The organism is Variovorax sp. KBS0712, assembly GCF_006323185.2.
GTDB classification, from domain to species: Bacteria; Pseudomonadota; Gammaproteobacteria; order Burkholderiales; family Burkholderiaceae_C; genus Variovorax; species Variovorax boronicumulans.
This window is the reverse complement of record NZ_VCCD02000001.1, coordinates 2,927,186-3,038,948: the sequence shown is the minus strand read 5'-3', so window position 1 is coordinate 3,038,948 and position 111,763 is coordinate 2,927,186. Positions and strand designations below refer to the sequence as shown.

At 68.7% G+C, this 111,763-nt stretch carries 105 protein-coding genes (2 of these 105 cut by a window edge); 44 read left to right on the top strand and 61 right to left on the bottom strand.

From position 1 onward, the window contains the following. Together FFI97_RS14050 and FFI97_RS14045 are read right to left on the bottom strand one after the other, a co-directional pair. Positions 1-420, bottom strand: partial view of a homoserine kinase gene (locus FFI97_RS14050; protein ID WP_139701911.1) — the start only. The gene continues 630 nt to the left of window position 1, outside the view; 420 of the gene's 1,050 nt are visible here — the first part of the coding sequence; it begins with the start codon at positions 418-420; its stop codon lies beyond the left edge, outside the window. Positions 421-493: 73 nt separating this feature from the next. Next, positions 494-868, bottom strand: coding sequence for a hypothetical protein (locus FFI97_RS14045; RefSeq protein ID WP_062468938.1), 375 nt, complete (start codon positions 866-868; stop codon positions 494-496). Between the two features lie 97 nt (positions 869-965). Here FFI97_RS14045 and polA point away from each other — a divergent pair, with 97 nt between their 5' ends. From polA to FFI97_RS14015, 6 genes are all read left to right on the top strand, one after another. After that, positions 966-3,782 (top strand): DNA polymerase I, encoded by a 2,817-nt coding sequence (gene polA, locus FFI97_RS14040; RefSeq protein ID WP_139701910.1) that lies wholly within the window; start codon positions 966-968, stop codon positions 3,780-3,782. 62 nt (positions 3,783-3,844) lie between these two features. After that, entirely contained in the window at positions 3,845-5,131 is a 1,287-nt protein-coding gene (locus tag FFI97_RS14035; protein ID WP_139701909.1) for a M20/M25/M40 family metallo-hydrolase, read from the top strand. Between the two features lie 22 nt (positions 5,132-5,153). Then, positions 5,154-6,056: a LysR family transcriptional regulator gene (locus tag FFI97_RS14030; RefSeq protein WP_062468929.1), complete on the top strand. Its 903-nt coding sequence runs from the start codon at positions 5,154-5,156 to the stop codon at positions 6,054-6,056. Positions 6,057-6,097: 41 nt separating this feature from the next. Then, entirely contained in the window at positions 6,098-6,457 is a 360-nt protein-coding gene (locus FFI97_RS14025; protein ID WP_119555953.1) for a hypothetical protein, read from the top strand. 117 nt (positions 6,458-6,574) lie between these two features. Continuing rightward, the gene (locus FFI97_RS14020; RefSeq protein ID WP_139701908.1) at positions 6,575-8,740 is read left to right on the top strand and encodes a TonB-dependent receptor; all 2,166 of its coding nucleotides are present in this window, start codon (positions 6,575-6,577) and stop codon (positions 8,738-8,740) included. 1 nt (position 8,741) lies between these two features. Further along, positions 8,742-10,316 carry a PepSY domain-containing protein gene (locus tag FFI97_RS14015; RefSeq protein WP_139701907.1) on the top strand — a complete coding sequence of 525 codons (1,575 nt, stop codon included), beginning with the start codon at positions 8,742-8,744 and terminating at the stop codon, positions 10,314-10,316. Here the strand turns inward: FFI97_RS14015 and FFI97_RS14010 are convergent. Further along, on the bottom strand, positions 10,249-11,475 hold the full coding sequence (locus tag FFI97_RS14010; RefSeq protein WP_139701906.1) for a D-amino acid dehydrogenase: 1,227 nt from the start codon (positions 11,473-11,475) through the stop codon (positions 10,249-10,251). The two genes, FFI97_RS14015 and FFI97_RS14010, sit on opposite strands and share 68 nt — an antisense overlap. A 201-nt stretch (positions 11,476-11,676) precedes the next feature. On the opposite strand from FFI97_RS14010, the gene FFI97_RS14005 reads away from it, so the two are divergent. The 5 genes from FFI97_RS14005 (at position 11,677) to FFI97_RS13985 (ending at position 15,812) form a co-directional block, all read left to right on the top strand. Then, on the top strand, positions 11,677-12,567 hold the full coding sequence (locus tag FFI97_RS14005; RefSeq protein WP_062468917.1) for a transporter substrate-binding domain-containing protein: 891 nt from the start codon (positions 11,677-11,679) through the stop codon (positions 12,565-12,567). A 112-nt stretch (positions 12,568-12,679) separates the two neighbouring features. Next, positions 12,680-13,417 carry an aspartate/glutamate racemase family protein gene (locus FFI97_RS14000; protein ID WP_139701905.1) on the top strand — a complete coding sequence of 246 codons (738 nt, stop codon included), beginning with the start codon at positions 12,680-12,682 and terminating at the stop codon, positions 13,415-13,417. A gap of 127 nt (positions 13,418-13,544) precedes the next feature. Further along, positions 13,545-14,444 carry a dienelactone hydrolase family protein gene (locus FFI97_RS13995; RefSeq protein WP_139701904.1) on the top strand — a complete coding sequence of 300 codons (900 nt, stop codon included), beginning with the start codon at positions 13,545-13,547 and terminating at the stop codon, positions 14,442-14,444. Between the two features lie 112 nt (positions 14,445-14,556). Next, entirely contained in the window at positions 14,557-15,462 is a 906-nt protein-coding gene (locus FFI97_RS13990) for a ZIP family metal transporter (RefSeq protein ID WP_139701903.1), read from the top strand. A 131-nt stretch (positions 15,463-15,593) separates the two neighbouring features. After that, a complete protein-coding gene (locus FFI97_RS13985) occupies positions 15,594-15,812 on the top strand; it encodes a hypothetical protein (protein WP_062468907.1) in 219 nt (72 codons plus the stop codon). Between the two features lie 19 nt (positions 15,813-15,831). Here FFI97_RS13985 and FFI97_RS13980 read toward each other — a convergent pair whose 3' ends face one another. The 14 genes from FFI97_RS13980 to FFI97_RS13915 form a co-directional block, all read right to left on the bottom strand. Continuing rightward, on the bottom strand, positions 15,832-17,217 hold the full coding sequence (locus FFI97_RS13980) for an amidase (protein WP_139701902.1): 1,386 nt from the start codon (positions 17,215-17,217) through the stop codon (positions 15,832-15,834). Between the two features lie 63 nt (positions 17,218-17,280). Then, entirely contained in the window at positions 17,281-18,912 is a 1,632-nt protein-coding gene (locus tag FFI97_RS13975) for a dipeptide ABC transporter ATP-binding protein (RefSeq protein ID WP_139701901.1), read from the bottom strand. A 2-nt stretch (positions 18,913-18,914) separates the two neighbouring features. Further along, a complete protein-coding gene (locus FFI97_RS13970) occupies positions 18,915-19,865 on the bottom strand; it encodes an ABC transporter permease (protein WP_139701900.1) in 951 nt (316 codons plus the stop codon). Between the two features lie 21 nt (positions 19,866-19,886). After that, positions 19,887-20,828 carry an ABC transporter permease gene (locus tag FFI97_RS13965; protein WP_139701899.1) on the bottom strand — a complete coding sequence of 314 codons (942 nt, stop codon included), beginning with the start codon at positions 20,826-20,828 and terminating at the stop codon, positions 19,887-19,889. Positions 20,829-20,969: 141 nt separating this feature from the next. Further along, a complete protein-coding gene (locus FFI97_RS13960; RefSeq protein WP_139701898.1) occupies positions 20,970-22,568 on the bottom strand; it encodes an ABC transporter substrate-binding protein in 1,599 nt (532 codons plus the stop codon). Positions 22,569-22,574: 6 nt separating this feature from the next. Further along, a complete protein-coding gene (locus FFI97_RS13955; protein ID WP_139701897.1) occupies positions 22,575-23,111 on the bottom strand; it encodes a MarR family winged helix-turn-helix transcriptional regulator in 537 nt (178 codons plus the stop codon). A 234-nt stretch (positions 23,112-23,345) separates the two neighbouring features. Next, positions 23,346-24,803, bottom strand: a complete 1,458-nt coding sequence (locus FFI97_RS13950; RefSeq protein WP_139701896.1) for an N-acyl-D-amino-acid deacylase family protein — start codon at positions 24,801-24,803, stop codon at positions 23,346-23,348. A gap of 13 nt (positions 24,804-24,816) precedes the next feature. Further along, positions 24,817-25,818: an ABC transporter ATP-binding protein gene (locus FFI97_RS13945; RefSeq protein WP_095744278.1), complete on the bottom strand. Its 1,002-nt coding sequence runs from the start codon at positions 25,816-25,818 to the stop codon at positions 24,817-24,819. After that, positions 25,815-26,849, bottom strand: a complete 1,035-nt coding sequence (locus FFI97_RS13940) for an ABC transporter ATP-binding protein (RefSeq protein ID WP_139701895.1) — start codon at positions 26,847-26,849, stop codon at positions 25,815-25,817. Before FFI97_RS13940 ends, FFI97_RS13945 begins: the two co-directional genes overlap by 4 nt. A gap of 13 nt (positions 26,850-26,862) precedes the next feature. Further along, the gene (locus tag FFI97_RS13935) at positions 26,863-27,780 is read right to left on the bottom strand and encodes an ABC transporter permease (RefSeq protein ID WP_235944270.1); all 918 of its coding nucleotides are present in this window, start codon (positions 27,778-27,780) and stop codon (positions 26,863-26,865) included. A 25-nt stretch (positions 27,781-27,805) separates the two neighbouring features. Beyond that, on the bottom strand, positions 27,806-28,741 hold the full coding sequence (locus tag FFI97_RS13930; protein ID WP_056574393.1) for an ABC transporter permease: 936 nt from the start codon (positions 28,739-28,741) through the stop codon (positions 27,806-27,808). 15 nt (positions 28,742-28,756) lie between these two features. Further along, entirely contained in the window at positions 28,757-30,334 is a 1,578-nt protein-coding gene (locus FFI97_RS13925) for an ABC transporter substrate-binding protein (protein ID WP_139701894.1), read from the bottom strand. A 49-nt stretch (positions 30,335-30,383) separates the two neighbouring features. Then, a complete protein-coding gene (locus tag FFI97_RS13920; RefSeq protein WP_139701893.1) occupies positions 30,384-31,835 on the bottom strand; it encodes a M81 family metallopeptidase in 1,452 nt (483 codons plus the stop codon). Positions 31,836-31,879: 44 nt separating this feature from the next. Next, the gene (locus tag FFI97_RS13915) at positions 31,880-33,034 is read right to left on the bottom strand and encodes an NAD(P)/FAD-dependent oxidoreductase (protein WP_139701892.1); all 1,155 of its coding nucleotides are present in this window, start codon (positions 33,032-33,034) and stop codon (positions 31,880-31,882) included. A 204-nt stretch (positions 33,035-33,238) separates the two neighbouring features. Between FFI97_RS13915 and FFI97_RS13910 the strand changes: the two genes are divergently transcribed. Both FFI97_RS13910 and FFI97_RS13905 read left to right on the top strand, forming a co-directional pair. Next, on the top strand, positions 33,239-33,952 hold the full coding sequence (locus tag FFI97_RS13910) for a helix-turn-helix domain-containing protein (protein WP_139701891.1): 714 nt from the start codon (positions 33,239-33,241) through the stop codon (positions 33,950-33,952). Positions 33,953-33,995: 43 nt separating this feature from the next. Further along, positions 33,996-34,346: a DUF2200 domain-containing protein gene (locus tag FFI97_RS13905; RefSeq protein ID WP_139701890.1), complete on the top strand. Its 351-nt coding sequence runs from the start codon at positions 33,996-33,998 to the stop codon at positions 34,344-34,346. 7 nt (positions 34,347-34,353) lie between these two features. Here the strand turns inward: FFI97_RS13905 and FFI97_RS13900 are convergent, their stop codons facing one another. The 8 genes from FFI97_RS13900 to FFI97_RS13865 all read right to left on the bottom strand — a co-directional run bounded on the left by FFI97_RS13900 (position 34,354) and on the right by FFI97_RS13865 (position 40,429). Then, positions 34,354-35,169 (bottom strand): class I SAM-dependent methyltransferase, encoded by an 816-nt coding sequence (locus FFI97_RS13900; RefSeq protein WP_139701889.1) that lies wholly within the window; start codon positions 35,167-35,169, stop codon positions 34,354-34,356. A 205-nt stretch (positions 35,170-35,374) separates the two neighbouring features. Beyond that, positions 35,375-35,740, bottom strand: a complete 366-nt coding sequence (locus FFI97_RS13895; RefSeq protein ID WP_139701888.1) for a DUF2845 domain-containing protein — start codon at positions 35,738-35,740, stop codon at positions 35,375-35,377. Between the two features lie 44 nt (positions 35,741-35,784). Continuing rightward, entirely contained in the window at positions 35,785-36,081 is a 297-nt protein-coding gene (locus FFI97_RS13890) for a hypothetical protein (protein WP_139701887.1), read from the bottom strand. A 132-nt stretch (positions 36,082-36,213) separates the two neighbouring features. After that, positions 36,214-36,672: a chromate resistance protein ChrB domain-containing protein gene (locus tag FFI97_RS13885; RefSeq protein ID WP_139701886.1), complete on the bottom strand. Its 459-nt coding sequence runs from the start codon at positions 36,670-36,672 to the stop codon at positions 36,214-36,216. Continuing rightward, positions 36,669-37,595 (bottom strand): Fe-Mn family superoxide dismutase, encoded by a 927-nt coding sequence (locus FFI97_RS13880; protein WP_139701885.1) that lies wholly within the window; start codon positions 37,593-37,595, stop codon positions 36,669-36,671. Before FFI97_RS13880 ends, FFI97_RS13885 begins: the two co-directional genes overlap by 4 nt. 10 nt (positions 37,596-37,605) lie before the next feature. Next, a complete protein-coding gene (chrA, locus tag FFI97_RS13875) occupies positions 37,606-38,979 on the bottom strand; it encodes a chromate efflux transporter (protein WP_139701884.1) in 1,374 nt (457 codons plus the stop codon). Positions 38,980-39,149: 170 nt separating this feature from the next. Next, a complete protein-coding gene (locus FFI97_RS13870; protein ID WP_139701883.1) occupies positions 39,150-39,590 on the bottom strand; it encodes a surface-adhesin E family protein in 441 nt (146 codons plus the stop codon). Between the two features lie 74 nt (positions 39,591-39,664). Continuing rightward, complete coding sequence (locus FFI97_RS13865; RefSeq protein ID WP_139701882.1) at positions 39,665-40,429, bottom strand: AraC family transcriptional regulator; 765 nt, start codon at positions 40,427-40,429, stop codon at positions 39,665-39,667. 129 nt (positions 40,430-40,558) lie between these two features. Between FFI97_RS13865 and FFI97_RS13860 the strand changes: the two genes are divergently transcribed. Next, entirely contained in the window at positions 40,559-41,359 is an 801-nt protein-coding gene (locus tag FFI97_RS13860; RefSeq protein WP_409574631.1) for a sulfite exporter TauE/SafE family protein, read from the top strand. Positions 41,360-41,379: 20 nt separating this feature from the next. On the opposite strand, the gene FFI97_RS13855 is transcribed toward FFI97_RS13860, so the two are convergent. After that, positions 41,380-43,032 (bottom strand): ankyrin repeat domain-containing protein, encoded by a 1,653-nt coding sequence (locus FFI97_RS13855; RefSeq protein ID WP_139701881.1) that lies wholly within the window; start codon positions 43,030-43,032, stop codon positions 41,380-41,382. A 176-nt stretch (positions 43,033-43,208) separates the two neighbouring features. Beyond that, on the bottom strand, positions 43,209-43,847 hold the full coding sequence (locus FFI97_RS13850; protein WP_139701880.1) for a class I SAM-dependent methyltransferase: 639 nt from the start codon (positions 43,845-43,847) through the stop codon (positions 43,209-43,211). A 136-nt stretch (positions 43,848-43,983) separates the two neighbouring features. Between FFI97_RS13850 and FFI97_RS13845 the strand changes: the two genes are divergently transcribed. Further along, on the top strand, positions 43,984-45,255 hold the full coding sequence (locus FFI97_RS13845) for a M20/M25/M40 family metallo-hydrolase (RefSeq protein ID WP_062468836.1): 1,272 nt from the start codon (positions 43,984-43,986) through the stop codon (positions 45,253-45,255). Positions 45,256-45,295: 40 nt separating this feature from the next. Here FFI97_RS13845 and FFI97_RS13840 read toward each other — a convergent pair whose 3' ends face one another. The 8 genes from FFI97_RS13840 to FFI97_RS13805 all read right to left on the bottom strand — a co-directional run bounded on the left by FFI97_RS13840 (position 45,296) and on the right by FFI97_RS13805 (position 54,073). Then, on the bottom strand, positions 45,296-47,563 hold the full coding sequence (locus FFI97_RS13840) for a DUF3300 domain-containing protein (protein ID WP_139701879.1): 2,268 nt from the start codon (positions 47,561-47,563) through the stop codon (positions 45,296-45,298). 186 nt (positions 47,564-47,749) lie between these two features. Beyond that, positions 47,750-48,376, bottom strand: a complete 627-nt coding sequence (locus FFI97_RS13835) for a DUF3299 domain-containing protein (RefSeq protein ID WP_095946848.1) — start codon at positions 48,374-48,376, stop codon at positions 47,750-47,752. Positions 48,377-48,378: 2 nt separating this feature from the next. Next, positions 48,379-49,641 (bottom strand): ABC transporter permease, encoded by a 1,263-nt coding sequence (locus tag FFI97_RS13830; RefSeq protein WP_139701878.1) that lies wholly within the window; start codon positions 49,639-49,641, stop codon positions 48,379-48,381. Then, positions 49,638-50,384, bottom strand: a complete 747-nt coding sequence (locus FFI97_RS13825; RefSeq protein ID WP_144004452.1) for an ABC transporter ATP-binding protein — start codon at positions 50,382-50,384, stop codon at positions 49,638-49,640. Before FFI97_RS13825 ends, FFI97_RS13830 begins: the two co-directional genes overlap by 4 nt. Before the next feature lie 4 nt (positions 50,385-50,388). Further along, positions 50,389-50,979 carry a DUF2796 domain-containing protein gene (locus FFI97_RS13820; protein ID WP_260684992.1) on the bottom strand — a complete coding sequence of 197 codons (591 nt, stop codon included), beginning with the start codon at positions 50,977-50,979 and terminating at the stop codon, positions 50,389-50,391. Next, positions 50,976-51,884 carry a sulfurtransferase gene (locus FFI97_RS13815; RefSeq protein WP_139701877.1) on the bottom strand — a complete coding sequence of 303 codons (909 nt, stop codon included), beginning with the start codon at positions 51,882-51,884 and terminating at the stop codon, positions 50,976-50,978. The genes FFI97_RS13820 and FFI97_RS13815 overlap by 4 nt, the downstream gene beginning before the upstream one ends. A gap of 53 nt (positions 51,885-51,937) precedes the next feature. Then, entirely contained in the window at positions 51,938-52,870 is a 933-nt protein-coding gene (locus FFI97_RS13810; RefSeq protein WP_070061818.1) for a DMT family transporter, read from the bottom strand. A gap of 57 nt (positions 52,871-52,927) precedes the next feature. Further along, on the bottom strand, positions 52,928-54,073 hold the full coding sequence (locus tag FFI97_RS13805; protein ID WP_139701876.1) for an aromatic ring-hydroxylating oxygenase subunit alpha: 1,146 nt from the start codon (positions 54,071-54,073) through the stop codon (positions 52,928-52,930). 272 nt (positions 54,074-54,345) lie between these two features. On the opposite strand from FFI97_RS13805, the gene xseB reads away from it, so the two are divergent. From xseB to FFI97_RS13785, 4 genes are all read left to right on the top strand, one after another. Then, the gene (xseB, locus tag FFI97_RS13800; protein WP_062468817.1) at positions 54,346-54,612 is read left to right on the top strand and encodes an exodeoxyribonuclease VII small subunit; all 267 of its coding nucleotides are present in this window, start codon (positions 54,346-54,348) and stop codon (positions 54,610-54,612) included. Positions 54,613-54,623: 11 nt separating this feature from the next. Beyond that, positions 54,624-55,538, top strand: a complete 915-nt coding sequence (locus FFI97_RS13795) for a polyprenyl synthetase family protein (protein WP_139701875.1) — start codon at positions 54,624-54,626, stop codon at positions 55,536-55,538. A 22-nt stretch (positions 55,539-55,560) separates the two neighbouring features. Further along, positions 55,561-57,405 (top strand): 1-deoxy-D-xylulose-5-phosphate synthase, encoded by a 1,845-nt coding sequence (dxs, locus tag FFI97_RS13790; RefSeq protein ID WP_139701874.1) that lies wholly within the window; start codon positions 55,561-55,563, stop codon positions 57,403-57,405. Positions 57,406-57,535: 130 nt separating this feature from the next. Then, on the top strand, positions 57,536-58,615 hold the full coding sequence (locus tag FFI97_RS13785) for a TRAP transporter substrate-binding protein (protein WP_062468808.1): 1,080 nt from the start codon (positions 57,536-57,538) through the stop codon (positions 58,613-58,615). A 73-nt stretch (positions 58,616-58,688) separates the two neighbouring features. On the opposite strand, the gene FFI97_RS13780 is transcribed toward FFI97_RS13785, so the two are convergent. From FFI97_RS13780 to FFI97_RS13770, 3 genes are all read right to left on the bottom strand, one after another. Next, complete coding sequence (locus FFI97_RS13780; RefSeq protein ID WP_139701873.1) at positions 58,689-59,210, bottom strand: hypothetical protein; 522 nt, start codon at positions 59,208-59,210, stop codon at positions 58,689-58,691. Further along, positions 59,207-60,745: a TRAP transporter large permease subunit gene (locus FFI97_RS13775; RefSeq protein WP_062468805.1), complete on the bottom strand. Its 1,539-nt coding sequence runs from the start codon at positions 60,743-60,745 to the stop codon at positions 59,207-59,209. Before FFI97_RS13775 ends, FFI97_RS13780 begins: the two co-directional genes overlap by 4 nt. A 64-nt stretch (positions 60,746-60,809) precedes the next feature. Then, entirely contained in the window at positions 60,810-61,349 is a 540-nt protein-coding gene (locus tag FFI97_RS13770) for a TRAP transporter small permease subunit (RefSeq protein WP_070061823.1), read from the bottom strand. Positions 61,350-61,516: 167 nt separating this feature from the next. Between FFI97_RS13770 and FFI97_RS13765 the strand changes: the two genes are divergently transcribed. Further along, positions 61,517-62,809, top strand: a complete 1,293-nt coding sequence (locus tag FFI97_RS13765) for an SUMF1/EgtB/PvdO family nonheme iron enzyme (protein WP_139701872.1) — start codon at positions 61,517-61,519, stop codon at positions 62,807-62,809. Between the two features lie 6 nt (positions 62,810-62,815). Here the strand turns inward: FFI97_RS13765 and FFI97_RS13760 are convergent, their stop codons facing one another. The 5 genes from FFI97_RS13760 to FFI97_RS13740 form a co-directional block, all read right to left on the bottom strand. After that, on the bottom strand, positions 62,816-64,258 hold the full coding sequence (locus FFI97_RS13760; RefSeq protein WP_139701871.1) for an MFS transporter: 1,443 nt from the start codon (positions 64,256-64,258) through the stop codon (positions 62,816-62,818). A 77-nt stretch (positions 64,259-64,335) separates the two neighbouring features. Then, complete coding sequence (locus FFI97_RS13755) at positions 64,336-65,466, bottom strand: 2-aminoethylphosphonate--pyruvate transaminase (protein ID WP_070061826.1); 1,131 nt, start codon at positions 65,464-65,466, stop codon at positions 64,336-64,338. Positions 65,467-65,517: 51 nt separating this feature from the next. Beyond that, the gene (locus FFI97_RS13750; RefSeq protein ID WP_139701870.1) at positions 65,518-67,242 is read right to left on the bottom strand and encodes a putative 2-aminoethylphosphonate ABC transporter permease subunit; all 1,725 of its coding nucleotides are present in this window, start codon (positions 67,240-67,242) and stop codon (positions 65,518-65,520) included. Then, positions 67,239-68,381, bottom strand: a complete 1,143-nt coding sequence (locus FFI97_RS13745; RefSeq protein WP_070061828.1) for a putative 2-aminoethylphosphonate ABC transporter ATP-binding protein — start codon at positions 68,379-68,381, stop codon at positions 67,239-67,241. The genes FFI97_RS13750 and FFI97_RS13745 overlap by 4 nt, the downstream gene beginning before the upstream one ends. Before the next feature lie 76 nt (positions 68,382-68,457). Continuing rightward, positions 68,458-69,495, bottom strand: a complete 1,038-nt coding sequence (locus FFI97_RS13740) for a putative 2-aminoethylphosphonate ABC transporter substrate-binding protein (protein ID WP_139701869.1) — start codon at positions 69,493-69,495, stop codon at positions 68,458-68,460. 160 nt (positions 69,496-69,655) lie between these two features. Here FFI97_RS13740 and FFI97_RS13735 point away from each other — a divergent pair, with 160 nt between their 5' ends. From FFI97_RS13735 to FFI97_RS13715, 5 genes are read left to right on the top strand one after another with little or no spacing between them, the layout of a single operon-like run. Next, positions 69,656-70,402, top strand: a complete 747-nt coding sequence (locus FFI97_RS13735) for a phosphonate utilization associated transcriptional regulator (protein WP_070061830.1) — start codon at positions 69,656-69,658, stop codon at positions 70,400-70,402. Between the two features lies 1 nt (position 70,403). Beyond that, on the top strand, positions 70,404-71,630 hold the full coding sequence (gene phnA, locus FFI97_RS13730; RefSeq protein WP_139701868.1) for a phosphonoacetate hydrolase: 1,227 nt from the start codon (positions 70,404-70,406) through the stop codon (positions 71,628-71,630). A 17-nt stretch (positions 71,631-71,647) separates the two neighbouring features. Then, complete coding sequence (gene phnY / locus FFI97_RS13725) at positions 71,648-73,096, top strand: phosphonoacetaldehyde dehydrogenase (protein ID WP_139701867.1); 1,449 nt, start codon at positions 71,648-71,650, stop codon at positions 73,094-73,096. 2 nt (positions 73,097-73,098) lie between these two features. Beyond that, complete coding sequence (locus FFI97_RS13720) at positions 73,099-73,671, top strand: phosphonate degradation HD-domain oxygenase (RefSeq protein WP_139701866.1); 573 nt, start codon at positions 73,099-73,101, stop codon at positions 73,669-73,671. A gap of 9 nt (positions 73,672-73,680) precedes the next feature. Next, a complete protein-coding gene (locus tag FFI97_RS13715) occupies positions 73,681-75,069 on the top strand; it encodes an FAD-dependent oxidoreductase (protein WP_139701865.1) in 1,389 nt (462 codons plus the stop codon). Between the two features lie 15 nt (positions 75,070-75,084). Here the strand turns inward: FFI97_RS13715 and FFI97_RS13710 are convergent, their stop codons facing one another. Next, positions 75,085-76,602, bottom strand: a complete 1,518-nt coding sequence (locus tag FFI97_RS13710) for a CoA-acylating methylmalonate-semialdehyde dehydrogenase (RefSeq protein WP_139701864.1) — start codon at positions 76,600-76,602, stop codon at positions 75,085-75,087. 22 nt (positions 76,603-76,624) lie between these two features. Further along, a complete protein-coding gene (locus FFI97_RS13705) occupies positions 76,625-77,980 on the bottom strand; it encodes an aspartate aminotransferase family protein (RefSeq protein ID WP_139701863.1) in 1,356 nt (451 codons plus the stop codon). A gap of 106 nt (positions 77,981-78,086) precedes the next feature. Here FFI97_RS13705 and FFI97_RS13700 point away from each other — a divergent pair, with 106 nt between their 5' ends. Next, positions 78,087-79,067: a LysR family transcriptional regulator gene (locus FFI97_RS13700; RefSeq protein ID WP_062468761.1), complete on the top strand. Its 981-nt coding sequence runs from the start codon at positions 78,087-78,089 to the stop codon at positions 79,065-79,067. 20 nt (positions 79,068-79,087) lie between these two features. After that, complete coding sequence (locus FFI97_RS13695) at positions 79,088-79,546, top strand: GNAT family N-acetyltransferase (RefSeq protein WP_139701862.1); 459 nt, start codon at positions 79,088-79,090, stop codon at positions 79,544-79,546. A 12-nt stretch (positions 79,547-79,558) separates the two neighbouring features. Here FFI97_RS13695 and FFI97_RS13690 read toward each other — a convergent pair whose 3' ends face one another. Beyond that, complete coding sequence (locus FFI97_RS13690) at positions 79,559-80,323, bottom strand: FadR/GntR family transcriptional regulator (protein ID WP_139701861.1); 765 nt, start codon at positions 80,321-80,323, stop codon at positions 79,559-79,561. 214 nt (positions 80,324-80,537) lie between these two features. On the opposite strand from FFI97_RS13690, the gene FFI97_RS13685 reads away from it, so the two are divergent. From FFI97_RS13685 to FFI97_RS13645, 9 genes are all read left to right on the top strand, one after another. Next, positions 80,538-81,743: an ABC transporter substrate-binding protein gene (locus tag FFI97_RS13685; RefSeq protein ID WP_139701860.1), complete on the top strand. Its 1,206-nt coding sequence runs from the start codon at positions 80,538-80,540 to the stop codon at positions 81,741-81,743. An 88-nt stretch (positions 81,744-81,831) separates the two neighbouring features. After that, positions 81,832-82,692, top strand: a complete 861-nt coding sequence (locus FFI97_RS13680) for a branched-chain amino acid ABC transporter permease (protein ID WP_095744319.1) — start codon at positions 81,832-81,834, stop codon at positions 82,690-82,692. 7 nt (positions 82,693-82,699) lie between these two features. Then, complete coding sequence (locus tag FFI97_RS13675; protein ID WP_139701859.1) at positions 82,700-83,659, top strand: branched-chain amino acid ABC transporter permease; 960 nt, start codon at positions 82,700-82,702, stop codon at positions 83,657-83,659. Beyond that, positions 83,656-84,423 carry an ABC transporter ATP-binding protein gene (locus FFI97_RS13670; RefSeq protein ID WP_139701858.1) on the top strand — a complete coding sequence of 256 codons (768 nt, stop codon included), beginning with the start codon at positions 83,656-83,658 and terminating at the stop codon, positions 84,421-84,423. The genes FFI97_RS13675 and FFI97_RS13670 overlap by 4 nt, the downstream gene beginning before the upstream one ends. Next, positions 84,420-85,127 (top strand): ABC transporter ATP-binding protein, encoded by a 708-nt coding sequence (locus FFI97_RS13665; RefSeq protein WP_070063982.1) that lies wholly within the window; start codon positions 84,420-84,422, stop codon positions 85,125-85,127. Before FFI97_RS13670 ends, FFI97_RS13665 begins: the two co-directional genes overlap by 4 nt. A gap of 28 nt (positions 85,128-85,155) precedes the next feature. Continuing rightward, complete coding sequence (locus FFI97_RS13660) at positions 85,156-86,436, top strand: Zn-dependent hydrolase (protein ID WP_139701857.1); 1,281 nt, start codon at positions 85,156-85,158, stop codon at positions 86,434-86,436. Beyond that, positions 86,433-87,569 (top strand): ABC transporter substrate-binding protein, encoded by a 1,137-nt coding sequence (locus tag FFI97_RS13655; protein WP_139701856.1) that lies wholly within the window; start codon positions 86,433-86,435, stop codon positions 87,567-87,569. Before FFI97_RS13660 ends, FFI97_RS13655 begins: the two co-directional genes overlap by 4 nt. Next, positions 87,566-89,059 carry a M81 family metallopeptidase gene (locus FFI97_RS13650; protein ID WP_139701855.1) on the top strand — a complete coding sequence of 498 codons (1,494 nt, stop codon included), beginning with the start codon at positions 87,566-87,568 and terminating at the stop codon, positions 89,057-89,059. Before FFI97_RS13655 ends, FFI97_RS13650 begins: the two co-directional genes overlap by 4 nt. A gap of 91 nt (positions 89,060-89,150) precedes the next feature. Further along, positions 89,151-89,528, top strand: coding sequence for a nuclear transport factor 2 family protein (locus FFI97_RS13645; protein ID WP_139701854.1), 378 nt, complete (start codon positions 89,151-89,153; stop codon positions 89,526-89,528). A 13-nt stretch (positions 89,529-89,541) separates the two neighbouring features. Here the strand turns inward: FFI97_RS13645 and FFI97_RS13640 are convergent, their stop codons facing one another. Continuing rightward, positions 89,542-90,681, bottom strand: coding sequence for a helix-turn-helix domain-containing protein (locus tag FFI97_RS13640; protein ID WP_139701974.1), 1,140 nt, complete (start codon positions 90,679-90,681; stop codon positions 89,542-89,544). A 187-nt stretch (positions 90,682-90,868) separates the two neighbouring features. On the opposite strand from FFI97_RS13640, the gene FFI97_RS13635 reads away from it, so the two are divergent. From FFI97_RS13635 to FFI97_RS13605, 7 genes are all read left to right on the top strand, one after another. After that, positions 90,869-91,375 (top strand): (2Fe-2S)-binding protein, encoded by a 507-nt coding sequence (locus FFI97_RS13635; protein ID WP_062468730.1) that lies wholly within the window; start codon positions 90,869-90,871, stop codon positions 91,373-91,375. Positions 91,376-91,385: 10 nt separating this feature from the next. Next, the gene (locus FFI97_RS13630) at positions 91,386-93,770 is read left to right on the top strand and encodes a xanthine dehydrogenase family protein molybdopterin-binding subunit (RefSeq protein ID WP_139701853.1); all 2,385 of its coding nucleotides are present in this window, start codon (positions 91,386-91,388) and stop codon (positions 93,768-93,770) included. 34 nt (positions 93,771-93,804) lie between these two features. Next, the gene (locus FFI97_RS13625; RefSeq protein ID WP_139701852.1) at positions 93,805-94,596 is read left to right on the top strand and encodes an FAD binding domain-containing protein; all 792 of its coding nucleotides are present in this window, start codon (positions 93,805-93,807) and stop codon (positions 94,594-94,596) included. Positions 94,597-94,660: 64 nt separating this feature from the next. Continuing rightward, positions 94,661-95,563, top strand: a complete 903-nt coding sequence (locus FFI97_RS13620; RefSeq protein WP_139701851.1) for an AAA family ATPase — start codon at positions 94,661-94,663, stop codon at positions 95,561-95,563. Positions 95,564-95,582: 19 nt separating this feature from the next. Further along, a complete protein-coding gene (locus FFI97_RS13615; RefSeq protein ID WP_139701850.1) occupies positions 95,583-96,797 on the top strand; it encodes a vWA domain-containing protein in 1,215 nt (404 codons plus the stop codon). Positions 96,798-96,831: 34 nt separating this feature from the next. Continuing rightward, complete coding sequence (locus tag FFI97_RS13610; protein WP_144004451.1) at positions 96,832-97,485, top strand: CoxG family protein; 654 nt, start codon at positions 96,832-96,834, stop codon at positions 97,483-97,485. Positions 97,486-97,501: 16 nt separating this feature from the next. Next, complete coding sequence (locus tag FFI97_RS13605) at positions 97,502-98,524, top strand: XdhC family protein (RefSeq protein WP_062468715.1); 1,023 nt, start codon at positions 97,502-97,504, stop codon at positions 98,522-98,524. 20 nt (positions 98,525-98,544) lie between these two features. On the opposite strand, the gene FFI97_RS13600 is transcribed toward FFI97_RS13605, so the two are convergent. From FFI97_RS13600 to FFI97_RS13575, 6 genes are all read right to left on the bottom strand, one after another. Further along, a complete protein-coding gene (locus FFI97_RS13600) occupies positions 98,545-99,336 on the bottom strand; it encodes an ABC transporter ATP-binding protein (protein ID WP_139701848.1) in 792 nt (263 codons plus the stop codon). Continuing rightward, positions 99,333-100,400 (bottom strand): dihydrodipicolinate synthase family protein, encoded by a 1,068-nt coding sequence (locus FFI97_RS13595; RefSeq protein ID WP_139701847.1) that lies wholly within the window; start codon positions 100,398-100,400, stop codon positions 99,333-99,335. The genes FFI97_RS13600 and FFI97_RS13595 overlap by 4 nt, the downstream gene beginning before the upstream one ends. Before the next feature lie 12 nt (positions 100,401-100,412). Further along, the gene (locus tag FFI97_RS13590) at positions 100,413-101,252 is read right to left on the bottom strand and encodes a GNAT family N-acetyltransferase (protein WP_139701846.1); all 840 of its coding nucleotides are present in this window, start codon (positions 101,250-101,252) and stop codon (positions 100,413-100,415) included. A 10-nt stretch (positions 101,253-101,262) separates the two neighbouring features. Beyond that, positions 101,263-102,312, bottom strand: coding sequence for an NAD-dependent epimerase/dehydratase family protein (locus tag FFI97_RS13585; protein ID WP_139701845.1), 1,050 nt, complete (start codon positions 102,310-102,312; stop codon positions 101,263-101,265). After that, positions 102,309-103,121, bottom strand: a complete 813-nt coding sequence (locus tag FFI97_RS13580) for an ABC transporter permease (protein WP_139701844.1) — start codon at positions 103,119-103,121, stop codon at positions 102,309-102,311. The genes FFI97_RS13585 and FFI97_RS13580 overlap by 4 nt, the downstream gene beginning before the upstream one ends. Before the next feature lie 80 nt (positions 103,122-103,201). Beyond that, on the bottom strand, positions 103,202-103,882 hold the full coding sequence (locus FFI97_RS13575; RefSeq protein WP_139701843.1) for a TetR family transcriptional regulator: 681 nt from the start codon (positions 103,880-103,882) through the stop codon (positions 103,202-103,204). Positions 103,883-104,002: 120 nt separating this feature from the next. Here FFI97_RS13575 and FFI97_RS13570 point away from each other — a divergent pair, with 120 nt between their 5' ends. Continuing rightward, positions 104,003-104,998: an ABC transporter substrate-binding protein gene (locus tag FFI97_RS13570; RefSeq protein WP_185993611.1), complete on the top strand. Its 996-nt coding sequence runs from the start codon at positions 104,003-104,005 to the stop codon at positions 104,996-104,998. Between the two features lie 15 nt (positions 104,999-105,013). Here FFI97_RS13570 and mnhG read toward each other — a convergent pair whose 3' ends face one another. The 8 genes from mnhG to FFI97_RS13530 form a co-directional block, all read right to left on the bottom strand. Further along, positions 105,014-105,364: a monovalent cation/H(+) antiporter subunit G gene (gene mnhG / locus FFI97_RS13565; RefSeq protein WP_139701842.1), complete on the bottom strand. Its 351-nt coding sequence runs from the start codon at positions 105,362-105,364 to the stop codon at positions 105,014-105,016. Further along, entirely contained in the window at positions 105,361-105,639 is a 279-nt protein-coding gene (locus tag FFI97_RS13560) for a K+/H+ antiporter subunit F (RefSeq protein WP_062468691.1), read from the bottom strand. The genes mnhG and FFI97_RS13560 overlap by 4 nt, the downstream gene beginning before the upstream one ends. After that, positions 105,636-106,127: a Na+/H+ antiporter subunit E gene (locus FFI97_RS13555; protein ID WP_139701841.1), complete on the bottom strand. Its 492-nt coding sequence runs from the start codon at positions 106,125-106,127 to the stop codon at positions 105,636-105,638. The genes FFI97_RS13560 and FFI97_RS13555 overlap by 4 nt, the downstream gene beginning before the upstream one ends. Then, positions 106,124-107,830 carry a monovalent cation/H+ antiporter subunit D gene (locus tag FFI97_RS13550; RefSeq protein ID WP_139701840.1) on the bottom strand — a complete coding sequence of 569 codons (1,707 nt, stop codon included), beginning with the start codon at positions 107,828-107,830 and terminating at the stop codon, positions 106,124-106,126. The genes FFI97_RS13555 and FFI97_RS13550 overlap by 4 nt, the downstream gene beginning before the upstream one ends. Further along, a complete protein-coding gene (locus FFI97_RS13545; protein WP_139701839.1) occupies positions 107,827-108,177 on the bottom strand; it encodes a Na+/H+ antiporter subunit C in 351 nt (116 codons plus the stop codon). Before FFI97_RS13545 ends, FFI97_RS13550 begins: the two co-directional genes overlap by 4 nt. Further along, positions 108,177-111,143 (bottom strand): monovalent cation/H+ antiporter subunit A, encoded by a 2,967-nt coding sequence (locus tag FFI97_RS13540; RefSeq protein WP_139701838.1) that lies wholly within the window; start codon positions 111,141-111,143, stop codon positions 108,177-108,179. Before FFI97_RS13540 ends, FFI97_RS13545 begins: the two co-directional genes overlap by 1 nt. Before the next feature lie 77 nt (positions 111,144-111,220). Next, positions 111,221-111,607: a fluoride efflux transporter CrcB gene (crcB, locus tag FFI97_RS13535; RefSeq protein WP_070063999.1), complete on the bottom strand. Its 387-nt coding sequence runs from the start codon at positions 111,605-111,607 to the stop codon at positions 111,221-111,223. Positions 111,608-111,632: 25 nt separating this feature from the next. Next, a protein-coding gene (locus tag FFI97_RS13530; RefSeq protein ID WP_175497132.1) for a TRAP transporter large permease crosses the window boundary here: on the bottom strand, positions 111,633-111,763 show its final stretch. The gene runs 1,183 nt beyond the window's last position; 131 of the gene's 1,314 nt are visible here — the last part of the coding sequence; its start codon lies beyond the right edge, outside the window; it ends in the stop codon at positions 111,633-111,635.

The window sequence follows — 111,763 nt, the reverse complement described above, 5'->3', positions numbered from 1 at the left end:
CAGCATGGCGCCCAGTTCGGCGCAGTGAGCGGCCGTGGGGGCCAGCTCGCTGCGGCCCGAGAGCTTCTGCACCAGCGCCGCCGGCTTGCCGGCCACGCGGTGCAGCAGCTCGCAGGGCGCCTGCGCGGGGATCGACAGCGCATGGCCGGTCGGCGGCGCCACGGCCGGGTCGGCCACGGGCGCGGGCACAGGCAGGCCGGCACCGGCCAGGTGCTTCATGAGGCAAAGGTAGTACGGCAGCTGCTCGGCGCTCAGGCGCTCGAACAGCGTCAGCACGAACTCGCCCGACTCGGTGGTGGCGAAGTAGTTGGTGTTCTCGATGCCGCCCTCGATGCCGCGCAGCTCGCGCAGGGCGCCCATGCCAAGACGCTGGACGAGCGCGTCTGCCTCGCCGAACTGGACTTCGGTAAAAACTGCCATGGCGATGCTCAGCGCCGGACGGCGGCTGCGGGAGAAAAGAGGGAGGGCGGGAAGGAGAACGACGACGTCACGGTCAGAACTTCAGCACGTTCCAGACACGCGGGCCGTTGCCGCCGCTGTTCGCGTCGCCGGTCGTGCCGGGGCGGGCGCTGCCGCCGTCGTTGGGCAGCACTTCGTAACCGGGCATGTTCGACTTGGGCTTGACGTTGATGCTCTGCGTGCGGCCGCCGTAGCGCACCTCGTCGACCGAGGCGCCGCTGTCTTCCGTGTGGATGTGCTCGACCTTCTGGTTGCGCCGGCCGTCGGCCTGCTCCTGATTTTGTAGCGGTTCCGCCGGGGCCGGCTTGGCGGCAGGCGCGGCCGGCGCCTGCGCGAGGGCGGCAACGGGGGTGGCGAAAGCCAGCGCCAGCAGGATGCGGCGGGCGACCAGGAGTGGGGAGCTAGGCATGCACGGATTGTAGGCGTGCACCCGCTGGCGGCGTGTCGGCCGCCAGCCGACCCTGGTGTCGTTCCGGACGCCGGTCCGGGCACGGCAAAATGCCCCGATGACCGACAAGAAAACGCTGCTGCTCGTCGATGGCTCGAGCTACCTGTACCGGGCCTTCCACGCGATGCCCGATCTGCGCGCCGTGCCCGGCGACCCGAAGAGCCCGGCCACCGGGGCGATCCGGGGCATGATCAACATGATGACCGCGCTGCGCCGCGAGGTGCGCGCCGACTACGCGGCCTGCATCTTCGACGCCCCCGGCAAGACCTTCCGCGACGACTGGTACCCCGAGTACAAGGCCAACCGCTCGCCGATGCCCGACGACCTGCGCAGCCAGATCGACCCCATCCACGAAGTGGTCAAGCTGCTCGGTTGGCCGGTGATTACCGTGCCCGAGGTCGAGGCTGACGACGTGATCGGCACGCTCGCCAAGGTGGCGGCCGCGCAAGGCGTCGAAGTGATCGTCTCCAGCGGCGACAAGGACCTGAGTCAGCTGGTCGACGAGCACATCACCATCATCGACACGATGAACGGCAAGAAGCGCGACATCGCCGGCGTGACGGCCGAGTTCGGCGTGCCGCCCAGCCTCATGGTCGACTACCAGACGCTCATCGGCGACACGGTCGACAACGTGCCCGGCGTGCCGAAGGTCGGTCCGAAGACCGCCGCCAAGTGGCTGCTCGAATACGGCTCGCTCGATGCACTGGTCGAACGCGCCGCCGAAGTGAAGGGCGCCGCCGGCGAGAACCTGCGCCAGGCGCTCGACAAGCTGCCGCTGAGCAAGCGCCTCGTCACCATCCGCACCGATTGCGACCTGAACGGCTTTGTCGAAGGCCTGCCCTCGCTCGAAGGCCTGCCCGTCGGCGCGCCGCAGGCGGCCGAGCTGAAGCCCTTCTACGAGAAGTTCGGTTTCAAGAGCCTCGTCAAGTCGCTCGAAGCGCAGGAAGTGCCGCCCGAGCTGATCGAAGAGAACGCCAAGAAGAAGGCCGCTTCCAAGGTAGACCGCGACCAGGGCGGCTTGTTCGACGAGCCTTCCGAGCTGGACGCCCAAGAGGCCGCCGCGCCCGCGAGCAACCTCAAGTACGACACCATCATGGAATGGGCGCAGTTCGACGCCTGGCTCGCGAAGCTCGAGGCCGCCGAACTCACGGCCATCGACACCGAGACCACCTCGCTCGACGAAATGGTCGCGCAGATCGTGGGCATCAGCTTCAGCGTCACGCCGGGCGAAGCGGCCTACATTCCGCTCACGCACAACTACCCCGACGCGCCCGCGCAGCTGCCCATCGACGAGGTGCTCGCCAGGCTCAAGCCCTGGCTCGAGAACGCCGACAAGAAAAAGCTCGGCCAGCACATCAAGTACGACCGCCACGTGTTCGCCAACCACGGCATCGAGGTGCAGGGCTACGCGCACGACACCATGCTGCAAAGCTACGTGCTCGAAGTGAACAAGCCGCACGGCCTGTCGTCCCTGGCCGAGCGCCACCTGGGGCGCAGCGGCATCTCCTACGAAGACCTGTGCGGCAAGGGCGCGCACCAGATCCCGTTCAGCCAGGTCGACATCGCCAAGGCCGCCGAATACTCGTGCGAAGACAGCGACCAGACGCTCGACGTGCACCGCACGCTCTGGCCCCTGCTGCAGAAGGAAGAAAAGCTGGCTTACATCTACCAGCTCGAAATGGATTCGAGCGAGGCGCTGTACCGCATCGAGCGCAACGGCGTGCTGATCGATGCGCCCACGCTGGCCGCGCAGAGCCACGACCTGGGCACGCGCATCATGGCGCTGGAGCAGGAGGCCTACGACATCGCGGGCCAGCCCTTCAACCTGGGTTCGCCCAAGCAGATCGGCGAGATCTTCTTCACCAAGCTGGGCCTGCCCGTGGTCAAGAAGACGCCGAGCGGCGCGCCCAGCACCGACGAAGAAGTGCTCGAGAAGCTGGCCGAAGACTACCCGCTGCCCGCCAAGATCCTCGAGCACCGCGGCCTGTCGAAGCTCAAGGGCACCTACACCGACAAGCTCGGCCAGCTGGCCAACCCGCGCACCGGCCGCGTGCACACGCACTATGCGCAGGCCGTGGCCGTCACGGGCCGCCTGAGCAGCAACGACCCCAACCTGCAGAACATCCCGATCCGCACGCCCGAAGGCCGCCGCGTGCGCGAGGCCTTCGTGGCACCGGCGGGCAGCGTGATCGCCAGCGCCGACTACTCGCAGATCGAGCTGCGCATCATGGCCCACATCAGCGGTGACGAGTCGCTGCTGCGCGCCTTCACCGACGGCGTCGACGTGCACCGCGCCACGGCCGCCGAGGTGTTCGGCACCACGCCCGACCAGGTGTCCAGTGAGCAGCGCCGCTATGCCAAGGTCATTAACTTCGGCCTCATCTACGGCATGAGCAGCTTCGGCCTGGCGAAGAACCTGGGCATCGAGACCAAGGCCGCGGCCTCGTACATCGATCGCTACTTTGCGCGCTACCCGGGCGTGAAGACCTACATGGACCAGATCGTGGAGTTCGCGCGCGACAAGGGCTATGTCGAGACCGTGTTCGGCCGGCGCCTCTACCTGAGCGAGATCAACGGCGGCAACGGCCCCCGCAAGAAGGCGGCCGAGCGCCAGGCCATCAACGCGCCGATGCAGGGCACGGCGGCCGACCTCATCAAGCTCAGCATGGTCAAGGTACAGAACGTGCTTGACGAAGAAAAGCGCGCCACCAGGATGATCATGCAGGTGCACGACGAACTGGTGTTCGAAGTGCCCGAGGCCGAGGTCGAATGGGTGCGCACCGAAATCCCGCGCCTGATGGCCGGCGTGGCGGCGCTCAAGGTGCCGCTGCTCGCCGAGATCGGCGTCGGTCCCAACTGGGACAAGGCCCACTGATCCCCACTGATCCACGTTCGCACGCCCCAACGAGACATCTCGAAGAAAGAAGAAGCACCTCCATGACACTCCAGCCCCGCACCTTCCTGCTCGCCGCCGTCTGCGCGGCCTTCCTCGGCACCGCTTCCGCTGCCCCTGATGCCCGCATCGCCGCGCTGGCCGCCAAGGAAAAGCCCGCCCTGCTCGAGACGCTGAAGGAGCTGGTCTCCATCGAGTCGGGCAGCCGCGACATCGAAGGCCTCGAGAAAATCTCCGACCTCATCGCCGCCAAGTTCAAGGCGCTGGGCGGCGAGGTCGAGCTCATCGACCCGAGCGCCGACGCCTACCGCATGGAAGACACGCCCGAGAAAATCGGCCGCGTGGTGCGCGCCACCTTCAAGGGCACGGGCACCAAGAAGATCATGCTCATCGCGCACATGGACACGGTCTACACCGTGGGCATGCTCAACAAGCAGCCGTTCCGCGTCGACGGCGACAAGGCCTACGGCCTGGGCATTGCCGACGACAAGCAGGGCGTGGCCGTCATCACGCACCTGGTGTCGATGCTGCAGGCGCTGAAGTTCAAGGACTACGGCACGCTCACCGTGCTGATCAACGGCGACGAGGAAATCAGCTCGCCGGGTTCGCGCGCCTTGCTCACCAAGCTGGGCGGCGAGCACGACGCCGTGCTGTCGTTCGAGGGCGCCTCCATCAAGGACGACAAGCTCTCGCTGGCCACCGCGGGCATCGCCTCGGTCACGCTGAACGTGGCGGGCAAGGCCTCGCACGCGGGCTCTGCGCCCGAGCTCGGCGTGAACGCGCTGTACGAGCTGTCGCACCAGATCCTGCAGATGCGCGACCTGTCCGACCCGTCCACGGGCCTGAAGATGAACTGGACCATCTCCAAGTCGGGCACCAACCGCAACGTGATTCCGGCCAGCGCCACCGCGGGCGCCGACGTGCGCGTGCTCAAGGTGGCCGACTACGACCGCATCGAGCAGCAGGTGAACGAGCGCGTGAAGAAGCAGCTGGTGCCTGACGCCAAGGTCGAGCTGAAGTTCGAACGCCGCCGTCCGCCGCTCGAGGCCACCGACGCGTCGCGCGCGCTGGCCAAGCACGCGCAGGCCATCTACAAGGACGAGCTGGGCCGCCCGCTGGGCGCCGACGACAAGGCCGCCGGTGGCGGCACCGACGCGGCGTTCGCTTCGCTCAAGACCAAGGCGCCGGTCATCGAGCGCTTCGGCCTGCAGGGCTTCGGCGCGCACACGGCCGACGCGGAGTACGTGCTGATCGATTCGATCGAGCCGCGCCTGTACCTCGGCGTGCGCATGGTGATGGACATCGCGACGGGCAAGACCACCGTCCGCTGACCGCCCCCGACCGCTGTCGGCCATGCGGCTGCGCCACATCGAGGTCTTCAACGCGATCATGCTCGCGGGCAGCGTGAGCGCGGCCGCGCGGCTCATCAACATCACGCAGCCGGCCGTGAGCCGCACGCTGCAGCACGCCGAGCTGCAGCTGGGCTTTCCGCTGTTCCAGCGCGCCAAGGGGCGGCTCACGCCGACCACCGAGGCGCTCACGCTGTACCCGCACATCGAGCGGCTGTTTGCGCAGCTCGACGAGGTGCAGCGGCTGGCGGCGAACCTGCGCGCGGGCAATGACACGGGCGAGCTGCGCATCCTCAGCGTGCTTGCGCTGAGCTACGAAATCCTGCCGCGCGCGCTCAAGGCCTTTCGCGAGATGCATCCGGGCTACGCGATCACGGTCGAGTCGCTGCACTCGCCGCAGATCATGTCGGCGCTGCTGCTGCAGGAGGCCGATGTTGGCTTTGCCTTCAGCCCCGCGGTGCACCCCTCGCTCACGCAGGAGACGCTGGCCGACAGCCGCATGGTGTGCGTCGCGCCCAAGGGCATGCTGCCGCGCGCGCTGGTGCGCAACGGCTCGGTGGCGCTGCACGACCTCATCGACCGCCCGGTGATCGGCCTGGACGGCCGCGACCCGGTCGGCACCAGCCTGAGCCAGGCCTGCCGGCAGGCGGGCGTGGGCTTCCAGCAGGCCGTGGTCACGGTGCAGACCTACCACGCGGCGCTGGCCATGGCGCACCACGGGCTGGGCGTGGCGCTGGTCGACGGCTGCACGGCGCGCTCGGCCGACCGCGCCAAGGTCGACGTGCTGACGCTGGAGCCGCACATTCCGGTGCCGGTGCGCGCGCTGCGCTTCGCGGGCCGGCCCGATTCGGTGGCGGTGCGCGGCATCACGCGCTGCATGCGCGAGGCCATCGAGCAGACCGCCTGAGAAAGATGCGGGGCATTCTCCCCGCGCCATAATCCGCGCCCATGCACGCCCTTCGAACCTTCTGCGCAATGCACCGCCTGGTGCTGGCGTGGTTCATGGCGTCGCTGCTGGTCGCGGGCGCATCGCCGCTCGTGAACCCGCAGGCGATGGAACTCGTGTGTTCCGCCGCGGGCACCGTCAAGCTCATCGTGCAGGGCGACGACGGCGCCACCGAAGTCGGCATGGCGGCGATGGACTGCCCGCTGTGCATGGTCTCCGGTCCGCCGCCCGCCGCCGTGCAGGTGACGCTGCCCACGCCGCTGCCGCTGGGCCGCGCGCTGCAATCGATTCCCGCTGCCCGCCTCGCGGCAGCCACGGCCTCGCCGCTGCCGGCGCGCGGGCCGCCCACGCATCTCTCCTGAGCTTCGTCGTTCCTGCACCTGACGCCGCCTGAACGGGCCGCGCGGTGCGTTCCCGGTCGTTGTGCGGCCGGCGCTGCGCTTCATTGTTTTCGCCAGCGCCGTCGCAAGAGAGATGCCATGCCCACCCTTTCCCGTGCCCCCGCTTTGGGGCTGCTTGCCTTGTTCGGCGCCGTCAGTTCGCCTGTCCAAGCCCAGACCACCGTGTCTTCGCTGCCTTTGATCGAAGTGGCCGACGACGCCCCGCGCCCCAACGGCCGGCTCGACCTCGACACGCCCGCCGACACCGCGAGCCGCCTGGGCCTCACGCCGCGCGAGACGCCCGCTTCCGTCACGGTGGTGAACCGCGCGGTGCTCGATGCGCGCGGCGCGCAGAACACGCAGGAGGCGCTGCGCGCCGTGCCCGGCGTGACCGCGCACGACGCGCCCGGCAACGTCGGCGTGAGCTACCGGGGCTTCGGCAGTGGCTCGATCGCGCAGCTGTTCAACGGCATCAACCTGCAGTACTCGATCGCGGCCCGCCCGGTCGACAGCTGGATCTACGACCGCGTCGAGGCCATCGGCGGCCCGTCAAGCTTCCTGTTCGGCTCGGGTGCGCTGGGCGGTTCGATCAACTACATCACCAAGGCGCCGGAACGCAGCGACTTCGCCGAGGCGCAACTGCGCCTGGGCACGCAGAACCTGAAAGAGGCCTCCTTCGGCCTGAACCGCCGCATCGCCGGCGACGGCGGCGCGGGCAGCCACTACGCGCGCATCGACGTGAACCACCGCGACGCCCACGGCTGGACCGACGGCACCAAGAGCAAGTCGACGCAGCTCGCGGCCTCGCTGCTGTCGGACTTCGGCGGCGGCCTGAAGCACACGCTGGCCTACGAGTACCAGGACGAAGACGTCACGCGGCCCTACTGGGGCACGCCGGTGCTGAACCCCGCGGGCGGCGAGATGCGCATCGACCGTGGCACGCGCTTCAAGAACTACAACAGCGCCGACGGCCTCTACGCGCAGCGCGTGCAGTGGCTGCGCTCGGTCACCGAATGGCAGGCCAGCGACGCGCTGCAGTTCAAGAACACCTTCTATGCCTACGACGCGCTGCGCGACTACCGCAACGTCGAGAACTACCGCTACAACGCGCGCAACACGGCCGTCATCCGCTCGGGCGCCTTGCTGCAGCGGCACGACCAGGACGTGTGGGGCAACCGCGTCGAAGGCCTCCACAAGGGGCAGCTCGGTGGGCTGAAGAGCGACTGGTCCTTCGGGCTCGACTTCAGCGTGAACCGGCAGACGCGCTTTCCCAACAGCCTGCCCGGCACCGTGAGCACGGTGAACCCGTACGTCTTCGCCACCGAGCGCTTCTTCGACGTGCCGGGCATGACGCCGGGCTTCCGGCCCGACCGCGACAACAAGGTGCGAACCACCGCGCTGTACCTGGAGAACCGCACCGCGCTGCAGCCGTCATTGCACCTCGTGACGGCGCTGCGCCACGAACGCATCGACCTCGACCTGGTCAACCGCCGCACGGTGGACGCGGCGAACCCGGCCACCTTCCATCGCGGCTACAAGCCCACCACCGGCCGCATCGGCCTGGTGTGGGACTTCGCGCCCGGTGCCAACCTGTACGCGCAGTACGCGACGGCGGCCGATCCGCCGTCGGGCGTGCTCTCGACCGCGTCGTTCGCCGACGTGCGCAACAACAGCGAGCTCACCACGGGCCGGCAGGTCGAGGTCGGCACCAAGCTCGATTTCTGGCAGGGCAAGGGCACGGCCACGCTCGCGGCCTACAGCATCCGCCGCACCAACATCGCGACGCAGGACCCGGCCAACAGCGCGCTCACGGTGCTGGTCGGCGAGCAGTCGTCCAAGGGCGTGGAGCTGGCGCTCGGGCTGCAGCCCACGCCGCAGTGGTCGCTGCAGGGCAACCTCACGTACGTCGATGCGCGCTACGAACAGTTCCGCCAGGGCGGCGTGTCGCTCGCGGGCCGCACGCCGACCAACACGCCGGCCGTGGTCGCGAACCTCTGGGTGTCGCACGCCATCACGCCGCGCCTGCAGGCCACGGCGGGCGTGCGGCATGTGGGCAAGGTGTACGCCGATGCGGCCAACACGATGCACTGGCCCGGCTACACGCTGCTCGACCTCGGGCTGAGCTGGCAGGTGAACCGCAACGTCACGGTGGTGGGCCGCATCCGCAATGCGACCGACCGTGTGTATGCCGCGAATGTCGGCGCAGGATTCGCCTACCTCGGCGCGCCGCGCACGGCGGATGTCTCGCTGCGCGTGAGCTTCTGACATGCATGCCAAACGCTGGTTGTTTCTGATCCACCGCTGGCTCGGCGTGGTCGTCTGCGCCTTCTTCGCGATGTGGTTCGTCTCGGGCGTGGTGATGATGTACGTGGGCTACCCCAAGCTCACCGAGGCCGAGCGTCTGCAGCACCTGCCGCCGCTCGATGCGGCCACGCCCTTGCTGGGGCCACGGCAGGCGCTCGATGCGGCCGGTATCGCGGGGCCGTTGCAGGACCTGCGGCTGGCCGTGGCCAGCGGCGGGCAGGCGGTGTACCTCGCGGTGCCGGCGAGCGCGGCAGAACCCGGCGCGCGCCGATCACCGCCGGGGCGCGGCGTGGTGGTCGTCGATGCGCAGAGCGGCGCCGTGCTGCGCCAGGTCGACGGCGCCCGCGCGCTCGTGAGTGCGCAGGCCTATGGGGGCGAGGCCGTGGTGCTCAGGTACCGGGGCACCATCGACGAAGACGCCTTCACCCATTCGCGCGGGCTCGATGCGCACCGCCCGCTGCATGTGGTCGACCTGGCCGATGCGCAGGCCACGCGGCTGTACATCTCGGGCCGCACCGGCGAGGTGGTGCGCGATGCACCGCGCGCCGAACGGCTGTGGAACTACGCCGGCGCATGGATCCACTGGCTGTACCCGCTGCGCGGCACGGGCCTGGACCGCTACTGGGCCGACATCGTCAACTGGCTGTCGATCGTCGGCATCGCCGTCACGCTCACGGGCACGGTGGTGGGCGTGATGCGCTGGCGCTTCCGGCGCACCTACAAGAGCGGCTCGCACTCGCCGTACCAGGGCTTCATGATGCGCTGGCATCACATCAGCGGGCTGCTGTTCGCGCTCGTCACGCTGACGTGGATCTTCAGCGGGCTGATGTCGATGAACCCCTGGCGCGTGTTCGACAGCGGTGCGCCGGCATTGCGCATGGCGGCGATGCAGGGCGGGCCGCTCGTCGTAGAAGCTGGCGATGCGGCGCCCGCTGCGCTGCTGGCTTCCACGCGTGGCGATGTCCGCGAACTGCGCTGGTTGCGCGCGGCAGGGCAGACGCTGGTGCTGGCCAGCACCGCGAGCGGCCGGCCGCTGGTGCGCGACGCGGCCAGCGCGCAGCCTCGGCAGATCGACCCTGCGGCGCTGCGCACCGCCGTCGCGCAACTGCTGCCCGACCCGGTCGCACGCATCGACGTGCTCACCGCCTACGACAGCCACTACTACACGCGCGACGCGCACACCATGACCGGCGGCAGCGAGAAGCCGCTGCCCGTCTGGCGCGTCGTGTTCACCGACGCGCACGCCACCTGGGTCCACGTCGATCCGCAGACCGGCGCCGTGCTCGGTCGCAGCGACAGCACGCGCCGGTGGAGCCGCTGGCTGTTCGCGATGCTGCACAGCTGGGACTGGCTGCCGCTGCTCGCGCACCGTCCGTTGTGGGACGTGCTGCTGGTCGCACTGAGCGCGGGCGGTGCGCTGCTGAGCCTGACCGGCGTGGTGATCGGCTGGCGGCGCCTGGGCCGCAAGCTCAGAAGCGCGACGGGGCCGCGTCCAGCGCCTGCGCGATCCGCTGCGCCGAGCCGAAGGCCAGCGTGAACCCCAGCGCGCCGTGGCCGGTGTTGAACAGCATGTTCGACGGCGCATGCGGCAGCCGCCCGATGATCGGCAGGCCCTTCGGCGTGGCCGGGCGCATGCCGGTCCAGGGGTGCAGTTCGGCCAGCCGGCTGGCGCGCGGGAACACGGCGCGCGTGGCGTCGGCCAGCGTCTCGATGCGCGTGGCCGGAATGCTCGCGTCGTGCCCCACGAGCTCGGCCATGCCGGCCACGCGCAGGCGCGAGCCGATGCGCGCGAAGACGACCTTGCGCGCGCTGTCGGTCACGTTCACGCGGGGTGCCGCGCCGGGGGCGGGGTCGACGTCGACCGTGATGCTGTAGCCCTTGAGCGGATACACCGGCAGGTAGGCGCCGAGCGCGCGACCCAGCTTGTGCGAGGCCGAGCCGAGTGCCATCACGAAGGCATCGGCTTCGATGTTGCCTTCACTGGTCTGCACGGCGGCGACACGGCCCTCGCTGCGCGCAAAGCCGTGCACGTCGGCACCGAGCAGGAACCGCACGCCGCGCGCGCTCAGTGCGCGCATCAGCTCGGCGCACACCTTGAGGCAGTCGGCCGCGCACTCGCTCGGCGTGTGGACCGCGCCCGCCATCTGGCCGCGGTAGTCCGCGAGCGCGGGCTCGATGGCCACGCACTCGTCGGGCGTGACGATGCGCTGCTCGCTGCCCAGGGTGCGCTGCAGTTCGACTTGTGCGCGCGCGCCGGCCAGCGAGGCGGCGCTCGCATAGAGCACGAGCTTGCCGGTGGCGGAGAAGTCGCAGTCGGGTGCGATGTCGGCCTGCATGGCCTCGAAGCCGGTGCGGCTCGCGGCCGCCAGCGCGAGCAGCTGCGCGGTGGTGTCGCGCGAGGTCGCGGCGTTGCACGCGGCCAGGAAGGCCAGGCCCCAGCGCCACTGCAGTGGATCGAGCTGCGGGCGCAGCTTCAGCGGCGAGGTGGGGGAGAACAGCAGCTTGGGCAGCTGCGTCCAGATCGACGGATCGGCCAGCGGCTGCACGTACGAGTAGCTCAGCTGCGCGCCGTTGCCGCCGCTGGCGCCCGCGCCGGGCGCCGCGCGGTCGATCACCGTGACCTGGTGGCCCTGGCGCTCGAGTTGCCAGGCGGTCGCCAGGCCCACGATGCCGGCGCCGAGCACGCACACATGCATGGAGGCAACTTTCCGGAAGTGAAGAAGAAAGGGAACAGAAGAGACAGCGTGCGACTGTAGAGGCCCCTCGCTGTGTCCGGAAATGCCAAAAGAACCCAGCCCATAACCTTTGGGCATGACCCCGGGGTTAATTGGAATTGTCCCGATGTGTCACTCCTTCTTACACTGGCTGTCTGTTCAATCCAACCGATGAAGGCTCGAATGAAACTCTCCGTTTTGATGGCGTCCCTGGCTGCCGCGGTCCTCTTCACTGCACCGGCCGCGCAAGCTGCCGACACGCTCGCCAAGATCGCCGAGTCCGGCAAGATCTCGCTCGCCTACCGCGAGTCGTCGGTGCCCTTCAGCTACCTGGACGGCCCCAACAAGCCGATCGGGTTCTCGGTGGAACTCTCCAACGCCGTGGTCGAGGCGGTGAAGAAGAAGTTGAACAAGCCCAACCTGCAGGTCTCGCTGATGGCGGTCACCTCGCAGAACCGCATCCCGCTGATCACCAACGGCACCATCGACCTGGAGTGCGGCTCCACCACCAACAACACCGCGCGCGGCAAGGACGTGGCCTTTGCGGTCAACCACTTCTACACGGGCACGCGCCTGCTGACGAAGAAGTCCTCCAAGATCAAGGACTACGCCGACCTCGCGAAGAAGACCGTGGCCAGCACCACCGGCACGACCAACGCGCTGGTCATGCGCAAGTACAACACCGAGAAGAACCTCGACATGAACATCGTGCTCGGCAAGGACCACGCCGACGCGTTCCTGCTGGTCGAGAGCGACCGCGCCGTGGCCTTCGCCATGGACGACATCCTGCTGTTCGGCCTCATCGCCAACTCGAAGAACCCGGCCGACTACGAAGTGGTGGGCGAGTCGCTGCAGGTCGAGCCCTACGCCTGCATGCTGCCCAAGGACGACCCGGCCTTCAAGAAGCTGGTGGACGACACCTTCACCGCGATGATGAAGAGCGGCGAGTTCGAGAAGCTCTACACCAAGTGGTTCATGCAGCCGATCCCGCCGAAGAACGTGCCGCTGAATCTGCCGATGAGCGACCAGCTGAAAGAAAACCTGAAGGCCTTCAGCGACAAGCCAGCAACTTGAGTTCGCCCCCAGGCTGCGCGCACTTCGTGTCGCTTCGCCAACCCCCTACCGGGGGCAATACCAGCGGCCCGGCAAAGCCGGTTCCGCGGTATTCCTGAAACAGAGAAAGACCATGGCTTCGACGAACGTAGTTGGCATTTTGGGGGGCATGGGCCCCGCGGCGGGCGCCGACTTCGTCCGGCTCTTCGTGCAGGCCTGCGCGCAGCAGATGCGTGCGCGTGGCGAGCCGGTGCGCGACCAGTCCTTTCCCGAGCACTGGCTGGCGCAGGTGCCGGTGCCCGACCGCACCGGCGCGCTGGCCTCCGACGCGCAGGGCGCGCACCAGCCGCTCGAACCGATGCTGCAGGCGCTGGGCCGGCTGGCCGCGCTGGGCAGCCGCGCCGTGGCCATCGCCTGCAACACCGCGCATGCGTGGCATGCCAGCCTGCAGGAACGCTTTCCGCAGGTCGAGCTGCTGCACATGGCGCGCGAAACCGCGCAGCACCTGGCCGCGCAGGGCGCGACCGAGGTGGCGCTGATGGCCACCGAAGGCACCTACCGCGTGCGGCTGTATGAAGAGGCGCTGGCCGAGGCCGGCCTGGGCTGCCATGTGCCGTCGGCCGACGAGCGCCAGACCATCATGCGCGGCATCTTCGACGGCGTGAAGGCCGGCAACCTGCCGCTGGCCGAACGCTGCTTCTCCGAGGTCGCGCTGCGGCTGGCCGAACGGCACGGCCCGGTCACGATCATCATGGGCTGCACCGAGGTGCCGCTGGGCCTGCAGGGCTCGGCCGCGGTGGCGGGGCTGCGCCTCGTCGATCCGGCGCAGGTGCTGGCCGAGGCGCTGGCACGGCGGGCTTACGGCACGTAGCCGCAGCCCGAAGCGGCCCGGCTGCTTTACGGTCCGGTCATACGGCCCGGCCCGATTTCGCCTACATTGCGGCGTGCGTTTTTCTACGCCACACCCCCTTGTCAGACGATTCAACCGGAGCCCTTGCATGACCTCCTTCGACGACAACCGTTCCGAATTCGATTCGCTGCGCCCCGGCGACAGCACCGAGCAGGGGGCCACGCGCCGCACCGCGCTCAAGGCCGCCCTCGGTGTCGGCTACGCCGCCGCCGTGCTGCCAGTGGCCGCGCAGACGACCATCTCGACCCCGGCCGAAGGCCTGAAGGCCGGCCCGATCAAGTACACCGTGAACGGCTTCGAGGTGCCCGCCTATGCCGCGGCGCCGGCCGGCAAGACCGGGCTGCCGGTGGTGCTGGTGATCCAGGAAATCTTCGGCGTGCACGAGTACATCGCCGACACCTGCCGCCGCTTCGCCGAACTGGGCTACCTGGCCATCGCGCCCGAGCTGTACGCGCGCCAGGGCGATCCGCGCGGCTACACCGACATTCCCAAGCTGCAGGCCGACATCGTCACCAAGGTGCCCGACGCGCAGGTCATGGCCGACCTCGACGGCGCCCTGGCCTGGGCCAAGGCCAACGGCGGCGACACCGCCAAGGCCGGCATCACCGGCTTCTGCTGGGGCGGGCGCATCGTGTGGCTCTATGCGGCCACCGGCAAGGTCAAGGCCGGCGTGGCCTGGTACGGCCGACTGGTCGGGCAGGCCAGCGAATTGCAGCCGAAACACCCCGTCGACATCGCCGCCAACCTGCAGGCGCCGGTGCTCGGCCTGTACGGCGGAAAAGACCAGGGCATCCCCCTTGACACGGTTGATAAGATGAAAGCTGCTCTGGCCGGTGGGACTCCGGCGGCCAAGGCATCGAGCTTCGTCGTGTACCCCGAAGCAGGCCACGCGTTCCACGCCGACTACCGCCCCAGCTACCTCAAGAGCGCCGCGGAAGACGGCTGGCAGCGTGCCACGGCCTGGTTCAAAGCCAATGGTGTCGCCTGACCGAAGACGGCGCCCGTAGCCACCTGCCGCCGAAGGCCGTCCGAAGTGACGGCCTTTCTCTTTTTATGAACGGAACAAGGCCGTACCGGCCGTCCCTCTTGCGCAAGCAGCTATGAATTTGATAGTAATTCTCGTGGCGACCCTGGTCGCCGGCATCGGAAGCGTCTGGCTCGCGGCCCTGCTGCTGCGCGTGGGCGTGCGCAGCGGCGGTGGCGGCGTGAACCCGCAGCACCTGCTGAGCCTGGCGGCCGGCGCGCTGCTGGCCACTGCCTTCATGCACCTGCTGCCCGAGGCCTTCGAAAGCCGCATCGAGCCCGCGCTGCTGTTCGCGGTGCTGCTGTTCGGGCTGGTGTTCTTCTTCCTGCTCGACAAGGCCGAGCTGTGGCACCACGGGCATGAGCACCATCACGGCGATGCCGCACCGGCGAAAGAGGGCGCGCATGACCACCACGGCCATGATCATCACGACCATTCGCACGCTCATCACCACCACGCACCGCCCACGGGCGGCGGCGGCTGGGCCGTGCTCACCGGCGACAGCGTGCACTGCTTCGGCGACGGCATCCTGATCGCCTCGGCCTTCGTGGCCGACATCCGCCTGGGCCTCGTGGCCGCGCTGGCCGTGCTCGCGCACGAGGTGCCGCACCACATCGGCGACCTTGTCGTGCTGCGCCAGAGCTCGGCCAATTCACGCGCGGCGCTGGTGAAGGTGTCGCTCGCGGGCACCATGACCATGCTCGGCGGCATCGCGGGCTGGTGGCTGGTCGACCAGCTGCATGGCTGGCTGCCGTACTTCCTGGTGCTGGCGGGCAGCAGCTTCGTCTACGTGGCGCTGGCCGACCTGATTCCGCAGCTGCAGAAGCGCCTGCCCGCGCGCCAGACCGCGGCGCAGATCGCGTGGCTCGCCGCGGGCATCCTGCTGGTCACGCTCGTGAGCCGGCTCGCGCACGGCGAGCATGGCCACGAGCATGGCCATGACGAAGGACACGGCGAGCACGGCCACGTCCACAAGGACTGACGACAACGCGTATGGGTGGCCTCCGGTGACGGGAAACTTTCCGACACCGACGTCAGCCCGTCGATCCACCGCAAGGGGCAAAACAGGCGCACCATAGAGGGCCGTTTACTCATCTGCCGAGGAATTCGATCATGACGCCCCAAGCCGATGCCACCGCGCGCTCCGCCTCGTCGTCCGAAGACGACGATGACGACAGCACGCCTGCCGACGACTTCGACGAACTCGAAGCCGATGCGTCCGACGACCTGTCGGACGAAACGGGCATCGACCTCACCGATGCCAGCGAGCTCGATGCCGACAACGTGCCGGCCGACGAAGAGTTCGACCGCGTGATGAACGCGCCGGACTGATTCGCCTGACCCAGCCCGGTCAGGCCGGCTCGGGCCAGCGCGCCTGTGCCGGACGCACCGATTCGTAGAAGCGCGCCATCTGCAGCACGCCCAGGTCGTCGAAGCGACGCCCCGCGATCTGCAGGCCGATCGGCAGGCCATTTTTCGCATGGCCGCAGTTGATCGAGGCGGCCGGTTGTTCCGACTGGTTGAACACCGACGTGAAGTGCGAGTCTTTCAGCAGGTTTTCCGAGCCGCTGTTGATGGCGTCCGCCGCGAAGGGCAGCACCGGCGACACCGGCGACAGCACGTAGTCGAAGGGCTGCGTGGCCGCCACGGTGGCCGCGCGCAGCGCCTGCATGCGCGTGAAGGCGCGGAAGGTGTCTTCGGGCGTGAGCGAGGCGGCGAACTCGGCCGCCTGATGGATGTAGCCGGCCGCGAGCTTCGCGCGCTCCGGTGGCATCGCAGCCAGGTCGACGCGGCAGCGCATCGTGAAGAAGTGGGCCATGCCCATGCGCATGTCCAGCGTGCTCCAGTCGGCCAGCGGCTCGACGATGGCTCCGGCCTGCTCGAACAGGCGGGCCGCGGCCAGCACGGCCTCTTTCACTTCCGCATCGATGGGCCAGCCGCCCATGGTCTCGGTCCACAAGCCGATGCGCAGGCCCTTCACGTTGCGCTCGAGCCGCTGCCACGCGAAGTCGTTCGGCGGCAGGCTCATGTAGTCGCGCGCGTCGGGGCGCGTCACCACCTGCATCAGCAATGCGGCGTCGGCCACGGTGCGCGTCATCGGGCCGATCACGCGCGCCGCGGCGGGCGGGTCGACGGGAATGCGGCCCTGGCTGGGCTTGAGGCCGAACACGCCGCAGAAGCTGGCCGGAATGCGCACCGAGCCGCCGATGTCGGTGCCCAGGTGCAGCGGGCCGTAGCCCGCGGCGGCAGCGGCGCCGGCGCCCGAGCTCGAACCGCCGGTGTTGCGGCCCAGGTCCCACGGGTTGCGCGTGAGCGCGTGGAAGCTCGAGGGCGCCGCGCCGAGAAAGCCGAAGTCGGGCATCGTCGTCTTGGTCACGATCACCGCGCCGGCTTCGCGCAGGCGCGCGGCGGCGGGGGCGTCGGCCGCGGCGGGCGCCAGCACGGTGGCGGCGCTGCCGATCGGCGTGGGCGTGCCGCGCGTGGCGATGTTCTCTTTCAGCGTGACCGGCACGCCGTCGAGATCGCCCTGCGGCTTACCCTGGGCCCAGCGTGCCTCGGAGGCGCGCGCCGAGGCCAGCGCGGCTTCGGCGTCCAGCCCGTAGGTGGCGTGGATGTGCGGCTCCCAGCGCTCGATGCGCGCAAGCACGGCCTGCGTCACCTCGACCGGCGACAAGGCGCGGTCACGGTAGCGTTCGAGCAACTGGAGGGCACTGAGTTCGTACAGGGGTGTGGTCATGTCTTCGTTTCTTCTTGGGGTGGAGGGATGAAGGTGGGTTGAAAGAGAGGAGGGCGACGGCGCTCAGCCGCCCCCGAACGCATAGCCCTGGCCCGGCGCCGCGGCCAGCAGCGTGCGCGTGTAGGCCTCGCGCGGCGACAGCAGCACGTCGTGCGCGCTGCCTTGCTCGACGATGCGGCCCTTGTGCATCACGATCAGGCGGTCGCAGATCTGGCTGGCCACGCGCAGGTCGTGGGTGATGAACAGGATGCCGATCGACAACCGCTGCTGGATCTCCGCGAGCAGCTTCAATATCTGGTCCTGCACCGACACGTCGAGCGCCGACACGGCCTCGTCGGCGATCAGCACGCGCGGCTCGCAGGCCAGCGCGCGCGCAATGCACAGGCGCTGGCGTTGGCCGCCCGAGAACTCGCTCGGGTAGCGGTGCAGCACCTCGGGCTGCAGCCGCACCAGCGCCATCAGCTCCTCGGCGCGCTGCCAGGCCTTGGCGTGCGGCACGCCGAAATTCACCGGCCCCTCGACGATCGACTGGCCCACCGTGCGGCGCGGGTTGAGCGAGCGGTTCGGGTCCTGGAACACGACCTGCACCATGCGCCGGAACGCCGAGCGCTGCGCGCCGCGCGAGCCCTCGATGCCCGGCACGCGGATGTCGCCGTCGGTCGGCTCGATCAGCCGCGCGATGCAGCGCGCCACGGTCGACTTGCCCGAGCCCGATTCGCCCACGATGCCGACCGTCTCGCCCGCATGCAGCTTCAGCGACACGTCGGCCGCCGCATGCACCGTGCGGCGCTTGCCGGGCCAGCTGCCCGTGCGGTAGACCTTGCCCACGCCGCGCGCATCGAGCAGCGGCGCCTGGGCGTCGATGGGTGCGCGCAGCACGGGCGCCAGCCGCGGCACGGCGTCTAGCAGCATGCGCGTGTAGGCCTCCTTCGGTCGGCGCAGCACCTCGTCTTTCGGGCCGCTCTCGACCTGCCGGCCCAGCTGCAGCACCACCACCTGGTCGGCGATGTCGGCCACCACGCCGAAGTCGTGCGTGATGAATAGCACGGCGGTGCCGTTCTCCTGCTGCATCTCGCGGATGAGCGCGAGGATCTCGGCCTGCGTGGTCACGTCGAGCGCGGTGGTGGGCTCGTCGCAGATCAGCAGGGCCGGGCGCAGGATCAGCGCGATGGCGATCACGATGCGCTGGCGCTGGCCGCCCGAGAGCTGGTGCGGGTAGGCGTCGTAGATGCGCTGGGGCTCGGGCAGTCGCACGCGCTCGAAGATGGCCAGCACGCGCGCGCGGCGCGCCGCGGCGCCCAGCGTCGTGTGCTCGGCCAGGATCTCGTCGACCTGCGCGCCGCAGCGCATCACCGGGTTGAGCGCGGTCATCGGCTCCTGGAACACCATCGCCATGCGCGCGCCGCGCAGGGCGCGCAGCCGCGCCGGGCTGGCCGCGAGCACGTCCTCGCCCTGCACCTCGATGCGCCCGGCCGAGGGCCGCAGCGACGCGGGCAGCAGGCCCATCGCGGCCTGCGCGATGACCGACTTGCCGGAGCCCGATTCGCCCAGCAGGCACACGACCTGGCCGGGCATCACGTCGAACGAGATGCCGTGCACCGCGTGCGCGCGGTCGGCGCCGGCGGGCAGGTCGATGGCGAGGTCGCGCACCACGAGGCAGGGTGCGGCGGAGGTTGTGGAAGTGGGGGATGTCATGCTCAGCCTCCGCGTGCCTTGAACTTGGGATCGAGTGCGTCGCGCAGGCCGTCGCCGAGCATGTTCACGGCCAGCACCGTGAGCGCGAGGAACAGGCCGGGCAGCAGCACGGTCGAGGGGTGCGAGGTGAAGTGCGTGCGGCCTTCGGACATGATGTTCCCCCAGGTCGGCACCTCGGACGGCAGGCCGATGCCCAGGAAGGACATCACGGCCTCCACCAGCATCGCCGCCGCGCAGATGAAGGTGCCCTGCACGATCAGCGGCGCCACCGTGTTGGGCAGGATGTGGCGCAGCATCAGCTTCCAGGTCGGCGTGTCGAGCGCGACGGCCGCTTCCACGTACGGCTCCTCGCGCACCGACAGCACCACCGAGCGCACCAGCCGCGCCACGCGCGGCGTCTCGGGCACCACGATGGCCAGGATCACCGTGAGCAGGCTGGGCCGCCACACGGCCACCAGCACGATCGCGAACAGGATGCCGGGGATGGCCATCATCCCGTCCATCACCCGCATGATCACGCCGTCGAGCCGCCGGAAGTAGCCCGCCACCATGCCCACCACGAGGCCGAACGCGACCGAGCCCAGCGCCACCGCCACGCCCACCGACAGCGAGATGCGCGCGCCGTAGGCCGTGCGGCTCCACAGGTCGCGGCCCATGCTGTCGGTGCCCAGCGGGAAGAAGCGATCGAAGCTGTCGCCCGCCAGCGTGGTGAACTCGGCGCGCGAGCCGGGCGGCAGGTGCGAGTTCGCGGGGTCCATCGCGTTCGGGTCGATGGTGCCGAGCCAGGGCGCGGCCACCGCCAGCAGCAGCATCGCGGCCAGCAGGACGCCGCCGATGCGCACGCCGCCGTTGGCGAGCAGGCGGCGCAGCAGCGAGCGGGCCGGGGCCCGGGGTGCGGCGGGAGGAACCGCGGCAGAGGCAGGCGCATCGTCGCGCAGGGAGATCGAAGTCATGGCGGGGCTTTCGAAGGAAGGTCAGTACCGGATGCGCGGATCGAGCAGCAGGTAGCTCAGGTCCACCAGCAGGTTGACCACCACGTACACGAGCGAGAAGAAGAGGGTGATCGCCTGGATCAGCGGGTAGTCGCGTGAGAGCACGGCGTCCACCGTGAGTTGGCCCAGGCCGGGGATCGCGTAGATCGTCTCGGTGACCACCACGCCGCCGATCAGGCCCGCCACGCTCAGGCCGATGACGGTGGCGATCGGCACGGCCGCGTTGGCCAGCGCGTGGCGCAGCAGCATGCGCCACTCGGCGATGCCCTTGGCGCGCGCGGTGCGCACGTAGTCTTCGGTGAGCGCCTCCGACACTGCCGCGCGCGTGACCCGCGCGATGAGCGCCGCGTACATCACGGCCAGCGTGACGCAGGGCAGCACCAGGTGGCGCAGCCACGGGCCCACGCCGTCGCCGATGCGCTGGTAGCCCTGCGAAGGCAGCCAGCCGAGCTGCATCGAGAACAGCCAGATCATCACGTAGCCGGCCACGAACACCGGCACCGAGAAGCCGAGCACCGAGGCGCCCATGATGAAGCGGTCGAGCCGGCCGCCGCGCCGCGAGGCCGCGAGCACGCCCAGCGGCACGGCGATCAGCACCGTGAGCACCACCGTCACCGCCGCCACCGAGAGCGTGGGCTCCAGGCGCTGGCCGATCAGGTCGGTCACGCGCATCCGGTAGAAGAACGAGTAGCCGAGGTCGCCGCGCAGCACCTGGCCGAGCCAGTGCACGAACTGCGTCACGATCGATGCGTCCAGGCCCAGCTGGGCGCGGATGCGCGCGATGTCCTGCGCGCTGGCCGCGTCGCCGGCGATGGCCGCCGCGGGGTCGCCGGGCGTCATGCGCAGCAGCAGGAAGACGATGACGGCCACGATCAGGAGCACGGGCGCGGTGGCCAGTCCGCGGCGCAACAGGAAGTGGAGCATGTGAATCAGGTCCTTGACGAGGGGCCGGGCGTGTGGCGCGGGCAAAGGAAGTCCCGCCCGGCTGCCGCGCAAGGCGCAGCCGGTCAGGGGTGGCGATCAGAAAGGGAGAGGGGCGGGCGCGCGGGCCGGCCTATGTCGCGGTCATGGCGATGGCGCGGACGTCTTGCGCACGTTCCAGTACAGCACCGCCGGCGAGGGCAGCAGGCCGGTGATGGTGCCGCGGCGCACGGCCGTGGGCGCCTTGCCTTCGCCGAGCGGGGCCAGCACGCCGTGCTCGAGCACGACCTGCTGGATCTGCGTGGCGATCTCCTTGCGCTGCGCGAGGTCGGCGGTGGCGATGAACTTGGTCTTCAGCGCCTCGAGCTCGGGCACCACGGGCCAGCCGAAGTAACCCTGGTCGCCGTTGCCGGTCAGCGGGCTGTAGCCGATGGGGCTGCTCGCGTCCACGCCGCCCCAGAAGGTGATGAAGGCGTTCCAGCCGCCGTTCTCGGGCAGGTCCTTCTTCGCGCGCCGGGTCACGAGCGTGGCCCAGTCGGTGGTCTGCACGTCGACGTTGAAGCCCACCTGCTTGAGCAGCTGGCCGTACACCGCGGGCAGCTTGTTCAGCGCAGGCGCGTCGCCCGGCAGCAGGATCACCACGGGCTTGCCGTCGTAGCCCGATTCCTTGAGCAGCTTGCGCGCCTCTTCGAACTGCGGCTTGCCGGTGTAGAAACCGGTCTTGTCGCTCGCGTAGAGCGAGCCGCACAGGTAGATCGAGGCGCAGGGCTTGTAGAAGTCGCGGAAGGTGACCTGCGCGCGCAGCATCGCTTCCTGGTTGATGGCCAGCATCGCGGCCTTCAGCGCCTTTGGGTTGTTGAAAGGCGGCACCTTGTGGTTGTAGAGCACCGTGAAGGGGCCCGCCGGCATCACGTCGACCAGCTCGATCTTGTCGTTGGTGCGCATGCCGGTGTAGCCCGACGAGGGCACGGTTTCGAGCATGTCGACCTCGCCGTTGAGCAGCGCATTGGTCTGCGTCTGCGGGTCGCGCAGCATCACCCACTCGACGCGGTCCACATGCACCACCTTGCCGCCGGCCAGACCCGAAGCGGGCTCCTTGCGCGGCACGTAGGCGGTGTTCTTGCGGTAGATGACGCGGTCGCCCGGGCGGAAGTCTTCCTTGGCGAGCGTGAAGGGGCCGGAGCCCACCAGCTCGTCGATCTGCTTGTCGGCGGGCGTGTCGGCCACGCGCTTGGGCATGATGAACGGCACCAGCGGGTTGGGCTTGCCGAGCGCGTCGAGCACCACGCCGAAGGGCTGCTTGAACGTCATGCGAAAGCCGTTGGGGCCGTCGGCGGCGATGCTGTCCATCGCCTCGTACATCTTCTGGCCCAGCGTGTCGCGCTTGGCCCAGCGTGCCAGCGAGGCGATCACGTCCTGCGAGGTGACCGGGGCGCCGTCGTGGAACTTCAGGCCCGGACGCAGCGTGAAGCTCCACACCTTGTTGTCGGCGCTCGCGCTGTACTTGTCGACCATCTGTGGCTTGATGACGCCCTTCTCGTCCATCGCGAAGAGGGTGTCGTAGATCATCAGGCCGTGGTTGCGCGTGATGTTGGCGGTGGTCCAGATCGGGTCGACGATCTTCAAATCCGACGAGGGCACGGTGCGAAGCACGGTCTGGGCGGACACGGTGGCGGCGAAGCACAAAGCGAGCGCCGACAGGGAAGCCGCCGCGACGCGGCGCGGTGAAAGGTGGATTGCCATGGAGCCTTACTTCTTTCGGGAGGGAGCGGAAGAACCGGGGGAGGAAGGGGGCGATTCCTTGCTTTCGCGCAGCTGCACCAGCAGGAATTCGAAGATGTCGCGCGAGCCTTCTTCCGCGTCGATGAGCTTGTGCATGATGCGGCGCAGGTTCTCGATGTCGGCGACGCTCAGGCAGTCGAGAAAGCGCGCTTCCATCTCATGCCCGATGGGCTCGGCGCGCAGCACCATGTCGATGCCGGCGGGGCTCAGGCACAGGCGGATCTGCCGCGCGTCCTCGGCGCCGATCTGGCGCTCGACCAGATCGCGCTGCACCAACGAACTCACCAGCTTGGAGACCAGCGTCTTCTCGATGGCGCAGGTCTGCACCAGCTGGCCCATGGTGATGCCGGGCGCGGCGCCGATCATCCGCAAGAGGCGCACGTCGCGGATCGACAGGCCGAGCTCGATCTCGTAGATGCGCGAGCCGCGGTCGCGCGTGCGCTGCGACGCCAGGTCGAGCAGGACGTTGAGGTAGTCGTCTTTCAGGCGAAGCGGGGCGTGCATGGCGGGTTGGTAGAAGTCTTCAATAGTTGAAATGTTCAACTATGTGGGCAAACTACGCAAGCTCCGGGCCAGCTGTCGAGGGAAATCCCCTAGGGGTGCGCCGCCAGAGGGGAAAGACGCCAGGGAGAAAGAAAAACCGGGCCCGCGAGGCCCGGCGTGTTCACCGATCCGGTGCTGCGCATGCACCAGGATGCGAAGGCGGGCACCGTGCAGGCGCCGCCGAGGTGCGCGCTGTCAGGCCGCGTCCTGGCGCACGATCACCTGCCCGTTGCGCGCCCCACTGTGCACGCCGTGCCGCCACGTCACGGCGCCGTTCACGATCACCGCGTCGATGCCTTCGGCCGGCTCGGTCGGCGTTTCGTAGTTCGCGGTGTCGCGCACGGTGGCGGCATTGAAGACCACCACGTCGGCGTGGTGCCCGACCTTGAGCGCGCCGCGTTCGTGCAGGCCGAAGTTGCGTGCCGTGAGCCCCGTCATCTTCCACACCGCCGTCTCCAGCGGGAACAGCCCCACGTCGCGGCTGTAGTGCCCCAGCACGCGCGGGAAGGTGCCCCACAGGCGCGGGTGTGGCTTGTCGCCCAGCGGAATGCCGTCGGAGCCGATCATGGTTTCGTCGAAGGCGAGCACGCGCTGCACGTCGTCCTCGTCCATCATGAAATAGATGGCGCTGCCGGGCGACAGGCGCAGCGCGGCCTCTTCGCCCGACACGCCCCATTCGGCGGCGATGTCTTTCAGGTCGCGGCCCGCGCATTCGGGGTGCGGCACGCTGGAGGCGATGAGCACGCGCCCGTCCATCATCCCGCGGTCGGTGCGGATCATGGTGGAGCCTGCGGTGTACGGATAGCAGTCGAGGCCGATGCACTGGTGCTTCATCGTTTCCTGGATGAAGGGCAGCGTGACCTTGGTCTTGCCGAAGTTCTGCGTGTTCTGCACCTTGTGGTGCGACACCACCACGGGGATGTCGAGCGCGCGGCCGATGTGGAAGGTTTCTTCGAGCGACTCCATCACGTGGTCGCTCTCGTCGCGCATGTGCGTCACGTACAGCGCCTTGCGTGCCGTGAGCGGGCGGCCGACCTCGATGATCTCCTCGGTCGTGGCCTTCACGGCCGGCGGGTAGAAGGTGCCGGTCGACAGGCCGATGGCGCCGGCCTGCATCGCTTCTTCGACCAGCGCCTGCATGGCGGCGATCTCCTTGTCGGTCGCGGGCCGGTCGAGGTCGGACATGGTGACGGCGCGCAGGGTCGAGTGGCCGACCATCGCCGCCACGTTGACGGACGAGGGCGTGGCGCGCAGCGCGTCGAGGTAGGCCGCGAAGGTCGTGAAGCGGTCTTCCGGCGGCGTCTCGAGCAGGCTCAGCGGCATCGGCAGGTCCATGTCGGCGCGCAGCGGCGCGGCGCTGATGCCGCAGTTGCCCGCCACCACGGTGGTCACGCCCTGCGACACCTTGAACGGCATCTGCGCGTGCGACAGCACGGCCTGGTCGTCGTGCGTGTGCGAGTCGATGAAGCCCGGTGCGACGATGCGGCCGGTGGCGTCGAGCGTCTGGTCGGCCGTGTGGCCCGCGAGCTTGCCGATGGCGGCGATGCGGCCATTGATGATGCCCACGTCGGCGTCGAAGCGCGGGGCCTTGGTGCCGTCGATCACGGTGCCGCCGTGGATCAAGAGGTCGTAGTGGGGTGTCTTGTCGGTCATGAGGGCAATGCTTTCAACGGAAGTGGCAGGCGACCCAGTGGCCGCCCTGGGAAGTCGAGGGGCGCTCGCTCAGTTCGGGCGTCTTCTCCTTGCACACGGCCTGCGCCATCGGGCAGCGCGTGTGAAAGCGGCAGCCCGAGGGCGGGTTGGCCGGGCTCGGCGGATCGCCCTGCAGCAGCAGGCGGCGTGCGGGCGTGCGCGGGTTGGGCACGGGCACGGCCGACAGCAGGATCTCGGTGTATGGATGGCGCGGGGCCGAGAACAGCGTGTCGCGGTCGGCGATCTCCACGATGTGGCCGAGGTACATCACGGCCACGCGGTGGCTGATGTGGCGCACCACGGCGAGGTCGTGCGCCACGAACAGGTAGGCGATGCCGAACTCGGCCTGCAGGTCCATCAGCAGGTTGACCACCTGGGCCTGCACCGACACGTCGAGCGCCGACACGGGCTCGTCGCAGACGATCAGCTTGGGGTTCAGCGCCAGCGCGCGCGCAATGCCAAGGCGCTGGCGCTGGCCGCCCGAGAACTCGTGCGGAAACTTCTTCGCCGCCTCGGGCCGCAGGCCCACGCGCGAGAACAGCCACTGCACGCGCTCGCGCCGCTCGGCCACCGACACGTCGCCGAAGTTGCGCAGCGGCTCGGCCACGATGTCGCCGGCCGTGAGGCGCGGGTTCAGCGAGGCGTAGGGGTCCTGGAAGATGATCTGCAGGTCGCGCCGGCGCTGGCGCATCGCGTTCGCGGGCAGGGTCAGCAGCTCTTCGCCATCGAGCCGCACCGAGCCCGAGGTGGGCTCGACCAGCCGCATCACCGATTTGGCCGTGGTGGTCTTGCCGCAGCCCGACTCGCCGACCAGCGACAGCGTCTCGCCGTGCCCGACGTTGAACGACACGCCGTCGACCGCCTGGATGGCCGGCTTGGCCGGGCGCAGCCAGCGCCGCGGCGAGGTGTAGTGCTTGCGCAGCTCGCGCACCTGCAGCAGCGGCGCCTTGGTGGATGGGGTCGTCGTTGTCGTCATGCGCTCACCTCGGCAGCCTCGTCGGCCCATTGTTCCTGCACCGCGAAGCAGGCGACCACGTGCCCGTCGCCCTGCGTCGAGAGCGGCGGTGTCTCGCGGCGGCAGCGTTCGCGTGCCTGCGCGCAGCGCGCGGCAAAGGCGCAGCCGCGCCCCAGCTCGTGCGCGGCGGGCACCATGCCCGGAATCTCGTGCAGCCGCGCGCTCGAGGTGCTCATGGCGGGCATCGAGGCCATCAGCGCGCGGGTGTAGGGGTGCAGCGGGCGGTCGAACAGGTCGACCACGTCGGCTTCTTCCACCTTCTTGCCGGCGTACATGACGACCACGCGGTCGCAGCTCTCGGCCACCACGCCCAGGTCGTGCGTGATCATCACCACGCCCATGCCCAGCTCCTTCTGCAGCCGCTTGATGAGGTCGAGGATCTGCGCCTGGATGGTCACGTCGAGCGCAGTGGTGGGCTCGTCGGCGATCAGCACCTCGGGGTTGCAGGCCAGGGCCAGCGCGATCATCACGCGCTGGCGCATGCCGCCCGAGAGCTGGTGCGGGTATTCGTTCACGCGCCGCTCGGGCTCGGGAATCTGCACCAGGCGCAGCATCTCGACCGCGCGCTGCAGCGCCTCGGCGCGGCTGGCCTTCTGGTGCAGCTGCACCGTCTCGGCGATCTGCCGGCCCACGGTGAGCACCGGGTTCAGCGAGGTCATCGGCTCCTGGAAGATCATCGAGATGCGGTTGCCGCGGATCTGGCGCATCTCGCGTTCGCTCAGCTGCATCAGGTCGGTGCCGCGCAGGCGCACGGCGCCCATGTGGCGACCGGGCGGCGTGGGCACCAGCCGCAGGATCGAGAGCGCCGTCACGCTCTTGCCGCAGCCCGATTCGCCGACCACGCCGAGCGTGCGGCCCGCGCGCACGGTGTACGACACGCCGTCGACCGAGCGCACCGTGCCCGCGAGCGTGCTGAAGTAGGTGCGCAGGTTGTCGACCTCGAGCAAGGGCTCGCCGGGGGCGAGGGTGGCCTGGGACATGGGGATCGTCATGGCGCGTTCCTCTTCACAGCTGCCGCGCCAGGCGCGGGTCGAGCGCATCGCGCAGGCCGTCGCCGAGCAGGTTGATGGCCAGCACCGTGGCCGCCAGCAGCAGGCCCGGGTACAGGATGATGTGGAACGCCACGGTCACGAAGTTGCGGCCCTCGGCCATCATGTTGCCCCAGCTCGGCGTCTGCGAGGGCACGCCCACGCCGAGGAAGGACAGCGCAGCCTCGGTGAGCACGGCGGCGGCGGCCACGAAGGTGGCCTGCACCACCAGCGGTGCCACGATGTTCGGCAGCACGTGCCGCACGAGGATCACCGGCAGCCGCGTGCCGACCGCATGCGCGGCCTCCACGAACAGCTGCTCGCGCAGCGTGAGCGCCAGCGAGCGCACCAGCCGCACCACGCGCGGAATCTCGGGCACCGTGATGGCGATGATCACCGTCGTGAGGCTGGCGCGCGTCACGGCCATGAGCGCAATGGCCAGCAGGATGCCGGGGATGGCCATGAGCCCGTCCATCACCCGCATGATCGGGCCGTCGGCCCAGCGCACGAAGCCCGACACCAGGCCCAGCGCGATGCCGAAGAAGGTGGCGAGCACGGCCACCGAGGCGCCGACGATCATCGACACGCGACCGCCCCACACGGCGCGGCTGAACACGTCGCGGCCCAGCGCGTCGGTGCCGAACCAGTGCTCGGCCGAGGCCGGCTGCATGCGCGCCAGCGGATCGATGTCCTGCGGGTCGTGGGTGGCGATCCAGGGCGCGGCGATGGACAGCGCGGCCACCGCGAGGAGCAGCAGCGCGCCGACGATCAGCGTCGGGTGCTTGCGCACCCAGCGCCAGCGCGGCGGTACGAAAGGAGGGTCTTCGGCGGCGTCGGCGACGGCGGTGCTGGGCACCGGCGCATCGACCTCGCGCAAGGGCAGGGCAGTGGACATGGCGTCGTGGGGCTCGTTCTTTGTTCTAGTACTGGATGCGCGGATCGAACAGGCGGTAGCTCAGATCGATCAGGAGGTTGATCAGCACGTACACGCCCGCCGACAGCAGCAGCACGCTCTGGATCACCGGGTAGTCGTGGCGCTGCACCGAATCGATCACCAGCCGGCCCACGCCTGGAATGGCGAACACCGTCTCGGTGACCACCACGCCGCCGATGAGCAGCGCAATGCCCGCGCCGATGGTGGTGGCGATGGGAATGGCCGCGTTGCGCAGCGCATGGCCCAGCACCGGCAGCACGCCCAGGCCCTTGGCGCGCGCGGTGCGGATGTAGTCCTCGTGCAGCACCTCGAGCACGGTGGCGCGCGTCATGCGCGTCACCAGCGCGATGTACACCAGCGCCAGGTTCACGCAGGGCAGCACCAGCGCGCGCAGCCAGGCGCCGGGGCCTTCGGAGAAGTTCACGTAGCCCTGCACCGGAAACCACGGCAGCTGCACCGCGAAGGTGTAGACCAGCAGGTAGCCCACGAGGAACACCGGCACCGAGAAGGCCAGCACCGCGAACAGCATCACGAGGCGGTCGATCCAGGTGCCCGCGCAGTAGGCCGCGAGCGTGCCCAGCGGCACGGCCGTCACCAGCGTGATGAGCATGGTCAGCGCCGCGATCGACACCGTGGGCTCCAGCCGCTGGCCGAGCAGCTGCGTCACCGGCACCTGCGTGAAGATCGAGGTGCCCAGGTCGCCGGTGAAGATCTTGCCGATCCACAGCCCGAACTGCTGCCACAGCGGCAGGTTCAGGCCGAGCGCGGCGCGCAGCTTGTCGATGTCCTCGGTGGTGGCGAGGTCGCCCGCGATGAGCGCGGCCGGATCGCCCGGCGACAGGTGGATCAGCAGGAAGACCACCACGGCCACCACCGCCATCACCGGCAGCGTGGAAAGAAAGCGTCGAACGATGTAGCCCATGGCGGTGCGCGTGGCTTACTTGTCGAGCATCCAGACGGTCGGCAGGCCGGCCCACATCTTGTCCAGCCCCTTGATGCTGGCGCGCGCCGCGAACGCGGCCGAGTACTGGCCCGCGTTGATGTACGGCACGGCCTCGTAGGCGCGCGACTGGAAGGCGTCGAGCAGTTCCTTGCGCTTGGCCGGCACGGTTTCCTTCAGCCAGGCGGTGCGCAGCTCGTCGAGTTTCTTGTCGCAGGGCCAGCCGGGCAGCGTGTTGCCGCAGGCCGCGCCCAGGTAGGCGTTGCTGATGGGTGAGTTCACGTCGAACTCGCCGGCCACCGTGACGTACATGTTCCAGCCGCCGGCGTCGGCCGCATCGCGCTTGGCGCGGCGCGCACCGATGGAGGCCCAGTCCATGGTCTGCGCATCGACGTTCAGGCCGATGCTCTTCATGGTCTGCGCGGCCATCAGCGCCTCGGCGTTGAGGTAGGGCACGTCGCTGGGCACCATCAGCACCACCTTCTCGCCCTTGTAGCCGGCGTCGGCGAGCATCTTCTTCGCCTTGGCGACGTCGGCCTTGCGGAAAGGCTCCGCGCCGGCCGAGGTGTCGTTGGGGCTGCCGCAGATGAACCAGGTGGCGCAGTAGGCCATGCGCATGTCCAGCGGGAAGCCCATGGCCGCGACGAAGCGTTCCTGGTTCACGGCCTGCAGCAGCGCCTGGCGCACCTTCGGGTTGTCGAAGGGCGGGTGCAGCTGGTTCATCACCAGGAAGCCCTGGTAGGCGCCGCCGGAGCCGATCTTGATGTTGCTGTCGGTGCGCAGCGGCGCGATGTAGTCGGGCGCCAGCTGCTCGATGTAGTCGACCTCGCCGCGCTTGAGCGCCGAGATCGCGCTGTTGGCGTCGGGCAGGTAGAGCCATTCGACGCGGTCGAGGCTGGTCTTCTTGCTGCCGGCCAGGCCGCTGGGCGGCTCGCTGCGCGCCACGTAGTTCGGGTTGCGCACGAACACCGTCTTGTTGCCCGGCACCCATTCGTCACGCTTGAAGATGAAGGGCCCCGAGCCGACGACCTCGGTGAGGGGGGCGGTGGCCGGCAGCTTGGCGATGCGCTCGGGCAGGATCACCGGCGGAAAGCCCGAGGGCTTGGCGAGCGCGTCGAGCACCATGCCGAAGGGCTCGTTGAGCGTGAGCGTGAAGTTGCGTGCGTCGGTGGCCTTCCATTCGGCGCCGACGGCCGTCATGGCGCGGCCCAGGCTGTCGCGCGCCGCCCAGCGCTGCAGCGAGGCCACGGCGTCGGCCGAGGTCACGGCGGCGCCGTCGGAGAACTTCAGGCCGGGGCGCAGCGTGAAGCTCCACTGCTTGCCGTCCTTGGAGGTCGTGTACTTCTCGACCATCTGCGGCTGCGGCTTGCCGGTGGCGTCCTGCGCGAACAGCGTGTCGTACACCATGTGGCCGAAGTTGCGCGAGATGTAGGCCGTGGTGAAGGTCGGGTCGAGGATCTTCAGGTCGGCATGCGCCACCACCTTGAGTGTCTTGGGCGGCGTCTGGGCGAGCGCGGGAAGGCTGGCGGCCGAAAGGGCCAGGGCAGCGAGGGCAGCAAGCGTTCGTCGGGTCATCGTCGGTTCTCCGGTCGGTGGGGCGAAACAAAAAAGAAGAAAAGGGAGTTCAGGCGGCGACGCCGATGGGCCACTTCGGCAGGCGAGCCTTGCGGTACGGCAGGGTGGTGAGGTCGAGCGTCACGGCGCCCGGCGCGCCGGCGTAGATCACGTGTTTCGCAACCTGCGAGTACGACGCGTAGAAGTGCTGCGACGACTTGACGACCACGATCTTCTTGGCCGCCAGGTCGCAGCCCAGCTGCGTGAACAGGTCGGTGCCCATGGCCTGGTTGCGCCGCGTGATCAGCACGATGTCGATGCCGTTGACCTCGACCAGCGCGCAGTCGCCCATGGCTGTGGGCATGTTCGACAGGCCCGTCATCACCAGGTCTTCCTGCAGCGCCTTCACGGTGCATTCGAGGTCCAGCGGATCGCCCGACAGCGGGCTGATCTTGCCGCCGATGCGCATCTGCAGCCTGGCGCCCACGCCGGCGTCGAAGGCGATGCGCACGGCGATCGGGTCCCACATCGGGCCCAGCGCGGCGTTGGTGATGCCGCGCTCCAGCATGCGGCGCAGGATGAAGGTGGAGTCGCTCGCCGCGCCGCCGCCGGGGTTGTCGGCGCCGTCGGCCAGCACCACGGGGCCGCCGTCGAAGGCGAGCGCTTCGTCGAGCGAGTCGTCGATGCTGGGGTAGTTGACCGTGAGGCCATCGCGCATGCCGATGACTTCGTCGGCCAGCTGGCGCGCCAGCGCATTCGCCTTGGCCTGGTCGCCGTCGGTGTAGACCAGCACCTTGGTGCCCATCTCGGGCACGTCGCCCCACGAGAAGCCGTGCGTGAGCGAGACCGAGAGCACGCCGTCCTTGCCTTCGAGCGCCTGCATGCGCTGCACGAAGCTGCGCGCCGGCTCGCGCGAGGTGTGGACGGTGACGATGATGTCGCAGTCGACCATCGCGACCACCGGCTTGACTTTTCCTTCCACGGCCGCGGCGCAGATGTCGACCAGCTCCAACCCGCGTTCGAGCACGTCGGTGTGCGGGTACTCCTTGAAGGAGACCATCACGTTGGCGTTGTCCACCATGGCGGGCGTGAGGTGGTTGTGCGGGTCGAGCTCGGCGCCGATCACCACATCAGGGCCGACGATCTGGCGCACGCGCGCCAGCATGTCGCCTTCGCAGTCGTCGTAGCCGTCGGCCACCATCGCGCCGTGCAGGCCGAGCAGCACCATGTCCACCGGCAGCGCGGCGCGCAGGTCGTTCAGCATTTCGTCGCGCAGGGTTTCGTAGGCATGGCGCGTGGTGATGCCGCTGGGCTGCGCGCCCGCCACCATGCCTTCGAGCAGCGTCCAGCCCTTTTCCTTGCCACGGATGCGCGCGGCCCACAGCGGGCCCGAGTAGATCGTCAGCGCATCGGGATGCTGGCCGGCGGGAAAGTAGCCGCGGTCCTTGAAGGAGGCGATGCCGGTCGGCATCGGGCCGAAGGTGTTGGTTTCGGTGGCGAGGGAGGCACTGAAGACACGCATGGTGATTTCTCGTGGGGAGGATTTGTTGTGGGGGAAGGAACGGATCAGCCGGCCGTGCGCAGCCGCTGCGGGCCGAGCATCTCGGCCGTGAGTCCGAAGCCCGCGATGCGCTCGGGCAGCGGCAGGCCGCGTGCCAGCGCGGCGCAGGCCTCGCCCATGGCGGCCGAGGTCTGGATGCCGTAGCCGCCTTGCGCCGCGACCCAGAAGAAGCCGGGCGCGTCGGGCGCGAAGCCGCCCACCAGGTCGCCGTCGGCCACGAAGGAGCGCAGGCCGGCCCAGGTGCGCGTGGGGCGGCGGATGGCGAGCGTGGTCGCTTCTTCGATGCGGTGCATGGCGATGGCGATGTCCATCTCTTCGGGCTGCACGTCCTGCGGCTCGACCGGGTCGGCGTTGGCCGGCGAGCCCAGCAGCATGCCGGCGTCGGGCTTGATGTACCAGCCCTCGTCGGCGGCGAACACCATCGGCCAGTGCGCCACGCTCTGGCCCTCCGGCGGCGAGAAGATGAAGGCCGAGCGGCGGCGCGGCTCGATGCCCAGCGGGCGAACGCCCGCCAGCTGCGCGATCGTGTCGACCCAGGCGCCGGCAGCGTTGAGCACCACGGGCGCCTCGTACACCGTGCCACCCGCCGTCACGCGCCAGCGTTCGCCCACGCGTTCCATGGCCGTGACCTCGGCGTCGCACACCAGCTTGCCGCCGGCCTGGCGCATGCCGCGCAGGTAGCCCTGGTGGATGGCGTGCACGTCCATGTCGGAGGCGTCGGGTTCGTACACCGCGCCGGCCACCTGTTCGGGGCGCAGCGCCGGCACCATCTCGCGCGCCTGCTCGCCATCGAGGCGCTGGGCGCCGACGTTCATGGCGCGCAGCAGCTCCCAGTGCGCTTCGAGTTCGTGCAGGTGCTCGGTGCCCGCGACCATCATCGCGCCGCGCGGCGTGAGCAGCGGGTGCTCGGCGAAGCCTTCGGGCGGGTGTTCGAGGAAGGCGCGGCTGGCCATGGTGAGGGCGCGCACCTGCGGCGTGCCGTAGCTCTCCATGAAGAGCGCGGCCGAACGGCCGGTGGAGTGGTAGCCCGGCTGGGCTTCGCGTTCGAGCAGGATCACGCGGGCATGCGGGGCGAGCCAGTGGGCCACCGAGGCCCCGGCGATGCCGCCGCCGATCACGAGGTAGTCGGCCACGACGGGAGTGGTTGTGCTTGTTGTCATCGCCGAAAAGTGTAGGTAGAAATTTGCGGATACGCAAATTGATTTGCGCCAACCAAGGGGAAACCATGGGTGCACCACCGAGGTGAAATTTGCGTACACGCAATTTGCGCATACGCAAAACGCATGCCGGGGCTGTCGCGCCGTGCGTGGCCGGCCGGGCGCGGGGCTGGCAGAATCACCCGGCATACCTAGAGAAAGCCAAGCGTGACTCCACACACAGGGAACCGGGGCGGGGCGAAGCCGAAGGAAGAGCCGCCCACGCTGGACCGCACCACTTTCGGCCATCGCCTGCGCACCGCGCGCAAGCGTTTCGGCTGGACGCTGGCGCAACTGGCCGAGCGCTCCGGCGTGTCGATCACCACCATCTCCCGCGCCGAGCGCGGCCAGCTCGCGCTCGGCTACGAGAACTTCACCGCGCTGGGCCGCGCGCTCGAGATGGACATGAACGCCATGTTCGCGGGCGCCGGCGTCAAGCCCGAGCAGCTCGACGGCCCGGTCGTCACGCGCGCGGGCAAGGGCGTGGTCTACAAGGGGCTGGCCATCGCCTACGAGTTCCTGGGCACCACCGCCGCCGGCAAGCAGATGAGCCCCATCGTCGGCACCGTGCACGCGCGCCGCATCAACGGCCCCGAGGACTTCGTGCGGCACACGGGCGAAGAGTTCGCCTACGTGCTGTCGGGCGAGATCGACGTGTACTTCGACAACGGTGAGGTGGTGCGCCTGGCGCGCGGCGACTCGCTGTACTTCGACAGCCGCCTCGGGCACGCCTACGTGAGCGTGAGCCGCCAGCTCGCGAAGATCGTGGGCATGACCTCGGGGGAGAGCGGGCACATGAAGTCGGCGCGCGAGGCGCCTGCGATGAAGCCGGCGCGCAAGACTGTGGTGGTGAAGAAGACCGCGGGTGGCCGCAAGGGCTGAGCTCCCACGTCAGCCTGCGGCCCGGCATGAAGGAGACATGACGATGTCAGAGCACCGGATCTTCGCGATGCCGTTCGCCAAGGTGTACCCCATGTACGTCCAGAAAGCGGAACGCAAGCAGCGCACGAAGGAAGAGGTCGACGAGGTCATCTGCTGGCTAACCGGCTACGACGCGGCGGGGCTGCAGCAGCAGATCGACCAGCAGAACGATTTCAGGACCTTCTTCGCGCAGGCCCCGGCGCTGCACCCGAACCGCGCGCTGATCAAGGGCGTGGTGTGCGGCGTGCGCGTCGAGGAAGTCGAAGACCCGCTGATGCAGAAGATCCGCTACATGGACAAGCTGGTCGACGAGCTGGCCAAGGGCAAGGCGATCGAGAAGATCCTGCGAACGTAGTGCCTGTCTACCCCGTCGCCACGATGACGTGCGCCTGGATCTTGCCCGCCACCGGGCCGGTGCCATGGCGGCTGGCAATCGCCTCCTCCGCGCGGTCGGTCGCAAGCTGGAGCAGGCTCGCGTCGCGCGCCTCGATCTCGTTGCGCAGCGGCGTGCCCTGGCAGTAGGCCACCGCCACCTCGCGTGGCGAGGGCGAGCGGCTCAGTTTCTCGTGCGTCTGGACCTCGATGTCGGTGAACCCCGCGCGGCGCAGGTCGTCGCGGATCTGTGCGACGTCGTGGTAGCCGTGCGGCGTGCGCGCGAGAAAGCGCGGCGGGTCGTCCGGGAACACGGTGGCGACGGCGCGGGTGACGTCGTCGGCGAAGGCGTTGTCTTCGATGCGGTCCCAGACGCTGAACACGAAGCGCCCGCCGGGTTTCAGCACGCGACGCGCCTCGCTGTAGCCGGCAACTCTGTCAGGGAAGAACATGGCGCCGAACTGGCACAGGACCACATCGAAGGATGCGTTCTCGAACGGCAGGGCGAGCGCATCGGCCTGCCGCCATTCGATGCGGTTGTCCCTCGCCTGCCGCGTGACGGCGTAGTCGAGCATGGCGGGGTTGAGGTCGGTCACCACGTAGCGCGCACCGGCGCCGAGCTGGGGTGCCAGCATCCGCGTGACCGCGCCGCTGCCGGCCGCCGTTTCCAGCACCGCGCCGGGCGAGAACGCAGCGACCAGGGCGGCCGCGTCGACGGCGTAGCCCTCGAAGATCAGGGGGACCATCAGCGTGTCGTAGAACTTCGGGATCGAGCCCGCGAACACCTTGTCGCTTTCGTCGGCCATGGGAACTCCTTGAAAGCTCTGAACAGAGCGGGCCTGCTCCCTTGCTCCAACGAGTCCGTTGCCTGTTCGGGCATGCGTGACGGGGACGATGGGCCATGGTGGCCCTGCCAGGCATCGTCGTCAACGCCGTTGCGCGGGCGTCCTCCCCTGTAGTGGGTACCGGAGATGTTGCCGGGCGTTTCGGGCGCGCCGATCGGTCGACCCCCTAACGGCCGCGGTCCCCGTCGCGCACCGATTCGATGGTGCCGTTGTAGATGCGCACGATGCCGAAGAAGGTGCCCGGCCCGCGGTCGTAGGTCCACTCTTCCATCGGCACGCACTGGGTGGCCAGCACGGCCTCGGGGCTGCCCGGCCGATAGGGCGTGAGGACCCAGCCGAGCTGCACCATCGGCTCGCAGACCATCTGCCGGTAGACCGGTTCGCCGCAGGTCTGGAGCAAGGTCGCGGGCGACGCTCCTTTTCCGACGAGGTAGCCGTTGCAGGCAAGGGACTGTGCTGACGCGGAACTGGCGATCAGCAAGGCGGCCGCTGCGATCGAAACCCCGGTGGCCAGGTGTGTGAGACGAGTCATGCTCGGCATCGTTGACCCTCTTGAATGCTTCATGCGTTCATCACTCACTCACGAACCAGCTGGACATACCGCCAGAGGCCCCAGATTGCGCCGAAGGTGATGCCGATGCCCATGCTCCAGCCCGCCGGCACATCGAATCCGAGCGCCAGGATCAACATCAAGCCGACGCTGACCAGCGCGATGAAAGTCAACGTGACGAAGTCGAAGCGCGCGACCTCGACGGTGTCTTCCGCCACGCTGCGGTTGCGCTGGCCGTGCTTGCGGCGCAGGCCGCGGAACAGCAGGACATCGAGAGCGAAATCGAAGATGCCGACGACAAGGTCGGCCAGGATGCTCCACATCGGGACGCTCCATTTGCGGTGACACCCTGGGTTGTCGCTGTGCGCTCAAGGGTCCGACCCGGGTGGTGCGGCGGAGCCGGGCGAAATGTTAGCGTGCTTCCGGCAAGGCAGGCCATCGTCCTCCGACCCGCTTCACCCCGGCATCTTCGGCGGCCAGTGGTGCGTCTCGCCACGGCCCTCGCTGCACCAGGCATAGAGCGCGTCGTACATCACGAGCCCGTGCCGCAGCATCGCGTGGTCGTCGGCAAACACGCGCGACAGGCCCAGCGAGATCGCGTAGAGCCCCGCCGACTGCGGCGTGAGGTCGAGCCGCGCGGTGTCCGCACCGCGCACGATGTCGGCCAGCTGGTGCAGCGCAGGCTCGGTGAGCCGGTACTTCGCGAGGAAGGCGTCGAAGCTGCAGCGCTCGCCGACGTGGCTCATCTCCACGCCCGGAATGTCGTAGGGCGTGGCGCCGGTGCTTTGCGCCATCGTCAGCACGTCGGCCGACGGCACGTAGAGAAACTCGGCCTCGCGGTCGATGAAGCGCAGGATCAGCCACGGGCAGGCGATGCGGTCGATCTTCGGGTGTTCGCGGGTGATCCATTTCATGGCGTGGCTCCTGGGTCGGCAGGCTTGGGCTGGAGCGGCCGGCCGGCGGCCTGCCAGCCGTCGATGCCGCCGCGCAGATAACGGGCATCCAGGCCCGCGGCGCGCAGCCGCAGGGCCGTGCTGCGTCCGACCTCGTGGCCGTACACGCAGTAGACGACCAGCGCGCGGTCGGCCGGGAGCTCGACGGCCCAGTGCTCGACCGCCGCCGGGTCGCGCCAGCGGGCACCGGGGAGCATCGACGCGGCCTGTGCGAACACGCCGGCACGGCGCACGTCGAGCAGCATCGAGCCGGCCACGTCGTCAGCTGTCGCGCCGAAGGGCTCACTGGCGGCGTGCACAGCCTGCTGGTAGCGCGCGTACACCGGGGCCCAGTCGATGTTGGCCATGAAGGCTTCGACATACGCGCCGGCGGCGGCGCCGTGGTCCAGGTGGTAGGCGTGCTCGTACATGTCCAGCGCCAGCAGGGGCGTGCCGCCCGCCAGCGCGTGGGTGTGGTCAGCAGCCCATTGGTTGACCAGCGTGCCCTCGCGCGGCTGGAAGGTGAGCAGCACCCAGCCCGAACCGCCGCCGAGCGCCTTGCCCATCGCTGCGAATTCCTCGCGCCATCGGTCGACGCTGCCGAAATTTGCAGCCAATGCGAGTGCCATGGCGGGCTCCATCGTCTGGCCGTCGCCGCCGAGCGAGGCGAAGTACAGCTCGTGCAGCAGCATCGAGTTGCTGGCGATGAGCTCTTCGCGCTTGAGGCCGTTGAGCGCGAAGCCGGGCATGGCGGTGAACGATGCCGTGGCGAGCTGCGCGCGGATGGCGTTGAGGCGCCTGACGGCACCGCCATAGTTGTTCTGGTGGTGGCTGTTCAGAAGTTGCGCCGACAGGCCGCGCAGCGCGGCGGGATCGAAGGGCAAGGCTTGAGTTCGGGCGTCCATGACGACTCCTTCAGCGCAGCAGCGGAAGCAACAGGGTGACTGCCAGCCCGATGGCCGCGCAGGCACCGAGCAGTGGCATCACGCCGACCTTGAAGCGGAACAGGGCGAGCGTCGCGGCCACGGCAATCACCGCCGACACCGCATCGAAGCGGCCTGCGAAGCCATGCGGCCAGAGCACGTGGTACGCGAAGAACAGCGCCAGGTTCAGGATCACGCCCACTACCGCCGCGGTGATCGCCGACAGCGGCGCCGTGAAGCCCAGCCGGCCGTGCGTGGCCTCGATGGCGGGCCCGCCGGCCAGGATGAAGATGAACGAGGGCAGGAAGGTAAAGAAGGTGACGACCGTCGCGGCCAGCGCGCCGCCGAGGAACAGCGAGTCGGGCCCCAGCACCTGCGTCAGCCAGCCGCCGACGAAGCCGACGAAGGCCACGACCATGATGAGCGGCCCCGGCGTGGTTTCTCCCAGCGCCAGCCCGTCGATCATCTGCGCGCCGGAGAGCCAGTGGTATTGCTCGACGGCCCCCTGGTACACGTAGGGCAGCACGGCATAGGCGCCGCCGAAGGTCAAGAGCGCGGCCTTGGTGAAGAACCCGCCCATCTGCGTGAGCGTGCCGTGCAGGCCCTGGGTCGCGGCGAGCACGCCCATGGCCAGCAGCCACAGGCCCAGGCCGATGCCCAGGATCTTCAGCAGGTGCGCGCGGGAAAAGCGCGCGTGCGCCGGCGTGGGCGTGTCGTCGTCGATCAACGCCGGGCCGTAGTGTTGTTGCGCGCTGCCATGGCCGCCGCCGAGTGCGAACACCTCGGGCGCCCGTCGCGCGCCGACGTGGCCGATGAGGCCGGCGGCCAGCACGATCGCCGGAAACGGCGCGTCGAACGCAAAGATGGCGACGAAGGCCGCGGCGGCGATGCCCCACATCCACCGGTTCTTCAGCGCGCGGCTGCCGATGCGGTGCGCCGCATGCAGCACCAGCGCGGTGACCGCCGGCTTGATGCCGTAGAAGACGCCGGCCACCACCGGCACGTTGCCGAAGCGCAGGTAGACCCACGACAGCGCGATGAGGATGAACAGCGAGGGCAGCACGAACAGGGCGCCGGCCACGAGGCCGCCGCAGGTGCGGTGCATGAGCCAGCCGATGTAGGTGGCCAGCTGCTGCGCCTCGGGGCCGGGCAGCAGCATGCAGAAGTTCAGCGCATGCAGGAAGCGCTTCTCGCTGATCCAGCGCCGTCGCTCGACCAGCTCCGCATGCATGATCGCGATTTGCCCGGCGGGCCCGCCGAAACTGATGAAGCCGAGCTTGAGCCAGAAGCGAAGCGCTTCGGCAAAGGAAATGGGGGCAGGGGGCGCAGGAAGCGCAGAGGGGGCGTCAGGCAAGGCGGTGTCCACGGAAAACTCCGTTGAGGGTCACCAGCGCTTGGACGGGACACCGTCTTGCTTTGCAGCGCGGGAGGCTGTTTTCCCGCGGAGGGGCATCGTAGCAGTGGCCGTTCCTGCTGGCAACGCAGGGCCCTCAGGCCCTCTTCACGTTGCTGGAACTCACCCGTGCGTCTTTTGGGTCAGCGCACCTTCGCGCACACGTGCTTGAACACGATCCCGCTCACCGTGGTCGGGCCGCCCACGGCTTTCCACTCGCTGCGCCGGGCGAGGTCGATGTCGTGCACTTCCAGCGGCCCGTTGTGGCTCACGACGCGGCGCATCTTCTCGCGCCGGCCCTTGCAGTCGTAGTCGTAGAGATAGCGCGAGGTGCGAAACGGGGTCTTGCCCACGTCGGTCTGCAGCTCGTCGTAGCGGTAGAGCGTCCACGCCTCCACGGCATCGCCATGCGGCTTGACCGAATCGCGTTGCAGCAGCACCTGCTTGCGCGGGGTGGTGGCGATCTCGGTCCAGGTGTCGGCGGCGTGTGTGGCAACTGCAGTCAGCAAGGTCGCTGCAGCGCAGGCGGATGCAACGAGATGGCATGCCAGCACGGCGCGGTGCTTGGGCAGACGAGGCTTCATTGGTTTCACTCCCTGTGAATCGGTGGCAAGCAGGCGAAGAATGCCATGCATCGCCTCGGGCGAGAAACTGCGCCTCAGGCCGCGATGAACGCCGAAGGCTTCTGCCCGAGCCGCTTGCGGAACATGGTGGAGAAGGCGCCCGGGCTGTCGTAGCCCAGCTGAAGCGCCACCGCGGTCACCGGCCGGCCCATTGCCAGCTGGGCCATGGCCGAGAGCAGGCAGGCCTGGCTGCGCCATTCGGCGAACGCCATCCCGGTGTGCAGGCGGAAGAACCGGCTGAAGGTGCGTTCGCTCTGGTGCAGCTGCCGTGCCCAGGCCAGGGGCGACGTGCGCACGTCGGGCGCGTGCAGGAAGGCGATGCACAGCGCCGCCAGCCGCGGCTCGCCCGGCAGCGGCGCAAAGAAGGGCAGGGCCGCCGCGCGGCCGACTTCTTTCAGCACCAGCGACATCAACAGGCCGTCGCGGCCGCGTTCGTCGTACAGCGCCGGCACGTCGATGGCCTCGATCAACAGCTGCCGCAGCAGCGGCGACACGGCCAGCACTTCGCACTGCGGACCACCGCGCGGCACAGCCGCCGGCTCGATGTAGAGGCTTCGGGTGCTGACGCCCACCATCCGCACCCGGTGCGGCTTGCCGGCCGGAATCCAGACACCGCTGTGGGGCGGCACGACCCAGGCGCCGTCGTCCGTGCCCACCTCCATCAGCCCGGTCGCGCCGTAGAGAAACTGGGCACGGCGGTGGCTGTGCATTTCGAGCAGGGTGCCGGGCGCGTAGTCGGTGCCGATGGCCAGCACGGCGCGGGGCGTGGGGTCGAGGGTGTCGAGAGGCTGGTTGCGCACGGCAGCGGATTCAGGGGTTGGCCGGAACGCAAATATTGTTGACCGAACATCGCAAGCGCGCCAGTCCCTCGGACTCTAGCCTCGAGGCTTCTTTCCGTGTCGATGGAGTGCCTTGTGTCGTTGTATGTGATGTTGGTGGTGTGCGGAGGTCTGACGGGCGTCACCACCGTGCTGTTCGGTTTCGGCGGCGGATTCGTCGTGGTCCCGTTGCTCTACCAGCTGCTGTCCCAGCTGAATGCGGCCGACAGCGCCGTCGGGCAGTCGGCCATGCAGATCGCGGTGGCCACGTCCACCTGCGTGATGGTCTTCGGCGCGTTGCTGGCCACGTGGCGGCATCAGCGTGCAGGAACGCTGGACTGGTCGCACATCAGGCCGCTGCTGGGCGTCATCGGAGCCGGTGCGGTGCTGGGGGCGCTGGCCGCCACTGCTGTTCACGGGGAATGGCTGCGCTGGGCGTTTGCGGCGTACCTCGCGTTGACCATCGTGGACTGCTGGCTGCGCCCCGGCTTTCTTTCGCCGATCATGGCGAGCAAGGCGGCGCCCTCTCTCGCGGCCACGACGCTGTCGGGCCTGGCGATCGGCTGGATTGCCGCGTTCCTCGGGGTCGGCGGCAGCGTGATGACGGTGCCGCTCATGCGCCGTCGCGGCATCGAGATGAGCCGCGCGACGGCCATGGCCAATCCGCTGTCCCTGCCGGTCGCGCTGGCGGGCACGGCCACCTACGTGGCCCTGTCCGCCACCTCGACGCCGACGTTCGGGCCGTGGCACGTCGGGTATGTCGACGTGCGCGCGGCGGCGGCGCTCGTGGTGGGTTCGTGGATCGGCATCCGCTTCGCCGCGCTGTGGATCGGGCGCATTCCGGACCGCGTCCACGCCAAGGTCTACCTGGCCTTGTTGATCGTGGTGTTCGGGGCGATGGTGGTGCGCTGAGCGCGCGGCCCCGTCCCGCTTCACGCCATCGACGCGCCCAGCAGGAAGTCCGTGACCTCGTCCGAGAACACGCTGCGCCGCGCACCGAGGAGCACGCCGTTCGCGTCCTGCGGGTCGGGCCGCGCGGGAGGCATGCCGTGCGCCACCAGGGCCTGGGCACAGCCCACCCAGTCGCCGCCTTCGACGGGCTCGTTGAGCGAGGCCCACGACAAGGAGCCGCAGGCGTTGTCGCCGAAGCCGTGCAGCGCCTGCCAGTCGGCGCCGTGTGCGAGCAGGAACCGGGTGAGCGCCGCATCGCCGCAGAACACGGCGTGGTTGAGCGCCGAGGCGTCCCAGTCGCCGCCACGGACTTCGAGCGGCCAGCCGAGCGTGACCATCGCCTTCACCGCATCGCTGCAGCCCTGCGCTGCGAGCTCGGGCAGCAGGCGAAGCTGCGTGGTGTCGAGCGAGCCGATGAGGCCAGGGTGCCGCGCCTGCAGTTCGCGCGCCGTGGCTTCGTCGCCGCGCGCGCATGCAGCGATGAAGGCTTCGCTGGTGGAGAGCGGCGTCTGCTCACCGCTCGCCGCCTGCAGCAGCTGCGCGACCTCGGTCAGCCCGAAGCGCAGGGCGACCGTGTGGGCGGGTGTGCCGTCATGCGTGAACACGTTGGGGTGCGCGCCAGCGGCCAGCAAGGCCTGGATGTGCGCCGGTGAACGGCGGCGGCGAAGGGCCCACAGCAGCGGCGAACCCCAGTCCGAGATGGGTGGGCCCTGCGGCGGTTCGTTCGCGTCGCCGCCGTGCGCGAGCAGGAGGCGCAGCGTCCCGACGTCGTCCAGGTCGAGTACCCGGTACAGCGCGTTCGAGCCCGTCACGTGCGCGCCGGCTTCCAGCAGCAGCTTCGTGCAGGCGGGCTGGTCCAGCGAGTGGTACAGCGATTCGCCGTCGTTCGGGTCGGCCCCGGCGTCGAGCAGCAGCTTCGTCAGTTCGGGGTCGTGGTTTTGGCCGGCCGCGCCGTACAGCGCGGAAAGCCGCTCGGTGTCGGCCGGCGCTTCGAGCGATGCGGGAGGCCAGCGGTTGCCGGCCGATTGATCGGGGGACGCGCCGGCGTCGAGCAGGAACTTCGCACACGCATGCAGGCGTTCGCGATGGCCCGGCAGTCGCATCAGGCCGGAATGGGTGACGGCGACGAGCGGCGGCAGCTGCAGCGGGCCGCCCGCGCGATGGACCCATGCGGGGTCTTGCGCGGTGGCGTGGCGCAGCGCGGCTTCATCGCCGATGGCGCAGGCCACCCAAGGGTCGCCAGCCGCCGCCAGGGCGGGGTTCTCGTCGCGCATGCGCAAGGCCGCCGCGGGCCGTGCGCGGTTCGTGCTACCAGCGATGTCGCCCGCATACACGAGGCGCAGCCAATGAAGCACTGCCTTGGCCGGGTCATCGGCCTGCGCCCTGCGGGTGAGAACAAAGCCCTGCAGGTCGGCCCACGAGGCGAAGCCGTACTCGCGCGCCACGCACGACTGCGCATCGTGCAGACGCAAGCCCTGGCCTGCGAGGGCGCCATCGGACTTGCCCGACGCGGCGGGCAAGGCACTGCGAAATCGGTGAAAGGCCGTGGGGTCGTTGCTGCGGTAGAGCGCCAGCAGTTCCTTGGCTTGCTTCTTCAGGTGGCCGATGTCGGGCCGGGCGGGAATGCGCTTCATGGAAACCTCCGTGCATCAGGCGCCGATGACCCGCAAATCCGGCTGCACAAAAGGCTGTGGATCGTCATGAAGAAGGCAAGTGGGTTCAACCCTTCCCGCGGGCCCGGGCGCGGCTTGCACCGCGGCTCGGATGGTAGCGGATCGGGGCAGGGCGGCGCCCTGCGCCGAAGTGCAGGTCACCGCTTGCGCGCCACGATGAAGGGGCGGTTCTCGCCACCCTTCGTCGCGTGGTTCTCGCTCGCAAGGACCTCGAAGCCGGCGGCCTGCAGATGCGCCCCGAGCTCTTCCGCCCGGAACACGCCGGCATGCGGCGCCAGCCCGATCGCGCGCATCGCGGGCAGCAAGGCCAGCCGCAGCAGCGGGGTCATGTCGCCGAGGCAGGGCGTCTTGGAGATGAACAGGCCCTGCGGTGCGAGCAGGGCGTGGATGCGGCGCAGCGTGCCGGGCAGGTCGCGCACCAGGTGGAGGTAGTTGAACCCCAGCACGGCGTCGAAGGGGCCTTCGTTCGGTGCCAGCGTCTCGGCGGTCGCCACGCGGAACGACAGGCCGGGGACCGGGGCGGCGGCGTGCTTCTCTTCGGCGATGGCGATCATGCCTTCGGCGATGTCCGTCGCCAGGTACGCGCGGGCGTGGCTCGCGAGGCGCAGGGCCGTCGTGCCGGTGCCGCAGCCCAGCTCGAGCACGCGCGCGTCCGGCTTGAAGAGAGCGCGGGTCCGCTCGAGCGTGCGCGCGTAGCCGGCCTCGTCCGCGATGGCGCTCTTCGCGTAGCGGCGCGAGCTGCGGTCCCAGAATCTGGCGTCGTTCGCGAGGCTCATGGTCTTGGACAGGCGGCGTGTGGAAGGATGCGGCGCACTGTAAACCGCCGCCCGGGCGCTGTCGCCGATTTGCGCCGCTTCGCCCGCCATGTCGCTATGCTGGCGCCCGCCAATCACTCCAGGAAAAGAGACTCTCATGACCATGCGTACCTCGTCTTTCTTCTCCCTGCGTTCCGTCGCCCTGGCCTGCGGCCTGGCGCTCGGCGCCGTGGCCACCGCGCAGGCGGCGCCCGATGCGAAGCTGCTCGCCGCTGCCGAGAAGGCGCAGCCCGCCGTTATCGACAACCTGAAGGAGATGGTGTCCATCGAGTCGGGCAGCCTGAACGTCGAGGGCCTGATGAAGATGGCCGACGTGATCGAAGGGCGCCTGAAGGCGGCCGGCTTCAAGACGGAACGCCGCAAGGCTTCGGCCGGCGCGGGCGCCGACATCGTCATCGGCACGATCAAGGGCACGGGCAAGCGCAAGATCATGCTGCAGGGCCACATGGACACGGTGTACGCGCCGGGCATCCTGAACAGCCAGCCCTACAAGGTGGACGGCAACCGCATCTACGGCCCAGGCATTGCCGACGACAAGGGCGGCCTCGCGGTGATGATGGCGTCGCTGAAGATCCTGGCCGACGCGGGCTGGCGCGACTACGACACGCTCACCGTGCTCGTGAACCCCGACGAAGAGGTGGGCTCGGTGGGCTCGGGCGAACTCATCGCCACCACGGCCGACCTGCACGACACGGTGTTGTCCTTCGAGCCGACGGCCGCCAAGGCCGTGGCCAAGGGCGAGTCGCTGCTGCTCGGCGCGGCCGGCATCGCGCAGGCCACGCTCGAGGTGAAGGGCCGCGCGGCGCACGCCGGCGCCGCGCCCGAGCTGGGCCGCAACGCGCTGTACGAGCTGTCGTACCAGATGCTGCAGACCAAGGACCTCGCCAAGGACATCCCCGGCGTGACGCTGAACTGGACCGTGGCGCGCGCCACCGGCCCGATCAACCAGATCACCGAGAAGGCGCAGGCGCTGGGCGACATCCGCATCACGCAGCCCGGTGCCGAGAAGAAACTCACCGAGGCGCTGCAGGCCAAGATCGCCAGCGGCAAGCTGATTCCCGACACCGAGACCACGGTGAAGGTCGAGGTGGGCCGTCCGGCCTTCGTCGCGGGCGCCAAGGGCCGCGCGCTGGCCGAGAAGGCACAGGCGATCTACAAGGAGCTCGACCGCGAACTGGCGCTGACGCCGATGACCGGCGGCGGCACCGACGCGGGCTTCGCGGGCCGCTCGGGCAAGGCTACGGTGGTCGAGAGCTTCGGCCTCGCGGGCTTCGGCTACCACGCGCGCGACGAGTACATCGAGGTCGACTCGATCGTGCCGCGCCTGTACCTCGTGACGCGGCTGCTGACCGAGATCGGCAAGAACTGAGTTCGTAGCGCGCAGTGCGCCCGCGGCAGGGGCCGCGGGTTCACTGCGGTGGGTTGGGATCGCCCGGACGGCGGCGATGGGCGGCAGCCGCCGCCGCTGCGGCCTGAGCCTGGGCCTGCTGCTGTTGCGCCTGCTGGCGTTGCATCTGTTCCTGCTGGTGCTGCTGCTGGCGGGCCTGGTTCTGCGCGGCCTGCTGTTGTTGCTGCATCTGCTGGCGCTGCATCTGCTCCTGTTGCTGGCGTTGCTGGGCCTGGGCGGCCTGCTGCTGTTGCATCTGCATCTGGCGCGCCTGTTCCATCTGGGCCTGGCGTTGCTGCTGCGCGGCCTGGGCCTGCGCCTGTTGTTGCTGTTGCAACTGCTGCTGACGACGGGCCTGCTCCTGTTGAGCCTGTTGCTGCATCTGCTGCGCTCGCTGGGCCTGTTCCTGTTGAGCCTGCTGCTGCATCTGTTGCGCGCGCCGGGCCTGTTCCTGCTGCGCCTGCCGTTGCTGTTGCTGGGCGGCCTGGGCCTGCTGCTGTTCCTGCTGGCGACGTAGCTGTTCCTGTTGCGCCTGTTGCTGCTGCATCTGTTGGCGGCGGCCCTGCTCCTGCTGGTCCTGGCGTTGCTGGCGCAACGCCTGTTCCTGTTGCTGCGCCTGCTGCTGGCGACGCGCTTGGTCCTGCGGGTCCTGGCGTTGACGCAGTGCCTGCTCCTGTTGCGCTTGCTGCTGGCGCCGTGTCTGTTCCTGCTGCGCCTGTTGTTGACGTTGCTGGTCTTGCGCGGCCTGCTGTTGCTGCATCTGTTGGCGACGGGCCTGGTCCTGCGGGTCTTGCCGCTGACGCAGTGCTTGTTCCTGTTGCGCTTGCTGTTGACGTCGTGCCTGCTCCTGCTGGGCTTGCTGCTGACGCTGCGGGTCCTGCGTGGCCTGCTGTTGCTGCATCTGCTGGCGACGGGCTTGTTCCTGCTGATCCTGGCGTTGGCGCAGGGCCCGGTCCTGTTGCATCTGCTGCTGGCGGCGCGCCTGTTCCTGCTGCGCCTGCTGCTGACGCTGCTGGTTCTGCGCCGCTTGTTGCTGCTGCATCTGCTGTCGACGGGCCTGCTCCTGCTGGTCCTGGCGCTGGCGCAAGGCCTGTTCCTGTTGGGCCTGCTGTTGCTCGCGCAACTGGTTCTGGGCCGCCTGCTGCTGCATCAGCGCTTGTTGCTGTTGCTGCTGGGCACGCGCCTGTTGTTGCAGCTGCTCTTGCTGCTGCGCCGCTTGCCATGCCGCCGCACCGGTCGGCGGGCCGCTGCGATCGCCTGCGTAGTTGTTGTTGTTGTAGACGTTGCGCACGTTGTTGACCACCGTGGTCGAGCGCGACACATACGTGCTGTTGTTGTAGACCACCGCAGGCCGGTAGGCCGGTGGCGGCGGTGCCGCGCGGTCGCGCCAGCGCGGCGCGCCCCAGTTCATGTTCCAGGCGTTCCAGCCCCAGCCGTGGCGCTCCAGCGCCGAGCCGACGATCACGCCGCTGCCGAAGGCCAGCGCGCCCACTGCGGCCACCTGGCCACGGCTGTAGCCGGGCTCGACCACCACCGGCGGCGGTGCATAGGCATAGCCGGGGTAGACGGCCACGGGCGTGTCGTACACGACCTGCGGGTCGTAGCGCGGCACGTACACCACGTCGGCCTGCACGGGCTCGATGGTGATGAGCTCCTCGGGCGGCTCGATCACCAGGGGGCCCGCGTACATCGGCTGCATGTCGGGCGCGGGCGTGTAGTTGGGCGGCGTCGCGGCGCGCGCGATGCGCAGCTTGTCGTTGTTCTTGAGGCGACCGGCCTTCGCTGCGCGCTGGCGCATCACCTGGATCGCGTTCATCACGTCGGCCGGGTCGTTGTAGTAGGCCTTGCCCAGCGAGGTGGTCCACGCGATGTTGCCGGCCATCTGGTCCATCACGGGCCGGAACGCGGTGAGCGACTTCACGCTCGGGTCCCACGGCTGCTGGTTGGCGGCGTCGGCGAGCGGGCCGGCCTTGAGCGTGGGGTTCTGCTGCAGCCAGCCGTGGGCCGCGGTGATCTGATCGGGGTAGGTGGCTCCGGCCAGGATCTGCGCGACGAGCTTGTCGGGGTACAGCGCAATCGGCGCGACCAGCTGGTAGAGCTGCTCGGCCGAAGGCGGCGTGTAGGCGGCCGGCACCGGCGCGGCGACGGGCGCGGGGGCCTGGGTGGCCGGTGCTTCAGCGGCGGGAGGTGGCGGCGCGGGCTTGTCGCAGCCTGCAACGAACAAGGCTGCGACGCACAGCGAAGCCATGAGGCGCCGCTGAAGGAGGGGGCGGTGGGGAGAGGGTGTCATCTGGCATGTCCTGAAGACGCCGGCAGGGTGCCCGGAACTCCTTCAACGGCGGGCCAGAGCAGGCGATGACACAGCCTGCGCCCCGGATGCAACGGTCTGTGTCGGCGGTGCGCCGCCCATCCTGTCGGCGCAGGACCACGAGACCACCGGGCGACGTGGCGATCGCCCGGGGAAGAACCTCTGTCGTTACTTGGCGCCGCCCGAATACTTGGTGACGCTGCTGGCCTTCACGTGGTAGCCGCTCACGCCCATCATCGAGTCGTTGCGCAGCGTCTGCAGCTTGCCGGTGACCCACACGGTGTCCATGGCGCGGAACTTGGCGCCCTTTTGCGGAATGACGTGCAGGATCTGGTTGGCCGGCGGCGGCGGCGTGTGGATGCAGGCGCCGAAGTAGGGCACGAGCAGGAACTCGGTGACCTCGCCCTTGGCCTCTTCGAGCGGCACGATGAAGCCGGGGATCTTCACTTCCACGCCGTTGAGCGCGGGGTTGGTGGGCGCGTTGTTCGACACCTCCTGCATCTTCATCAGCAGTTCGTTGGCGCGCGGGTCGCCGTCGTCGAGCGTGCTCAGGTCGATGCCCTTGAAGGCCTTGGCCGGGTCCCAGTCCTTGGGCACGAGCTCTTCCCAGCTGATCTGGCGCGGCTGGCCCGCCGCGGCCTGGGGCGCGGCTGCTGCCGGCTTGCCGCCCAGCGGGTTGGTCGCGGTGGTGTCCTTCGGTGCGGGCTCGGCGGCCCAGGCGGCGGCTGCGAGGCCGGCGCCGGCCAGCAGCATCGACAGGGCGGTGAGCACGCGGGGTGTGGAGGTCTTCGTCATGGTCAGATTCTCGGAGAAAGGCCGTCGGCCAGCGACAGGCGATAGGCCCGGATGCCGGGCAGCAGGCTCGCGAGCCAGCCGGCGACCAGCAGGCTCGCCGTCAGCAGCCATTCGTTCAGTGTAGGTTCGGACAGGCTCAGCGTCAGCCCGAACTGCGCCTGCAGCCATGGCGAGAGCAGGGCGATGCCAAGCACCGCCATCGTCACGCCCAGCAGCACGCCCAGCACGGTGACCAGCGCGCCTTCGAGCGCCAGCAGCGCCAGCACATGGCGCAGGCCCGCGCCCACGGCGCGCAGCACGGCAAGCTCGCGGCGGCGTTCGTTCAGGCCCGCCATCACCACCGACACCAGCCCCGCGAGGCTCACGAGTGCGACCAGGGCCGACATCAGCAGCAACGCGTTCTCGCCGATGCCGATCACGCTCCACAGCTCGTCGAGCGCCACGCCGGGCAGGATGGCCATGAGCGGCTCGCCGGTGTAGGTGGAGATCCAGCGCTGCACGCCGAACACGGCGGCGCGGTTCTTCAGGCCCACGAGCGCGGCCGTCACGTTCTTGGGCGTGAGGTCGAACTTGCGCACCTGCTCGGCCGGGATCTTCACGCCCGGCATCGGCGCGCCGCCCACCCATTCGAGGTGGATGGCTTCCATGGCCGCGAGGCCGATGTGCACTGTGCGGTCGACCGGCGTGCCGGTGCGCGCGAGCACGCCCACCACGGTGAAGGGCTTGTCGGCATGCTCGGCCACGTTGAGTTCGCCGCTGCCGTGGGCGAGCGTGATCTTCTGGCCCACGTGGTAGCCGAGCTTGTCGGCCACCTCGGCACCAACCACGGCATCGAACAGCGCGTCGAAGGGTTTGCCTTCGCGCAGCTTCAAGGTCTGGCGGTCGCCGTAGCGGAAGTGCGTGAAGTACTCGGGCGTGGTCGCGAGCACCGAGAAACCGCGGTGCGAATCGCCCAGCGACAGCGGCACCACCCAGTCGACGCCGGGGTGCGCCTGCAGTGCCTGCACGCTCTTCCACGAGATGTTGTTGGTGGCCGCGCCGATGCGGAACACCGAGTACAGCAGGAGCTGCGTGGAGCCGGTGCGCGCGCCCACGATGAGGTCGGTGCCCGAGACCGACGACGCGAAGTTCTCGCGCAGCTCGGTGCGGATGCGCTCGACGCCGAGCAGCAGGAAGGTCGACAGCGCGATCGAGAACACGGTGAGCGCGAGCGTGAAGCGGCGGTTCCAGGCGCTGCGCCAGGCAATGGAGAACAACGCTTTCATGCGTCCACCGCCATCGCGCTCGATGCCGCACGGTTGATCTCCGGCAGCAGCACGTGCCGCGCAAAGCGCTGCGCGATGCGCTGGTCGTGGCTCACGAACACGAGCGCGCTGTGGTTCACGGCGCAGGCCGTGAGCAGCACGTCGAGGAAGGCTTCGCGCCGGTCTTCGTCGAGCGCGGAGGTGGGCTCGTCGGCGATGACGACCTCGGGCTGGCCGATGAGCGCGCGCGCCGCGGCCACGCGCTGCTGCTGGCCCACCGAGAGCTGCAGCGCCTGGCGCTTCCACAGCGCGCGGTCCAGGCCCATCTGGTCGAGCAGGTGCTCGGCCTCGTCGCGCGAGCTGCCGTTGCGCGCAGCCTGAGCCTCGCGCCGAGCCGAGAAACGGCAGGGCAGCAGCACGTTGTCGAGCACGCTCAGGTAGGGCAGCAGGTTGAACTGCTGAAAGATGTAGCCCACGTGCGCCACGCGGGCGCGGTCGCGCTGCGTGCCCGAGAGCTTGGCCCAGTCGTGGCCCAGCAGCGTGACGCGGCCTTCGTCGGCCACCAGCACGCCGGCCAGCAGCGACAGCAGCGTGCTCTTGCCGCAGCCGCTCGGGCCGTGCAGGAACACGGATTCACCCGCCGTGATGCGCAGGGCCTCGATGTCGATGCAGGGTGTCTTCACGCCGGGCCAGGTGAAGCGCAGGGCGTCGGCGGCGAGCACGACGCGCAAGTGCGTGGTCTCGGCCTGCGGGAGGGTGCTCACGCTGTCACTTGCCCAGCGTCAGGCGGGAAGGCTGCGCCGCCTGCGCGCCGCTCGGGCGCTTCAGCTGGCGCTTGAACTGGCCTTGCGCAGTGGCGATCTGCACGTCGATCTGGCGTGCGCCCTTGAAGGCCGAGAACAGGTTCAGGTCGATGAACTTCGCGGCGGCGGCCTGGGTGCAGTTGAAGGAGAAAGAGGCGTCGAGGTCGGCGTGCCCGCTCGATTCGGCGGGGTCGGGGTTGCCCAGGCCGAGCGCGCCGGAGCGCAGGTCGACGGGGCCGAGCTTGCAGTTGGCGGCGGGGTCGATGGTGAAGAGCTTGTCGGCCGCGCGCAGCTGGGCGATGGCGGCTTCGACGGTCTTCTTCTCGGCGTCGGTCTTGGGCGCGCGTTCGAAGCCGACGATGTTGTCCAGCGGCGATTCCATGGCGATCACGATGGTGGGCCCGTCGATGGCCACGTCGAGCTTGAGCTGGCCGTGCACATGCGCGTGCTGTTGCTGGGCCTGTGCGGGAAGGGCTGCGGCCGCGAACAGCGCGGCGGCGGTCAGTGCGAAGCCGGAGGACGTGCGTCGAAGTCGGGTGTGCAGGGTGTGCATCATGGTTCTGCGCCTTGCCGGGTCGGCAGCCCCGGCGTGTTGCTCCATTCGCTCCAGCTGCCGGCATAGAGCGCGGTCGTCCCGAACCCCGCGATCTGCATCGCGAGCAGGTTGGGCACGGCGCTCACGCCGCTGCCGCACTGGTGGACGACGGTCGCCGCATCGCGCCCCGCGAGCAGCGCTTCGAACTCGGCGCGCAGTTGCGCGGCGGGCTTGAACTTGCCGTCGGGACCGATGTTGTCGGCGAAGGGCCGGTTCAGGGCCCCGGGGATGTGACCCGCGATCGGGTCCAGAGGTTCCACCTCGCCGCGGTAACGTGCACCGGCACGCGCGTCGATCAGGTTCTGGTCAGGCTGGCCGAGCCGGCGCACCACGGTGTCGGTGGTCACGAGCCTGGCGATCGGCTCGCCCTGTACGAAATTCGACTGGAAGCGCGCGGGCTCTTCGCGGTCGGTCACTTCGCCGCCCGCGGCCTGCCAGGCCTGCAGGCCGCCGTCGAGCACGGCCACGGCGTCGTGGCCCATCCACTTGAGCATCCACCACAGGCGCCCGCAGTAGTTGGCGCCGTTGCGGTCGTACACCACGGCCTGCATCGTGTTGGCAAAACCCACCGACGACAGCCAGGCCGCGAACTTCTCGCGGCTGGGCAGCGGGTGGCGCCCGCCCGAGGCGGGCACGCCGTCGTCCTGCGCCACCACCACGTCGCCGCGCGCGCCGGGCAGGCCATGCTTGGCGCTGAGGTCGGTGTCGAGGTTGGCGTACTGCGCGCCCGGGATGTGCGCGGCGGCATACAGCTGCGCGCCGGCCTCGGGCTTCATGAGGTCGAAGCTGCAGTCGAACACCATGAGGGGCGAGTCGCCCTCGCGCAGCTGCCTGAGTTGTTCGACGGAGATGAGGGTGGTGTACATGGCGGGAGCTCCTTCGAAAAATGGTTCGGCGATGGGTGCCGTGGCTGCTGCGTTCAGTGTTCCTCGGCCGGCGCCTTCGGCACGGCCCGCTGGCGCAGCACGGTGGCCGCGATGCCGCTGGCGATGATCAGCGCCATGCCGGCCCAGCCGGCGGCGTCGATGCGGTCGTCGAACAGCACCACGCTGTAGAAGGCCGCGAACACGATGCCCGAATATTGCAGATTCGCCACCACCAGTGTGCCGGCCTGGGTCTTGGCGGTGGCGTAGGCGCGGGTCATGCACAGCTGTCCGAGGGCGGCCAGCAGGCCGATCGGCAGCAGCCACAGCGCATGCTGCCACGTCCACGAGCTGCCGCCCGAAAACCCGGTCGCGGCCGTGGCGAAGGCGCCGGCCACGGCCGAGCCGACCGCGAAATAGAAGACCGTGCGCAGCTCGGGCTCGCCGATGCGCGACAGCGCCACCACCTGCATGTAGGCAAAGGCGGCCGTGACGCCCGACAGCAGGCCCAGCATGCCCGCGAAACCGTCGCCGCCGCCCACCGTGGGCTTGAGCATGAGCACCACGCCGGCAAAGCCCGCGAGCACCGTCATCACCAGCGGGCCCTGCAGCGGCGGGCGCTCGATGCGGCCGTCGCGCCCGGGCACCGGCACCCAGGCCAGCAGCGCGCCGCCGACCAGGAAGGCCGCGACCCACACGCTGCTCATGTAGTTGAGCGTGACGGCCGTGGCCAGCGGCATGTGGGCGATGGCGTAGAACCACGCGCCCAGCGACACCACGCCGATGGTGCTGCGCCAGGCGTGCATGCCGGGGTACTTGGTGGCCAGCGAGGTGCCGCGGTTGCGCGCCAGCAGCCAGAGAAACACGATGCCGATGAGGCCGCGCCCCAGGACCATCTCACCGCTGTTGAACCATTGCGAGGCCACCTTCACGACCACGCTCATGGTGGCGAACAGAAAGGCCCCGAGCACCATCCACAGCGCTTGCATCGATTGAATCCAGATCAGAAAAAAGAAAGCCCCGGCGGGTGCGGGGCGGGGTGGCGTTCAGGCGCGTGGTTGCTGCATGGCGTTGCGGTACCACTCGTGGAACTGCTGCATGCCGTCTTCCATGGGGCTCTGGTAGGGGCCGGTCTCGTTGTCGCCGCGCAGCATGAGCGCGCGGCGGCCGGCGTCCATGCGCTCGGCGATCTCGTCGTCCTCCACGCAGGTTTCCATGTAGGCGGCCTGCTGGGCCTCGACGAACTCGCGCTCGAAGGCGACGATTTCCTCGGGGTAGAAGAACTCGACCATGTTGAGCGTCTTGGTCGGGCTCACCGGGTGCAGCGTCGACACGGTGAGCACATGCGGGTACCACTCGATCATCACGTGCGGGTAGTAGGTGAGCCAGATCGCGCCGTACTTCGGCGGCTTGCCGTCGCGGTACTTGAGCAGCTGTTCCTGCCACTTCTGGTAGACCGGGCTGCCCGCGCGGCCCAGGCGGTTGGCCACGCCCACCGTCTGCACCGAGAACTCGGGCTTGAACTCCCAGCGCAGGTCGTCGCAGGTGACGAAGCTGCCCAGGCCGGGGTGGAACGGGCCGACGTGGTAGTCCTCGAGGTAGACCTCGATGAAGGTCTTCCAGTTGTAGTTGCACTCGTGCAGCTCGACGCGGTCGAGCGCGTAGCCCGAGAAGTCGAGGTCGGCCTGCGGGCCCAGGCCCGCCATGTCGGCCGCCACGTCACGGCCGCTGCCGTCGGCGTTCTTCTCGAACAGAAGACCGTTCCATTCGGTGAGCGGGTAGTTGTGCAGGTTCAGGCACGGGTCCTGGTCGAAATGCGGGGCGCCGATCAGCGTGCCGGTGGTGCGCGCGTCTTTGGCGGCGTAGGTCCAGCGGTGCAGCGGGCAGACGATGTTGCCGCCGGTCTGGGTGTCGAGCTGGCCCCGGCCCTGCAGGATGAGGGCCTGGCGGTGGCGGCAGACGTTCGAGATGAGCTCCACGCCCTTGGGCGTGTGGACCAGCGCGCGGCCCTGGTGTTCTTGCGGCAGGGTGTGGAAGTCACCCGGCTCGGGCACGGCCAGTCGGTGCCCGACGTAGCGGGGCCCTCGCGCGAAAAGGTTCTGCATTTCGCGGGCGTACAAGGCCTCGTCGAAATACGCGGTAACTGGAAGTTGGCTCGCGGCCTGCTGCAGTTGAAGACTTAAATCAGACATGGAGGACCTGACCAAGCTCCCCACAGGGAGAAAAAAGAAAAAAACGGAAGGCGCCGTCTGCAAGGGTGACGGCCCGAAGAGGTGTGCCGGTGCGACCGGCGGGGGAAGCGGGGATTGTACCCGGGGGGCATTTTTGCGCCCGCCGGGTTTTGGCCTCGCATCCCCGGGCGTCATACAGGGTGTTGCAAAGGGTCGCGCGCGCGTGCGCAGGCTGCCCGGCGGTTCGTTGCGCCCCCGCCCTAAAATGTTCCGTTTCATCCACGATTCGTTGCATGCCCAAGGTGCCTTCTCCTTCCACGACCAGCCCGGCGGCCACGCCCGACACCGGGCCGCTGCCCGCCAGCTACGAAGCCGGGCTCCAGGAACTGGAACAACTGGTTGCAGAACTCGAATCGGGCCAGCTGCCGCTGGACCAGCTGCTGGGCAGCTACCAGCGCGGCGCCGCATTGCTCGGCTTCTGCCGCGACAAGCTGCAGGCGGTCGAGGACCAGATCAAGGTGCTCGACGCAGGCAGCCTCAAGCCCTGGACGGCCGAATGAGCGCCGTCCCGATGACTTCCACCGCCACCACCCCCTGGGACGCGAAGACGCTGGCCAACTGGGCCGAGCCCCATCTGGCCACGGTCGAAGCGGCGCTGTCGCGCTGGGTCGGCGTCGATGCGCCGGTGCTGCTGGGTGACGCCATGCGCTATGCCGTGCTCGACGGCGGCAAGCGGCTGCGGCCGCTGCTGGTGCTCGCGGCCAATGAAGCGGTCGGCGGCAATGCCCACGCCGCGCTGCGTGCGGCCTGCGCCACCGAACTCATCCACGCCTATTCGCTGGTGCACGACGACCTGCCGTGCATGGACAACGACGTGCTGCGCCGCGGCAAGCCCACCGTGCACGTGAAGTTCGGCGAAGCCGACGCGCTGCTCGCGGGCGACGCGCTGCAGGCGCTGGCCTTCGAGCTGCTCGCGCCCGAGGGCGACGAGGTGCCCGCCGCCATGCAGGCCCTGCTGTGCCGCCTGCTGGCGCGCGCGGCCGGCAGCCAGGGCATGGCAGGCGGCCAGGCCATCGACCTGGCCAGCGTCGGCATCGCACTGAACGAAACCCAGCTGCGCGAAATGCACCGTCTGAAGACCGGCGCGCTGCTGCAGGGCAGCGTCGAGATGGGCGCCGCCTGCGGCACCGTGTCGCCGGTCGCGCTGGCGGCGCTGCGCGACTACGGCGCCGCCATCGGCCTGGCGTTCCAGGTGGTCGACGACATCCTCGACGTCACCGCCGACTCGCAAACCCTGGGCAAGACCGCCGGCAAGGACGCCGCGGCCGACAAGCCCACCTACGTGTCGCTGCTCGGCCTGGACGGCGCGCGCGCGCAGGCGAGCCAGCTTCTTGCCGATGCCATCGCCGCGCTGAACAAGAGCGGCCTGCCCGACACTGCCGCATTGCGCGCCCTGGCCCACATGGTGGTCGACCGCGACCGCTGAGAAGAACAAAGAACCCACCTCCATGGCTCCGCTGCTTCCCACTCTCCACGACCCTTCGCCGATCCGCCAGTACGACCGGGCCCAGCTCAAGCAGCTGTCCGACGAGGTGCGCGCCTGCGTGCTCGACAACGTCTCGCGCACCGGCGGCCACCTGAGCTCCAACCTCGGCACGGTCGAGCTGACGGTGGCGCTGCACCATGTGTTCAACACGCCGCACGACCGGCTGGTGTGGGACGTGGGCCACCAGACCTACCCGCACAAGATCCTCACGGGCCGGCGCGAGCGCATGCCCACGCTGCGCCAGCTGGGCGGCATCTCGGGCTTTCCGCAGCGCACCGAGAGCGAGTACGACACCTTCGGCACCGCCCACTCGTCGACCAGCATCTCGGCCGCGCTCGGCATGGCCATGGCCGCCAAGCAGAAGGGCGAGAAGCGCCATGCCGTGGCCATCATCGGCGACGGCGCGCTCACGGCCGGCATGGCCTTCGAGGCGCTCAACAACGCGGGCGTGTGCGACTGCAAGCTGCTGGTCATCCTGAACGACAACGACATGTCGATCAGCCCGCCGGTGGGCGCGCTCAACCGCTACCTCGCGCAGCTCATGAGCGGCAACTTCTACGCCGCCGCCAAGAGCGTCGGCAAGAGCGTGCTGCGCAACGCGCCGCCGCTGTTCGAGCTGGCCAAGCGCCTGGAGCAGCATGCCAAGGGCATGGTCGTGCCGGCCACGCTGTTCGAGCAGTTCGGCTTCAACTATGTCGGCCCCATCGACGGCCACGACATCGACTCGCTGGTGCCCACGCTCGAGAACCTCAAGCACCTGGACGGCCCGCAGTTCCTGCACGTGGTCACGAAGAAGGGGCAGGGCTACAAGCTCGCCGAGGCCGACCCGGTGGCCTACCACGGCCCGGGCAAGTTCGATCCGCAGGTGGGCCTGGTCAAGTCGACCACGGCGGCCAAGCAGACCTTCACGCAGGTCTTCGGCCAGTGGCTGTGCGACACGGCCGCGCACGACGGCCGCCTCGTGGGCATCACGCCCGCGATGCGCGAAGGCTCGGGGCTCGTGGAGTTCGAGAAGCGCTTTCCTGATCGCTACTACGACGTCGGCATCGCCGAGCAGCACGCCGTCACCTTCGCGGCCGGCCTGGCCTGCGAGGGCCTGAAGCCCGTGGTGGCGATCTACTCGACCTTCCTGCAGCGCGCCTACGACCAGCTGATCCACGACGTGGCGATCCAGAACCTGCCCGTGGTGTTCGCGCTCGACCGCGCGGGCCTCGTGGGCGCCGACGGCGCCACGCACGCGGGCGCGTACGACATCCCGTTCCTGCGCTGCATTCCCAACATGAGCATCGCCTGCCCGGCCGACGAGCGCGAGTGCCGCCAGCTGCTGACGAGCGCCTACGAGCAGAACCACCCGGTGGCCGTGCGCTACCCGCGCGGCGCGGGCGCCGGCACCACGCCGCATCTCACGCTCGACGCGCTGCCCTTCGGCAAGGGCGAGGTCCGCCGCGAAGGCCTGCGCATCGCCATCCTCGCCTTCGGCACCTTGCTGTACCCGGCGCTCACCGCGGCCGAGTCGCTCGACGCCACCGTGGTCAACATGCGCTGGGCCAAGCCGCTCGACGTCGAACTGCTGCTGCAGGTCGCGGGCACGCACGACGCGCTCGTCACGCTCGAAGAGGGCGCCATCATGGGCGGCGCGGGCAGTGCGGTGGTCGAGGCCCTGCAGGCCGCGGGCATCCAGAAGCCGGTGCTGCAACTGGGCCTGCCCGACCGCTTCATCGAGCACGGCGATCCGGCCAAGCTGCTCGCATCGATCGGCCTCGATGCCGACGGCATTGCCGCCGCGATCAAGAAACGCTTCGTTTGACAAGAGGTCGCAGGGTAAACCCCCGCCGGCCACCTGTAAGCGCGTTTTTACAATCAAAAGGACTCACAAAAGTCCCTGACGCGGTCACAAGCCGCGTTTTGTTTTTTCCAAAGCACTCGGAGTGAATTCAATGGATCGTCGTTCCCTCATCAAAAACGCCGGCATCGCGGGCGTTCTGGCTGCCGGCATCGCGCCCGCGGTTCACGCGCAAGCCACCGTTCGCTGGCGTCTCGCATCGAGCTTTCCCAAGTCGCTGGACACCATCTTCGGCACCGCCGAGGTGTTCTCGAAGAGCGTGAGCGACATGACGGGCGGCAAGTTCCAGATCTCCGTGCACGCGGGCGGCGAGCTGATGCCCGCCTTCGGCGTGGTCGACGGCATCCAGAGCGGCGCGGTCGAAATGGCGCACACGGCGCCTTACTACTTCTACGGCAAGGACCCGACCTTCTGCCTGGGCTGCGCCGTGCCTTTCGGCATGAATACCCGCCAGCAGAACGCCTGGATGTACGAAGGTAACGGCCTGAAGCTGATGCGCGCCTTCTACGCCAAGTACAACATCATCAACCTGCCGGGCGGCAACACGGGTGCGCAGATGGGCGGCTGGTTCCGCAAGGAAATCAAGTCGGTCGCCGACCTGAAGGGCCTGAAGTTCCGCACCAACCCGTTCGCCGGCAAGGTGCTCGAGCCCTTCGGCGTGATCCCGCAATCGATCCCCGGTGCCGACCTGTACCCCGCGCTCGAAAAGGGCACGCTCGACGGTCTCGAATGGGTCGGCCCGTACGACGACCAGAAGCTGGGCTTCAACAAGATCGCCCCGTTCTACTACTACCCCGGCTGGTGGGAAGGCGGCCCCGAGCTCGACTTCTACATCAACACCAAGGCATGGGAAAGCCTGTCGGCCGATTTCAAGGCCGTGGTCGAAGCGGCTGCCGCGCACGCCAACATCACGATGACGGCCAAGTACGACGCCAAGAACCCGATCGCGCTCAAGCAGCTCGTGGGCTCGGGCACCAAGCTGCGTCCGTTCTCGCAGGACGTGATGAACGCTGCCTTCAAGTCGGCCCAGCAGATCTACTCGGACCTGAACAACAGCAACCCCGAGTGGAAGAAGATCTACAGCGACTGGTCCAAGTTCCTGGCCGACCAGAACGCCTGGTTCCGCTACACCGAAGGCACCTTCGACCGCTTCATGCAACAGCAGAAGCTGTAAGGCACGTGGCGCCGCAACCCGGCGCTTCGCACCTCACAAGAAAAAAGCCCCGCCGGTTTCGGCGGGGCTTTTTTCATTTGGACGCGGGGTCTGGGTCGGGGGAGGGCGGCGGCGCGGACGGCAGCGTGCGCATCGCCACCTGTTCGCCGAACGCGATCAGCACCTGCGGGTCGTAGGCATGGAACCAGGTGATGCCGCCGAAGCGCCGGCGCACCAGCAGGCGCGGCGCGATCACGCGCTCGAGCATGCGGATGTGCACCAGCTTGAGCTGCGCCACGTCCTGCGCGCTCACGCGCTTGTTCCACAGCCAGGTCTGCGTCAGCACGTCGCCTTCGAGGCGGGTGCGGCTGTAGACGATCCAGTAGCCGACCCAGATCACGCACAGGCCCGCCACGCCGAAGACGAACAGGCTGGTGGCCGACCAGCTGGTGGTGCGCAGCGACGGCAGGCTCCACAGCGCGAAGGCAAAGAGATCGACCACCAGCACCACCGCCAGCGTGCGCAGCAGCGGCGGGAAGGCGGCGCTTTCGAGCGGGCCGCCTTCTGTTGTCGCGGGGTGGTCGTTCGGGGCGTCGCCGGGGCGGGCGTCGCTCACGGCTTGGAAGCTTCGCCCGCCGCCGGGGCCGCCGGCGCCGGCGTTTCCTCGGGCGTCTTCTGGTTGCCGAACGGGTCTTCCATGTTCACGCCGTTGTCGGTGGCGGGCGGCGCGTTCGGGTCCACCGGCATGTCGAGGTTGACCTTGTCGATGTCGACGACCTTTTCCTTCTCGAGGAACACGGTCACCGTCTGCGGGAAGAAGATCACGATGGCCACCAGCAGCAGCTGCATCACGACCCAGGGCACGGCGCCCAGGTAGATGTCGCGCGACTCCACCTTCTTGGGCAGCGCCCCGTTCTTGAACAGGGTGTCGGCGATGCCCCGCAAGTAGAACAGCGCGAAGCCGAACGGCGGGTGCATGAACGAGGTCTGCATGTTCACGCACAGCAGCACGCCGAACCACACCATGTCGATGCCCAGCTTGTGGGCCACCGGGCCCAGCAGCGGCAGGATGATGAAGGCGATCTCGAAGAAGTCGAGGAAGAACGCCAGGAAGAACACGAAGATGTTGACCGCGATCAGGAAGCCGATCTGGCCGCCCGGCAGGCCCGAGAGCATGTGCTCGATCCACTTGGCGCCGTCCACGCCCTGGAACACCAGCGAGAACACGCGCGAGCCGATCAGGATGAACACCACCATCGCCGTCAGGCGCATGGTGCCTTCCATTGCGTCCTTCATCAGCGCCCAGTTCAGGCGCCGGTGAATGAGCGCCAGCACCAGCGCGCCCACCGCGCCCATGGCGCCGGCCTCGGTCGGCGTGGCGATGGCCTTGTCCATGAAGGGCAGGCCGCCCATCGAGCCGAGCACCGCGAAGATCAGGATGGCCGAGGGGATGATGCCGCGCAGGCACTTGCCCCACAGCGCCCAGCCGTGCAGCGTGCGCGCCGTGGCGGGCAGGCCGGGCACGTAGTGCGGACGGATGCGCGAGACCAGGAAGGTGTAGATCGCGAAGATCACCACCTGCAGGATCGACGGACCCCAGGCGCCCTTGTACATCTGGCCGACGTCGGTGCCGAGCTGGTCGGCCATGACGATCAGCACCAGCGAGGGCGGCACCAGCTGCGTGATGGTTCCCGAGGCGGCGAGCACGCCGGTCGAGTAGCGCATGTTGTAGCCGTAGCGCATCATGACCGGCAGCGAGATCATCGCCATCGCGATCACCTGGCCGGCCACCGTGCCGGTGATGGCGCCGAGGATGAAGCCCACGATGATCACCGAGTAGCCCAGGCCGCCGCGGATCGGGCCGAAGAGCTGGCCCATCGAGTCGAGCATGTCCTCGGCGAGCCCGCACTTCTCTAACACCGCTCCCATGAGCGTGAAGAACGGAATGGCCAGCAGCGTCTCGTTCGACAAAATGCCGAACACGTTGAGCGGCAGGTTGGCCATGAAGCCGGCCGGGAACCAGCCCATCTCGATGGCGAAGAAGCCGCAGATCAGGCCGAGGGCCGAGAGCGAAAACGCGACCGGAAACCCGATCAGCATGATCACCACGAGCCCCGCGAACATGATCGGGGCGAAATTTTCCATGTGCATGATGTCTACGTGTCCTGCTGTGCGGGAAAGGTCGGGGCGGTCTGGCGAAGCGCGACGAACGCCATCACTGCACCGGCTTCTCGTAGTGCGTGTTCATCTCGATCAGTCCGCGCAGGTAGGCGATGCGCTTGATGATCTCGGCGACACCTTGCAGGAACATCGTGCAGAAACCCACGGGCATCAGCAGCGCGGCGGGCCAGCGGATCAGCCCGCCGATGTTGCCCGACATCTCGCCCGACACCCAGGTGTTCCAGAAGAACGGCCAGGTGAGGTAGGTCAGCAGGCCCATCACCGGCAGCAGGAAGAAGGTCAGGCCGAACAGGTCGACATACACCGGCCCGTGGCCCTTGAGCTTGCCGTAGATGATGTCCACGCGCACGTGCTCGTTGAAGCGCAGCACCACCGGCGCACCGAGCATCACGGTGGCGGCGAACAGATACCACTGGATCTCGAGGAAGGCGTTGTTGCTGAAGTCGAAGCCGTACCGGACGAAGGCGTTGGCGGCCGAGATGAGCGACGCGGCCAGAACGGCATAGCCGGCAAATTTGCCGAGTTTTTCGCTGACCCAGTCCATGACGGCCGCGAATTTGAGGAATACAGACAAGGGGTGTCTCCCGCGAAGCCCAAGGTGAAGCGCCGGCCCCTGGTGGGGGCTGCGCGCAAAGCCCGCAATGGTATCTCGGTGAACCTTAGTATTGCCTTGACACAAACTCGGGTTTACCCGGAATCCGCGTCGCCAGAGGGCCTGTCGGGCGGTCGCCATAATGGCCCATGTCTTCGAGCCCGCCGCCTTCGACGCCCTTCGGTGCGGCGAGCCCGCCCCTGTCGATCGACTCGCCCGACATGCGCCGCGCCGGCCGCGACCTGCTCTCGCTGGCCCTCATCGACGCGCGCAACCACACGCTGCACCTGCTGTCCCTGTTCGAACAGGCGCTGGGCGAAGCCATGCGCGTGCCGCCGCAACCGGGCGTGGTGCCGCCGGTCTGGCTGGCGGGCCACATCGGCTGGTTCGCCGAATGGTGGATCGGGCGCAACACCCAGCGCGCCTTCGGCATCGACTGCCCCGTGCGCCCCACGCGGCTGGCCGCCATCGACCCCGACGCCGACGACTGGTGGAACCCGGCCCAGGGCGCGGCCGATCGCTGCTGGTCGCCCGACCTGCCGGGCCTGGGCCAGACCAAGGCCTACCTGCTCGAAACCCTCGAAAGCACGCTCGAGCTGCTCGAGAACGCCGCCGAGACCGATGCCGGCCTGTACTTCTATCGGCTCGCGCTCTTCCATGAAGACCTGCGCGGCGAACAGCTCGTGGTGCTGGCGCAGACGCTGGGCCTGCCGCTGAACATCGAGCAGCCGCCCACCGCCGTCACGCGCGAGCCGCTGCTGCTGCCGGCCACACGCTGGGAGCTCGGCCTGCCCGAGCACAGCGGCTTCCTGTTCGCGCAGGAAGGCGCGGCGCACCGCGTCGACGTGCCCGAGTTCGAGATCGACGCCCAGCCCGTCACCTGGGACCAGTACATCGAGTTCGTCGACGACGGCGGCTACGACCGCGAGGAGCTGTGGCACGGCGATGGCTGGCGCTGGCTCGCCGCGCAGACCGAAGGCCGGCGCGGACCGCGCCATGTGGAGCAGATCGGCGTGGCGCGCAACGGCACCGGCGGCTCGGTGCTGCAGCAGCGCTTCGGCGTCACCGTGCGCGCGGCCGGGCACCACAGCGCCGTGCACCTGAGCTGGTGGGAGGCCGACGCCTGGGCGCGCTGGGCCGGCCGGCGCATCGCGACCGAGGTCGAATGGGAGATCGCGGCCCACACGGCCGCGCGGCGCGGCTTTCGCTGGGCCGATGTGCACGAGTGGACGGCAGGCACGCTGCAGCCCTGGCCGGGCTTCAGGGCCGATCCGTGGAGCGCCGGCGGCGAGTTCGATCCGGTGGCCGCCTTCGGCCGGGCGCGCGTGCTGCGCGGCGCCTCGTTCGCGACGCGTGCGCGCCTGCGTTCGCCGCGTCGCCGTGGCTTCGCACTGCCCGATGCCGACGACGGCTTCTTCGGCTTCCGTACCTGCGCGCTGTAGCCGCCTTCAGGGCCGCTCGCCGCCGGCTTCCGACGACAGCGGCGGCGCGACCTCCTCCAGCGGCTTGCGCTCCGCATCGGCCGCGTGGCGCAGCGCCAGCAGCCCCGCGACGATGACCAGCACGGCGCCGATCAGGTAGCCCACCATCACCGCACCGCGGCTGCCGGTCTCGATCAGCACCCCGAACAGCACCGGCGCCGCGAAGCCGCCCGCGCCCATGCCGATGGCATAGAAGATCGCGATCGCCATGGCGCGCATCTCCAGCGGGAACACCTCGCTCACCGTCAGGTAGGCCGAGCTGGCCGCCGCCGACGCAAGAAAGAACACCGCCGACCAGCACAGCGCCTGGCTGCGCGCGTCGAGCCAGCCCTGCATGAAGGCCCAGCCCGTGAGCGCCAGCCCCACGCCGGCCAGCACATAGGTGAGCGCGATCATCTTGCGTCGGCCCACGCTGTCGAACAGCGGCCCCAGCAGCAGCGGCCCGAGCACGTTGCCCAGCGCGAACGGAAAGATGTACAGCGCCACACGGCCTTCGGCCACGCCGTAGAAGCGCGTGAGCACCAGCGCGTAGGTGAAGAAGATCGCGTTGTAGAAAAAGGCCTGCGACACCATCAGCGCCGTCGCCACCACGCTGCGCGCCGGGTAGCGCCGCAGCAGCACGCGCGCCACCTCGCGCATCGGCGGGCTGTTCTGGCGCGCGGCGGTGTACACGACGTGGCCTTGCGCGGTGGGCAGCGGGCCGTGCTGCACTTCGACTTCGCGCTCAATGTCCGCGACGATGCGCTCGGCCTCATCCGCGCGTCCGTGCGCGATGAGCCAGCGCGGGCTCTCGGGCACGTGCCGACGCACCAGCAGGATGGCTACCGCCAGCACCGCGCCCAGCGCGAAGCCCGCGCGCCAGCCCCACACGGGGCCGATCACGCGCGCATCGAGCAGCACCAGGCTCAGCGCCGCGCCGAGCGCCGCACCGATCCAGAAGCTGCCGTTGATCGCCAGGTTGACGCGCCCGCGCACGCGCGCCGGAATGAGTTCGTCGATGGCCGAGTTGATGGCCGCGTACTCGCCGCCGATGCCCAGCCCGGTGACGAAGCGGCACAGCGCGAAGAAGGCGAAGTTGGGGGAGAAGGCCGTGGCCAGCGTGCCCAGCGTGTAGACCACGAGCGTGAGTAGGAACAGCTTCTTGCGACCGAGCCGGTCGGTGAGCCGGCCGAAGACCAGCGCGCCGATCACCGCGCCCGCGATGTAGATCGAGCCCGACCAGCCGATCTCCGCGGCCGTGAGCCCGAGCGTGTCGGGCCGCTCCAGCACCGCGCCGATGGAGCCCACCAGCGTGACCTCGAGGCCGTCGAGGATCCAGGCCACGCCCAGCGCGATCACCACGCGCCAGTGCCAGCGCGACCACGGCAGGCGGTCCAGGCGGGCAGGGATGTCGCTGCGCAGAACCGTCATGCGGGGCATTATGCGAAGCGCATCACCCCCGCGTTGTAGGACCGGCGCTGCAATGCGCCGGTCTGCCCAGAGGTGCTTCAGGCCGCGACGGCCGCCGTCACCTGCCGGATGCCCATGGCTTTCAGCGTGTCGGCAATGGCCGCCACCGCGCCCGGGATGCCCGCGTCGCCGAAGTGCCCCATGCAGCCCACGCGGAAGGTCTCGACCTGCGTCAGCTTGCCGGGGTAGAGGATGTAGCCGCGCTTCTTCACCTCCTGGTAGAAGGTCTTGAAGTCGTAGTTGGCATCGTCCGGCGCATGGAAGGTGACGATGATCGGCGCCTGGATGGCCGGGTCGAGAAAGGGCCGGAAGCCCAGCGTGGCGAGGCCGTCGACCAGCGCCTTGCAGTTGCGCGTGTAGCGCCCGCCGCGCGCGGGCAGGCCGCCTTCCTCGATGTACTGCGCGATGGCGGTGTCGAGCGCGGCGACCACGTGCGTGGGCGGCGTGAAGCGCCACTGCGTGGTCTTCTCCATGTAGACCCACTGGTCGTACAGGTCCATGCTCAGCGAGTGGCAGTTGCCTTCGCACTTTTCGAGCGTGCTGCGCTTGATGACCACGAAGCCCATGCCCGGCACGCCTTCGAGGCACTTGCCCGAGGCGGCGACCACGGCGTCGAAGGGCGTCTTGCGCGCGTCGATCTCCAGGGCGCCGAAGGAGCTCATCGCATCGATGATCAGGCCGCGCCCGTGCTTGGCGACCACCAGCGCGATCTCGTGCAGCGGGTTGAGCACGCCGGCGCCGGTTTCGCAGTGCACCACGGCGACGTGCGTGATGCTCGGGTCGGCCGCGAGCGCGCGGTCGACGTCGGCGGGCGAGACCTGCTTCTCTTCGGTGTAGTCGATGGTGGTGAGCTTGCGGCCCAGCACCTTGCAGATCTTGGCCAGGCGCTGGCAGTAGGCGCCGTTGCTCGGCACCAGCACATGGCCGTTGCGCGGCACGATCGTGCCGATGGCCGCTTCGACCGAGAAGGTGCCGCTGCCTTGCAACGGAACGCATTCGTGCGTGCCCGTGCCGTGCACGATGTTGAGCACTTCCTTGCGGATGCGCGCCGTGATCTGGTTGAAGTCGGCGTCCCATGAACCCCAGTCGCGCAGCATCGCTTGGCGGGTGCGGTCCGAGGTGGTCAGGGGGCCGGGCGTGAGCAGGATGGGGTGGGCGGCTTGACTCATGGTGTCTCCAGGCAGGGAAAGGGAATGAGGGGCGAAAGGTGAGGAGGTCGTTCAGCCGCGGCCGAGGTTGCGCCAGGCCTGCGTGCGTGCGAGCAGCACGCGCGTGAGCAGTGCGTAGGCGATGCACACCAGCGTCGAGGTGACGACGATCAGGCTGGCCAGCGCGGCGGCCGGGCCGATGTCGCCGGCGTCGTCCAGGTGCATGATCGCGACCGACGCCAGGATGGTCTCCGGCGTGTACAGGAAGATGGCGCACGACAGGCTGGCCATCGACACCACGAAGAAGTAGCGCCCGATGTCCAGGATGGCCGGCAGGCACACCGGCACCGTCACGCGCAGGAAGGTCTTGAAGAACGGCACCTTCAGCGACGCCGACACGGCCTCGAACTCGTTGTCGATCTGCTTGAGCGCCGTCACCGCCGTGAGGTGGCTCGAGGTGTAGTAGTGCACCACCATCGAGATGACCAGGATCGCCATCGTCTGGTACAAAAAGTTCAGCGGGTTGGACGGATGGTTGAAGAACATCACGTAGCCCAGGCCCAGCACCAGGCCCGGCACCGCCATCGACAGCACCGCCATCAGGTGCATGCCCTTGCGCATGAGGCCCAGGTTGCGCGTCTTCTCGATCAGGTAGGCGCCCACGAACACGATGAGCGAGCCGGCCACCGCGGTGACCATGGCCACGAGCAGGCTGTTGCCGTAGGCGGCGGCCATGTCGCTTTCCACCAGCACGAAGTGGTAGTGCTTGAGCGTGAACGACAGGTCGTAGGGCCACAGCGAGATCGCCGAGGTGTAGATCGCCATGCCGATGGTCGCCAGCAGCAGGCTGCAGACCACGGTGCAGAACAGCGTGAGCAGCGCATCGGCCACCTTGCGCGGCTTGGGCGTGTAGGGCACCGAGCGCGCCGTGAGCTGCGCCTTCAGCTTGCGCCGCACCACGTAGTCGATCACGAAGGAGATGATCGACGGAATGAGCAGCAGCATGCCCACCACCGCACCGATGGAGAAGTTGTGTTGGCCCACCACCTGCTTGAACACGTCGACCGACAGCACGTTGAAGTTGCCGCCGATGACCTTGGGCGCGCCGAAGTCGCTCACCACGTAGGTGAAGACCACGGTGGCCGCGCTGATCAGGCCGTACTTGCACGAGGGCAGGGTGATCGTCATGAACTGACGGAACGGGCGCGTGCGCAGCGCGGTGGCCGCCTCGTACAACCGGCCGTCGGCCAGCGACAGCGCGGTGACCAGGATCATCAGCGCATGCGGAAAGGTGTTGTAGACCTCGGCCAGGATGATCCCGGGCGCGCCGTAGATCGAGGCGCCGCCCAGCAGGAACTTGAGCGCGCCCTGGTTGCCGAACCACTGCACGAACGAGATGGCCGACAGCAGCGAGGGCGCGAGCAGCGGAATGAGCGCGATGAGGCGGAACACCGCCTTCAGCGGCGCCGGCATGCGGCTGCGCGTGAGCGCATAGGCGAACACGAAGGCCGTGGGCACCGAGATCATCACCACCGCGGCCGACACCCACACCGAGTTCCAGGCCGCGCGCAGCAGGCTCGGCGTCTGGAAGTAGGTGATGAAGTGGGCCAGGCCGACGAAGCGGCCGTTCTTGTCCTGCACCGCATGGGCCAGGATGGTCAGCAGCGGCGCGATGAGGAACACGAACAGCATCGCCATCACCACGAACAGGATGGCGCGCGCGATGGTCTCGTCGCGGCTCCAGCGCAGGGCGGGGCGCGCAGCGAGCACAGGCCGGGGGTGTGCCAGCGTGTTCATGGCTTGGCGGTGCGCGCGGCAAAGGCGCGGATGCGGTTGGCGCGCAGGGCGATGTCGATCGTGTTGCCTTCGCGGATGTCCAGGTCGTGCAGCTGGTTCAGCGAGAAGTGCAGGCCCAGCGTCTGGCCGTGCAGCGCATCGGCCGTCACTTCGGCAATGCACAGGCCGCCCAGGAACTCGACCTTCGTGACCTTGGCCTGCAGGCGGTTCGGCGTGTCCTCGCGCAGGTGTTCCACCGCGCGGTCTTCGGGCCGCAGGTACAGGTTGACCGCGTCGCCGGGCTCGAAGGCGCCGTCGCAGGCGTCGCACTGCAGCTCCATGTCGCCGACCTGGAAGCGCTGGTTGCCCAGCGCCATCGCGCGCAGCACATTGACCTTGCCCACGAAGTCGGCCACGAAGGGCGTGGCCGGCTGCTCGTAGATTTCCATCGGGGTGCCGACCTGCTCGATCACGCCGTGGTTCATCACCACGATGCGGTCGGCCATCGACAGCGCTTCTTCCTGGTCGTGCGTGACCATGATGGTCGTGATGCCGACCTGCTTCTGCAGCCGGCGGATCTCGCCGCGCAGGCGGATGCGCTCCAGCGCGTCGAGCGCCGACAGCGGCTCGTCCAGCAACAGCAGGCCCGGCCGCGTGGCCAGCGCACGGGCCAGGGCCACGCGCTGCTGCTGGCCACCGGAGAGCTGGCTCGGGTACTTGGCGCCCGAGGTCGGCAGGCCGACCAGCTTCAGCAGCTCGTCGACGCGCGCTTTGATCTCGCCGCGCTTCGCACGGCTGTTGACGAGGCCGTAGCCCACGTTCTCGGCGATCGACAGGTTGGGAAAGAGCGCGTACGACTGGAACACGATGCCGTAGTCGCGCTTGTCCGGCGAGAGCCACGAGACGTCCTTGCCGTTCTGCAGGATCTGCCCGGCGGTCTGTGTTTCGAGGCCCGCGATGATGCGCAGCAGCGTGGTCTTGCCGCAGCCCGAGGGGCCGAGAAAGCACAGCATCTCGCCCGGGTTCACGCGCAGGTGCACGTCGCGCAGCGCGCTGAAGGTCTCGAAGTCCTTGCGAACGCCGACGATCTCGAGGGCCGCGGGCGGGGCCGAGGTGGGAGTCAACTGGCTGGCGATGAAGCGGGTGTCGGTCATGTCCATTTTTCGCACTCGTCGTTGGAGGGCGTCACCAGCTGCGGCGGCACCCTTGAATTGAAAACCGGGGATGCCTTCGGGCTTACTTGGGTTCGGCCTTGCCTTCGTAGCGCTTGCTCCATTCGGCGAGGATGCGTTCGCGGTTTTTCGCAGCCCAGTTCAGGTCGTTCTTGGCCAGCAGCTTCTCGTAGTTGTCAGGAATGCCTTCGAGCTTGGAGACCACGCCTGGATAGGCCACCACCGCCCACCAGCGCGCGCTGATCTGGTTGGCTTCCTTGCTCGCCATCCAGTCGGCAAAGCGCTTGCCCTGCGCCAGCTTCGTGCTGGTCTTCATGAGGCTGGTGGCCTCGATGTCCCAGCCCAGGCCTTCCTTGGGGAAGATCAGGTCGACCGGTGCGCCCGACTTCTTCACCTGGTGCGCGCGGAACTCGAACGAGATGCCGATGGGGAACTCGCCCGCGCCCGCCTGCTTGCAGGGCTTGGAGCCCGAGTGCACGTACTGCGCGATGTTCTGGTGCAGCGCGTCCATGTACTTCCAGCCTTCGGCGTCGCCCATGTTCTGCAGCCAGTACGACACGTCGAGGTAGCCGGTGCCGCTGGAGGCGGGGTGCGGCATCGAGATCGTGCCCTTGTAGATGGGCTTGGTCAGGTCCTTCCAGCTCTCGGGCTTGGGCAGGCCGAGCTTCTTGGCCTCGACCGTGTTGAAGCAGATGGTGGCGGCCCACACGTCCATGCCGACCCAGGCGGGCGGGCGCGCGGCGTCGGAGTACGCGGGGTTCAGCTCCTTGAAGCCCTTGGGCTCATAAGGAAGCAGCATGCCTTCCTGCTGCAGCAGCGCCAGGCTGCTGGCGGCCAGGCCGGCCACCACGTCGGCCTGCGGGTTGGCTTTTTCGGCCAGCAGCTTGGCGGTGACGATGCCGGTGGAGTCGCGCACCCACTTCACCTCGATGTCGGGGTTGGCCTTCTCGAACGCGTCCTTGTACAGCTTCATGGCGTCGGTCTCGAGCGCCGTGTAGACCAGGAGCGGCGTCTTTTGCGCCCACGCACTGCCGGACACGAGGCCGAGGGCCGCAACACACAGGGCGGCCGTGAGACGGCGCGTGCTTTGTTTCATCGTCATCTGTTTCTCCTGAAAGGCTGGCTGTCACTGAAGAAGGGTGAGGGCTGGCGCCGGCGCGAGGGTGGGTAACGCCATCCGGTGTTTGCAATGTAGGTTGCTGATTGATGACTGTCAATAAAAAATTGTTGACAGTTGACGATCCTTCGGGAAAATACGCCCCATGGTCACCAGCAATCACTCCGCCGCCCTCGCGTTCCTCCAGTCCAGCTCGCTGCCGATGCTGATGCAGGAAGAAATCGAGCGTTTGATCATGACGGGCGAGCTCCCCGTGGGCAGCCGCATCAACGAGAGCGAGCTCTCGCAGCGCTTCAACACCAGCCGCGGTCCGATCCGCGAGGCGCTGCGCGCGCTGGAAGAGGCGGGCCTCGTGCGCAACGAGAAGAACCGCGGCGTCTTCGTGCGCGAGATCGCGTTCGAGGAAGCCGACGAGATCTACGAACTGCGCGAGGCGCTGGAAGAAATCATCGGCCGGCGCGTGGCCCTGGCCATCCAGCCCGACGCGGTGGAGCGCCTGCGCGCCATGGTCGACGCCATGCGCTCGGCGGCCCAGGCGCAGGACGTGGAGCAGTACGCGCAGCTCAACCTGCAGTTCCACGAGATCCTGCTCGACACCGCCGGCAGCAAGAAGCTCACCGAGACCTACAAGCGGCTCGTCAAGGAGCTGCACCTTTTCAGAATGCGCGCGCTCGACAGCGGCGGCGGCCTGCGGGTCTCGGCCGACGAGCACAGCCACATCGTCGACGCCATTGCCAGCGGCAACCCCGACACGGCAGGGCGCGCACTGCGCGAACACGTGGCCGGCAGCCGCGCACGCATGCACAAGGCCTTCGGCCGCATCGACGCCGATGCGGCCACTTCCAGCAACACCACCGCTACCCCGAACCACCCACCCCAAAAGGAAGTCTGAAATGACACCGGAGACACTTGAAGTCAATGCCAGGAGCTATCGCTGGATGGCGCGTCCGATCGTGGTCGTGTGCGTGGACGGCTGCGAGCCGGCGTACCTCGACGCGGCCATTGCGGCCGGCGTGGCGCCCTACATCGCCCGCATGCGCAAGGACGGTGCCGACCTGCTCGCCGATTGCGTCGTGCCCTCGTTCACCAACCCCAACAACCTGTCGATCGTGACCGGCGCGCCGCCCGCGGTGCACGGCATCTGCGGCAACTACTTCTTCGACCGCGAGCTGGGCCAGGAAGTGATGATGAACGACCCCAAGTACCTGCGCGCCGGCACGGTGCTCGCGGCCTTTGCCGATGCCGGCGCCAAGCTCGCGGTGGTCACGGCCAAGGACAAGCTGCGCAAGCTGCTGGGCCACAAGATGAAGGGCATCTGCTTCTCGTCGGAGAAGTCGGACCAGGTGACGATGGAAGAGAACGGCATCGACAACGTGCTCGACATGGTCGGCATGCCGGTGCCTTCGGTGTACAGCGCCGAACTCTCGGAGTTCGTGTTCGCCGCCGGTGTGAAGCTCATGGAGTCGCGCCGCCCCGACCTCATGTACCTGTCGACCACCGACTACGTGCAGCACAAGGCCGCGCCGGGCAGTCCCGCAGCGAATGCCTTCTACCAAATGATGGACGGCTACCTCGCGCAGCTCGACGCACTGGGCGCCACCATCGTGCTCACCGCCGACCACGGCATGAACGACAAGCACGGCGCGGACGGTTCGCCCAACGTCATCTACCTGCAGGACGTGCTCGACGGCTGGTACGGCGCCGAAAAAGCCCGCGTGATCCTGCCGATCACCGACCCCTACGTGGTGCACCACGGCGCGCTCGGTTCCTTCGCCACCGTGTACGCACCCGACGAAGCCAGCGTGCCGGGCTGGATCGAACGCATCAAGGGCATTCCGGGCATGGAGATCGTGCTCTCGCGCGCCGAAGCCGCCAAGCGCTTCGAGCTGCCGCCGGACCGCATCGGCGACATCGTGGTGGTGAGCGAGCAGAGCACCGTCATCGGCACTGCCGCCAGCCGCCACGACCTCTCGGCACTCGAAGTGCCGCTGCGTTCGCACGGTGGTGTCTCCGAGCAGAAGGTACCGCTGATCTGCAACCGCCCGGTCGAAGGCATTGCCCCCGGCCGCCGGCTGCGCAACTTCGACGCGCTCGACCTCGCCCTGAACCACGCACGCTGAAGCCACACGGAGCACTCATGAGCCAAGCCATCCTGAAGCCAGGCACCGTCCACCGCGAAGCCTTGCGCATCGCGGGCGAGAAAGTCCACCGCGACCGCACCATCGAGGTCACCTACCCGTACACCGGCGAGGTGATCGCCACCGTGCCCAAGGCCACGCTGGACGACGTGCGCAATGCCCTGCGCATCGCCCGCGACTACAAGCCCACGCTCACGCGCTACGAGCGCTACAAGATCCTCATGCGCGCCGGCGAGATCATCGCCTCGCGCCTGGACGAGATGTCGCGCACCATCACGCTCGAATCGGGCCTGTCGCGCAAGGACTCGCTGTACGAAGTGGGCCGCGCCTCCGACGTGCTGCTGTTCGCCGCCAACCAGGCGCTGGTGGACGACGGCCAGGTGTTCTCCTGCGACCTCACGCACCACGGCAAGAGCCGCAAGGTCTACACGATGCGCGAGCCGCTCTTGGGCGCCATCACCGCCATCACGCCGTTCAACCATCCGCTGAACCAGGTGATCCACAAGGTGGCGCCGGCCATCGCGACCAATAACCGCATCGTGCTCAAGCCCAGCGAGAAGACGCCGCTCACGGCCTTCCTGCTGGCCGACATCCTGTACGAGGCCGGATTGCCGCCGCAGATGCTGTCGGTGCTCACGGGCGATCCGAAGGAGATCGCCGACGAGCTGCTGACCAATGCCGACGTCGACCTCGTCACCTTCACGGGCGGCGTGCCCATCGGCAAGTACATCGCGGGCAAGGCCACCTACAAGCGCCAGATCCTGGAGCTGGGCGGCAACGACCCGATCATCGTGATGGAAGACGCGGACATTGAAGAAGCGGCGACGCTGGCTGCCAATGGTTCTTACAAGAATTCGGGGCAGCGCTGCACGGCCGTGAAGCGCATGCTGGTGCACGAAGCCGTGGCGGATCGCTTCGTCGAGCTGCTGGTGCAGAAGACCAAGGCCCTGAAGTACGGCGACCCGATGGACCCCGACACCGACATGGGCACCGTGATCGACGAAGCGGCTGCGAAGCAGTTCGAAGCCGTGGTCAACGAAGCGATCGCCGCCGGCGCCAAGCTGCTGTACGGCAACGAACGCCGCGGTGCGCTGTACTCGCCCACCGTGCTCGACCACGTCGACCCCGAGATGACCGTCGCCAAGCACGAGACCTTCGGCCCCGTGTCGCCGGTGATCCGTTTCAAGAACATCGATGAGGCGATCCGCATCTCCAACGGCACGGCCTACGGTCTGTCTTCGTCGATCTGCACCAACCGCCTGGACTACATCACGCGCTTCATCCGCGAGCTGAACGTGGGCAGCGTCAACGTGCGCGAGGTGCCGGGCTACCGCCTGGAGCTCACGCCCTTCGGCGGCATCAAGGACTCGGGCCTGGGCTACAAGGAAGGCGTGCTCGAGGCGATGAAGAGCTTCACCAACACCAAGACCTACTCGCTGCCCTGGTAACCATGAGCCTCAGCATCCCCGACATCGTCGGCCTCTTCGAGACCAAGGGCCACGCGCAGTACGACGGCGAGCCGGTCACGCAGCTGGAGCACGCGCTGCAGTCGGCGCACCTGGCAGAGCAGGAGGGGGCGGACAGCGCGCTGATCGCCGCCGCCCTGCTGCACGACCTGGGCCACCTGCTGCACGACTTCGGCGGCACGCCGACGCAGCAGGGCCTGGACGACCTGCACCAGTACCGCTGCCTGCCGTTCCTGCGCGCGCTGTTCGGTCCGGCCACGCTGGAACCGATCCGGCTGCATGTGGACGCCAAGCGCTTCCTGTGCGCGCGCGTGCCGGGTTACCTGGAGGCGCTGTCGCCTGATTCGAAGCGCAGCCTGCAACTGCAGGGCGGCGTGTTCGACGAGGTACAGGCCAAGGCTTTCGAGACGCTGCCGTATGCAATGGACGCAGTGCGCCTGCGGCAGTGGGACGACACGGCCAAGCTGGCCGATGCCGACATGCCCGGCCTCGCGCACTTCGTGCGCCACCTCGAGATCAGTTCCGCCGAACACCGGCAAGCCCTCACCACCGCTTAAGGCACACGGATGCGCCCCTTCTGGATCGAACAAGCGCTCTTCAACGATGGCGATCTGGCACCGGCGCTGCAAGGTGAAACCAGCGCCGACGTCTGCATCGTCGGCGGCGGCTTCACCGGCCTGTGGACGGCCATCCAGGCCAAGCTGCAGGCGCCCGCGCTGGACATCGTCATTCTCGAAAGCGACCTGTGCGGCGCCGGCGCCAGCGGGCGCAACGGCGGTTGCCTGCTCACCTGGTCGGCCAAGTTCCTGACCCTGCGGCGGCTGTTCGGCGAAGACGAGGCGGTGCGTCTCGTGAAGGCGTCGGAAGCGGCGGTGGGGCACATCGCCGACTTCTGCGCGGCGCACGGCATCGACGCCGAGCTGCGGCGCGACGGCACGCTCTACACCGCGACCTCGCAGGCGCAGATCGGCACGCTCGATCCGATGATGCAGGCGCTGGAGGCGCGCGGCATCCACTCGTACCACGCGCTGCCGCCCGACGAAGTGGCGCGGCGCTCGGGTTCGGCGCGCAACCTGGCCGGCGTGTACTCGCCGATCGCCGCCACCGTGCACCCGGGCAAGCTGGTGCGCGGGCTACGGCGCGTGGCACTGGCCATGGGCATCCGCATCCACGAGCGCACGCCGATGCTCGACTTCAGCACCGACCAGCCCGTGGTGGTGCGCACGCCCTCCGGGCGCGTGCGTGCGAAGAAACTGGTGCTGGCGATGAACGCGTGGATGGCCAGCCGCTTCCCGCAGTTCGAGCGGACCATCGCCATCGTGTCGAGCGACATGATCATCACCGAGCGCTGCCCCGAGCTGCTGCAACAGATCGGGCTGACCGACGGCGTGTCGGTGCTCGACTCGCGCACCTTCGTGTACTACTACCGCAGCACGGTCGACGGCCGCATCATGCTGGGCAAGGGCGGCAACACTTTCGCGTGGGGCGGACGCATGGCCAAGGTGTTCGACGAGCGCTCGCCCTACGAGGGCGAGCTCACGCAGGCCCTGCATTCGTTCTTCCCCGCATTGCGCGACACGCCGATCACCGCGAGCTGGAACGGCCCATCCGACCGCTCGGTGACGGGCTTTCCGTTCTTCGGCAAGCTCGATGGCGCGCCGCACATCTACTACGGCTTCGGCTACTCGGGCAACGGGGTGGGGCCGACCTACATGGGCGGGCAGATCCTGTCGTCGCTGGTGCTCGACCAGGACAACGCATGGACGCGCAGCCCGATCACGGGCGGGCCACTGGGCTACTTTCCGCCGGAGCCGATGCGCTATGTGGGCTCGATCGTCGTGCGCAACGCGATCCGCCGCAAGGAACGCGCTGAGGATGAGGACCGCCAGCCATGGCTGGTGGACCGCATGCTCAGCAAGCTGGCAAACGCCGCAGGCAAGGCTGATAAAGCCTGACCTGCGGAGACCGCATCAACGGTTCGAGGGGAACGAGAACATCGTCCCTTCACGCACGCCGGCCGAGGGCCAGCGCTGCGTGACGGTCTTGCGCTTGGTGTAGAAGCGCACGGCGTCGGGGCCGTAGGCGTGCAGGTCGCCGAACAGCGAACGCTTCCAGCCGCCGAACGAGTGGTACGCCACGGGCACCGGCAGCGGCACGTTGATGCCGACCATGCCGACCTGGATGTTGTCGCTGAACCAGCGCGCGGCCTCGCCGTCGCGCGTGAAGATGCAGGTGCCGTTGCCGTACTCGTGCGCGTCGATCAGGTCCATGGCTTCCTGCAGCGTCTTCACGCGCAACACGCCGAGCACTGGGCCGAAGATTTCTTCCTGGTAGATCGTCATGCCGGGCTTCACGTGGTCGAACAGGCAGGCGCCGAGGTAGTAGCCGCCTTCGTGGCCTTCGACCTGGATGCCGCGGCCATCGACCACCAGCTTGGCGCCGGCGGCCACGCCCGCGTCGACGAAGGCCTTGACCTTCTCGAAGTGCGGCTGCGTGACCAGCGGGCCCATGTCGTTGCCGTTGTCGGTGCCGGGGCCGACCTTCATCTTGGCGATCTCGACCTTCAGGCCTTCGACCACTGCGTCGGCCGTGGCGTCGCCCACGGCGACCACCAGCGGGATCGCCATGCAGCGCTCACCGCACGAGCCGTAGGCCGCGCCCATGAGCGCGCTCACGGCGTTGCCGATGTCGGCATCAGGCATCACCACCGCGTGGTTCTTGGCGCCGCCGAGCGCCTGCACGCGCTTGCCGTGGGCCGTGCCCGTGGTGTAGATGTACTCGGCGATGGGCGTGGAGCCCACGAAGCTCACGGCCTTCACGCGGCGGTCGGTCAGCAGCGTGTCGACCGCTTCCTTGTCGCCGTTGACCACGTTCAGCACGCCCGGCGGCAGGCCGGCCTGCAGCGCGAGTTCGGCCATGAACAGCGTGGAGGAGGGCGTGCGTTCCGAGGGCTTGAGCACGAAGGTGTTGCCGCAGGCCACGGCCATCGGCCACATCCACAGCGGCACCATGACGGGGAAGTTGAACGGCGTGATGCCGGCCGCCACGCCCATGGCCTGGAACTCGCTCCACGAGTCGATCGACGGGCCGACGTTCTTGCTGTGCTCGCCCTTGAGCAGCTCGGGCACGTAGCTGGCGTACTCGACGTTCTCGATGCCGCGCTGCAGCTCGCCGTGCGCGTCGGCCAGCACCTTGCCGTGCTCGGCGGTGATGAGCGCGGCGATGGTGTCGGCGTTTTCCTCGAGCAGGGTCTTCAGGCGGCTCATCACGCGGGCGCGCTTGAGCGGCGGCGTGTTGCGCCAGGCCGGGAAGGCGGCCTGCGCAGAGGCGATGGCCTGCTCGACCGTGAGCTTGTCGGCGAGCGCGACGCTCTTGGCCGACAGGCCGGTGGCGGGGTCGAACACCGGCTGCACGCGGCTGCCGCCGCCGACGTGCTTGCCGTCGATGAAGTGGCCGATGGTGGCGGTGACGTTCTTGTCGTGTTGCATGTCTTGGTATCTCGAAAGGGGATCAGTTGGTTTCGGCGAGGGCGTCTGCGAGCGCATTGACCATGCGGTCGATCTCGGCCTTCTCGGCGATGAAGGGCGGTGCGAGCTGGATCGTGTCGCCGCCGTAGCGCACGTAGAAGCCCTTCTTCCAGCAGTTCATCGCGATCTCGTAGGGGCGGCGCGCGGGCTCGCCCGACAGCGCGGCGATGGTGATGCCGGCGGCCAGGCCGTAGTTGCGGATGTCGGCGACGTGCTTGCTGCCCTTCAGGCTGTGCACGGCGTTCTCGAAGTGCGGGGCCAGCGTCTGCACGCGGCCGATCATGTCTTCCTTTTGGAGCACGTCGAGCGCGGCGATGCCGGCGGCGCAGGCCACGGGGTGTGCGCCGTAGGTGTAGCCGTGCGGGAACTCGAGCATGTACTCGGGGCCGCCGGCGGCCATGAAGGTGTCGTAGATGTCCTTGCTGGCCACCACCGCGCCCAGCGGCTGCGCGCCGTTGGTGACCTGCTTGGCGATGTTCATGATGTCGGGCGTGACGCCGAAGGCATCGGCGCCCGTGAGCGCGCCGCAGCGGCCGAACCCGGTGATCACTTCGTCAAAAATCAGCAGGATGTTGTTCGCCGTGCAGATGTCGCGCAGGCGCTTCAGGTAGCCCTTGGGCGGAATCACCACGCCGGCCGAACCGGCGAAGGGCTCCACGATCACGGCCGCGATGGTCGAGGCGTCGTGCAGCGCAATGAGGTCGAGCAGGCGGTCGGCCAGCTCGGCGCCGCTTTCGGGCATGCCGCGCGAGAAGGCGTTGCTGGCCAGCTGCGTGTGCGGCAGGTGGTCGGCCTCGACGCCTTGGCCGAACAGCTTGCGGTTGGCCGCGATGCCGCCCACCGAGATGCCGCCGTAGTTCACGCCGTGGTAGCCCTTCTCGCGGCCGATCAGGCGCGTCTTGCCGGCCTGGCCCTTGGTGCGCCAGTAGGCGCGCGCCATCTTCAGCGAGGTGTCGGCGGCTTCGGAGCCCGAGCCGGTGAAGAACACGTAGTCCAGGCCGGCGGGCGTCAGTTCCTTGATCTTGTTGGCCAGCTCGAACGAGAGCGGGTGGCCGAACTGGAAGGCGGGCGAGTAGTCGAGCTTGGCGATCTGGCGGCTCACCGCCTCGGTGATCTCGGGGCGGCCGTGGCCCAGGCCCGAGCACCACAGGCCCGACAGGCCGTCGAAGATCTTGCGGCCGTCGTTGTCGGTGAAGTAGGCGCCCTTGGCCTCCACGATGATCCGCGGATCGGCCTTGAAGTTGCGGTTGCCGGTGTAGGGCATCCAGTGCGCCTCGAGCCAGGCGGCGTCGGTGCGCGCGGTGGGCGTGGGTTCGATGGCGGGTGTGGCGAGGGTCATGGCGCATCCCGCGCAAGGCGGGCTCCGGGGGTGAAGGGATGCGCCGATTGTTCGCAACGCCTTCAGTGTGGAGAATGGCGCAATATCAATGTTCACTTGACGATCTATGCAAGTAAAGGCCAAGGCCTCTCCCGCCGACGAAACCGCTGCCCAGGGCACCCGCAACCGCGCCGTGCTGGGGCAGCTCAGCGACATGGACCTGCGCCTGCTCAAGGTGTTCAAGAGCGTGGTCGACTGCGGCGGCATGGCGGCCGCCGAGCTGGAGCTGAACATCGGCACCTCCACCGTGAGCCGCCACGTGAAAGACCTGGAAACGCGCCTGGGCCTGGTGCTGTGCCGGCGCGGCCGGGCCGGCTTTGCGCTCACGGCCGAGGGCCAGCGCGTGTACGACGAGACGCTGCGCCTGCTGGCCTCGGTCGACGCCTTTCGCGGCAGCATCGACGACATCCACAACCGCATGGGCGGGCAGCTCGATGTGGCGCTGTTCGACAAGACCGCGACCAACCCGAAGGCGCGCATCGGCGAGGCCATTGCGCGCTTCACCGAGATCGCGCCCGAGGTGAACCTGGCGGTGCACGTGGGCTCCATCAACGCCATCGAACAGGGCGTGCTGGAGGGCAACTTCCAGATCGGCATCATCCCGGCGCACCGCAGCTCGAAGAGCCTGGTGTACGCCGACCTGTTCGACGAGACCATGCTGCTGTACTGCGGCCAGGGGCATCCGCTGTTCGACAGCCCGCACGGCAAGCTCACGTGGTCGAAACTGGGCGAGCACCATTTCGCGGGGCTGGGGTATCACTCGCCGAACATGGAGCTGAGCCACCGGGCAAGGCTGTCGCGCAAGGCGACGGGGTTCGACCAGGAGGCGATCGCGACCTTGATCCTGTCGGGGCGCTTCCTGGGCTTTCTGCCCGACCACTACGCGCAGGTGTTCGAGCAGCGCGGGCTGATGAAGGCGGTGCTGCCGGCGCGCTTCAACTATGCGTGCCGGTTCGTGAGCCTGCTGCGGCGGTCGCCGAAGCCTTCACGGGCGGTGCTGGCGTTTCAGGCGTGCCTGGAGCAGGCGCATGGCGGTGCGAAGATCTGAAGGCACTGAAACCACCCCAGATGACCGAAACACCCCTGCGTATTCGCCCTGCACTTGCGTCGGAACACCGGGCACTCGAAGACTTGCAGCGGCGCGCATCGCTCGCGAACCCCGGCGATCGGGAGGCGATTCAGTCCGACCCGGACGCCATCGAACTGCCTCTGGCCCAGATCGTCGATGGCCGGGTGTTCGTGGCAGAGATCCATGGCGTGACGGCGGGATTCGCTGTCGTGCTGCCCAACGATGACGGTAGCGCCGAACTCGATGGATTGTTCGTCGAGCCCGAGGGATGGCGTCGCGGCATCGGCAAGGCATTGGTCGCGCACTGTGTCGAGCTTTCCCGGCGCCAGGGTGCGTCGGCACTCCACGTCACCGGCAATCCGCACGCCGGGTCGTTCTACCTTCGCTGCGGATTCGAGGCAAACGGCACCGTCGCCGTGCGCTTCGGCAGCGCCGAGCGGTTTCGCAAGGTCTTCTAGACCTTTGTGGTGCTATCGCTGTCCGCTGGGCAGCAACAAATGCTTCGCCCCAATGTGCGCTTCCATCTCATGCATGTGGTGCTCCGCATCCACCATGTGCTCCACCATCAACCGCCGCACCTCGTCCGCATCTTCCTTGCGGTAGGCCGCCAGCAGCTGCGTGTGGTAGTCCACGTTGGTCTCGCCGAAGTGGTGGTGGTCCAGCGCCTTCTTGTAGACGACGAGGTCGCGCAGCAGGTCGTTGAGAAAGCGGCACATGAAGGACAGCACCGGGTTGGGGCAGGCCTCGGCCAGCATCGTGTGAAAGGCCAGCTCGGCCTCGCGCTGGGTGCGCAATTCGTCCTCGTTGGTCGGCTCGATGGTGCACAGGCGCACGTTGTCTTCGAGCCGCGCGAACTGCTCGGGCGTGAGCCGCCCGACCACGCTCACGGCCAGTTCGGGCTCCAGCGCCTTGCGCAGCTGGTAGATGTGGTGGCCGTCCAGATGGTGAAAGTGCAGGAAGTTGCGCAGCGGCTCCGACGCATGGTCGACCGACACCTGCTGCAGGTACGCGCCGCCGCCCGGGCCGGTGCGGATCGAGATCAGCCCGCGCACCTCGAGCGCTTTCAGCGCCTCGCGCACCGTGCTCTTCGAATAGCCGAAGAGCTCGATCAGCTCCTTCTCGTTCGGTAGCCGGTCGCCGGGCTGCTTGCGCTCGGCAACGATCCATCGCTTGACGTCTTCGACGATGACGTCCGAGAGCTTTTGCCGCTTCGGAGGGTTGTGCCCCACTCTCATCAAAACGCTCCATCCATGCACATCGGGAGATGCGCGGGATGCGCAACAGCGCGCGATCTTAACGGCGTCATCGGCAGGGTCGGGTTGGGTTTGGGCACGGGGCTTGCTAACGGGTTTTTACCAACATATTAATCCTATTTATCCGCTTAAATTGCCAGCGATCGCAGGCACTGTGTTTTCTTCCCCACTTCCCACACCACGACCGGAGAACCCCATGCAACGCAGACAACTCCTTCAGCTGGCCGCCCTGTCGGCCGCCCCGGCTTCGCTCCTGATGAGCCGCTCGGTCTTCGCCCAGGCCACCGACGCGATCCGATTCGGTGCACCGGTGCCCATGTCGGGTGCCTTCGCGGCCAACGGCAAGTTCGCCGACCTGGGCACCAAGCTGGCGATCGAGCAGTACGGCAAGGTGCTGAACCGTCCGCTGGCCTACACGCTGCTCGACACCGAAGGCAAGCCGGCCACCGCCGTGCGCAAGGTGCAGGAAGCCTCGCAGCAGCAGGGCGCGAAATTCTTCGCGGGCGGCATCCTGTCGTCGGAAGCACTGGCCATGGGCAAGGAGGCCGAGAAGGCCGGCGGCCTGTTCATCACCACCGCGGGCGCCGACGAGATCACCGGCAAGGACTGCAACCCCGCCACCTTCCGTTGGTCGGTGCCCACCTTCGGTGCCATCGAGCAGACGGTGCGCCCGCTGATCGCGTCCATGCCCAAGGCCAAGCGCTGGTACACGATCACGCCGCAGTACGTGTTCGGCGACGGCCTGCTGAGCGCGGCCAAGACCATCTTCCAGGAGAAGGGCATCGAGCACGTGGGCAACAGCTACCACTCGCTCAACGACAAGGAGTTCAGCGGCTACCTCACCAACGCGATGGCCGCCAAGCCCGACGTGCTGCTGCTCTTGAACTTCGGCGCGCAGTCGTCGGCCGCGCTGCGCCAGGCGGTGAGCTTCGGCATGCACAAGAACATGACGATCCTCATGGCCTGGGCCTCGGGCCTGGAGCAGTTCGACGAGCTGGGCGCCGACCTGTGCGACGGCGTCTACTTCGGTGCGCAGTACTGGCACACGGTCGACACGCCGCTCAACAAGGACCTGGTGAAGCGCACCGCCGACAAGCTCAAGATCGTGCCCAACTACAGCCTGGCCGGTTCGTACATCTGCACCAAGATCCTCATCGACGGCATCGTCAAGGCCGGCACGGTCGACCAGAAGGCCGTCATTGCGGCGCTCGAAGGCATGAAGTTCGACGGCCTCACGGGCGTGGAAGAAATCCGCAAGGCCGACCACCAGGTCATCAAGGACTACTACCTGCTCAAGGGCAAGGCGAAGTCGAAGATGGCCAACCCGGCCGACTACGTGGACGTCGTCAGCTCCGGCAAGTCGTTCCTGCCGATCGACAAGACCGGCTGCAAGCTGGCCTGACGCCGCCCGGCTTCGCGCCGCGCCCGCGCCGTTTTTGGGCGCGGGCAGGGCGCGTGCCGCCTGCACGTTTGCCACCCCCACGACACCTATGTCCGTCTACCTGCTCCAGACCATCAACGGAATCGGCATCGGCATGCTGTATTTCCTGCTGGCCGTTGGCTTGTCCATCGTGTTCGGCCTGCTGCGCTTCGTGAACTTCGCGCACGGCGCTTTCTACCTGCTGGGCGCCTACCTGTGCTTCCAGGCCATGCAGTGGGGCCTGAACTTCTGGGCCGCGCTCGTGCTGGTGCCGCTGTTCGTCGGCGCGCTCGGCTGGCTGGCCGAGAAGCTGCTGCTGCGCCGCGTGTATGCCAAGGCGCACGAGTTCCACATCCTCGTGACCGTGGGCCTGGCGCTCGCGGTGCAGGAGATCGTCATCGTGTTCTGGGGCCCGCTGGGCAACAGCGTGCCCACGCCCGACCTGCTGCAGGGCGTGGTGATGTGGGGCAGCTTCATCTACCCGAAGTACCGGCTCTTCGTGATCGGCTTCACCGCCGTGCTCGCGGTGGGGCTGTGGTGGGTGCTCGAAGGCACGCGACTGGGCAGCGCGGTGCGCGCCGGCAGCGAATCGACCGAGATGGTCTCGCTGCTGGGCATCAACGTGTTCCGCGTGTTCAGCCTGGTGTTCGCGCTCGGCGCGGCCACGGCGGCGCTGGCCGGCGTGCTGGCCGCGCCCATCCGCGGGGCCGAACCCTTCATGGGTGTCGAGGCGCTGGGCGTGGCCTTCGTGGTCGTGGTGATCGGCGGGCTCGGCAGCTTCAGCGGTGCGCTGGTCGGCGGCGTGCTGATCGGCATCGTGCAAAGCCTCATGAGCACCATCTGGCCGCCCGGGGCGAGCCTGATGATCTACATCGCGATGGGCGCCGTGCTGCTGCTGCGCCCGCATGGCCTGCTCGGCCGCAGAGGATGAACGCGCCATGCCAAAGAAATACACCTTCCTGCTGGCGCTGATCGTCGCGCTCGCGCTGCCGCTGTGCATGCGCTCGGGCTCGCTCGCGAGCGAAGTGCTCATCTACGCGCTCGCCGCGCTGGGCTGCAACCTGCTGCTGGGCTACACGGGGCTGCTCTCGTTCGGCCAGGGCATCTTCTTCGGGCTGGGCAGCTACACCATCGCGATCCTGCTCACGCGGCTGCAACTGCCGATGCCGCTCGCACTGCTGGCCGCCATCGGCATGGGCGCGCTGGGCGCGGCGGTGGTCGGCTGGGTCGCCATCCGCCAGCGCGGCACCTACTTCGTGATGCTCACGCTGGCCTTTGCGCAGATGTTCTATTTCATCGCCTACACGGCCTCGGGGCTCACGGGCGGCGACAACGGCCTGCTCGACGTGCCGCGCCCGGCCTTCATGGACACGCCGTGGAAGTACTACGCCTTCGTGGCGGTGATCTTCCTGGCCGCGTTCGCGCTGCTGCTGAAGGTGACCGACTCGGTCTTCGGCCGCACGCTGCTCGCCATCCGCGACAACGAGGACCGCGCCGCCGCCGTGGGCTACGACCTCAAGCGCTTCAAGCTGCTGGCCTTCGTGATCTCGGGCGCCGTCACCGGCCTGGCCGGCGGCCTGCACGCGATGATGACCGGCATCGCGCCGTTGTCGAACGCCGAGTACCACACGAGCGAGATGATCCTGGTCATCACCGTGATCGGCGGCACCGGCAACCTCTTTGCCTCGGTGCTCGGCTCGGCCTTCTACGTGCTGCTGGCCGACTGGCTCTCCACCCTGTGGCCGCGCTGGCTGCTGCTGCTGGGCCTGCTGCTGATCGGCGTGAGCATCGGCATGCAACGCGGCCTGTGGGGCCTGGGCGAAAGCGTCTGGCGCCGGGTGTTCCGCAAGACGGCGGCCGAGGCCAAGGCGCCGGCCGTGCAAGGAGAACAGGCATGAGCGACATCCTCATCGAAGCCATCGGCGTCACCAAGCACTACGGCAAGTTCGCCGCACTCGGCGGCGTCGACCTGAAGATCAGGCGCAACACCGTGCACTCGGTGATCGGGCCCAACGGCGCGGGCAAGACCACGCTGTTCCACATGCTCACGGGCACCGGCACCACTACGGGCGGGCGCATCCTGTTCGACGGCCACGACGTGACGCGCGAGCCCGACCACCAACGCGTGCAGCGCGGCATGGCGCGCTCGTTCCAGGTCACCAGCCTGTTTCCCAGCCTGTCGGTGCGCGAGAACCTGCGCGTGGCGGCGCAGGGCGTTGCGCCGCGCCAGGCCATGAACTGCTGGCGCGCACCCATCGGCGAGCGCGCCTGTGCCGACACAGTGGCCGAGGTGCTCGCGCGCGTCGGCCTCGAACGGTTGGCCGACACGCCCGCCAGCGTGCTCTCGCACGGCCAGCAGCGCCGCCTCGAAGTGGGCATGGCGCTGGCTGCGAAGCCCAAGGCCATCTTCCTGGACGAGCCGACCTCGGGCATGGGCATCGACGACCTCGACGACATGAAGCATCTCATCCGTGGCCTGCGCGACGCGCACACCGTGGTGCTGATCGAGCACAACATGAACATCGTGATGGACATCTCCGACACCGTGACCGTCATGCAACTGGGCCGCGTGCTGGCCGAGGGGCTGCCGGGCGACATCCGGTCCGACGCACGCGTGCGCACGGCCTACCTGGGCAACATGATCACCGGAGGCAAGGCATGAGCAACATCCTCGAAGTCGAAGGCCTGCACGCGCACTACGGCAAGAGCCATGTGCTGCAGGGCGTGTCGCTCACGGTGGGCGAGGCCGAACTGGTCACGCTGCTGGGCCGCAACGGCGCGGGCAAGTCGACCACACTCAAGAGCATTGCCGGCGCCGTCACGCCCACGAAAGGGCGCGTGCGCTTCCAGGGCGCGGACATCGCGGGCCAGCCGCCGCACCGCATCGCCACGCGCGGCGTGTGCCTGGTGCCGGAGCACCGCGGCATCTTCAAGCTGCTCACGGTGGAAGAGAACCTGCTGCTCGGCCTGCGGCGCGATTCGCCCTGGCAGCTGGCCGACATCTACCGCATCTTTCCGCGCCTGAAGGAGCGCCGGCGCAACGGCGGCGGACAGCTGTCGGGCGGCGAGCAGCAGATGCTGGCCATCGGCCGCGCGCTCATGAACCACCCGCGCCTGCTGATCCTCGACGAGCCCGTGGAAGGCCTGGCGCCGGTGATCGTGGAAGAGATCGTCGCGCAGCTCAAGACCATCAAGGCCGCGGGCGTGGCCATCCTGCTGGTCGAGCAGAACCTCGAAGTCTGCGTGCAGCTGGCCGACCGCCACTACATCGTGGAGCAGGGCGTGATCGTGCACGAGGCCGGCAACGCCGCCTTCATGGCCGACCACGACGTGAAAGACCGATACCTGGGTGTGGGCCTTGCCTGAATCCGCCCTCCATTCGTTGTCAAAAACCATGAACACACAGAACGAACTTTCCACCGCGCCGGACGTGCGCGCCCTGCGCGTGAACGGCCAGCGCCTCTGGGACTCGCTGATGCAGCTTGCGCAACTCGGCGCCACCGAGAAGGGCGGCGTGTGCCGCATCGCGCTCACCGACCTCGATCGACAGGGCCGCGACCTCTTCACGCGCTGGGCGCGTGAAGCCGGCTGCGAGGTGCGCGTGGACGCCATCGGCAACATCTTCGCGCGCCGCGCGGGCCGCAACAACGCGCTGCCACCCATCACCACCGGCAGCCACATCGACACGCAGCCCACGGGCGGCAAGTTCGACGGCAACTACGGCGTGCTCGCGGGGCTCGAGGTGGTGCGCGCGCTGAACGACGCGGGCATCGAAACCGAAGCACCGCTCGAAGTGGCGGTGTGGACCAACGAGGAAGGCTCGCGCTTCGTGCCCGTGATGATGGGCTCGGGCGTGTTCGCCGGCGCCTTCACGCTGGAGCATGCGCTCGCGCAGCGCGACACCGAAGGCGTGAGCGTGGCCGATGCGCTCTCGGCCATCGGCTATGCCGGTGCCGTGCCCGCTTCGGCCGCGTCATCGCCGGTCGGCGCGTACTTCGAGGCACACATCGAACAGGGGCCGGTGCTCGAAGCCAACGAGCGCGTCATCGGCGTGGTCGAGGGCGCGCTGGGCCAGCGCTGGTACGACGTGGTGGTGCAGGGCATGGAGGCCCATGCCGGCCCGACGCCGATGGAACTGCGCAAGGACGCGCTGCTGGCCGCCTCCGAACTCGTGGTCGAGGTGAACCGCATCGCGCTCGCGCATGCGCCGCACGGGCGCGGCACGGTCGGCTGGATCGACAACTACCCGAACTCGCGCAACGTGATCCCGGGCCGCGTGAAGCTCAGCGTCGACCTGCGCGCGGCCGACGACGTGGTGCTGTCGGCCATGGACGCGGCGCTGAAGGAAGCCGTGCAGCGCATCGCCACCAAGGGCAAGGTCGAGGCGACGGTCGAGCAGGTCGTGTACTTCCCGCCGCAGCCGTTCACGCCCGCGCTGGTGTCGGCCGTGCGCGAGGCCGCGCAGGACCAGGGCATGACGTGGATGAACGTGATCAGCGGCGCCGGCCACGACGCCGTGTACCTCGCGCGCGTGTGCCCTGCGGCGATGATCTTCGTGCCCTGCCTGGACGGCATCAGCCACAACGAGATCGAAGACGCGCAGCCCGACCACCTCGAAGCCGGCTGCAACGTGCTGCTGCAGGCGATGCTGCAGAGCGCGGGAGTGGCCGCGTGAAGGCGGCGCTTCGCCGCATCGGCCTGCACTGCGTGCTGGCGATGGGCATGGTCGCGGCGTCGACGGCGACCCTGGCGGCTGGAGAGCCGATCCTGGTCGGCCAGTCCGCGGTGCTCACCGGCCCGTTCACGCCGAACAGCCTCGCGTTCATGGAAGGCCAGACGCTGTTCCTCGACCAGTTGAACAAGGCGGGCGGCGTCGGTGGCCGGCCCGTCAAGATGATCACCTACGACGACGCCTACATTCCCGAGAAGGCCGCGGCCAACGCCGAGAAGCTGCTCGGCACGGACCGCGTCGTCTGCCTGTTTGGAACCATGGGCACGGGCATCGGCGCGGCGATGGTGCCGGTGGCGGCGAAGTACGACAGCTTCATCTTCGGCGGGCTGACCGGTGCGGCGGTGCTGCGCGGGCCGAAGGTGCCGATCTACCACGTGCGGGAGTCGTATGCCGACGAGGTCTCGCGTGTGATGAACCACCTGACGACCGTGGGCCTGACGCGCATCGCCATCGTCTCCAGCGATGACGCCTACGGCAAGGGCATCGAGAAGGACGCGGTGGCCGTGCTCGAGAAGAACAAGCGGCCGGCCCTGCTGTCGCTGCGCTTCGATCCGAAGGAGAAGGACCATCCCGCCATCGCGCAGCAGGTCATCGCGAGCGGGGCGCAGGCGGTGTACGTCATCGCGGCCGGAACGCCTGCGATCAACATCATCCGCTCGCTGGTGGCTGCGCCCATCCATCCGCAGATCTACACGAACTCGGTGGCGAGCTCGTTCCTTCTGTACAAGGAGCTCGGCGACAAGAGCCGCGGCATCGTGCTGTCGCAGGTAGTGCCGCCGTTCTGGAAGATGCGCTTTCCCATCGTCGACGAATACCAGCGCGCGCGGAAGGCCGCGGGCAGCGAAGGCGAAGGTTCCTACCTGGGGCTGGAGGGCTACATCACGGCCAAGGCCTTTGCAGAATCGCTGCAGCGCGTGAAGGGGCCGATCACCACCGAATCGCTGCGCCGCAGCATCGAGAACTCGCCGCCCATGAACCTGAATGGCTTCACGGTCGCGTTCCGTCCCGACAACCGCAACGGCTCCAGCTTTGGCGACATCACCATGCTGGGCAGCGCCGGAAAGTTTGCCCAATGAAAGTCCTGATCGCACGTCTCAACCACGAGACCAACACCTTCTCGCCCGTGCCCACGCCGCTCGCGGCCTTCGGGCCCGACGGCCCGACCTTCGGCGAACAGGCCTACACCGACAACAAGGGCATGCGCACCGCGATGTCGGCCTTCATCGACCTGGCCGAAGCGGCGGGCGCGCAGCTCGTCACGCCGGTGTCGGCTTCGGCCAACCCGAGCGGTCCGGTCGATGCGCAGGCCTACACCACGCTCACGCAATGCATCGTCGATGCGGCGCCTGGCTGCGACGCGATCCTGCTCGACCTGCACGGCGCGATGGTGGCGCAGAACAGCACCGACGGCGAAGGCGACCTGCTGGTGCGCCTGCGCGCCGCGGCGCCCGGCGTGCCGATCGGCGTGGCGCTGGACCTGCATGCCAACGTGACGCCCGCGATGGTGGACAACGCCGACGTGATCGTCGGCTTCAAGACCTACCCGCACGTCGACATGTACGAGACCGGCGAGCACGCCGGCCGCCTGCTGTTCGACCTGTTGGCCGGGCGCAGCCAGCCGCACATGCGCTGGCGCCAGCTGCCGCTGATGGCGCACACGCTGCGCAGCGCCTCGTTCACCGGCGCGATGCAGCGGGCCATCGAGGCGGCGCGCGCGGCGGAGGAATCCGAGTCGCTGGCGGTGTCGATCCTGGCGGGCTTCTCGCTGTCGGACATCACGGCACCGTGCATGAGCGTGATCGCGGTCGATGCCCAATCGCCCGCGCGCGCACAGGCCACGGCCGACCGCATCGCGGCGCAGATGTGGGCCGAGCGCGAGGCCTTCATCTACCGCAGCGAGCCGCTGGCCGAGTCGGTCGCGCGCGCGAAACTCATCGCCGGCGGCGCCACGCGCCCGGTGCTGCTGCTCGACCACGGCGACAACTGCATGTCGGGCGGCAGCTGCGACACGATGGACGTGCTGCAGGAGGCACTGGCGCAGGGCCTGGACGGCATCGGCGTCGGGCCGCTGTGCGACCCGGAGGCAGTGGCCGCGCTGGTCGCGGCGGGCGAGGGCGCCGAAGTGACAGTGGCGCTGGGCAACAAGGTGTCGCTGGAAGGCATCGGCCTGAAGAAGACACCGGTGCAGCTGACGGGCGTCGTGCGAACGGTCAGCGACGGCGAGTACGTGATCACCGGCCCCACCTACACCGGGCAGCGCAGCAGCATGGGGCGCACCGTGCTGTTCGATATCGGCGCGGCGCGCATCGTCGTCACCGAGCGCACGCAGGAGCCGTGGGACATCGGCGTGTTCGAGTGCGCCGGGCTCGACCCGCGCACCGAGCGCTTCCTGCTGCTGAAATCGCGCATGTACTGCCGGCCGGTGTTCGAGCCGCTGTCGGCGGCGCTGGTGGAGTGCGACAGCCCGGGCGTGACCAGCTCCGACTACAGCCTGTTCCCGTTCAGCCAGGTGCACCGGCCGGTGTTTCCGCTCGATGCGAACGCGGCGATGGACGCGCCCGCATAACCTGCCACGTCATCGACGCGCGGCGCGTGGCCCGCGACCATTCCTTCACCCCGCGCTGTTGCGGGTCGAACCCTCGAAAGGAACAGTCGCCATGAACACCGCCGCCCACGACGCCCATGCCATCGCCACGGGCTACATCGCCGTCTGGAACGAGACCGACGCCGCGCGCCGCGCCGCACTCATCGACGCCGGCTGGACCGCCGACGCCCGCTATGTCGACCCGATGGCGCAGGCCAGCGGCCACGAGCAGATCAGCGCGCTGGTCGGCGCGGTACACCAGCGCTACCCGGGCTTTCGCTTCCAACTGCTGGGCAAGGCCGAGGCGCACGGCGACAACCTGCGCTTCTCGTGGACCCTGGGCCCGAGCGGCGCCGACGACCTGATCCAGGGCACCGACTTCGCGCAGGTCGACGCGGGCAAGCTGCGCGTGGTGACGGGTTTTCTCGACCGCGTGCCCGCCGGCGCGTGATGAAGCAGGCGGGTCAGTCGCCCGCCGGCCGGCCGCGCCAGAGCTTGCGATAGACCGTGGCGCGGCTGATGCCCAGCGTGCGCGCCGCCTCGGCCACGTTGCCGCGCGCGTCGCTCACCGCCTTGCGGATCAGGGCGGTTTCCACGTCGCGCAGGCGGGGGCGGCCATCGGTGGCGTCGCCCGGCACGCCGCCATGCTCGCTGCCGCCACGCTGGGCCCGCACCTGCACCCGCAGGCCCGACCACAGCGGCACCTCGAGCATGGCGTCGCCGCGCCGGGCGGCATCGAACATCATGTGCAGCGGCAGCGCGAACAGGTCGTTGAAATGCAGGCCGCCGGCATGGCAGACCAGCGGCTGGTGCAGCATCTGCCGCGCCGCCGCGTTGGCCCCGGTGACATGGCCCGCGGCGTCGATGCACAGCAGGCCCTCGGTGGTCTCGCTGCTCGGGCAGCCGGGCCAGAGCAGGCGCAGCAGCAGCTCGCAGGGCTCGCGCTGCACCAGCAGGTTCTCGATGCTGCGCGCCGACAGGGTGGCCAGGTGGCGCAGCTCGGGCCGCTCGACCACCTGCACGCCCGTGAGGTCGAGCATGCCGATGCAGTCGCCCCGGGGCCCGAAGAGCGGGGCGCCGGCGCAGCTGTACACACTGGTGTCGTCAAAGAAGTGCTCACCCCGGTGCAGCCACACCGATTCCTGCTCGGCCAGCGCCGTGCCGATGGCGCTGGTGCCGATGGCGCTTTCGGACAGGTCGACGCCGATGCGCCCGATGTCGCGTGCATAGCGGGCGGCGGGGTCGGTGCCGTCGGGCAAGGTACCCACGTCGACCACGATGCCCCGGGCGTCGGTCAGGATGGCGAAATAGCGGGTGTCGGCGATGGCGCGCGAGAGCCGTTCGATCACCGGACGCGCCGCCGTGACCAGGGCCCGGTTGCATTCCGTGACCTCGCGGCTGGCGGTGCGGCTCACGGGCTCGAAGCTCACGCGCTGCTGGGGCCGGCGGCCGGCCTCCAGGCAGCGCTGCCAGGAGCGGGTGATGCCCGGGTCGACCCGCACGCTGCCGCGCGGGCGGGGGCCGTCGCCGTCGATCAGCTCGCGGCGCGCCTGCGCAATGGCCAGCGAGCGCTCAGCAGGAGGGGGGACGGCGGAAGCGGACATCATCGTGAAAGTTCTTCTTCGCGCGGGGAGGGCTGCTTTTGCGGGCCGGCCGGTTGGCAAGCTGTTTCATTTTGAGAATTTCCCGCGCTCTGTGCAAGTGTCAAGGGTTTTTGCCTAGGATAGTGCGAAAGGGCGGCATCCAAGATGCCTCGCTGAACCAGCCATCACCTTTCACGGAGACAGCCACATGCAGGTCGCTTTCAAGGTCAACGGCCGGCCGGTCACGGTCGACGCCCCACCCAACACCTTCCTTGTGCACGCGATCCGCGAGCACCTCCACCTCACCGGCACCCACGTCGGCTGCGACACCGCCCAGTGCGGCGCCTGCACGGTCCACCTGAACGGCCGCGCGGTCAAGTCGTGCAACATCCTGGTCGCGCAGGCGGCCGGCGCCGACGTCACCACCATCGAGGGCGTGGCCGCCGCCGACGGCACCATGCACCCCATGCAGGCGGCCTTCAAGGAATGCCACGGCCTGCAGTGCGGTTTCTGCACCCCGGGCATGGTCATGAGCGCCATCGACCTGTGCACCCACCACCCCAAGTCGAGCGAATCGGAGATCCGCGAGCTGCTCGAGGGCAACCTGTGCCGGTGCACGGGCTACCAGAACATCGTCAAGGCCGTGAAGATGGGCGGCGAGGCCATGGCATCGGGCAATCCGGTGCCGACCCAGCAAACCACGGTCACGGCCTGAGGAGAGCGACATGGGCGCTTCCGACTTCTCCAACCTGCCGCACATCGGCGAGGCATTGCGGCGCAAGGAAGACTACCGCTTCCTGACCGGCGCGGGCAACTACACCGACGACATCACGCTGGCCAACCAGAGCCACGCGGTCTTCGTGCGCTCGCCGCACGCGCATGCCGTCATCAAGTCGATCGACATCGCCGAGGCCTCGAAGATGCCCGGCGTGGTCGGCATCTTCAGCGGCAAGGACATCGAAGGCAAGATGGGCGGGCTGCCCTGCGGCTGGCTCATCAACAACCCCGACGGCACCCCCATGAAGGAGCCGATGCACCCGATCCTGGCGATCAACAAGGTGCGCTACGTGGGCGACCACGTCGCCATGGTGGTGGCCGAGACGGTCGAGCAGGCCAAGAACGCGGCCGAGGCCGTGGTGGTCGACTACGACGTGCTGCCCGCGCTGGTGAGCGTGGCCGACGCCGCCAGGAAGGCCAGCGGCGTCACCCTGCACGACGAGGCGCCCGACAACCAGTGCTACAAGTGGGCGCTGGGCGACAAGGCGGCGGTCGATGCGGTGTTTGCCACCGCCGCGCACGTCACGAAGCTCGACCTGGTCAACAACCGGCTCGTGCCCAACCCGATCGAGCCGCGCGTGGCCATCGGCAGCTACGCCCGCGGCACCGACGACTACACGCTCTACGTGTCGAACCAGAACCCGCACGTCGAGCGACTGCTGATGACGGCCTTCGTGCTGGGCCTGCCCGAGCACAAGGTGCGCGTGATCGCGCCCGACGTGGGCGGCGGCTTCGGCTCCAAGATCTTCCTGTACGCCGAAGACGTGTGCCTGACCTGGGCGGCCAAGCAGCTCAACCGCAACATCAAGTGGACGGCGGAACGCTCGGAGTGCTTCCTGTCCGACGCGCACGGCCGCGACCACGTGAGCCACGCCGAGATGGCGATGGACAAGGACGGCAAGTTCCTGGCCATGCGCGTGCACACCGACGCCAACCTGGGCGCCTACCTGTCGACCTTCTCGACGGCAGTGCCGACCATCCTGTACGCCACGCTGCTGGCGGGCCAGTACACGACGCCGCAGATCTACGTCGAGGTCGATGCCTGGTTCACCAATACCTCGCCGGTCGATGCGTACCGCGGGGCCGGGCGGCCCGAGGCCACCTACCTGCTGGAGCGCCTGGTGTCGCGCTGTGCCTGGGAAATGAACCTGGGCCAGGACGAGATCCGCAAGCGCAACTTCATCACCAGCTTCCCGTACCAGACGCCCGTGGCGCTGCAGTACGACACCGGCGACTTCCATGCCTGCATGGACAAGGCGCGGGTGCTGGCCGAGGTCGACGGTTATGCCGCGCGCAAGGCGGCGACCGAGGCCAAGGGCAAGCTGCGCGGCATGGGGTATTCGAGCTACATCGAGGCCTGCGGCATCGCGCCGTCGAACATCGCGGGGGCGCTCGGCGCGCGCGCGGGCCTGTTCGAGTGCGGCGAGATCCGCGTGCACCCGACCGGCAGCGTGACGGTGTTCACCGGCTCGCACAGCCACGGGCAAGGCCATGAAACCACCTTCGCGCAGGTCGTGGCCGCGCGCCTGGGCATTCCGGTCGAGAACGTCGACGTGGTGCACGGCGACACCGGCCGCGTGCCCTTCGGCATGGGCACCTACGGCTCGCGCTCCATCTCGGTGGGCGGCGCGGCCATCATGAAGGCGCTCGACAAGATCGAGACCAAGGCCAAGAAGATCGCCGCGCACCTCATGGAGGCGAGCGACGCCGACATCGAGTTCGCCAACGGCGAGTTCACGGTCAAGGGCACCGACAAGAAGATTCCGTTCGGCCAGGTGGCGCTCACGGCCTACGTGCCGCACAACTACCCGCTCGACAAGCTCGAGCCGGGCCTGAACGAAACCGCCTTCTACGACCCGACCAACTTCACCTTCCCGGGCGGCACCTACATCTGCGAGGTCGAGATCGACAAAGAGACCGGCGAGGTCAAGGTCGACCGCTTCACCGCGGTGGACGACTTCGGCACCATCATCAACCCGATGATCGTCGAGGGCCAGGTGCACGGCGGGCTGGTGCAGGGCATCGGCCAGGCGCTGCTCGAGAACTGCGTGTACGACAACGAAACCGGCCAGCTGCTCACCGGCAGCTTCATGGACTACGCCATGCCGCGCGCCGGCGACTTCCCGCAGTTCAAGCTCGACACCGTCTGCACCCCCTGCACCCACAACCCGCTGGGCACCAAGGGCTGCGGCGAGGCGGGCGCCATCGGGTCGCCGCCGGCCGTCATCAACGCCGTGCTCGACGCGCTGGCGCCGCTGGGCGTCAAGGATTTCGACATGCCCGCTTCGTCCAGCCGCGTCTGGGAAGCGATGCAAGCCGCCGCCAAGCCCTGAACGACACAAGAAATAACAGAGAAGGAATCACCCCATGTATGCCTTCACACTCGAACGGCCCGCCAGCGTGGCGGACGCGGCCCGGCTCATCGCCGCGGGCGGCAAGCCACTGGCCGGCGGACAGACCCTGCTGGCCTCGATGAAGCTGCGACTCTCGGCGCCCGAGCAGCTCGTCGACCTCGGCGGCATCAAGGAACTCACCGGCATCAAGAAGGACGGCGGCGCGATCACCCTCGGCGCCATGTCGCGCCACCTCGACGTGGCGAACAACGCCGACGTGAAGGCCGCGTACCCCGCGCTGGCCGACCTCGCGTCGCGCATCGGCGACCGGCAGGTGCGCGCGATGGGCACCGTCGGCGGCTCGGTGGCCAACAACGACCCGGCGGCGTGCTACCCGAGCGCGGTGCTGGCCTCGGGCGCGACCATCGTCACCTCGAAGCGCGAAATCGCGGCCGACGACTTCTTCCAGGGCCTGTTCACCACGGCACTTGAAGAAGACGAACTGATCGTCGCCATCCGCTTCCCGATTCCGAAGCGTGCGGTGTACGAGAAGCTGCGCCAGAAGGCCTCCAACTTCCCGCTGGTCGGCATCTTCCTGACGCAGTACGACAGCGGCGTGCGCGTGGCCGTTACCGGCGCGGGCAACGGCGTGTTCCGCCATGCCGGGCTCGAAGATGCGCTCAACAAGAGCTTCACCGCCGCGGCAGCTGCCGCCGTGAAGATCGACGCGAGCGACCTGAACAGCGACCTGCATGCCTCGGCCGCCTATCGCGCGAACCTGATCAGCGTGCTGACGCAGCGCGCCGTGACCAAAGCACTCGGCTGAAGCAGCCCAGCGCCGCCGCCCACCGGAAGGCGCGACACCCTCGCGTCTTCCGCTACGCTTGCCCATGATCTTCCCGACCATCGACGCCCTTTCCGACGGCTTGCGGCAGGCCGGCTACTTTGCCGACCGCCGCCTGGCCACCGCGGTGTTCCTCGCGCTCAAGCTGCAGCGCCCGCTGCTGCTCGAAGGCGAGCCCGGCGTCGGCAAGACCGAACTGGCCAAGGCGCTGTCGACGGCCCTGAACCGCGAGCTGCTGCGCCTGCAGTGCTACGACGGCATGGAGCAGCGCGAGGCGCTCTACGAATGGAACTACGCCGCGCAGCTGCTGCACATGCGCGCGGCCGAAGCCACCGGGGCAGCACGCGACGTGGAGGCCGAGGTCTACCAGCCGCACTACCTGATCCGCCGCCCGCTGCTGCAGGCACTGCAGACGCCGGCCCCCGGCTCGGTGCTGCTGATCGACGAGGTCGACCGCGCCGACGAGCCCTTCGAAGCCTTCCTGCTCGAGTACCTGGGCGAGTACCAGGTCAGCATTCCCGAACTGGGCACCGTGCGCGCCGTGGTGCCGCCGGTCACTTTGCTCACCAGCAACCGCACGCGCGAGCTCAACGACGCCGTGAAGCGGCGCTGCCTCTACCACTGGCTCGACTACCCCGAGCGCGAGCGCGAGCTGGCCATCGTGCGCGCGCAGGTGCCGCACGCCGGCGAGACGCTGTCGGCGCAGGTGGCGGCCTTTGTCGCGCGGCTGCGCTCCGCGCCCTTCGTCAACGCCTTCCAGCGCGCGCCCGGCATCGCCGAAAGCGTGGAGTGGGCGCGGGCGCTCATCGCGCTCGACACCGTCGAACTCGATCCTGAAGTGGTCGTCGACACCGCTGGCATCCTGTTCAAGCAGCGCGACGACGTGGCGGCGCTGACGCACGAGCTGGCCTCCGACCTGCTGAGGCCCGAGGAACCGCTCGCGAGCTGAGCGAGGCCGAGGCACCTACATGGCCGGCATCCAGCAACTCGGCGACGTGCGCAGCGGCAAGCTGGCGGGCAACATCGCCGCCTTCGGCCGCGCATTGCGCCGCGCCGGCGTGCGCACCGACGCCATGCGCATCGCGCTCGCCACCGAGGCGGCCGCGCTGGTCGGGGTCGAAGACAAGCTCGACCTGGGCGCCGCCATGGAAGCCGTGATGGTCAGCCGCGAGCAAGACCGGCTGGTGTTCCGTGAGCTCTTCGACGCGTGGTTCCGCGACCCCGAACTGGCCAACAAGCTGCTCGCCCAGATGCTGCCCAGTGCCGAGGGCAAGGCCGAGCCCTCCAAGCGGCGCCCGCGCGTGCGAGAAGCGCTGAGCCCGCCGCGCGATGCCGTGAAGCCCGCGGCACCGACGAAGCCCGACGAGGAGATCAAGTTCGACGCCGCCATGACGGCCAGCGACCGCCAGCGGCTGCAGCATGCCGACTTCAACGCGCTGGGCGCGGCCGAGTACCGGCTGGTCGAGCGGTTGGCGCGCGACATCACGCTGCCGGTGCCCCGGCTGCCCACGCGCCGCCTGCGCCCCGCTGGCGACGCGGGCAGCGTGCACGCCCGCATGCACTGGCCCGGCGTGCTGCACGAGGCGGCCCGCACCGGCGACGAGATCCTGCGCCTGCCCCGGCTGTCGCGGCGCGAACAGCCCTTGCCGCTGCTGGTGCTGGTCGACGTGTCGGGCTCGATGGAGCGCTACGCGCGCCTGTTGCTGGCCTTTCTGCATGCCGCCACGCGGCGCGCCGGCCGGCGCGACGTGTTCGCCTTCGGCACGCGGCTGACCGACCTCACGCCGGCTTTCCGGCTGGCCGACACCGACGCCATGCTGGGGGCCGCCAGCCTGGCCATCGACGACTTCGCGGGCGGCACGCGGCTGGGCGGCTCGCTGGCCGAGCTGCGCCAGTCGCACGCGCGCCGGCTCATCGGCCGCCGCACGCTGGTGCTGGTGATCAGCGACGGCCTCGACACGGGCGAGCCCGCGCAGCTCGAGACCGAGCTGCAGTGGCTCCAGCGCCATTCGCGCCGGCTGCTGTGGCTCAACCCGCTGCTGCGCTTCGAGGGCTACGCCCCTCTGGCGCGTGGGGCTGCCGTGCTGCACCGCCATGCGGACGCGATGCTGGCGGTCCACAATCTGAATGCACTCGAACAGCTGGCCGCCAGCCTGGCCGCGCTGATGCGCGCCAGTCGCTAGGACCGGACTCAGGAAGGAACAAAGGAAACCCACCATGGAAATGCTCGGAAACCGCCGCCTCGGCGTCACCCAACAACAGGCCTGGGACGCGCTCAACGATCCCGAGACGCTCAAGAAGTGCATCCCCGGCTGCGACAAGTTCGAGCTCACGGGCGACAACACCTACAGCGTGGCGCTGGCCGTGAAGATCGGTCCGGTGTCGGCCAAGTTCAGCGGCAAGGTGATGCTGTCGGACATCGTCGCGCCCGACGGCTACAAGCTCACCTTCGAGGGGCAGGGCGGCGTGGCGGGGTTCGCCAAGGGCTCGTCGAGCGTGTCGCTCAAGCCGGTGGCCGTGGCCGACAGCGCACCCACCGCAGAGGGCGCACCTGCTGCCGAAGCTACCCCCGTGGCTGCGACCCCCGCCGGCTGCGAACTCGACTACACCGTGCAGGCCCAGGTCGGCGGCAAGATCGCCCAGCTCGGCCAGCGCCTGATCGACGGCGCGGCCAAGTCCACCGCCGACGATTTCTTCAAGCGCTTCGAGGCCGAGATGCAAAGCCGCTACGGCCCGCCGCCCGCACCGCCCGCGGAAGCACCGGCCGAGGCGCCCGCCGAGAAGGCTGACGTGATGTCGGGCCTCATGAAGAAGATGGGCTTCGGCAAGAAGGACGGCGAAGACGCCGCCACCCCGGGCGACGCCGCCTGACGCACAAGGTCCTGCCATGGAAAACCTCGACGTCATGGTGCTGCGCACGCTGCGCGACTGGCGGCGTGCCGGCAAGCGCGCGCTGCTGACCACCGTGGTGCGCACCTGGGGCTCGTCGCCGCGGCCCGTGGGCTCGATCATGGCGCTGGCCGAGGACGGCGCCGTGGTCGGCTCGGTCTCGGGCGGCTGCATCGAGGACGACCTGATCGCGCGCTACAGCCATGCCCACGGCAAGGGCGAGGACGTGCCGCTGGGCGCGCCGCCCGCGCTCGTCAAGTACGGCATCACGGCCGACGAGGCGCACCGCTTCGGGCTGCCGTGCGGCGGCACGCTCGAGCTGCTGCTCGAATACGCGCCCGACGCCGACGCGCTCGACACGCTGGTCGCCGAGCTCGAACGCGGCAAGCTCATGCGTCGCACGGTGACGCTGGCCACCGGCGCGGTGCGGCTGGCCGAGGCGACCGCGCCCGACGAGCTCACGGTGAACGACACCGAGCTCACCAACACCTTCGGCCCCGAGTACCGCATGCTGCTCATCGGCGCCGGCCAGCTCGCCGAATACCTCGCGACCATGGCCAAGTTCAGCGGCTTCGCCGTGACGCTGTGCGATCCGCGCGCCGAGTACCGCACCGCGTGGACGCTGTCCGGCGTGACGATCACCACCGAGATGCCCGACGACGCCGTGCTGGCCTTCAAGCCTGACCGCCGCAGCTGCGTGGTCGCGCTCACGCACGACCCCAAGCTCGACGACCTCGCGCTGCTCGAGGCATTGCAGAGCGAGGCCTTCTACGTGGGCGCCATCGGTTCGCGCCGCAACGCCGACGCGCGGCGCGACCGCATGATCGAGCACTTCGACCAGACGGCCGAGTCGCTCGCGCGCCTGCGCGGGCCCATCGGCATCTTCATCGGCAGCAAGACGCCGCCCGAGATCGCGGTGAGCGTGATGGCGGAAATTCTGGCGGTGAAGAACGCGGTGACGTTGCCGCGCGAAGTCGAAGTGGCGCGCGCCAAGGAAATCCAGCAGCTACAACCGAGCTGAACCGAACTGCTGCGCGAGGCTCAGTCCACGCCCAGCAGGTCGTAGATGCGGCGCACGTACTCGCCGAACTCGGGGCTGGTCTTCACGTGCAGCTTGCGCGGCTCGGGCAGATTGATGCGAAAGAAGTCGGCCATGCGCGCCGGCCCGGCCGTGAGCACCGCGCAGTGCGAGCCCAGGAACACCGCCTCCTGGATGCTGTGTGTGACCACGATGAAGGTCTTGCGGCTGCGCTCCCAGATGCGCAGCATCTCCAGGTTCATCTTCTCGCGCGTGAGCGCATCGAGCGCGCCGAAGGGCTCGTCCATGAGCACCAGCTTCGGGTCGTGGATGAGCGCGCGTGCGATGGCGGCGCGCTGCTGCATGCCGCCCGAGAGTTCGTAGGGCAGCTTGTCGGCGAAGCCCGTGAGGCCGACCATGTCGAGCAGCTCGTGCGCGCGCGCTTTGGCGGCCTTGCGGTCCAGCCCGAGGATGTCGGCGGGCAGCAGCACGTTCTCGAGAATCGTGCGCCACTTCAGCAGCAGCGGCTGCTGGAACACCATGCCGACGTCGCGGCCCGGGTTGAAGCCCGTGCCGCCAGGGCCGCCGATTTCGAGCGTGCCGCCGTCGTGGCCGTGCAGCCCCGACAGGATCTTCAGCAGCGTCGACTTGCCGCAGCCCGAGGGACCGACCAGCGAGATCATGTCGCCCGCGTGCACGTCCATCGTGACGTCGGAGACGGCGAGGAACTCCTCGTTGCGCTTGCGGTAGACCTTGCGCAGCTGCCGCATGCGGATCAGCGGCGCCTCCTGCGCAGGCGCGAGCACCGCGCTCATGCCAGCCACCGTGCGAGGTTGTCGCGCACGAAGGCGTCGTCGGCCAGGTCGCCGTGCTGGCGGTAGACGCGGTCGATTTCCGCCGACTGCCCGTGGCCCAGGTCTTCTTCGGGGTCGAGGCACCAGATGCCTTCGAGCAGGCCCTGGCGCCGCAGCACTTCGTGGCAGCCCGCGATGCAGCCGTGGAAGTTGTTCGCCACGTCGAAGAAGGCCGCGTTGCAGTCGGTCACGCGCGAATCGAGCGCGAGCAGGGCGGGGCTCAGTGCGCCGCCGCTGGCGGCCAGCTCGGCCTTGATCTGCTGCAGCTGGTGCACCGCGCTCGACGTCCACACCGACCAGTGGCCCAGCAGGCCGCCGCGAAAGCGCACCTGCACGGGTGCGCCGTCGCGCATCGCGGCAAAGGGCAGCGCCAGGTCGAGCACGATGTGGTCGTCGTTGCCGGTGTAGAGGAACACGCGCTCCTCGGCGCGCGCGTCGACCAGCCCGCGCACCACGTCGATGCTGCGGTAGCGGTTGAAGGGCGCGACCTTGATGGCCAGCGCGTTGGGAATGAGCGCGAAGCGGCGCCAGAAGTCGCTCGACAGGATCGGGCCGCCGACCACGGTCTGCAGGTAGAAGCCGATCAGCGGGATCTCCTGCGCCACCGCCTCGCAGTGGGCGATGAGCGCGTCTTCCGACGACCCGGCCAGCGCCGCCAGGCTCAGCAGCCCCGCGTGATAGCCCAGAGAGACGGCGGTGCGCGCCTCGGCCTGCGCCTGCGCGGTCGGGCCGCACAGGCCCGCGATCATCGCCATCGGGCGGTCGTTCCAGGCCAGGCGGTCCTGCATCGCGGCTTCGAGCACGGTGGCATACAGGCCGCGCTCGCGGATCGCGAACTGCGTGGTGTGCACGCCCACCGCGAGGCCGCCCACGCCGGCATCGACGTAGTAGCGCGTGAGCGCGCGCTGGCGCTGGCGGTCGAACTGGCGGTCGGCGTCGAGCGCGAGCGGATGCGCCGGGATGACGGTGCCTTGCGACAGCAGCGCAAGCACGTCGGCGGGAAGGTCGGAGCGGTTCAGTGGCATGGGCGAAGGTCCTCAGGCGAACTCGGGGCCGGCGATGGCGTGGATGAAGGCGGGGTGTCCGGTGGGCGGCTGCGCGCCCTCGCGCGTGGCCAGCGCCATGCGTGCGAAGCCGCGCTGCGGTGTGAAGCCGGCGGCGCGCAATGCGGCAGCCATGGCCTTGCGGTCGTCGGGCACGTCGACATAGATGCGGCCGTCGATGCCGCGTGCGGCCTGCGTCAGCAGCGCGGCGGCGACAGCTTCGTCGGACGACAGCAGCGGTCCGATGTGGTGCGCGGTGCGACCCGCACGCACGAGGCCGAAGCCCAAGCCGTTGCGCACGCAGCGGCTGTCCTCGCGCCCGAGCAGGTCGGCGAGCACGGTGGGGCGCGCGAAGCCCAGCGCCTGTGCGTCGAGCGCCGCCAGGTTGTCGAGGGCTGGCTTGTCTGTGGCGAGCGATGCGGTGGCGGGCGCGGCCTCGCGCTGCCAGCGCGTGAGCCGCCACAGCGGCGTGAAGCCGAAGCTCGCGTAGAGCGGCTCGCCCTGCGGCGTGGCGTCGAGCATGGCAACGAGGCCGGTGGCCTTCACCTGGTCGAGGCAGCGCGCGAACACCGCGCGGCCCAGGCCTTGCCCGCGTGCGGCCGGCATCACAAGGATCATGCTGATCCAGGCCACGCCGTCCATTGGCAGCACCGCGCCACTGGCGACGAGCTGGCCCTCGCCATCAGGCATGTCATGCACGCCATGCACCGTGCCGAGCCGCTCGAACAGCCGCCAGTCGTGCGCGGTCTGGTTCCAGCCGCTCGCGGCGACCAGCGCGTCGAGCATCGGGGCGATGCCGGGCGTGATCGACGAGAGTGCTTCGACGGCGGGCATGGTCACGGGCTCAGTACTTGCCGTCGCGCGATTCGAATTTGGTCGGCTTGCCGTACTGGCGTTGCTCGCGCGAGATCCAGTCAGCCACCCATCGGATCTGCTGCGCCAGCGGCACGCGCGGGTAACCGAACAGGCGCTCGGCCTCGCCGGTGTTCATGAGCCAGGCGGTGGGCGCCTCTTGCCCGCTGATCGTCACGGGCTTGTCGAACTGGCGCGCGAACTCCTCGGCGAGCCAGCGGATCGACGTGGTCTCCGGGCCGCTCACGTTGAGCGGCGAGGTCGGCACGGTGGCCGCCGCCAGGCAGCGCAGCGCCTGCGCGTTCGCGTCCCCTTGCCAGATCACGTTGACATGGCCCATGGTCACGTCGACCGGCTCGCCGCGCCACACCTTGAGCGCCACGTCGGCCAGCACGCCGTAGCGCAGGTCGATGGCGTAGCTCAGGCGGAACAGGCGGCCGGGCGTGCCGTGGCGCTGCGAGAAGTACTCGAACATGCGCTCGCGGCCCACGCACGAGTTGGCGTACTCGCCGGGCGGGTTGGGAGCGTCGCTCTCGCTCGCACCCTGGCTGGTCACGGGCACGAAGGGGTACACGCAGGCGGTCGAGAAGGCGACGATGCGCGAGGCGTGGAAGTGCTCGGCCACCAGCGCCGGTACGTGCGCGTTCATGGCCCAGGTCAGCGGGTTGTCGGCGTCGGCGCCGAACTTGCGGCCGGCCATGAAGACCACGTTGGCGCACGGCGGCAGCGCGGCGATGGCGGCGCGGTCGAGCAGGTCGCAGGCGATGGTCTCGATGCCGTGTGCTTCGAGGGCTTCGCGCACGCCGGCTTCGCTGAAGCGGGCGACGGCGATCACGCGGCGACCGGGCATGGCGTTCTTGGCGAGGCGGGCCAGCGTGGGGCCCATCTTGCCGCCCACGCCGAGGATCATCAGGTCGCCGTCGAGGCGGGCCATGTCGCGCACGAGGTCGCGCGAGGGCGTGGCCAGGTAGTCTTCGAGTGCGGCTTCGCTCTCGAAGCGCTCGGGAGAGGGCAGGTCGTCGAGGACAGGCGTGGAGGTCATTGGATTCTTGCGTCCTGGGTGATGAAGAGGCGCTCCAGCAGAAGCACCAGCAGATAGAGCAGCACGCCCAGGCCCGTGATGAGCAGCACGGCCATGAAGACCGCGGGCGTGTCCAGCGAGGCCTGGACCTGGATCATCAGATAGCCCAGGCCTCGTTCCGAGGCGATGAACTCGCCCACCACCGCGCCCGCCACGGCGAGGATGGTGGCGACCTTCATGCCCGAGAACACGTACGGCAGCGAGCCCGGCAGTTGGATGTAGCGAAACAGCTGCCAGCGCGAGCCCTTGAGCGCGCGCACGAGGTCGAGCAGCTCGGGCTCGGTCTCGTTCAGGCCGCGGATGGTGGTCAGCAGGATCGGGAAGAAGCACAGGCTGAACGTGATGAGGATGTTCGGCCCGATGCCGTAGCTGAACCACACGATCACCAGCGGCCCCATCGCCACCTTCGGAATCATGTTGAGCGTGACCAGCAGCGGAAACACCAGCAGCATCAGCCGCTTGCTGGTGATGAAGAGCAGGGCGCAAAGAATGCCGAGCACCAGGCCCAGTGCGTAGCCGCCGAACACTTCGAGCGCGGTGACGCCGGTGTTCTTGAGCCAGCTGTAGTTCGGGTTGGCCAGCGTGGCCAGCACCTTCGAAGGCGCCGGCAGGATGAAGGGCTGGATCGCGAAGACCCGCACCACCAGCTCCCACAGCGCGATGCCCGCCAGATGCACCGCGACCACGAGGGCCCAGCGCTGCCATTCGGGGCGCTCGCCCGACAAGGGCGCAGGAGCGGGGGGCGCCAGAGCGCCATCAGGTGCCGTCATCTCAATTCCTGGGTCTAGGAAGCAATGCGGCGAATCATAGGAGTCGCCGCGACCCGAGTCAACCAACTAGTTGATAATTTTCATGCGGCGGCTTTGTCGGGCCGCAAGGCGTTGAGCGCGAACTCGATCACGTGCCGGCGCCGCTGCAGCAGCGCGCCGCGCGCATCGAGCGGCTTGCCGAAGATGGCCGACAGCGTGTGGTTGTTGGAGAAGAAGAAATACGAAATGCCGGCGATCGAGATGTAGAGGTTGATCGCATCGAAGTCGGGCCGGAACACGCCCGCCGCCACGCCGCGCTTGAGCGTGGCTTCGAGCATCTCGATGAAGGGCGAGTGCATCTTCTGCAGCCGCTCCGACTCGCGCAGGTGCGCGCCGTGGTTGCGGTTCTCGTCGGCCAGCAGCGCGATGAACTCGGGGTGCTCGGCCAGGTAGTCGAACGAGAAGGCCACCAGCTGCTTCATGGCTTCGAGCGGCTCGAGTTCGTCGAGCGTGAGCTTCTGTTCCTTCTCGCGGATCTCGGCATAGACCGATTCGAGCGCCACCAGGTACAGCCCCTGCTTGCTGTCGAAGTAGTGGTACACGAGCTGCTTGTTGACCCCGGCGTTGGCGGCGATCTCGTCGACGCGCGCGCCCGCGAAGCCCTTGGTGGCGAACTCGGCCACCGCGGCAGAGATGAGCGCCTGCTTGGCGGCGACGGGGTCGCGTTCGCGTTTCGTGGCGACGGCGGTGCGGGCGGGGGTGGCGGGCTTGGTGGCGGTCATGGTGTTTTTGATTCTCCCGGCAGTGGCAACGCGGTCTGGATGATCTGGATTGCTTGTCAACCAAACAGTTGGTAATATAAATTTCAGGACCTGTTTTTACCTTCTTTTGGAGTGATCCGCATGAAAAAGCTGTTGTCGGCCACCGGCGCCACCGCCTTGCTCATGGCCTCGGCCCCCGCCGCGTTCGCGGCCGATGCCATGAGCCTGATGCTCAACTGGACACCCACGGCCGATCATGCGCCGATCTATTTCGCGAAGGCCAAGGGCTGGTACACCGAGGCGGGCATCGACCTCAACATCGAGGCCGGCAAGGGCTCGGCCGTGTCGGCGCAGCGCGTGGGCACCGGCGGCAGCGACCTGGGCATTTCCGACCTGCCCACCACGATCCAGGCCAAGGGCAAGGGCGCCGACGTGAAGGCCGTGATGGTCATCTACGCCAACAGCCCGCAGGGCTTCTACTGGCTCAAGTCCTCGGGCATCAACGGCCCGAAGGACTTCGCGGGCCGCAAGATCGGCAACCCGCCTGGCGACGCCGCGCGCCTCATGTGGCCGGCCTTCGCCAAGAAGGTGGGGCTCGACCCGGCCAGCGTGACCTTCGTCAACGTGAGCCCGCAGGCCAAGGTGGCGGCGCTGAAGAGCAAGTCGGTCGACATCATCAGCGACTTCTACAACGAGCACGACCTGAAGGCGCGCGAGTTCGGCGCCGACCTGGGCTTTCAGCCGTGGCGCGACGCGGGCGTGAACGTGTACGGCAACTCGCTGATCGTGAACGGCCCCTACCTCGCGAAGAACCCGGCTCAAGTGAAGAAGTTCGTGGCCGTGACGCAGCGCGCCTACGACGCCTGCGTGAAGAGCTTCGAGCCCTGCCTGCAGGCGCTGCAGGCCAGCGTGAGCGGCCTCACGCCCGACAACCAGCGCGACCAGTGGAATCGCATCAAGCAGTTGATGCGCGACGACACCACGACCAAGGTGGCACTCGGCGCCTTCGACGGTGCGCGCGTGAAGGCCGACTACGAGCTCGTGTCCTCGCTGATCGGCATCGACAAGGCCTACGACCCGGCGACGCTGTTCACCAACGAGTTCCTCGACAAGGGCGTGCGCATGGCGCCCAACTGATGGGAAGAAGCCGCTTCAGCGCGACTCGGAGGAGGGCGGCACCTTCGTGTTGCCCTTCTGCCGTTCGCGGAAGAGGGCAGCACGCATCAGGAAGATGGTGGTGATCGGCGCCGTCAGCACGATGAACAGCACGATCAGCATCGCGTGCAGGAACAGGCTGAAGCCCTGCACCGAGAAGTAGGCGATGGTGGCCACCGTCAGGCACCACGCGCCCACCGTGGCGCCCAGCGTGGGCGCATGGATGCGGCGGAAGAAGGTGGGCAGGCGCACCAGGCCGAAGGAGCCGATGGCTGCGAAGGCCGCGCCCAGCACCGCGAACACGGCAGTAATGATCTCGGCCCACAGGGGCAGGGCAGTGCCGTTCATTCGATGACCTCCCCGCGCAGCAGGAACTTGGCGATCGAGGTCGATCCCACGAAGCCGAACAGCGCCACCAGCATCGCCGCCTCGAAGTACACGCTGCTCGCGTAGTTGATGCCCAGCACCAGCATCATCAGCATGCCGTTGATGTAGAGACAGTCCAGCGCCATCACGCGGTCCTGCGCGGACGGGCCGGCCAGCAGGCGAAAGAGCGCGCACAGCATCGCCACGGCCAGCAGGAAGAGCGCGGCCTTCAGGGCCCAGAAGAGAACAGGCGTCATGATTCGAAAATCTCCATCAGCGGACGTTCGTAGCGGGTCTTGATCAGGGCGATGAAGGCCGCGTCGTCCTCGAGGTCGAACACGTGGATTAGCAGTGTGGTGCGATCGAACGAGACTTCGCCCCAGGCCGTGCCGGGCGTGAGGCACATGATCATCGCGAGCACGGCAAGGCCGTTAGGGTCGCGCATGTCGAGCGGAATCTGCACGAAGTGCGACGAGATGTCCTCGGTGCGGTGCGTGAGCAGCAGCCGCGCCACGTCGTACGCCGACTTCAGCATGTCGAAGGTGACGAGGAACGACAGCCGCAGCGCCACGCCGGGCCGGCGCATGCGCACCCTGGCGGGCCGCAGGCCCTTGGTGATCAGCGGCACGGCAATGGCGAGCAGCGCGGCCGACAGCAGCGTGGCCGCTTCGAGCGACTGGTTGAGCAGCAGCCAGATGACGAACAGCGCGAACGACAGCGGTGGGGAAGGCATCAAGCGCTTCATGGCTTGGCCTCCTCTTTCTTCGCGGGCACCGGGTTGGGCTTCTGCTTGGCGCCGAGCACGGCCTCGCGGTACGCGGTGGGCGTGCGCAGCCCGCCGGCGGTGGCCTGGGCGTGCTGCATCACGGGCTCGGCCCAGACGGTGAGCGCGACGCAGGCTGCGAGCAGGGCCGCCACCGGCAGCACCTCGAGCGCGGGCAGCGAGGGCATGGTGGCGTGGGGCTGCGTCCAGAAATGGCGGATGCCGGTGCGGCTCAAGGCGATCAGCGAGAGAAAGCCCGAGACGATCAGCAGGCCGAGGAAGGCCCAGCCGGCCGTGGTGACGATCTTGCTGTCGAGCAGGCCCGAGAGCATCGCGAACTTGCCGACAAAGCCCGACAGCGGCGGCAAGCCCGCCAGCAGCAGCGTGCAGAGCATGAAGCTCAGGCCCAGGAAGGCCACGCCGGCCGGAATGGCGCGGCCGTAGAGCGCCTGGGCATCGTCGTCGAGGTTCACGTCGTCGAGCGCGCGCAGGTCTTCGGCCAGGAAGGGCGCATTGCCCGCCGCCTCGTGCGGCGCGACGCTCATGCCCGCGTTGCGCCAGCGCTCGATCATGTCGATCAGCAGGAAGAAGGCCGCCACCGCGAGCGTGGAACTCAGCATGTAGTAGAGCGCGCCTGCCCACACGGCCGGCTCGCCCAGCCCGATGGCGGCCAGCAGCGTGCCCGCCGACACCAGCACGCTGTAGCCCGCGAGGTTCGACAGCCGTTGCGTGCCGACGATGCCGATGGCGCCGACGAACAGCGTGGCCAGCCCGACGCTCACCAGCGCAGCCTGCCCGAAGGCGGCCGAGGCGCCGGTGTCGGGCGCGAACAGCACGGTCCACAGGCGCAGCACGGTGTACACGCCGAGCTTGGTGAGCAGCGCAAACACCGCGCCCACCGGCGACACGGCCGCGCTGTAGGCCGGCACCAGCCAGAAGTTGAGCGGCCACGCGCCCGCCTTGGCGAAGAACGCGGTGGCCAGGATGGCCGCCGCCGCGTGCACGAGGCCGCGGTCGCCCGGTGCCAGCTCTGCGATGCGCGCGCCCAGGTCGGCCATGTTGAGCGTGCCGGTCACGCCGTACAGGATGGCCGCGCCGATCAGGAACAGCGACGAGGCCGCGAGGTTGATCGCGATGTAGTGCAGCCCGGCGCGCACGCGCAGCCGGCCCGAGCCGTGCAGCAGCAAGCCGTACGAGGCGGCGAGCATCACCTCGAAGAACACGAAGAGGTTGAACAGGTCGCCCGTGAGGAAGGCGCCGTTCAGGCCCATGAGCTGCAGCTGCAGCAGCGGATGAAAGTGCACGCCCGCGCGGTCCCAGCGCGAGGTCGAATAGATCGAGGCGGCGAAGGCGACCACGCCCGTGAGCGCGACCATCATGGTCGAGAGCCGGTCGGCCACCAGCGTGATGCCGAAGGGCGCGCGCCAGTTGCCCGGCAGGTACACGCCGATCGAGCCCGGGCCGCCGCCGGTGTCGGCTGCGTTCACCCAGCGCAGCAGCGCGAGCGCGGCCAGCAGGCCCACCAGGCCCGAGACCACGCTGAGGAAGGACTTGGTGCGCCGGTGGTTCTCGTTCATCAGCAGCATCAGCGCCGCCGTGAGCATGGGCACGAGGATGGGCACCGCCACCAGGTGCGGCATGCTGAACTCGAGGAAGCGGTCGAGCAGGTGCAAGAGGTCGTTCATTCCACGGCCTCCCGCTCTTCACCGTCCACGTGGTCGGTGCCCGACAGGCCGCGCGAGGCGAGCATCACGACCAGGAACAGGGCGGTCATCGCGAAGCCGATCACGATCGCCGTGAGCACCAGCGCCTGCGGCATCGGATCGGCCGTGTTGGCCAGCGTGGCCTTGAAGCCTTCGAGCAGCACCGGCTCGCTGTCGACCTTGAGCCGGCCCATGCTGAAGATGAACAGGTTGACCGCGTACGAGATGAGCGTCAGGCCCATGATGACCTGGAAGGTGCGCGGGCGCAGCAGCAGGTACACGCCCGAGCCGGTGAGCACGCCGATGGCGATGGCCAGCACGATTTCCATCAGCGGGCCCCCCCGGTGGTGGCAGCCGCTTCTTCGGCTTCGGCGGCGGCGCGCGCCTGCGCTTCTTTCTCTTCTTGTTCGTCGGCCCAGCGATGGCTTCGGATGGACTGGTGGGCCAGCGCGGTCAGGATCAGCATGGTGGCGCCGAGCACCAGCGCGAACACGCCGATGTCGAAGAAGAGGGCGCTGGGCACGTGCATGTCGCCCAGCAGCGGCACGTGCACGTGCGCGGTGTGCGTGGTCAGGAAGGGGTAGCCGAACACGATCGCGCCGCCGCCGGTGGCCAGTGCGAACAGCAGGCCGATGGCGATCCAGCGGCGCGGGTAGATGCGCAGGTGCTCTTCCACCCACTCGGTGCCCGAGACGATGAACTGCAGCACCAGCGCGACCGACATCACCAGCCCCGCGACAAAACCGCCGCCGGGCGCGTTGTGGCCGCGCATGAAGAAATACACCGACACCAGCGCAGCCACCGGCAGCACCAGGCGCACCAGCACGGCCGGCACCATCAGGTAGCCGATGGCGGAGTCGGTGGCGCGGCGCGGGTTCAGCAGGTCGCTGCTGCCGTCGTCGACCTGCAGGCGCTGCTGGATCGGCAGCGCCATCGATTCGATGGCTGGGCGGAAGCGCCGCAGCAGCGCATACACGGTGAGCGCCACGATGCCCAGCACGGTGATCTCGCCGAAGGTGTCGAAGCCGCGGAAGTCGACCAGCATCACGTTGACCACGTTGGTGCCGCCGCCTTCGGTGAGCGCGCGTTCGAGGAAGAAGGGCGAGATGCTCTGCGGGAAGGTGCGCGTCATCAGGGCCCAGGCCAGCGCCGCCATGCCGCAGCCGGCGACGGTGGCCACCAGCAGGTCGCGCCCGCGCCGGCCCCAGGGCCGCAGCCGCATGCGCGCGGGCTGCACCACGTCCTTGCTGCGCATCGGCAGCCAGCGCAGGCCCAGCAGGATGAGCACGGTGGTCACGGCCTCGACCACCAGCTGCGTGAGCGCGAGGTCAGGGGCCGAGAACCAGATGTAGGTGACGCACGAGACCAGCCCGGCGCCCGAGGCCAGCATCAGCGCCGCGAGCCGGTGGAACTTGGCCTGCCACGCGGCGGCCACGGCGCAGGTGCAGCCGATGAGCCAGGTCATCGCGAACATCGGCGAGAAGGGCAGCAGCTCGCGCGTGCCGCGGTCGGCCGGCGTGGCCCACAGCGACGCCGCGGCGCCGGCCACGGCCACCACCACCAGCCACAGCAGCTGCCACTGCAGGCGCCGTGTGCCGAACAGGCGACGGCTGCGCCGGCCGGCTTCGCTCAGCAGCGCGATCAGGTGTTCGAAGATGACCTGCCCGTCGAAGCGGTGCAGCAGCGGCGTGTGCTCCAGGCGCCCGCTGCCCAGCGGGCGGCGCAGCAGCAGGTAGAGCACGGCGCCGCCTGCCAGTGCGACGAAGCTCATCATCAACGGCAGGTTGAAACCGTGCCACACGGCCAGGCTGTAGGCGGGCAGCGTGCCGCCGACCACCGGCGTGGCCGCCGCCGCGAGCATCGGGCCGACCGACCAGGCCGGCGCCACGCCCACCACCAGGCACACCAGCACCAGCAGCTCGACCGGCACGCGCATCCAGTGCGGCGGCTCGTGCGGGGGCTTGGGCACGTCGGGGCCGCAGGGCGGGCCGAAGAACACGTCGAACACGAAGCGCGCCGAGTACGCCACGCTGAAGATGCCCGCGAGGGTGGCGATGACCGGCAGGCTGAAATCGATCCAGGGCGTGGCCTGGATGAAGACCGTCTCGGCGAAGAACATTTCCTTCGAGAGAAAACCGTTGAGCAGCGGCACGCCGGCCATCGAGGCGCTGGCGATGATGGCCAGCGTGCCGGTGATGGGCATGAGCCGCATCAGGCCGCTGAGCTTGCGGATGTCGCGCGTGCCGGTCTCGTGGTCGATGATGCCGGCCGCCATGAACAGCGACGCCTTGAAGGTCGCGTGGTTCATCACATGGAACACTGCCGCGACGGCAGCCAGCGGGCTGTTCAGGCCCAGCAGCAGCGTGATGAGGCCCAGGTGCGAGATGGTCGAGTAGGCCAGCAGCGCCTTCAGGTCGCGCTGGAACATGGCCGCGAAGCCGCCCAGCAGCAGCGTGATCGCGCCCGCGCCGCCCACCATCCAGAACCACTGCTCGGTGCCCGAGAGCACGGGCCACAGTCGCGCCATCAGGAACACGCCCAGCTTCACCATGGTGGCCGAGTGCAGGTAGGCCGACACCGGCGTGGGCGCGGCCATGGCGCGCGGCAGCCAGAAGTGGAACGGGAACTGCGCGCTCTTGGTGAACGCGCCGAGCAGGATCAGCACCAGCGCCACCGGGTACAGCGCGTGCGCGCGGATGATGTCGCCCGAGGCCAGCACGATGTCGAGCTCGTAGCTGCCGACGATGCGGCCCAGCACGAGCACGCCGGCCAAAAGGCACAGCCCGCCCGCGCCGGTGACGGTGAGCGCCATGCGCGCACCGCGCCGCGCGTCGCGCCGGTGGTGCCAGTAGCCGATGAGCAGGAACGAGAACAGGCTGGTGAGCTCCCAGAACAGCACCATCTGGATCAGGTTGCCCGAGAGCACCACGCCCATCATCGCGCCCATGAACGCGAGGAAGAACGAGAAGAAGCGCGGCACCGGGTCGGAGGCCGACATGTAGTAGCGCGCATAGAGCACCACCAGCGAGCCGATGCCCAGCACCAGCATGCAGAACAGCCACGCGAAGCCGTCGAGGCGGAACACGAGGTTCAGGCCGAGGGCGGGCAGCCACTCGATCTCCTGGCGCAGCACGTTGCCGTGCGCGATCTGCGGAAAGAGCCAGGCGACCTGGATCGCACAGCCCAATGCGACGAGCCCTGCAAGGGTCGACTCCCGGTTGCGCGCGTTGGAAGGCATCAACGCGGCCAGCACGCTGGCAAGAAAGGGGAGTGCGACGAGAAGGGCGAGGGGCATCGGGGGTCGATTCTATCGACCGACCCTCTGGAGAGCCCCTGTCTATAACCGCAGGAGCGCGGGCAGTTTTTTCGCTGTCACGCAGCCAGCACGAGCTGCACGCTGCGGATGCCCAGCCAGGTCAGCACCAGCGAGCCGCACAGGTGCAGCAGGCCGGTGCCCAGCGCCAGCAGCGGTCGTCCACCGAGCAGCAGCGCGACCACTTCGGCCGAGAAGCTCGAGAAGGTCGTGAGTCCGCCGAGGAAGCCGGTGATGAGCAGCAGCCGCCACACCGGGTCGAGCTGCGGCAGCGCCTGGAACACGGCCACCGCCACGCCGACGAGGTAGCCGCCGACGAGGTTGGCGGCCAGCGTGCCATAGGGCACGGGGCCGCCGGTGTTGAGCCACAGGCCCAGGCCCCAGCGGGCGAGGGCGCCGCACGAGGCGCCCACGCAGATCGCTAGAACCGGCAATAGAGGAGGCATCCGTTCCCTTGTCGTCGTCGCACTGTCATTTCTCCTTGCCCATCACCAGGTCGGGCAGGATCGTGACGATACCCGGGAACAGCGTGATCAGCGCGATGCACAGCACGAGGCAGAAGAAGAACGGAATGGCCGCCCTGGCGATCACGTTGCTGTCTT

What these genes read in the sequence shown, in the direction of transcription:
- FFI97_RS13885 (WP_139701886.1), bottom strand. Translation starts at nt 36,672, where the DNA reads ATGAAATGGATCACCCGCGAACACCCGAAGATCGACCGCATCGCCTGC.
- FFI97_RS13945 (WP_095744278.1), bottom strand. Translation starts at nt 25,818, where the DNA reads ATGACGACAACGACGACCCCATCCACCAAGGCGCCGCTGCTGCAGGTG.
- FFI97_RS13905 (WP_139701890.1), top strand. Translation starts at nt 33,996, where the DNA reads ATGTCAGAGCACCGGATCTTCGCGATGCCGTTCGCCAAGGTGTACCCC.
- FFI97_RS14020 (WP_139701908.1), top strand. Translation starts at nt 6,575, where the DNA reads ATGCCCACCCTTTCCCGTGCCCCCGCTTTGGGGCTGCTTGCCTTGTTC.
- FFI97_RS13645 (WP_139701854.1), top strand. Translation starts at nt 89,151, where the DNA reads ATGAACACCGCCGCCCACGACGCCCATGCCATCGCCACGGGCTACATC.
- FFI97_RS13830 (WP_139701878.1), bottom strand. Translation starts at nt 49,641, where the DNA reads ATGAAAGCGTTGTTCTCCATTGCCTGGCGCAGCGCCTGGAACCGCCGC.
- FFI97_RS13760 (WP_139701871.1), bottom strand. Translation starts at nt 64,258, where the DNA reads ATGACGGTTCTGCGCAGCGACATCCCTGCCCGCCTGGACCGCCTGCCG.
- FFI97_RS13805 (WP_139701876.1), bottom strand. Translation starts at nt 54,073, where the DNA reads ATGTCTGATTTAAGTCTTCAACTGCAGCAGGCCGCGAGCCAACTTCCA.
- FFI97_RS13820 (WP_260684992.1), bottom strand. Translation starts at nt 50,979, where the DNA reads ATGATGCACACCCTGCACACCCGACTTCGACGCACGTCCTCCGGCTTC.
- FFI97_RS13860 (WP_409574631.1), top strand. Translation starts at nt 40,559, where the DNA reads ATGTTGGTGGTGTGCGGAGGTCTGACGGGCGTCACCACCGTGCTGTTC.
- dxs (WP_139701874.1), top strand. Translation starts at nt 55,561, where the DNA reads ATGGCTCCGCTGCTTCCCACTCTCCACGACCCTTCGCCGATCCGCCAG.
- FFI97_RS14000 (WP_139701905.1), top strand. Translation starts at nt 12,680, where the DNA reads ATGGCTTCGACGAACGTAGTTGGCATTTTGGGGGGCATGGGCCCCGCG.
- FFI97_RS13920 (WP_139701893.1), bottom strand. Translation starts at nt 31,835, where the DNA reads ATGCGTGTCTTCAGTGCCTCCCTCGCCACCGAAACCAACACCTTCGGC.
- FFI97_RS13670 (WP_139701858.1), top strand. Translation starts at nt 83,656, where the DNA reads ATGAGCGACATCCTCATCGAAGCCATCGGCGTCACCAAGCACTACGGC.
- phnA (WP_139701868.1), top strand. Translation starts at nt 70,404, where the DNA reads ATGACACCGGAGACACTTGAAGTCAATGCCAGGAGCTATCGCTGGATG.
- FFI97_RS13840 (WP_139701879.1), bottom strand. Translation starts at nt 47,563, where the DNA reads ATGACACCCTCTCCCCACCGCCCCCTCCTTCAGCGGCGCCTCATGGCT.
- FFI97_RS13755 (WP_070061826.1), bottom strand. Translation starts at nt 65,466, where the DNA reads ATGAGTCAAGCCGCCCACCCCATCCTGCTCACGCCCGGCCCCCTGACC.
- FFI97_RS13615 (WP_139701850.1), top strand. Translation starts at nt 95,583, where the DNA reads ATGGCCGGCATCCAGCAACTCGGCGACGTGCGCAGCGGCAAGCTGGCG.
- FFI97_RS13600 (WP_139701848.1), bottom strand. Translation starts at nt 99,336, where the DNA reads ATGAGCGCGGTGCTCGCGCCTGCGCAGGAGGCGCCGCTGATCCGCATG.
- FFI97_RS13555 (WP_139701841.1), bottom strand. Translation starts at nt 106,127, where the DNA reads ATGAAGCGCTTGATGCCTTCCCCACCGCTGTCGTTCGCGCTGTTCGTC.
- FFI97_RS13925 (WP_139701894.1), bottom strand. Translation starts at nt 30,334, where the DNA reads ATGACCCGACGAACGCTTGCTGCCCTCGCTGCCCTGGCCCTTTCGGCC.
- FFI97_RS13930 (WP_056574393.1), bottom strand. Translation starts at nt 28,741, where the DNA reads ATGGGCTACATCGTTCGACGCTTTCTTTCCACGCTGCCGGTGATGGCG.
- FFI97_RS13900 (WP_139701889.1), bottom strand. Translation starts at nt 35,169, where the DNA reads ATGGCCGACGAAAGCGACAAGGTGTTCGCGGGCTCGATCCCGAAGTTC.
- FFI97_RS13595 (WP_139701847.1), bottom strand. Translation starts at nt 100,400, where the DNA reads ATGCCACTGAACCGCTCCGACCTTCCCGCCGACGTGCTTGCGCTGCTG.
- mnhG (WP_139701842.1), bottom strand. Translation starts at nt 105,364, where the DNA reads ATGAACGGCACTGCCCTGCCCCTGTGGGCCGAGATCATTACTGCCGTG.
- FFI97_RS14005 (WP_062468917.1), top strand. Translation starts at nt 11,677, where the DNA reads ATGAAACTCTCCGTTTTGATGGCGTCCCTGGCTGCCGCGGTCCTCTTC.
- FFI97_RS13720 (WP_139701866.1), top strand. Translation starts at nt 73,099, where the DNA reads ATGAGCCTCAGCATCCCCGACATCGTCGGCCTCTTCGAGACCAAGGGC.
- FFI97_RS13695 (WP_139701862.1), top strand. Translation starts at nt 79,088, where the DNA reads ATGACCGAAACACCCCTGCGTATTCGCCCTGCACTTGCGTCGGAACAC.
- FFI97_RS13580 (WP_139701844.1), bottom strand. Translation starts at nt 103,121, where the DNA reads ATGACGGCACCTGATGGCGCTCTGGCGCCCCCCGCTCCTGCGCCCTTG.
- FFI97_RS13960 (WP_139701898.1), bottom strand. Translation starts at nt 22,568, where the DNA reads ATGGCAATCCACCTTTCACCGCGCCGCGTCGCGGCGGCTTCCCTGTCG.
- FFI97_RS13545 (WP_139701839.1), bottom strand. Translation starts at nt 108,177, where the DNA reads ATGGAAATCGTGCTGGCCATCGCCATCGGCGTGCTCACCGGCTCGGGC.
- FFI97_RS14035 (WP_139701909.1), top strand. Translation starts at nt 3,845, where the DNA reads ATGACACTCCAGCCCCGCACCTTCCTGCTCGCCGCCGTCTGCGCGGCC.
- FFI97_RS14010 (WP_139701906.1), bottom strand. Translation starts at nt 11,475, where the DNA reads ATGCATGTGTGCGTGCTCGGCGCCGGCATCGTGGGCCTGGCGACCGCC.
- FFI97_RS13995 (WP_139701904.1), top strand. Translation starts at nt 13,545, where the DNA reads ATGACCTCCTTCGACGACAACCGTTCCGAATTCGATTCGCTGCGCCCC.
- FFI97_RS13785 (WP_062468808.1), top strand. Translation starts at nt 57,536, where the DNA reads ATGGATCGTCGTTCCCTCATCAAAAACGCCGGCATCGCGGGCGTTCTG.
- polA (WP_139701910.1), top strand. Translation starts at nt 966, where the DNA reads ATGACCGACAAGAAAACGCTGCTGCTCGTCGATGGCTCGAGCTACCTG.
- FFI97_RS13980 (WP_139701902.1), bottom strand. Translation starts at nt 17,217, where the DNA reads ATGACCACACCCCTGTACGAACTCAGTGCCCTCCAGTTGCTCGAACGC.
- FFI97_RS13590 (WP_139701846.1), bottom strand. Translation starts at nt 101,252, where the DNA reads ATGCCCGCCGTCGAAGCACTCTCGTCGATCACGCCCGGCATCGCCCCG.
- FFI97_RS13955 (WP_139701897.1), bottom strand. Translation starts at nt 23,111, where the DNA reads ATGCACGCCCCGCTTCGCCTGAAAGACGACTACCTCAACGTCCTGCTC.
- FFI97_RS13985 (WP_062468907.1), top strand. Translation starts at nt 15,594, where the DNA reads ATGACGCCCCAAGCCGATGCCACCGCGCGCTCCGCCTCGTCGTCCGAA.
- FFI97_RS13550 (WP_139701840.1), bottom strand. Translation starts at nt 107,830, where the DNA reads ATGAACGACCTCTTGCACCTGCTCGACCGCTTCCTCGAGTTCAGCATG.
- FFI97_RS13765 (WP_139701872.1), top strand. Translation starts at nt 61,517, where the DNA reads ATGTCTTCGAGCCCGCCGCCTTCGACGCCCTTCGGTGCGGCGAGCCCG.
- FFI97_RS13895 (WP_139701888.1), bottom strand. Translation starts at nt 35,740, where the DNA reads ATGACTCGTCTCACACACCTGGCCACCGGGGTTTCGATCGCAGCGGCC.
- FFI97_RS14015 (WP_139701907.1), top strand. Translation starts at nt 8,742, where the DNA reads ATGCATGCCAAACGCTGGTTGTTTCTGATCCACCGCTGGCTCGGCGTG.
- FFI97_RS13990 (WP_139701903.1), top strand. Translation starts at nt 14,557, where the DNA reads ATGAATTTGATAGTAATTCTCGTGGCGACCCTGGTCGCCGGCATCGGA.
- FFI97_RS13715 (WP_139701865.1), top strand. Translation starts at nt 73,681, where the DNA reads ATGCGCCCCTTCTGGATCGAACAAGCGCTCTTCAACGATGGCGATCTG.
- FFI97_RS13735 (WP_070061830.1), top strand. Translation starts at nt 69,656, where the DNA reads ATGGTCACCAGCAATCACTCCGCCGCCCTCGCGTTCCTCCAGTCCAGC.
- FFI97_RS13560 (WP_062468691.1), bottom strand. Translation starts at nt 105,639, where the DNA reads ATGACGCCTGTTCTCTTCTGGGCCCTGAAGGCCGCGCTCTTCCTGCTG.
- FFI97_RS13870 (WP_139701883.1), bottom strand. Translation starts at nt 39,590, where the DNA reads ATGAAGCCTCGTCTGCCCAAGCACCGCGCCGTGCTGGCATGCCATCTC.
- FFI97_RS13745 (WP_070061828.1), bottom strand. Translation starts at nt 68,381, where the DNA reads ATGGACATGACCGACACCCGCTTCATCGCCAGCCAGTTGACTCCCACC.
- FFI97_RS13665 (WP_070063982.1), top strand. Translation starts at nt 84,420, where the DNA reads ATGAGCAACATCCTCGAAGTCGAAGGCCTGCACGCGCACTACGGCAAG.
- FFI97_RS13610 (WP_144004451.1), top strand. Translation starts at nt 96,832, where the DNA reads ATGGAAATGCTCGGAAACCGCCGCCTCGGCGTCACCCAACAACAGGCC.
- FFI97_RS13950 (WP_139701896.1), bottom strand. Translation starts at nt 24,803, where the DNA reads ATGACCGACAAGACACCCCACTACGACCTCTTGATCCACGGCGGCACC.
- FFI97_RS13965 (WP_139701899.1), bottom strand. Translation starts at nt 20,828, where the DNA reads ATGCTCCACTTCCTGTTGCGCCGCGGACTGGCCACCGCGCCCGTGCTC.
- FFI97_RS13660 (WP_139701857.1), top strand. Translation starts at nt 85,156, where the DNA reads ATGAACACACAGAACGAACTTTCCACCGCGCCGGACGTGCGCGCCCTG.
- FFI97_RS13915 (WP_139701892.1), bottom strand. Translation starts at nt 33,034, where the DNA reads ATGACAACAAGCACAACCACTCCCGTCGTGGCCGACTACCTCGTGATC.
- FFI97_RS13775 (WP_062468805.1), bottom strand. Translation starts at nt 60,745, where the DNA reads ATGCACATGGAAAATTTCGCCCCGATCATGTTCGCGGGGCTCGTGGTG.
- FFI97_RS13795 (WP_139701875.1), top strand. Translation starts at nt 54,624, where the DNA reads ATGACTTCCACCGCCACCACCCCCTGGGACGCGAAGACGCTGGCCAAC.
- FFI97_RS13680 (WP_095744319.1), top strand. Translation starts at nt 81,832, where the DNA reads ATGTCCGTCTACCTGCTCCAGACCATCAACGGAATCGGCATCGGCATG.
- FFI97_RS13975 (WP_139701901.1), bottom strand. Translation starts at nt 18,912, where the DNA reads ATGACATCCCCCACTTCCACAACCTCCGCCGCACCCTGCCTCGTGGTG.
- FFI97_RS13740 (WP_139701869.1), bottom strand. Translation starts at nt 69,495, where the DNA reads ATGACGATGAAACAAAGCACGCGCCGTCTCACGGCCGCCCTGTGTGTT.
- FFI97_RS13845 (WP_062468836.1), top strand. Translation starts at nt 43,984, where the DNA reads ATGACCATGCGTACCTCGTCTTTCTTCTCCCTGCGTTCCGTCGCCCTG.
- FFI97_RS13705 (WP_139701863.1), bottom strand. Translation starts at nt 77,980, where the DNA reads ATGACCCTCGCCACACCCGCCATCGAACCCACGCCCACCGCGCGCACC.
- FFI97_RS13570 (WP_185993611.1), top strand. Translation starts at nt 104,003, where the DNA reads ATGAAAAAGCTGTTGTCGGCCACCGGCGCCACCGCCTTGCTCATGGCC.
- FFI97_RS13685 (WP_139701860.1), top strand. Translation starts at nt 80,538, where the DNA reads ATGCAACGCAGACAACTCCTTCAGCTGGCCGCCCTGTCGGCCGCCCCG.
- FFI97_RS13850 (WP_139701880.1), bottom strand. Translation starts at nt 43,847, where the DNA reads ATGAGCCTCGCGAACGACGCCAGATTCTGGGACCGCAGCTCGCGCCGC.
- FFI97_RS13890 (WP_139701887.1), bottom strand. Translation starts at nt 36,081, where the DNA reads ATGTGGAGCATCCTGGCCGACCTTGTCGTCGGCATCTTCGATTTCGCT.
- FFI97_RS13750 (WP_139701870.1), bottom strand. Translation starts at nt 67,242, where the DNA reads ATGAACACGCTGGCACACCCCCGGCCTGTGCTCGCTGCGCGCCCCGCC.
- FFI97_RS13815 (WP_139701877.1), bottom strand. Translation starts at nt 51,884, where the DNA reads ATGTACACCACCCTCATCTCCGTCGAACAACTCAGGCAGCTGCGCGAG.
- FFI97_RS13935 (WP_235944270.1), bottom strand. Translation starts at nt 27,780, where the DNA reads ATGTCCACTGCCCTGCCCTTGCGCGAGGTCGATGCGCCGGTGCCCAGC.
- FFI97_RS13700 (WP_062468761.1), top strand. Translation starts at nt 78,087, where the DNA reads ATGCAAGTAAAGGCCAAGGCCTCTCCCGCCGACGAAACCGCTGCCCAG.
- FFI97_RS13630 (WP_139701853.1), top strand. Translation starts at nt 91,386, where the DNA reads ATGGGCGCTTCCGACTTCTCCAACCTGCCGCACATCGGCGAGGCATTG.
- FFI97_RS13835 (WP_095946848.1), bottom strand. Translation starts at nt 48,376, where the DNA reads ATGACGAAGACCTCCACACCCCGCGTGCTCACCGCCCTGTCGATGCTG.
- FFI97_RS13650 (WP_139701855.1), top strand. Translation starts at nt 87,566, where the DNA reads ATGAAAGTCCTGATCGCACGTCTCAACCACGAGACCAACACCTTCTCG.
- FFI97_RS13540 (WP_139701838.1), bottom strand. Translation starts at nt 111,143, where the DNA reads ATGCCCCTCGCCCTTCTCGTCGCACTCCCCTTTCTTGCCAGCGTGCTG.
- phnY (WP_139701867.1), top strand. Translation starts at nt 71,648, where the DNA reads ATGAGCCAAGCCATCCTGAAGCCAGGCACCGTCCACCGCGAAGCCTTG.
- FFI97_RS13675 (WP_139701859.1), top strand. Translation starts at nt 82,700, where the DNA reads ATGCCAAAGAAATACACCTTCCTGCTGGCGCTGATCGTCGCGCTCGCG.
- FFI97_RS13940 (WP_139701895.1), bottom strand. Translation starts at nt 26,849, where the DNA reads ATGACGATCCCCATGTCCCAGGCCACCCTCGCCCCCGGCGAGCCCTTG.
- FFI97_RS14025 (WP_119555953.1), top strand. Translation starts at nt 6,098, where the DNA reads ATGCACGCCCTTCGAACCTTCTGCGCAATGCACCGCCTGGTGCTGGCG.
- FFI97_RS13625 (WP_139701852.1), top strand. Translation starts at nt 93,805, where the DNA reads ATGTATGCCTTCACACTCGAACGGCCCGCCAGCGTGGCGGACGCGGCC.
- FFI97_RS13585 (WP_139701845.1), bottom strand. Translation starts at nt 102,312, where the DNA reads ATGACCTCCACGCCTGTCCTCGACGACCTGCCCTCTCCCGAGCGCTTC.
- FFI97_RS13880 (WP_139701885.1), bottom strand. Translation starts at nt 37,595, where the DNA reads ATGGACGCCCGAACTCAAGCCTTGCCCTTCGATCCCGCCGCGCTGCGC.
- FFI97_RS13690 (WP_139701861.1), bottom strand. Translation starts at nt 80,323, where the DNA reads ATGAGAGTGGGGCACAACCCTCCGAAGCGGCAAAAGCTCTCGGACGTC.
- FFI97_RS14030 (WP_062468929.1), top strand. Translation starts at nt 5,154, where the DNA reads ATGCGGCTGCGCCACATCGAGGTCTTCAACGCGATCATGCTCGCGGGC.
- FFI97_RS14045 (WP_062468938.1), bottom strand. Translation starts at nt 868, where the DNA reads ATGCCTAGCTCCCCACTCCTGGTCGCCCGCCGCATCCTGCTGGCGCTG.
- FFI97_RS13575 (WP_139701843.1), bottom strand. Translation starts at nt 103,882, where the DNA reads ATGACCGCCACCAAGCCCGCCACCCCCGCCCGCACCGCCGTCGCCACG.
- FFI97_RS13970 (WP_139701900.1), bottom strand. Translation starts at nt 19,865, where the DNA reads ATGACTTCGATCTCCCTGCGCGACGATGCGCCTGCCTCTGCCGCGGTT.
- FFI97_RS13605 (WP_062468715.1), top strand. Translation starts at nt 97,502, where the DNA reads ATGGAAAACCTCGACGTCATGGTGCTGCGCACGCTGCGCGACTGGCGG.
- xseB (WP_062468817.1), top strand. Translation starts at nt 54,346, where the DNA reads ATGCCCAAGGTGCCTTCTCCTTCCACGACCAGCCCGGCGGCCACGCCC.
- FFI97_RS13620 (WP_139701851.1), top strand. Translation starts at nt 94,661, where the DNA reads ATGATCTTCCCGACCATCGACGCCCTTTCCGACGGCTTGCGGCAGGCC.
- FFI97_RS13710 (WP_139701864.1), bottom strand. Translation starts at nt 76,602, where the DNA reads ATGCAACACGACAAGAACGTCACCGCCACCATCGGCCACTTCATCGAC.
- FFI97_RS13635 (WP_062468730.1), top strand. Translation starts at nt 90,869, where the DNA reads ATGCAGGTCGCTTTCAAGGTCAACGGCCGGCCGGTCACGGTCGACGCC.
- crcB (WP_070063999.1), bottom strand. Translation starts at nt 111,607, where the DNA reads ATGCCTCCTCTATTGCCGGTTCTAGCGATCTGCGTGGGCGCCTCGTGC.
- FFI97_RS13855 (WP_139701881.1), bottom strand. Translation starts at nt 43,032, where the DNA reads ATGAAGCGCATTCCCGCCCGGCCCGACATCGGCCACCTGAAGAAGCAA.
- FFI97_RS13640 (WP_139701974.1), bottom strand. Translation starts at nt 90,681, where the DNA reads ATGTCCGCTTCCGCCGTCCCCCCTCCTGCTGAGCGCTCGCTGGCCATT.
- FFI97_RS13810 (WP_070061818.1), bottom strand. Translation starts at nt 52,870, where the DNA reads ATGCAAGCGCTGTGGATGGTGCTCGGGGCCTTTCTGTTCGCCACCATG.